Below are 115343 nucleotides of genomic sequence, written 5' to 3'. Positions count from 1 at the left end.
CCACTGCCGATGCGGCGGCCAACATCCCTATGATGCCAGAAATATATGAACGCTACATGCGGGAATGTCGCAAGGCAGGGGCAATGGATTTCGATGATCTGCTACTAAATACCAACATTCTTTTTCGTGACCACCCCGAAGTTTTGGCCAATTACCAGGATCGATTTCAATATATATTGGTAGATGAATATCAGGATACCAATTTTTCACAATATCTCATCATCCGTAAACTGGCTCAGAAACACCAAAATATATGTGTGGTGGGCGATGATGCTCAAAGTATCTACAGTTTCAGAGGCGCCAGAATCGAAAACATCCTGAATTTCAGAAATGATTACCCCAAATACAAACTCTTCAAGCTGGAACAAAATTTCCGGTCCACCCAAATCATCGTCAATGCGGCCAACAGCGTTATTGAAAAAAATACCGGACAAATACGGAAGAAAGTTTTTTCCCAAAACGATGAAGGAACAAAAATCAACATCATTCAGGCACACTCCGATGTGGATGAAGGATTCATTGTGATCAACGACATTCATGAAATGCGGCTTCGGCATCAGAATCAGTTTAAAGATTTTGCAATTCTTTACCGCACCAATGCCCAATCCAGAATTTTTGAAGAAGCCCTAAGGAAAAAAAACATACCCTACAAAATTTACGGAGGTCTTTCCTTCTACCAACGAAAAGAAATCAAAGATCTTCTGGCCTATCTCAGAGTAACGATAAACCCACACGATAATGAAGCCATAAAAAGAATCATCAACTACCCGGCACGAGGGATTGGAAAAACCACTCTCGATAAGCTGGAAGCCCTGGCCAATCAGCACAATGTCAGTTTATGGGCCGTGCTGACCAACCCTGCTCTACCCAATACCGGATTTCATTCCGGCACCTTAAGAAAACTCAGCAGCTTCACCCACCTCGTTGCGGAATTCATCAGTCAGGTGCCCAACATGTCGGCCTTCGAAATTACAACCGAAATAACCACCCAAAGTGGCATCCTGAAAGAACTGCACCAGGACAAGTCGCACGAAAATCAAACGCGGCTTGAAAACCTGGAAGAGCTCTTTAATGCCATACGCGAATTCTCGGATAACCGTCAGGAAAGTGGTGAAAACAATGGGCTTGTTGACTTCCTGCAGGAGGTATCTCTGCTCACCGATCAGGATACGGAAAAACCCGATGACATAGATAAAGTCACGCTAATGACCATTCATTCGGCGAAAGGACTGGAATTTAAAAATGTTTATATCGTCGGTATTGAAGAAGGATTGTTCCCCTCGTCCATGGCCTCCAACAGTGAAGCCGGACTGGAAGAAGAGAGACGGCTTTTTTATGTGGCGCTCACCAGAGCACAGGAACGGGCAACCCTCACCTTTGCCCGAAGCAGATACAAATTTGGTGAACTCACCTTCGCGCGTCCCAGTCGTTTTCTGGGAGAAATTGACCAATCTTGTCTCAACATAACTGCCGAGAGTAACAGCTTTGCGCCGCCAAAAGAAAAACTATCGAAATTTGGAAAACAATCGGAGAGTCAACCCTTCCATTTCAAACAAAGCTCAACGTCAAGGAGTAATAAAATCCGGTTCTCAGGAAAAACACTAAACAATCAGACCTCCCCAAAACCATTCAATTTAAATGAATCCGATAATACGACACCAATACGTCCCGGCACGATTGTCGAACATCAGCGATTTGGAAGAGGCAAAGTGCTTCAGCTCGAAGGCGAATATCCAAATATTAAAGCCACGGTTGTTTTTAATAATGCCGGGAAGAAACAATTATTATTAAAATTTGCCAAACTGAAAATAATCTCTTAGATTTGCAATATAATTTTAGTCTACAAAGTTTTACAACCACAAGATTTGTTTTTACTTACCGGAAAAACCTTGTGTTTAGTTAAATTTTTCCCTGCAAGCACAATAATTTTAATGTAAAAGCCGATATTTGCAGTCCTGTTTATGTCATTGTAAGCTATTTATAAACTGACCACGCTTTAATTATACTTGTTTTGCGATCAATTTATACCCTCAGAAATAGGTTTCCCTGAAACACCTTCAATCAATAGAAGGGAGACCGGTAAATTATTTCTTTAATAAACATGCTGTTGTATAGTAGGATTCTTCATATATAAGAACCTGGCCGTCGAACAGCCAAGTCAAACATTTCATAAACTATATGGATTATAATTCAAACCGAAAAAAGTTGGTTTTGCCTGAATATGGTCGTCATATTCAAAAAATGGTAGATTACGCCTGCACCATTGAAGACAGGGAAGAAAGGACGAAATGTGCTAAAGCGATCATCGCCGTAATGGGAAACCTTTTCCCGCACTTAAGAGATATCAGTGATTTCAAACACAAACTCTGGGATCATTTGGCCATTATGGCCGACTTCAAACTCGACATTGATTACCCTTACGATCTTCCGCAAAGAGAAAATTTCCAGGAGAATCCCGAACAGATTCCTTACAAACAAGGAAACATAACTTACAAGCACTACGGCAGATTGGTGGAACAGATGATACACGAAGCCGCAAAAATGGAAGATGGCCCACTCAAGCGACATCTCATAATGCTACTGGGAAACCACATGAAAAAATCCCTGTCCAACTGGAACAAGGATAATGCATCGGATGAAAGAATCCTGAGTGACATCAAGAGACTCTCCAAGGGAAAACTGCAAATCGACGAACAGGCACGCATCGCGGATTTCCGGGAACATCAGGCCAGCAACAATAACAATCATGGCCGCAACAGAAAAAAACATCTTCGTAAAAGCAATTAATTTCCAAAACTGTTTTCACATCTCATTTTATGAGCAGCTTTGAAGTTATAGGCGGTCGACATCTGCAAGGAGAAATAACACCTCAGGGAGCGAAAAATGAAGCCCTCCAGGTTGTTTGTGCGACCCTACTCACCAACGAGACCGTTCTTATCGATAATCTTCCGGATATTTTGGATGTCAACAATTTGATGAACCTCCTTCGGGAACTGGGCGTCGAGATTCAGAAACTTTCTGATCGAAAATTCAGTTTCACGGCCCAAAACATCAATCTCGACTATCTCAAAACCAAAGAATTCAAGAAAAAAGCGGCCTCCCTCAGAGGCTCCATTATGATCATGGGCCCCCTGTTGGCCAGATTCAAAAAAGCATTTTTCCCGAAACCGGGAGGTGACAAAATTGGTAGAAGAAGAATGGATACCCACTTTTACGGATTTGAAAAATTGGGAGCCTCCTTCGACTTCGATTCGGAAGAAATTTTTTACACCGTTCATGCCGATCACCTGAAAGGTTCTTATATGCTTCTGGATGAAGCATCCGTCACCGGAACTGCCAATATTGTCATGGCTGCAGTGCTAACTCCGGGAACCACCACCATCTACAATGCCGCCTGCGAGCCTTATGTCCAACAATTATGCAAAATGCTGGTAAACATGGGGGCGAAAATTCATGGCATTGGCTCCAACCTTCTGACAATAGAAGGAGTTTCACAGCTCAAGGGATGCAAACACAGAGTCTTGTCGGACATGATCGAAATTGGCAGTTTTATCGGCCTGGCAGCTATGACAGGGGGCGAAATCACCATTAAGGAAGCCGATGCCAATCAGCTGGGAATCATTCCGCTGGCCTTTCGAAGAATGGGCATTGAAATGCAAATTAAGGACAATGAAATTTACATTCCCCCAAAGCAAAATTATCATATCGAAACCTTTATTGACGGTTCGATCATGACCATCGCCGACGCTCCCTGGCCTGGTCTCACCCCCGATCTGTTGAGTGTCTTTCTGGTTGTCGCAACACAGGCTAACGGAAGCGTCCTGATCCACCAAAAAATGTTTGAAAGTCGGCTCTTTTTTGTGGATAAACTAATAGATATGGGAGCCCGCATCATTTTGTGCGACCCACACCGCGCCACCGTCATCGGACTCAACCACGAAACCCCTCTTAGAGCAAGTGTTATGACCTCTCCCGACATCCGTGCCGGCGTAGCCTTACTTATTGCAGCCCTTTCTGCCAAAGGGAAGAGCATCATTCACAATATTGAGCAAATTGATCGCGGATATGAAAGAATTGATGAACGATTGCGATTGCTGGGAGCCGAGATTAACCGGATATAGAGATTTATTTCTTTATTCATCTACGCATATTTTGCTTTTTTACGGCTTTTTAACCACCCCGTAAATAACTAGATAACAATCAATTACCTCGCAGAACCATAAAGATAACAACATCTTTCACTTTTCCAAATATTTAAACCTTTATTTTTCCTGTTATATAGCATAGTTTTGTCCTTTCAAACAGTTACCCCGTCACATTAATTGGGTCGTTCATCTAAAAACTGTAACCAGTTCAAATTAATAGTTGAACCTTTGCTGTGTAATCAACAAGGAAAAAATATATGAGAAACCACTTGTTACTAATCATCATTTTGGCCGGGATTCTATTTCTCTCGTTTGTCAATGGTGCTCCCGAGCCCCGTATTGGCACTGAAATAGGCAACAGAATACCGGCCATCAACCAGCCGTTGGTTAACGGAGCGCCTTTTCACTCCGACAGCCTGCGTGGTAAAATGGTGCTTTACGATTTTTGGGCCTCTTATGATGCCCCTTCGAGAATTGAAAGCGCAAAAAAAAGAAAGTTATATCAAAAGTATCACAACCAGACATTTATCAACGGCAACGAATTCATTGTTGTCAGCATCTCGCTCGACCGCTTTAAAACGCCGTTAATGCAAGTAATTGAAAGCGACAGTTTATTTGACATGTATCACATCTGTACCTTCGAAGGTAGAGATTCTGAAATTGCCAAAAGCTTTAACGCCACCCGTCAGATGAAAGATTATTTGGTGGATGGCGATGGCCGGGTCGTTGCCGTGGCAACCGACATCGACGACATTGAAAAAAGACTGGAAAAACTTCTGCGTTAAGCCCAAGCAGTTTTCCGGTTCCAACGAAAATAAGAAAGACAGTAAAAAGAAAATATTCGCTTTTACTGTCTTTCTCTTTTTTTGCCCCAATGTTTTTGTGTCAAAATGTCCCTCTTTTCAATATGGCAAAGAAATTGTGTAATTTTGTCCGCCAAATTTAAATGTACCAGGATATGAGCAAGAAAAAAGTCACAGAAGAGACCAAAAAGCAGGACGAAAAAACAAATACAAAAACACACAAAGAGCATCCTAATCCTGAAAAGGAAAAGAAAGAGGCCCAAACCGCCCAAAACGATGATCTGAATAAAGACATCCAGGCGAAAGACCAACCGGAAGAAGAGAAGCAGGAAAAGTGCGAAGAAGCCATTCAGGACGCCATTGACGAAAAAGTACTGTTGCAAAAACAACTGGAAGAACTGAACGACAAACACCTGCGGCTCATTGCCGAATACGATAATTTCCGTAAGCGTACCTTAAAAGAAAAAATGGAGCTGTCTAAAACGGCCGGCGAAAGTATTCTTTTAGGTCTTCTTCCCGTCATTGACGACTTTGACAGAGCATTGGCACATTTGGATTCTGCAAGTGACTTAAAAGCAGTAAAAGAAGGCATCGATCTTATTTACAATAAATTCAAAAACTTCCTGAAGCAACAGGGCGTAACGGAAATTGAAACCAAAGAGCAGGAATTTGACAGTGAAACGCATGAAGCCATCACCAAAATACCGGCCCCGTCAGAAGAGTTGAAAGGCAAGATCGTTGACTGCATTCAAAAAGGATACAAGCTGAACGACAAAGTGATACGCTATCCCAAAGTTGTCGTAGGCGAATAAAACCAAACCATTATCATGTCAAAAAGAGATTATTACGAAGTACTGGAGGTTCCAAAAAATGCAAGTGCCGAGGAGATAAAAAAGGCCTATCGTAAAAAGGCCCTGAAATATCATCCCGACAGGAATCCGGGTGACAAAGAGGCAGAAGACAAATTCAAAGAGGCTGCCGAAGCCTATGAAATTCTCAGCAACCCGGAAAAAAGACAACGATATGATCAGTTTGGTCATGCCGGCGTGGGAGGCGCCGCCGGAAACGGATTCGGTGGTGGCGGAATGACCATGGAAGATATTTTCTCCCACTTTGGCGATATCTTTGGCGGCGGTTTTGGCAGCTTTGGCGGCTTTGGTGGTTTTGGCGGATCCTCCAGAGGAGGTCAAAGAGTTGCCAAAGGCTCCAATTTAAGAGTCAAAGTAAAATTAACCCTTCAGGAAGTTGCTAAAGGGGTTGAAAAGAAAATCAAAGTAAAGAAATACGGTGCTTGCGATCACTGTAACGGCACCGGTGCTGCCAATGGCACAGCCTTCTCCACCTGTTCCACCTGCGGAGGCAATGGCAGAGTCACAAGAATTTCTAACACCATTCTTGGGCAGATGCAAACCACCACCGCCTGCCCTTCATGCAATGGAGAAGGTAAAACCATCACGCAAAAATGTCCGCACTGTAACGGGGAAGGCGTGATCAGAAAAGAAGAAATCATCAGCATCAATATTCCTGCCGGCGTCGAAGAGGGTATGCAACTGTCGGTTTCCGGTAAAGGCAATGCAGCCCGACGCGGTGGCATAAACGGTGATTTACTGGTACTCATTGAAGAGGAAAAACATCCTGAGCTCAAAAGAGAAGGAAGCAATCTGATATACAACCTGTTGCTCAGCATCCCGGAAGCCATCTTAGGCACCGCGGCAGAAATCCCTACTGTCGATGGAAAAGTGAAAGTCAAAATTGAACCGGGCACACAACCCGGTAAGATTCTCAGATTACGAGGAAAAGGGCTTCCCGAAGTCAACAGCTATCATCAAGGTGATTTGTTAGTGAAAATTAACGTTTGGATACCTTCTGCTGTGTCGAAGGATGAAAAGAAAACGCTTGAAAAAATGAAAGAGTCGTCCTCCTTCTCGCCTCGAAAGGAGCAAAATGGATTCTTTAATAAGATGAAAGACATTTTCTGATTCGAGATCTCTGTAAATGAAAACGGGGCCGTCGGGTTCCCGTTTTTTTTATATCTTTTGCGGAAAATTTTCAAAACACCATGAACATTCAGCAACTGGAATATATCGTGGCACTGGACAACCACCGACATTTTGTGGGAGCAGCAGAAAGTTGCCACATCACACAGCCAACCCTCACCATGCAAATCAAAAAGCTGGAAGATGAAATTGGCGTACAAATATTCAACCGCGCAAAAAAACCGATCGAACCAACTCCCGCCGGAGAAGAAATCATTATCCGGGCACGACAAATACTCAGAGAAATAGGAGAACTTCGCAACTTCGTTTCCAACGAGCAAAACAGTATTGAAGGCGAATTCAGGATCGGCATTATTCCGACTCTGGCCCCTTACCTCATTCCACGGTTCCTTCCCCAATTCATTAAGGACAATCCCAATACCCATCTCCGTATCGAAGAACTCGAATCGGAGCACTTGCTTAAAGCGTTGCACAACGATCGCATCGACATTGGTCTCATGGTAACGCCGGCGGAGGAACGACAAATCAGAGAAATACCTCTCTTTTACGAACCTTTCCTGTTCTATGCCCCTTACGATCATCCCTATATGCATAACGAGCTGATTGATGACAAAAAACTCGATCCCGCAAAAGTACTGGTCCTTACCGAAGGGCATTGTTTTAGAAACCAGACCCTCGACATTTGTGGCAAAAACAACCAAAACAACAATGCGTTCGGTTTCTTTTATGAAAGCGGAAGTATCGAAGCCCTTAAATCGATGGTAAAAAAAGGTATCGGATACACGCTGGTCCCCGAACTGTCGGTCGACCCATTAACCGACAAACCCTTTGTGCGCCGATTCGCTCAGCCGGAGCCGGTTCGTGAAGTCAGTATTGTGGTCCATCAGAACTTCCCGCGAGAGTTGCTGATCGAAAGAATCAAAGAAGCCATCCTGGATAATCTACCTGACAACTTCAACAAGACCAAATGTATCAAAAAGATAAAGTGGCGGTAAAAATTCCGGAATCGGTATTTCAAAAATACTTTGGCCAACCTCGATAAGGGCTTTGCGGTATTCATTTTACCTATTGCGAAGTCCGAAAATCCATTGTGGACGTTCAAAAAACCGCTCTAAACTGCCACCCTGTCAGTCGTCGAGTTCAAAAGAGGACTGCAGTCGGAAACCTTGTCATGCGCGGAGTTCATCCAACGCTTTCAAACTGAAATCTTGTCAGCCGGGAAGTTCATCCAACGCTTTCAAACCGAAATCCTGTCAGTTTCGGAGTAAGATTATCAATCTCAAACTGAAATCCTGTCAATCGCCAAGTTAAAAAACACATTCCCCGAGTAAAAAAAGCGACTGCATTTCCCGCCCCATTGACCGGAATCGGATCTTCGCCCTTTTCCCAAGTGCCATAATGCAACCACGCCTTTGCCCTGTCCCTTGTTTTTTTTGCAAAATTCAAAGGTGCTGAACATCCGGAAAAGTTATAAATACGGCCATTGACGGCCTCATCCCAACCCATCTGCCATGATCTCTATGCTATGAAAAAAAACATAAACCTTGCATATTAAAAAATCATTCCCTATAATTGCAATGTCAAACCATAACAAAAATCATATTTCAAAACTGAAATTTGTTACTAAAAAAAGACAATTAGATATTAATTGAACTAATATGAACAATACAATTTATAATATTTGGTGGTGGCGTCATTTCTTGCATCCTGTTTCGGGGTGAAGGTGATGCCCTCATACCATTATTATAAAGATGAGATAAAAGGCTTGCCGAACTCCGGCAAGCCTTTTTTTTATGACTTAAACCGAAAAATAAAACACACCATAACGATGAAGAAACAACAACTAAAACTTTTGTGCAGTCGCATTCCCGCCCATGTTGGCGACATCGTAACCCCTGTCAGTGTCTATCTAAAATTGCGGGATCTCTTTCCCAACACCATTTTGCTGGAAAGTTCGGATTATCATAGCAGCAACAACTCGCTCTCCTTTGTTTGCTTTAAACCCATTGCCGACTTCATCGTCAGCAACGAAGTGGTAAAATACCGTTTCCCTGATGGTTCGGTCTCACAAACCAGCCTTCCGGATCATCAGTCAGTACCGGAACTAATCCAGGACTTCATCAACAGTTTCGATATCAGCAAAGAAGATCAAAGACAATGTCCGGTTCCTGCATCCGGCCTTTATGGATACACTGCTTACGATGCGGTACGATACTTTGAAGATCTCCAGATTGACATAACGCCCGATGCACCACACGCAATTCCCGACATACGATATCATCTCTATCGGTCGGTCATTGCATTCAACCATTTTACCAATCAGCTATACTTTGTGGAACATTTGCTTCCGGGCGAAGAATCACAACTCAATGCGATTCTGGAAATACTAAAAAACCGCGCAGTGCCGGCATTTAAGTTTCAGCCGGTCAACGATGAATATTCGCCCATCACAGGTAATGAATACAAAAAGATGGTCACGCACGGCAAGAATCATTGCTATCGGGGCGATGTCTTTCAGATTGTTCTGTCCAGACAATTTCAACAATCCTTCAAAGGCGATGAGTTTAATGTTTATCGCGCACTGAGACACATCAATCCTTCGCCCTATCTTTTTTATTTCGATTACGGCAACTACAGGTTGATGGGTTCATCTCCGGAAACTCAGCTCATCATTGAAAAGGGTGTGGCATCCATCAACCCCATTGCCGGAACATTCCGACGCACCGGCGATGATCTGAAAGACATGCAGCTGGCTGAAGAGCTGAGCAAAGACCCGAAAGAAAATGCCGAACACGTCATGTTGGTAGATCTGGCACGCAACGATCTGGGGCGAAACTGCCATCAAGTGGAAGTCAAAACCTACAAGGAAGTACAATACTACAGTCATGTGCTGCACATGGTCTCTGAGGTGCATGGTAAGCTTCGCAATCCTAACGACATAGCCAAGGTGATGGCCGACACATTCCCTGCCGGAACACTTTCGGGAGCCCCCAAATACAGAGCCATGGAACTGATCAACAAGTACGAACCCCACAACAGGGGTTTCTATGGCGGATGCATCGGAAAACTAGGTCTGGATGGATCTTTCAACCAAGCAATTATGATCCGATCCTTCCTAAGCAAAGACAATACACTCATCTATCAGGCGGGCGCGGGTATCGTCTCTGAATCCGACGAAGAAAAAGAACTTCAGGAAACCAACAATAAACTGCGAGCTCTAAAAACAGCCATCGAAATGGCCGCCGAGTTTTAACAACACATCACAAACCTTAGCATAGATCTTTCATCATGAAAATACTTGTATTAGACAATTACGACTCATTCACTTATAATCTGGTGCACTATCTGGAAGAAATAGCCGACCAGGAAGTAGATGTTTTCCGAAACGATAAAATCACCGTTGATCAGGCAGCGGCCTACGACAAAATAGTCCTGTCGCCCGGACCGGGCATCCCCTGCGAAGCGGGCATTCTAAAGCCGCTCATCAAGGCCTTATCACCCACCCATTCCATATTAGGCGTTTGTTTGGGATGCCAGGCCATTGCCGAAGTGTTTGGCGGCACCATCACCAACCTTTCTAAAGTATATCACGGCATCGCCACCCCCATATCGGTGTGCGACAGAGATGAATTGCTGTTCAACACCCTCCCCGACACCTTCATGGGGGGACGCTACCACTCATGGGTGGTGAATGACAAAGATCTACCATCCGACCTGCATGTCACAGCCCGCGATATGCAAGGACAAATCATGGGTATCACCCATAAAAAATATGACGTTAGGGGGGTTCAGTTTCATCCGGAATCCATCCTCACCGAACACGGCAAACAAATGATCAAAAACTGGCTCGAAGGATAATCACAAGAAACAAATTCCAGACGTTAAACACATTAATTATTCAATGCCATGTTACAACACACATTAACCAGATTATTCAATTACAACACATTAACCAGAGAGGAAGCCAGAAACATCCTCATCAATATCACAAGCGAAAATTACAGTCAGTCGGAAGTAGTGGCCTTTCTTTCGGTTTTTATGATGCGGCCGGTGACCGTAGAAGAACTCTCAGGCTTCCGCGACGGTCTTATGGAGCAATGCAAAACCATTGATCTGTCTGAGTTTGAGACCATCGACATGTGTGGCACCGGAGGAGACGGGAAAAACACTTTCAATATATCCACCTTGGCATCACTGGTGGTGGCAGGCGCCGGCTACAAAGTGGCCAAGCATGGCAACGCAGGCGTCAGCTCGGCCTGCGGCTCTTCCAACGTCATGGAATATCTGGGGTATAAATTCACCAATGACAATGACCGGTTAAAAAAACAAATCGACAAAGCCGGCATTTGTTTCCTCCACGCCCCCCTTTTCCATCCGGCCATGAAAGCCGTAGGGCCGATCCGCCGGGAGCTGGGCATCAAAACTTTCTTCAACATGCTTGGCCCAATGGTTAACCCTTCGGATCCAAAAAACCAGCTGGTGGGCGTCTTTAGCCTGGAATTAAGCCGCATCTATCAGTACATTTACCAGGAAACCGACAAAAACTTCAGCATCGTACACAGCATCGACGGCTATGACGAAGTTTCGTTGACCGATGCTTTTAAGGTGATCTCTCACAAAGGCGAAAAAATTCTCACCCCAAGGGAAATCAACATGCCAAAGAATAACCCTGAGGAGATATTTGGCGGAAACTCGGTTGAAGAATCAGCTGCAGTATTTAAAAAAGTATTGGCCGGCGATGGATCTCCCGCACAGAACAATACCGTTATTGTGAATGCTGCTCTGGCCATCCAAACCATGGATCATGTCCTTTCATTGGATCAATGTTTGGAAAAAGCGAAAAATTCACTCTTCCGGGGAGATGCAAAAAAAGCGTTGGAATACTTATTGGATATTCAATAAATGCATCCTCAAAAAAAATTTACTAAACGCAATTAGTATTACAATAACAGATATGCATTCAATCACGGTTATGAAGTATTCCCAACTTTCATCCAAATGACAATGACCAGAAACATGAATATACTTGACAAAATTGTAGCCAACAAAAGGAAAGAGCTGCAAACCGCAAAACAACAAGTGACAATTAAAGAGCTTGAATATTATCGCCATTTTTCGTCAGAGGTCCCTTCCCTTAAAAACAGCCTAAAAGAACATGCTGATTTTCCCGTCATTGCAGAATTCAAGCGCAAATCCCCTTCCAAAGGAGATATCAACCTCGAAGCAGACCTCAAAGAAGTGATAACGACTTACCATAAGGCAGCAGTTGCAGGCATCTCTGTTCTTACCGACCAGACCTTCTTTGGGGGAAACAACGACGACCTAAGCACTGCCCGAGATTTGACCAACCGCCCCATCCTACGTAAGGAGTTCATTATTGACCCCTATCAGGTTTATGAAGCCAAAGCCATTGGAGCCAGCGCCATCTTGCTCATTGCTGCCATCCTGAACAAAAAACAGGCTCGCGACCTGGCAGCTTTGGCAAACTATCTGGGCATGGAAGTACTAATGGAAATTCACGACAAAGAAGAAATGGATTTACTAAACATCTATGTAGATCTGGTGGGAATCAACAACCGCAATTTAAAAACGTTTAATGTCAATCTGGAACATGCCGCCAACCTGGCATCAATCTTACCCAAAGAGTTTCTTCCCATAGCCGAGAGTGGCATCCATTCGGCCGCAGATGTTCTCTTTCTGAAAGAAGCAGGTTTCAAAGGCTTCCTCATGGGAGAGTTTTTTATGAAACACCAAAATCCCGGCAAAGCCTGTATAGATTTAAAAGAGGAAATATCCAAGATACGAATCTGAGATACAATGAACAGAAACATAAAAATAAAAGTTTGCGGAATGCGTGATCAACGAAACATTGAAGCATTGATCGCATTAAAGCCCGACTATATCGGTTTCATTTTCTACCCTCAAAGTCCAAGGTATGCAGGAAATATTCTGAATTCCTCAACAGTTAAGGGCATCCCTTCCACCATTAAAAAGACCGGCGTTTTTGTTAATGCCGACACCCACTCCATTGTTTCAACTTGTCAAAAATATCATCTAAACAGCGTTCAGCTACATGGAAAAGAAACACCTCTTCAATGCCGCGAATTGCAAAAAGAAGGCCTTGAGATTATAAAAGCATTCAGCCTAAAGCAAACATCTGATTTGAAAATCACAGATGACTATCACGACTCGTGCCATTATTTTCTATTTGACACACCCTCTGCAAAGCACGGCGGCAGCGGACAAAAATTCGACTGGTCGGTTTTATCACAATTCAACGCCGACAAGCCGTTTTTCCTAAGTGGGGGTATCGGAGAATCGGATGCTAAAGCCATCATTCAACACTGTCCCGTTCAGCCCTATGCGGTGGATATTAACAGCCGATTTGAAACCGCCCCGGGAATGAAAAACATCGAAGCCATCGCTCGGTTCCTTTCAGCAATTAAACAATTGTAAAAATGAGACAGCAAAAGAAAGAGATCAATAATTTGCAGAGATGATACGGTCCTCATCTACCATACCGCGTTAAAGCAGTTTAGGCAAACAGTTCATCGGTCAACAGATATGATAAATCCAACGAACACAATTAATTCCTCCGGCATTTAACCGGTAAGAAACAACAAAAAAACAGATCAAATCATGATAAAAGAAGAACAATCCAAATCGTTTCATCCCGACAATCATGGATTTTATGGCCCTTTTGGCGGGGCCTATATTCCCGAAATGCTCATACCCAACATTGAAAACCTAAGAAACAACTACCTAAAAATCATCAACTCAGAAAGCTTCAAAAAAGAGTTCAAAGCTCTGCTCGAAGATTATGCTGGGCGACCAACCCCACTATACTATGCATCCAAGCTTTCGGAACAATACGATTGTAACTTATGGCTCAAACGGGAAGATCTGACACATACCGGTAGCCATAAAATCAACAACACCATAGGACAAATACTTCTGGCCCGTGAAATGGGAAAGAAACGCATTATTGCAGAGACAGGGGCCGGGCAGCACGGTGTGGCCACCGCTACGGTATGTGCCCTTGCGGGCCTTAAATGCATCGTTTATATGGGCGAAACCGACATTGAGCGGCAGGCACCCAATGTGGCCCGTATGAAAATGTTAGGAGCAGAAGTAAGAACGGCCATGTCGGGAAGCCGTACATTAAAAGATGCCACCAATGAAGCCATCCGCGACTGGATCGCCAACCCCCTCGACACCTATTATCTTATTGGCTCGGTAGTAGGACCTCATCCCTATCCAGATCTGGTCGCTCGACTTCAATCCATCATCAGCGAGGAAACAAAACAGCAATTCCGCGACAAAACCGACAAAGAATTTCCCGATTATGTGGTTGCCTGTGTGGGGGGAGGATCCAATGCAGCCGGCTCGTTTTACCACTTTCTCGACCATCCACAAGTCAAACTCATTGGCGCCGAAGCGGCAGGATTGGGATTATCGTCCGGACAGACGGCAGCCACCATCGCCCTGGGCGAAACAGGCGTAATCCACGGCAGCATGACCTATCTGATGCAAACCGACGACGGTCAGATAACCGAACCATACAGTATCTCTGCCGGTCTCGACTATCCCGGCATCGGACCACTGCACGCATGGCTCAGCAAATCGGGGAGAGCCCGTTACCTCTCGGTAACCGATCAAGAAGCTCTCGATGCTGCATTGCTTCTTACCAGGCAAGAAGGCATCATCCCGGCTCTGGAATCGGCTCATGCCGTAGCAGCCATCAACCAACTGGATCTGAATCCGCAGGACAACTTAGTGGTTACCATTTCGGGCAGAGGAGACAAAGATATGAACACCTATATGAACAGGCTCAATCTTTTATAAACGCTTCTCTTCATTTTAAATGTCAATGTCATCTTAAAAAAGAGACCCCGAAACCATCATCTTTAATGCAAAAAACAATCGTAACATGGAAAAACTCATCACTCGGTTTAATCAAAATAGAAATCTGTTATCCATTTATTTCACCGCAGGCTTTCCGTTCCTCCGAAGCACAGTACCCATATTAAAAGCACTGGAAAAAGGAGGTGTCGATTTTGTGGAAATCGGAATGCCGTATTCCGATCCTCTGGCCGATGGTCCCGTAATTCAAAATAGCAGCACCAAAGCCCTCAGCAATGGCATGTCGCTTAAAGTTCTCTTTGATCAACTCAGCGGTATCTCTCAAACAGTCAAAATCCCCATAATCCTTATGGGTTATCTGAACCCAATTCTGAAGTATGGATTCGAGCCATTCATTCGGAAATGCCGGGAAACGGGTGTCAGTGGCCTCATCATCCCGGATCTTCCCTACGAAACCTATCTCGACAAATATGAAACACTTTTCTCTGACAATAACATCAGTAACATTTTTCTGATAACCCCTCAAACCACTGAGGAAAGAATCAGGAAACTGGATCGGGCATCGACCTCTTTTCTCTATATGGTTTCTTCTGCAGCCGTTACAGGCATTCGAAAAGGCCTGTCAGATACCCAGATTCAATACTTCGAAAGAATCCGGGCCATGAAACTGAACACGCCGGCGATGGTGGGCTTCGGTATCAGCAATCATGAAACCTTCAGCCGGGTTTGCCGTTATGCTCAAGGCGCTATCGTTGGGAGTGCTTTCATCAAACATCTGGAACATCATGGGGACAACCCGGAGGAAATAATTAAATTCGTGAAAAACCTCAAAAACAACTAACAAATAAACATTTTTCACGAACCACCGGTTTTAAATTATTACTTTTGTATCCTATTTAGTACCAAAATTTGATATGAAAAACAGAGAAACAGCTATATTAAGAATTCATTGCCCCGATCAAAAAGGCATTGTAGCGCGGGTGACCGATTTCATCCATCAAAACAATGGAAATATTGTTGCTCTCGACCAATATACCAACCCGACGGAGAAACACTTTTTCATGCGGGTAGAGTGGGAACTGGAAGAATTCCTCTTGGAGCGAGATGACATTGCCGCTGTTTTTGGTCCGCTGTTGGGCAAACCCCTCGAAATGGTTTGGGATCTCAAATTTTCGGACAAAGTGCCCAGAATGGGAATTTTTGTTTCCAAGAGCTCTCATTGTCTCTATGATTTGCTGGCGCACTATCAGGCCGGTGAGTGGAAGGTGGAAATACCGGTTATTATCAGCAACCACAACAACCTTGAGGAAGTAGCAGCCCAGTTCAACATTCCGTTTTTTCACATTCCGGTGAATAAAGACAACAAGATAGAACAAGAGAAAAAAGAACTGGAAATTCTTCGCGAACATCAGGTAGATTTTATTGTTCTGGCCAGATATATGCAAATTCTTTCTTCCGATTTTGTCGCCAATTATCCCAACAGAGTTATTAACATACACCACTCTTTCCTTCCTGCCTTCGCGGGTGCCAAGCCTTATCATGCCGCCTATTCCAGAGGAGTGAAAATAATCGGCGCAACCAGCCATTATGTTACTTCAGATCTGGATGCCGGCCCCATCATTGATCAGGATGTGATTCGCATTTCGCACCACGACACAGTGGAAAGTCTTATTCAAAAAGGTAAGGACATAGAAAAAATTGTACTTTCACGGGCTGTTAAGGCCCACCTGGAAAGAAAAACACTGGTATACAAAAACAAAACAATCGTATTCGTCTAATTAACCTATTTGTTCATGAAAAAATCCGGTCTTATATTATTATTGCTTATGACCTTTCACCTAAGCGCCCAGGAACATAAAGACAATCGTGGCTATATCGTTAAAACAGGCGACGAAGCCCCTCTTTTCGAAGCCACCCTCGCCAATGGTGAAACATTTCGGCTCAAGGATTACAGAGGCAAGGTCGTAATGCTGCAATTCACCGCCAGCTGGTGCGGAGTCTGTCGAAAAGAGATGCCACATATAGAAAAAGAGATCTGGCAAAAACACAAAGACAATGGATTAGTGGTGATAGGTATCGATCGGGATGAGCCTTTGGAAACCGTTAAGAAATTTGCCAAAGAAACAGGCATCTCCTACCCGCTTGCATTGGATCCCGGGGCCAAAATCTTCAGTCTCTATGCCGAAAAAAAAGCAGGAATCACCCGAAATGTCCTAATCGACCCACAGGGAAAGATTGTTTTTCTGACCCGGCTTTTCAACCCCGAAGAGTTTCAGGCACTGGTTCAGAAAATTGACCAATTAATGCAACAACAATAATGAAGATCGCCATCATAAAATATAATGCCGGAAATATCCGATCGGTAAGCTTTGCCCTTGAACGACTGGGCCATAAGCCAATCATCACCGACGACCACAACATCATCCGAAAAGCTGACAAAGTGATTTTTCCCGGCGTGGGAGAAGCCAGCACCACCATGGCCTATCTCCAACAAGAAGGTCTGGATGAACTAATCCCCTCACTCACTCAACCCGTATTGGGAATCTGCCTGGGACTGCAGTTAATGTGCCGCTATTCGGAGGAAGGCGACACGGAATGTCTGGGCATCTTTAATGCACCCGTAAAAAAATTCATCCCTCAAAAAGAGGCTGAGCAAAAACAAAAAATCCCACATATGGGATGGAACGATCTCACGCACGTAAAAGCTCCCCTTTTTAACCAAGAGCTAGAAGGTGAATATGTCTATTTTGTGCACAGCTACTATGTTCCCACGGGGCCCGAAACCATTGCCCAGGCCAATTACATTCACCCATTTAGTGCTGCGCTGCAAAAAGATAATTTTTTTGCAACCCAGTTTCACCCCGAAAAAAGCGGATCGGTGGGTGAACAGATTTTAAAAAATTTCCTGACCATTGAATAATCCGGCGAGGCCGGAACCGAAACATACGTTATAAATGAAGGCCATAGAACTTATTCCTGCCATAGATATTATCGGCGGCAAATGTGTCCGCCTCAGCAAGGGCGATTACCAAACCAAAAAGATATACAATGAGAATCCTTTGGAAGTAGCCCTTCAGTTTCAGGATGCCGGCATCCAACGTCTTCATCTGGTGGATCTGGATGGTGCCAAAGAAGGACGAATCATCAATTATAAAATTCTGGAAAGAATTGCATCTCGTACCAATCTGGTGATCGACTTTGGCGGTGGTCTAAAGACCTCCGATGACCTGAGAATTGCCTTCGAATGTGGTGCACAAATGGTCACGGGCGGAAGCATCGCCGTAAAAAACCCGGATGAGTTTACCGCCTGGATCACCCAATACTCATCCGACAGAATCATCCTTGGATCCGACACCAAAAAGGGCAAAATAGCAGTTTCAGGATGGACGGAGACATCCGAAACGGATCTTTTTGATTTTCTGGAACATTATATCAACAAAGGAATTACAAAAACCATCTGCACCGACATCAACAAAGACGGAATGCTGGAAGGGCCTGCCATCGAACTGTACCAAAAAATTCGGCAACGTTTCCCCGAGCTCTACCTCATCGCCAGCGGAGGCGTCAGCAGCATGAAAGACATCGACGCTCTGGAAGCTGCAGGCATCCCGGCTGTCATCTTTGGCAAAGCCATTTATGAAGGAAGGATTGGAGTGGAAGAGTTGGGAAGAAGAGGTTAGAAAATAGTCATTCGCCATTAGGCATTAATAAAAAGAGACAGGGTTATTGACTTAGACAAGGTTCGATAATGGATCTTTATTCGAATTGCAGGCCCAAAAGAAAATTCGTTACCGACGATCATCTATAAAAAAAGGATTTTGAAGCGTTTCACCCCAAAGCACAGAAGTTGCAAAAATGCTCACAGGTTTAAAAAACAAACTAAAGCGATCCATTAAATCTTAAACATATTACCTAGAAAACATGCTCTAGAACTCAAAACATTAAAGACAATCTTTTATAAAAGAACAACAATCCATTGCAAAATTTAAACTAAAAAATGCTCTCAAAACGTATCATACCATGCCTCGACATCCGAAACGGGAAAACCGTTAAAGGGGTGAAATTTCTCGACATTAAGGAAGTAGGCGACCCCGTGGAGTTGGGTGCCCTTTATGCCCGGCAAGGCGCTGACGAGTTGGTATTCCTAGATATTACCGCCAGTCACGAAAAGCGCAAGACTTTTGCCGATCTGGTTCGTCGTATTGCCCAGCATATCAACATTCCTTTCACCGTAGGAGGAGGTATTAGTGAGCTAAAAGATGCTGAAACCTTGCTGAATGCAGGAGCCGATAAAATATCCATCAACTCTTCAGCAGTAAAGAATCCACAACTGATTAGTGATTTGGCCAAACATTTCGGAAGTCAGTTTGTCGTGGTGGCCATCGATGCCAAACAACTGGACGCTGACGAATGGGTGGTAACGGTCAACGGAGGCCGTATTCCGACCGAAAAGCGATTGTATTCATGGGCCGAAGAAGCCGAAGATCGCGGGGCCGGAGAAATCCTCTTTACCAGTATGGACCACGACGGCGTTAAAAAGGGATTTGCCAACGAAGCGTTGGCACGACTGTCTGATGAACTGTCCATCCCCATCATTGCATCGGGAGGAGCCGGCGCCAAAGAACATTTCAAAGATGTCTTTACCACCGGGAAAGCAGATGCCGGCCTGGCAGCCAGCATTTTCCATTTTAATGAGATTCCCATACCTGAGTTAAAAGATTACCTGAGAAGTCATCGCATACCGATAAGGTAAAACTTTGACTACAATCACACCTCATTATTATTATCTTTGCAATCTTTAAATAGCATATGTCTTCCAATCGATTAAAGCATTAGAACTTCTTTTTTTCTTATCAATAAGAAGACACTCACGTTTTTTTATACAGATTTATATGTCAAAAAAAAATATCATGCAATTAGACTTTTCGAAATTAGGGAACGGACTTCTTCCTGCCATCATTCAGGATGCCGATACAAATGTTGTCCTTATGCTGGGGTTTATGAATGAAGAAGCCTTTGAAAAAACCCAACAAGAAAAAAGAGTCACATTTTACAGTCGCACCAAACAAAGACTATGGACCAAGGGGGAAGAGTCAGGAAACTTTCTGGAGGTAGAAACCATTATCCCTGACTGCGACAACGACACCATCCTGATCAAAGCCCATCCGGTCGGTCCCGTTTGCCATACCGGCAACGACACCTGTTTTGCCGAGACCAATAAAGGCAATATAGACTTTCTGGTTTCTCTACAGGACTTGATTGACCACAGGCTTCAAACCATGCCCGAAGGGTCGTATACCACCTCTCTGTTCAAAAAAGGAATCAATAAAATAGCCCAAAAAGTGGGAGAAGAAGCTGTCGAAACGGTCATTGAAGCCAAAGATCAAAACGACGACTTGTTCCTCAACGAGTCGGCAGACCTTATCTATCACCTATTGGTACTGTTGACAGCCAAAGGCTTTCGCATTGAAGATGTGGTTAAAGTGCTGCAGGGACGACACAAATAAAATCTTTCCCATTTTTTGAGTCATGGTTTGTAACCCAAATATCGGACCATCCGATCCGACAGTTCTTTTATGGTGTAAACCGAAAACAGAACAATGAATTCTAAAATCTTTGAGAGAACAACTGATCGAGCACAAGCAATACTTGATAAATATTACCCAGACCATCATCCGGCCAGAAATATTCTCTTAATACACAGCACGCTGGTACAAAAAAAAGCACTGGAAATAGCCGACAATCATCCGGAGCTTGACGCTGACCATCAGTTTCTGGCCGAGGCTGCCTTGCTTCACGATATCGGGATTTTTCAAACTTATGCACCGAAAATAGGATGTCACGGAACTCATCCTTACATTTGCCATGGCTATCTGGGACGCGAAATTCTGGAAAAAGAAGGATTACCTCGGCATGCCTTGGTCTGTGAAAGACATACCGGAACAGGATTGACTGCCAATGAAATTCAATACCAGAACCTCCCCCTTCCAATCCGAGATATGATACCCGTATCCATTGAAGAACAGATCATCTGTTTTGCGGACCTCTTCTTCAGTAAAGGACGCGAACCGGAAAGAGAAAAAAACATCGATGAGATAACCCGATCCCTGGAAAAATACGGTAACGAAAAAGTTGAGATTTTTTTAAAATGGAAAAAAATATTTCTGTAGATCAAGAAAAACACGATGCAGCCTGGTATTTTAATCATCCCGATTATGGTGATAATTGTGCACAGGCCATTCTTCGTCATTACGGTAAATCAAAAGAAGAAATAGAATACATGAAGACCATGGGTGTCGGACACGCCCCTGATGGTTATTGCGGAGCTCTGTACGGTGCCATGTATATTCTAAAAGATAATCCTGAAGCCCAGCAAAAAGTTATTGATGCTTTTGTTCAGGAGACTGGTTCTCCGCGTTGCAGAGAAATTAAGAAACATCATAAAGTTCCATGTCGCAAATGCGTACAGATTGCTGACAACGCCGTAAAAAACCTAATTGAACCCTCCAATAATAATGAACACTGACATCTGGGAAGAACCGGTAACCATCTCATCTTTTGACGTGGGGGCCTCGGGTCGTCTGGAGCCCTCGGCCCTAATGAAACACCTTCAGGAAGCGGCCGCAAAGCATGCCATTGGTCTGGGCGTTGGTTTTGACGATCTAAGAAAAGACAATATTTTTTGGGCATTAACCCATCTTCAAGTTGAGATTCTGAATTGGCCCTCGATGATGGAAAAGGTAACCATCGAAACCTGGCCACGCAATATCCAGAAATTATATTCTACCCGTGACTTTCTTATCAAAGACCACCAAAACCGTACTCTGGTAAAAGCGTCTTCGGCATGGATCATGGTGGATATATTGCGGAAAAGACCCATACGTCCCTACGAAAGGCTGCACAACAAACCTTTTGTCACCCACCGTATGGCTTTAGGGGAATTCCCTAAAACGCTGTCTCACCTACCTGACAGTATTAACATGCAAGAACATCGCAGGCAGGTGGTTTATTCCGACCTCGACTTTAACCATCATGTCAACAACACCCGATATATGGAATGGCTGATGGATGCCATAGCCCCTGAAGGGTCTGAAATAGCTTCGTTCAACATCCATTTCACCAACGAATTTAAAAAGGGAGAATCGGTCATCATTAAAACAGGATACCCCGAAAACGATTCTAACAACCTGGTATTTGTCATTGATCACGAATCTACCGGAAAGACAGGATGTTCAGGAGAAATATGTTTTAGGCAGATATCGCTCAGTACTGATTCAATAAAACCATGATCATCAATTAAGGTTGTCTCAACAAGAAATGTATCACATGCCACATCAAAAATTTACTCTCGGATATCTTTTAATCTCCTTGGTGTAATCATCATGGAGTAGAGATGCTCCCTATTTGCGTCAGCCTTTTTTTGAATAGAAATGTTCAGATCTTTTTCTACAGCATTGATTATCCTATTTATAGTAATGTTACGTAACTTTTCGTAATCCAATGACATTTTCAGTGCCCTAAACGGTGCTGCCAGTTTCTTCTCATGAGTCTTTGTGTTTGGCCATAGTTTTAAACCATTCTTGAATCTTACGGCCGGGGATTTGATCGACCCTATCTAAAAATCCAAAGAATCTAGTAAGCCATGCCTTTAAATACCGGGTCTTTCCATATTATCCCTCCCGTTCCAATTGGCGGTTAAATCTTCGAAGCGTAACACAGCTTCCAGTTCGAACCAACAGTAATAAACTTTACTCTTCATGGCCTATTATATCATTTACTTTTTCTGAAAATCGTTTCAAGGATCAGTCATTCCTTTTGTCTATTTAAAATCAATCTTGTTACAAATTGCGAATTACACATATCTGGACTTTTATATATCTACATCATTATTTATTTTTATTGCCGTTAAAACTTTTATCAATTGCATTTATCACAACCAAATAAATGAACACATGAAACTCACAGGATCAATTGAGATTATCACAAAGGTTGATGTATACCTCATGATCATGCGAGTTCCATCCAACCAATAACTTAACTATAATTTATACGGATGAAAAAGGTCGTTTTCTCGGTCATCATTTTCACCATCGCCTTATTGGCGCTATTACGGATTCTGTACACCCCGCCGTTGCCCAATCTAAAAGAGATGAAGCTCAGGCAGGAATATGCCATCAAGCCCACACCAGTGGTCGACCATTCCTCGTTCCCCGAACTGCAAAAGGACTTTAAGACCCCGCAAGAAGTCACGGAAGCTTGTATTGGCTGTCACAACCAACGCCACAAGGAAATCATTGCCTCAAGTCATTGGAACTGGGAACGCATTTCATATATTGAAGGACGCGGTATTGCCTCCATCGGGAAAAGCAATGTGATCAACAATTTTTGCATCGGCGCCACCTCCAATGAGCAGGCTTGTGCCAAATGTCATATCGGTTTTGGCATGGGAAGCGACCAGTTTAGCTTTGAGATGGCCCGCAATGTGGATTGCATGGTTTGTCACGACAACAGCGAAGAGTATATCAAAGGAGCTTCCATGGCCGGCTATCCCGATCGGTCGGTCAACCTGACCAAAGTGGCACAAAATGTGGGACGCCCCCAAAGCATGAATTGCGGATCCTGCCATTTCTATAGCGGTGGGGGAAATAATGTGAAACATGGCGACCTGGAAGATGCACTCCTGTCTGCCACCAGAGAGGTAGATGTACATATGGCCGTCAACGGAATTAATATGACCTGTGTGGATTGTCACTCAGCCGAAAATCATCAGATTAAAGGAAAACTCTATTCGGTATCCTCCGGCAATGAAAACCGACTCACCTGCGACCACTGTCACACCAACACGCCCCACATGGACCGGATGTTAAATCTTCACACCGCCCGTGTGGCTTGTCAAACCTGTCATATTCCTACTTATGCCAAAGTTAATCCCACAAAAATGGAATGGCGATGGTCGGAAGCCGGAAAACTAAAGGACGGACATCCTTACCACATCGTAGACACTCTCTCCGGCGCCGAAACGTACATGTCCATAAAAGGATCATTTGTTTGGAAAACCAATGTGGAACCCGAATATTACTGGTTCAACGGCCAGGCTTCCCATTACATTTTGGGGGATAAGGTAGACTCCATCCCGGTTCAGGTCAACCGCTTAATGGGTTCGGCCCATGACGGACAATCCCAAATATTCCCGGTTAAGGTACATCGCGGGGATCAGATTTACGACCCCCAAACCAATATGCTGATACAACCCAAGCTTTGGGCATCCCAAAAGGGCGACAGTGCCTACTGGCAGGATTTCGACTGGAACCTGGCAGCCGAAGCAGGCATGAAACGCGTTGGTCTTCCCTACAGCGGAAAGTATGAATTTGTTAAAACCGAAATGTACTGGCCCGTCAACCACATGGTTGCCCCCAAAGAGATGGCCCTGTCGTGTGAAGAGTGTCATAGCCGCAACAACAGTAGACTGGCCTCATTAACCGACTTTTACATGCCGGGACGCGACACCAATGCCGCCATCGACCTGTTTGGCAGGTTATTTATTATGGCTGCCCTTGTTGGCGTAATACTACATGGTCTGGGCCGCATTACGGCATCGATAAAAAACAATGAGATAGAGTCGGAAGAAATCAACACCCAACGATAAAAATAACGGCAATGGCAAGAGTTTACATCTATAAAAAATTTGAACGCTTCTGGCACTGGACCCAGGCTCTCCTTATATTCTTTCTGGCCCTTACCGGTTTCGAAATTCATGGAAGTTATTCTTTTCTGGGCTATGAGCAGGCGGTCGAATCGCACCGGGTGGCAGCATGGATGCTGCTCATACTGATTGCCTTCTCCATCTTTTGGCATTTCACCACGGGTGAATGGCGGCAGTATATTCCCACCTTTTCCAAGCTTAAGGCACAAATTCACTATTATACTGTAGGTATATTCAAAGGGGAACCTCATCCCACCCGCAAATCACCAAGAAACAAACTCAATCCCCTGCAGGCACTGACCTATTTGGGATTTAAACTGGTCATGGCGCCAATGCTTATTGTTACAGGACTGATATACATGTTCTACCGAACCATTGATGCCAATAATATGATTATCATTAGCGAACTACCTTTGGCCACAGTGGCATCCATACATACCCTTGGCGCCTATCTGATCATCATGTTTGCCATCGTTCATGTTTACATGACCACAACGGGTGAAACCCCCACATCCAATATCCGCGCAATGCTTACCGGATATGAAGATCTCGAGACCGAAGACAATGAAACCAACATAAAGGAACCCAAAGAACAACTAACAGCGACTACTGATGAACGGAAAAAATAAATACATGAACCCCTATCTTGCCGGAGTACTTCTGGGGTTTGTTCTCTTAACCACCATTTACATCACCGGCCGTGGTTTGGGCGCCAGTGGCGCCATGAAAAGTGTGGCTGTCAGTGCCGTTAAAGCAGCCGCCCCCGAACACTATAACACGACCACCTATTACCGGGACTATGCTTCCGACCATCCTCAAGGTCCAATGAAGTCATGGCTTGTATTTGAAATGCTGGGCGTTTTGGTTGGTGCCTTCTTTTCGGGTGTCCTATCGGGACGTATAGGACTGAAACTGGAAAAAGGCCCCGGCGTAACCAACACCGCACGTCTGCTGGGCGCCATAGTCGGCGGTTTTCTCTTTGGGTTTGGTAGTCAGTTGGGACGCGGATGCACCAGCGGATCAGCCCTCAGTGGAATGGCCGTGATGTCTTATGGCGGTATCATTACCATGCTCGCCATCTTTGGCAGTGCTTATGCTTTTGCATGGTTCTTCAGAAAAATGTGGATTTCACGATAACCTTATTATAACCATAAACTATGGCACCATTAATTCCGGATATTATTGCTCCCCAATACAATTTTCTCATTGCCTTCATTGTCGGTATAGGCTTTGGTTTTGCTCTCGAACAGGCAGGTTTTTCATCCACTCGAAAGCTGGTTGGTCTCTTCTACGGTTACGACTTCACCGTCTTAAAAGTGTTCTTTACCGCCGGCATAACGGCCATGATTGGCGTTCTTCTTCTGAACCACCTGGAACTCCTCAATACCGGCATTATCTTTGTCAACCCCACTTTTTTACCCTCAGCTATTACCGGAGGTATAATCATGGGCCTGGGTTTTGTAGTTGGCGGATTTTGTCCGGGGACAAGTGCCTGTGCCGCCGCCATAGGAAAAATAGACGGATGGGCTTTCATTCTGGGCGCTACATTAGGAATATTCACTTTCGGAGAGGTCTTTCCGCTTATTGAAGGGCTATACATGGCTAATCCTCAAGGACCCGTACTCATATACAATGTACTTGGAATAAGTCCTGCCACCTTCGCGTTGCTGATGACATTTATTGCAATCGTAGCGTTCCTCGTTACCGGCATCATTGAAGACAAAGTAAACCGCAAACCCGTAAAAATATTCAACGGACAATGGAAAAATAAAACAATCGCGGCTGCTATTCCTGTGATATTAGTTATTCTCATCCTTATCACCCCTTCACGCAAGGAGTATGTCATGCAGAAACTTGAGGCGCGAGCTGCTGCAGGTGAATGCAAACCCGACCTCATCGACCCGGACCAACTGGCTTTTGAATTGGTTAACAACTACTATCACTATAATGTAATCGATGTTCGAAGCCCGGAAGAATACCAACAATTTCACATCGCCACAGCCATCAATATTCCTCTGGACGAATTGCATAACCCCGCTTATCGGGAATTGCTGAATCAACGTATTCAGACCAATGTGTTCTACGGTGCTTCTCCCTTACAGGCTAAGAAGGCATGTCTCATAGCTCGCTATCACGGCAACACAACCAGCCGGGCACTAAACGTTACGGCTGATGAATTCAAAGAGATTTTTTACGGACAGCTGGTCATGCCTGACAATCCCACCAAAGAAGAACAGACTGTGATACTATTCAGACAGCAGGCCGCTCTTAAAATGAATGAGATTGAAAACAATCTGGCCTCCAAACAAAAACCGGTGAAGAAAAAAATCACCCGAGTTCAGGGAGGGTGTAGTTAAGATCTGTTATCTAGAAACAAATAATTATCTTACTGCCTCCCCTTCGGCAAACCTCTTATTTTACCAGCAAAGCGACAAGCCAGAACCCTTATTGCATTCAAACCTATCGCATCCATCTTTTGGTTAGAGATTGTATTTTCTAGGGGATACAAATAAAACAAACCTACAAACAGTCACTAATAAAAACCCCGATCCTATTGCTTTTTATTCAAAAAACCATGCTCAAGTGAATAAACTCAATGCAATCCCTCCTTTAAATAACAATTAGCATCATCCCCATTCATACGCCTCCCCCACATCAGCTATGAGGACAAATAGAGAAAATAAGTGTAATATTCACTTTTAATTATTACTCCTATTGTCCACAAAACCATTTTTCTCTATTTTGCCGTCCGATAAACACCAACAACAATAAAATTCATTAATCCATCATAATAATCAAACTTTAGCATTATGAAAAAGATTCTATTTTACTTGATCTTTTCATTAACATTGACCGGCAATGTTGTTTTTGGGCAGGATCGGTTAAGGTTGGATGTTGATCATACTGTAGCAGAAGTAACACCTTATATGTGGGGCATATTTTTCGAAGACATTAACTTTGGCGCTGACGGTGGATTTTATGCCGAACTGGTAAAAAACCGTTCCTTCGAATTTTACGAACCCATGATGGGATGGAAAGAGGCAAAAAAAAGAGAAGGAGAGGGAAAAATTTTCATTCTAAAGAGAGAACAACAAAAACCGGCGAATCCCACCTATCTGCGCATCGACAGCCGGAGTGACAAAGGCCTCTTTGGCGTGGTTAATGAAGGATTTCGCGGCATGGGGATCAGAGCAGACGAACCCTACTACTTTTCAGTCCTTGGCCGTCAAGTAGGCGAGTTGAGGCCTGAGGTTTTGGTAGAACTGGTCAGCTCCAAAGGAGAGGTTCTCGGGAGCACCACAATCAGCGGGTTTTCTCGTGAATGGGGAAAAGTGGAAGGATCCTTCACCTCATCCCAAACCGATGCCAAAGCCACCCTTCGTGTTTTGGTCAATGGAAAAGGCATTGTGGATATGGACATGATCTCCCTTTTCCCCGAAAACACGTGGAAGAATCGTAAAAATGGTCTGCGTGCCGATCTTGTACAAATGTTGTATGATCTCCATCCCGGCTTTTTGCGCTTCCCCGGTGGATGCATTGTGGAAGGGCATGACCTTAGCCTGCGCTATCAATGGAAAAAAACCGTAGGTCCGGTAGAAGAACGGGAAATGATCGTCAACCGGTGGAATACGGAATTTATGCATCGACATACACCCGACTATTATCAATCTTTTGGACTAGGATTTTTTGAATATTTTCTTCTGGCAGAAGATATTGGTGCCGAACCCCTGCCTATCCTCAATTGTGGGATGGCCTGTCAGTATAACACCGGTGAGCTGGTTCCTCTGGATGAACTGGATCCCTACATCCAGGACGCTTTAGATTTAATCGAATTTGCCAATGGCGATATAACGACTAAATGGGGAAAATTAAGAGCCGAAATGGGACATCCAAAACCTTTCAACCTCAAATTTCTTGGAATAGGTAACGAACAATGGGGCGAGCAATATGTGGAACGATATAAAATATTCGCCGAGGTGATTCGACAAAAACATCCGGAAATTGTATTGGTAGGCGGCTCCGGCCCAAAACCGGAAGATGAACGCTTTCATTATTTGTGGAAAGAAATGAAAGATGAAGAAGTTGATCTGATGGACGAACACTATTATATGAGTCCGGAATGGTTTCTCAGCAATGCCGATCGTTACGATGATTATGATCGTAACGGACCAAAAGTATTTGCCGGCGAGTACGCTGCTCACGGACCTGACAACGACCATCCTATGTCAAAAAACACCTGGCTGAGTGCATTAAGTGAAGCAGCCTTCATGACCGGTCTGGAACGTAATGCCGATGTGGTAAACATGGCTTCTTATGCCCCTTTGATGGCCCACATCGAAGCCTGGCAGTGGCGCCCCGACCTCATCTGGTTCGACAACCTCAATGTGGTTGGAACCCCCAATTACTATGTACAAAAGCTTTACTCAACCCTCACAGGCAGTGAAGTATTAAACATTACTCTGGACGGGCAGCCCCTCACCGGACAAAATAAACTGTATGCCAGTGCTTCAAAAGATATCAAAGAAGGAAAGATTTACATCAAATTGGTGAATGCGTCCGACAATCCCAAAGAAGTAAACGTCAGCATTAACGGCGGGGCCAAAGTCAGCAGAAACGCAACCGCCTACCTGATGACAGCCGACGATCCACTGGCTTTCAACACCTTTGAAAATCCCCAAAAGGTTGCTCCGGTTCAATCGGAAATCAAACTCAAGGGAAAGGCAATTAAAGAAACGCTGCAACCTATGTCTTTTTATGTCATTGAAATAGATGCGAAATTTTAATTGGAGCGGGGTCCGTTAAGATTGCATCCTTGTTTGAACACACGATATATTTCAAGAATTGGATATTTACATCCAAATTTTATTAAACACCGGTCAATCAGATAGCCGGATGAATGATCAAAACCCCGCAATACGATAAAATCATCTCTAAACAGCCCGGCAACATTCGCTCGTTCCCTATGGAATCAACGGTTGCCGGGCTTTATGCTTCCAGTCCAAACCGGTGTAATACTTTTACCTTGTCTTTTCTTTGGTACCAGTCGTTATGCACAAACGCCAAAGTCCTGACTGAAAACCTACCAAAGAAACGATTTCTGTTTCTCTCTATTAGATCAAGAAAGGCTGCTTTGTTTTGAAGTTTATCTCTCACTCTCAGGATGGTTGCATGGGCAGTTTGCAGGACATACCGCTTATCAAGCGATTGTTCCAACGCTAAAGGCCTGAAATGTTTCCGCAGGTTGTTACGCATTTGTTCAAGCGTGTCATCCAAAGGGAATCCCTGCACCATCAGGCAGGACGGGGAAGCGGTAAGCCCTCTGAATTCAAGGTCAAAAGCCGAAATTCCCTCCAAACTCTTTTGGATAACACCCACATAATCTTTTACGGCAATCTTCGTTATATCAAACCCCTCATAGCACGAGATGATCGACATCACCGTTACATGAAGATCGGTTTCGGGATAAAAATACTGATTGGGCTCAATGGCTTTCAACTCTTCCAGAAATGCGATCATTTCCTTTCGCACATGACCATCCGGCCGAAGCAGCAAGGTCACTCCGTATCTGGAGTCGGAAGGTGCATCGATTAAAGGATCCGGCTCATACTGATCGGTCTTAATTTTTTGCACTGATTCCTGAAATAAACGATTATAATGTTGTGCTAAATCCATTTAATAAGTATTATTTCTCAGTCCATTCATTCACGATACCCCATCTCCTGCACAATTATTATTTAACACTGCTGAAAATCAACTTCATTGAAGTTAGGATTCGGGCAGACCATAAAGATAACCATTGTTCAAAAACAGCTAAAAAAAACGCGGGCAGAGTGGCAAAAACCTCTCTGCCCGTGTTTCCTCTTCCATTTCAAATCAAAAAGTAAGTATTAACGATCAATGATCTCTCTGGCTCCAAGATATTGATTATACAATTCGGGATGATCATTGGAGGCCAGTTCCAGGATGATATCGATCTTATCTTTCAATAAGTCGTCTGCTTCCTCCATGAGCGCTTCCACCTGCTCGGAGATATTTTTCCGCACAACAATAGCTTTACGAATGGTAGATTGCCGCTCATCGAACTCCTTGAAAGCGGCGGTCAGTTCATCCATTTTTTCGGTGGTCAAGCCATAGGGTTCAGCCTCTGTAAGGCATGCTTCAGCCTCCTGAATAACCTTTTGCGCTCTGGCAAGTAGTTTTTGCTCTGAAATTCTGGAAAGACTGGACAATGTAAAATCAATGTTTTCCAATAACGATTCATTGTCTGAAAAAGTAGCATAAGCCTTCAAGATGCGCACCACCAGCATGGTGGCTTTTATCAGCCGCTCTCTGGCAGCGGCTTTTTCCTGTGTAAGCCCTGAAGTTTTGGTGACAGCATGACTGTCAAGCTCTCCAATAGAGGATAGTAAAGACGAAAATTTCTCAAGCATTTCGCTAAAGTGCAGGTATTGTCCCAGAGTAGCAGAATGATCTGAAAGGAAGTCCCGCACTACTTTAAACATATTGAATTTGTTTGCTTGTCTCTTGTCCATACGGCTAAAGTTTTAAGGTTTAACATTATGGAAGAGTACATTTTTATCTCGAGCATACAATATCGGAAGCTCTATATGTTCAAAACCGAACCGAATCCCGTTGGATTCTTAAATAACGACGAATGCCTTTCGCGTGCTAAAATTTCGCCTCTTTGAGGTTTCATCCGGTCACGCTTAAAAAATAGCCTAAATTAAATCCTTAACACAATTCATCACATTTATTAAACTAAGAATCTAACACATTAATTCACTACTCTTTAATCAACCGAACGCTGTTACAAAATTGCTCAATTAATCAAAAAAATGCAATATCTAAATGCATTTTTTGCAATTATCAATATCCTTTTTTTATAGCATTCGCCTTCAAAAAAATGAATAAACACCTGTGCTTAATCGTTAATTTTCTCAAGGATGTTACTGTAAATTGTGGAAATCAGCGGGTCTAGGACAAAATAGGGCAATTTGTTCAGGTGTGTTTTTAAATAAAAGAAAAAACTAATAATGGGCCCCCGATTGATGAATACACCCCCAAAAAAACGCCTCACTGGTTGAAATTTTTTGTCCAATTACGGTATTCGTATTTACAACCAATGTTGGTACCTTATCAGAGGATGCGGAAAGGATTCCGGCGCATGCAGATATTTATCCGGCCATTGCAGACCACTTTCCGGCCATTACGGTTGCCTTTGCAATGCCTGCGACTCCCTCTGCAACTATTGTCCATGGCCTTTCAACTGTTGCAGATGTCTTTGCAACCACTGCAGATGTCTTTGCAACCATTGCAGATCTCTTTGCAACCACTGCAGATGCTGTTGCAACCATTGCAGATGGTTTTACAGCCACTGCAGATCCATTTGCAACGATTGTAGATCTCTTTGCAGCCATTGCGGATGGTCTTGCAATCCCTGCGGACAGGGTTTCAACCTTTGCGGATGGCTTTGCAAAAAGTAACGGCGGGAAGTAAATGGATGGGATATGGATAATCCAGATGATCAAATCCTTAATTTAGCCAGGACGATTACCCCAAATAATGATTAAAACATATATATCAAAAAGAGGCCCTAGAAAAAAGGACCTCTTTGGGGAATTCAAGAGACTCACAAAACGACAAGAAACTTAATTATGGTTGGTCATATCAAATTTTAATTTCATCAGCTCTTCCAGATCATGTTCCGGACGCTCCAACTCATAGGGAATTGGCATTTTTGAGAAGGTTTGAAAATAGAGCAGACAAGCATCCCGCCACCAACGGGCTTCGCGTGCCTGTATTTTCAGTTTGCGCTGCACATGCTCGAACCGCTCTTGATCAATCATTCCCCTGAGACGATCCCACATTGCTTGCATCAACTTCACCTCGTCCACGCCTTTATAATAATGGTAACACAGATCATCCCACAGGGTGGTTCCTGAACTCATACGGTAATCCCATGGCAGATGATGAAACCAAAGCAAAAGGTTTTCCGGACATGTTTGAGGATTGTTAAACATCGAACGTAGAGGCTCGGCATACTGTTCCACGGCATTACTTCCCGATTGGCTTCGATCGAAACCGATGCCCGTCTCCGAAGCTTTGTGATAGTATCGAGGCAACCAATCGGGACGAGCGCCTTCAATCTCAGTCCAGGGCTCCGGACCATAATGATGATTCCACCCCATAAGATGGTGCAGTCCCAAAGGCGTCATATAATTCACCACCGCTTCTCTCGAACGCATCATGATATTCAGTACTGGATCGACAAATTGGGGATTATTCGTAAAGGTCATCTCGATCCATTCCCGTGCAATATCTTCGGCCTTAAGGGCATGGTTCCATGCCAGTCGTCCAAAAGCATACCAGTTGGCTTGTGCAAAATGATGCCCTGTCCAGTTGGTATCGCGTCCAATGTTGGCGACACCGGCAATGGCCGAATGTTCCTGTTGAAAGAGAGAACCATCCGTCACGCGGGCTACGGTAGAGCCACCACCATCGACAAAGGTATCGCTATCCAAACACTCTTTTTGCAGTGGTGCCAAAAACGCCAAATGATCAGAAAAGCCAAGGTATTCCTGAGTGATCTGAAATTCAACCATCAGGGATGTATTTTTCAACGCACCAAACAGTGGGCTAAAAGGTTCTCTGGGTTGAAAATCTACCGGTCCGTTTTTCACCTGAACGATAACATTTTTATGGAAGCGTCCGTCGAGCGGAACAAATTCCTTGTAGGCCTGTTTGGCGCGATCGTCTCCGGAGGGGGAATAGACAAAGGCCCGCCACATAACGATTCCGCCATAAGGTTCGAGAGCCCGCGCCAGCATGTTGGCCCCATCGGCATGGGAACGACCGAAATCCTGAGGTCCCGGCTGACCTTCAGAATTAGCCTTTACCAGAAAACCACCAAAATCGGGGATGGCATCATAAATCTCCTTCACCTTATTGTTCCACCATTGTTGCACCTCTTCCTTTAAGGGATCCGAGTCAGGCAGTCTGCCCAGGATGGCAGGCGATGAGAAATTAACAGACATATAGACTTTAATATGATAGGGCCTCAACACATCCGCAATACGGGCAAATTGTCGGATATAATCGCCGGAGAGCACCTTTGGGTCGGCATTCACATTGTTTAATACAGCACCATTAATACCGATGGAAGCATTAGCCCTTGCATAGGTAAGATATTGTTGTTTCAGCGCCTCAAACGATGCTTCACGATTCCACCAAATGGAACGTCCGGCATAACCTCGTTCCACCGTACCATCCAGATTATCCCAATGATTTAACAACCTAAACTCATATTTAGGTTGTTCAACGATGTTTACTGAATCCAGGGTCTGCCCGGTCTGCATCAGCCGAATGAGAGCAAAAGTGCCATATAGGATACCGGCATCGGTATTGGCCGATACGACAATTTTTTTTGTCCCTTTAAAGTCAACGGATTGTATTGCAAAGCCATCATCTCCACATTTTCTTAAAGCTTCCTCTAACCCCGGAATGTTCACTATCTGATGAAGTTTCTTTCCCATCAAAAGCTTACTCTTGGCAGGTTTGTTCTGAAGCCGAACATCCACCCCGATCAATCCTTTAAATGCCAGAGATAATTCCTCCAGGGCAACTTTTTCAGTATCTCCATCATCTAAGAAATAAACCTTCGAAAATGAAACATATTCAGACTGAATATCCTGCGGCAATGTTGCATACCTCAACCACAAATGTTCTCCGGTTTCGGGCATTGCTTTGAGAGATAACATCAACAGCCATGAAAGAAGAAAGACAAACTTATTTAATTGCATATCAATAAAATTGAACACTAAGTAACGATGTATAATCCCGTTTCAGAAACGGTAAAAAAAACCCCACACTCATCAGATTCAACACCACCAATGAGGCCTGTTATAGAAGAAAAATAATAATTGAAGACTAAACTCAAAATTTAGCCTCCGGCGACGTTGGAAAAATCACCGGAGGCCATTTTCAATAATCATTCGGCAACAATAGAATACTATTGAACCTTATAATTCCCCTTAATGTCGATCAGGGTTTCCAAAGCACTGTCTTTATCACCATCTTGGGCATTGGGTTGGGTTCCACCAACACTAAACATCACCTTACCTTCCGGAACATACAAACCATTTTCGGGGTGATAGACTGCAAGTTGTTCCGGTTTAAGTGTAAATGAAACGGTTTTTGTTTCACCGGCTTTCAGCGAAATTCTTTCAAATCCCTGCAGGCTTCTGAGTGCAGTATTTTCTACTCCGGGGTGAGAAACATAAAGTTGTACCACCTCGTCGCCGTCCCGTTTTCCGGCATTGGTAACCTCCACACTAATCGTCATCTCTTTCCCTGCTTCAACAACATCGGGTACCACCAGATTGGAATAGTTAAAGGTGGTATAACTTAGCCCAAATCCAAAGGGATAGAGAGGTTCTCCTTTAAAATATTGATAAGTACGTCCATTCATGCTATAATCATCGAAGGGGGGCAGCTGCTCAACCGATTTATAGAAGGTCACCGGCAAACGACCTGCAGGATTATAGTCTCCAAACAGCACATCGGCAATGGCAGTTCCGCCAGCCTGTCCGGGATACCAAGCTTCGAGAATGGCCGGCACATGTTCAGCTTCCCAGTTTATGGCCAGTGCACTTCCATTGAGCAACACCAGGACCACCGGTTTTCCTAAAGCCATAACAGATTTCACCAGTTCGGTCTGAACCTTTGGCAGCTTAATATCTACTCTGTCACCACCGGCAAATCCGGGAACTTTAACCGGCATTTCTTCACCCTCCAGGTTAGGACTCAGCCCCATGAACATCAGAACCACGTCCGAAGCCTTAGCCAGTTGAAGCGCTTCTTGTTTCAGATTTTGACCGGGTCTATCCCACAAAAGCTTCATAACAGGATACTCAGAATTGTCCTGTTTATATTCTATGAGCACTTTGTATTTTTTTCCTTTTTCAAGATTAATGGTTTCATAGAGCGCCCTTGGATGGTGAATATCATTCCATGTGGCCATCACTTCATCGTCGAGCATTACTTTATAAGAAGAAAACCCTTCGCCACCAATGGCATATTGACCGGACACGGGAGGCACCAACCAACCGGACCATCGAACCGAAAACTTATCGTATTGCATTCCATCGAAAGGCGGTGTTGTCCACCAGGTGAAATTCACACTTTCATCGACACGAACATGCGACGGATCACCTTGCATCTGGGTGTTATCAAAGTATTCGCCTTTCAAACCATTTTGGGAAAGAGCTTCGTCCACAAAAAGATATTCGGATGGGATGGGCGTTAAATAAGGAAATCCTTCGGCATGACTGCAACCCAAGGCATATTGAACATTTGCCTCCGGAAGTTTTTGACGAATTCCCTTTAATGGGGTAACCGGATTGGAAGGATAACCATTATAATTGGCCAGCAAGACATCTAAGTTATCTGCATTGGGACCAATTACTGCCACATTTTTAATATTCTTATCCAGCGGAAGGATATTATTATCATTTTTAAGCAACACCATTGATTTTCGGGCTGCCTCCAAAGCCAGTTCCTGATGTTCTTTACTGTCGACAACAGAATAAGGGATATTGGTAAAAGGCACCATTTCGGGGGGATCGAACATCCCGAGCCTCATTCGGGCTTCCATGAGTCGTTTTACCAACACATCGATCTCTTCTTCACTAACCAGTCCTTGCTTAACGGCATCCACCAGAGCGGGATAGGAATCTCCGCAATTCAGATCGGTACCGGCTTTTACGGCCATGGCAGCAGCTTCTTCGACGGTGGGCACCACTTCATGATGTCCTTCTTTATAGAAGTCGGCTACGGCCCAACAATCGGAGACAATATATCCTTTGAATCCCCACTCATTTCTTAATAGGTTTTCAACAGGTTTACTACCACAGCATGGCAATCCGTTGTAGCGATTATAGGCACACATAACGGAATAGACGCCTGCTTCCTGAATGGTTTTTTTGAAGTGGGGGGTATAGGTCAAGAGGGAGTCTCGCTCAGATGTTTTAGCATCGAAATGATGCCGATCCGGTTCGGGTCCACTGTGAACTAAAAAGTGCTTGGAAGTGGCAACCAGTTTAAGGTATTTGTCATCATCGCCCTGCAATCCGCGAATATAATTCACGGCGAGTTCACCGGTCAGATAGGGGTCTTCGCCATAAGTTTCCATTCCCCGTCCCCATCTGGGATCACGAAAGATGTTAATGTTGGGGGTCCAGAAAGTGAGCCCCTGATAAATCCCACGTTTTCCCCGATTGGCAAAATCGTGATGTTTGGCTCTGGCTTCATCCGACACGGCATTGGCGATTCGTAACATCTCATCGTCGTCCCACATGGCAGCCATTCCAATTGCCTGGGGGAAAACGGTTGCCAAGCCGGCACGACCAACACCGTGCAGACATTCATTCCACCAGTTGTATTCGGGAATTCCCAGTCGATCGATGGCCGCAGCAGAATGCTGCATTTGCGACACTTTTTCTTCCAGGGTCATTCGACTTACCAGGTCTTCCGCCCTCTCTTCGAAGGACAAATCGGTATCCAGATATTTTTCTTTCTTTTGTTCACAGCCCGCAAACATGACAAGGGCCATCCACAAAGAAACGAGCAGCGTGAACCGACGCCTCAAGTTCGACTGTTTTGTTTGGTTTTTTTGATGCATGGTAATGAATTATATTAGTTATTGTTTAAAAATTGCCATCCTTAAATCGCCATTAAAGAATCTCTAACAATTTATAGTATGCAGGTTTAGGCTCTAATGAAGGATCAAAGATCAGCGGTGCCACTCTTTTTCCTTCAGAGAATCCGGGGATCCAAGAAAGTCCATCGTGTAACCCCCAGATGATAAAAGCAGTGGAATTGGTTTTATCCAAAATCAACTGAAGCAATTGGCCATAAGATTTTGCTTGTTCTTCCAGTGCCTGATCGGAAAAACTATCGGCAGGGATTCCGATATCCAGCTCGGTAATATTAGCCAGCAGTCCTAACTCCCCAATTCTGTTGAGGTTCTGTTCGATAGCATCCAGATCGATTTGATTAATGGTAAAATGCGATTGAAGTCCGATGGCATGGATGGGAATATTCCTCTTTAATAAGTTTTGTGCCATTTCGTAAACAGCGTTCGACTTTTCACCCATTCCTTCGGCATCATAGTCGTTATAATAGAGGATGGCCTCCGGATCGGCCCGATGCGCATAAACAAAAGCAGAGTCGATGAATTCGGGTCCGATAACCTTATACCACACCGATCGGCGAAAATTGTCCGGTTCATTAATGTCAATGGCTTCATTCACCACATCCCATTCCTTAACTTTCCCTTTATACCTAGAAACCACGGTAGTGATATGCTTCTCCATAATTTTCAACAATTCCTCTCTGGTAAATGTCGTATCATTCATCCAGTAAGGTATTTGCTGATGCCAGACCAGGCAATGCCCGCGAACTTTCATATTATTGGCCTGTGCAAAATCGACCAACTGATCGGCCATTTCAAAATGAAAAACCCCTTGTTCCGGCTGAATATAAACCGGTTTCATTATATTTTCGGCCACCAAAGTATTGGCATTCTTTTTTAATAATTCGATATAGGGATCATCGGCCGACATATTGAAGAAGCTGGTATGTACGGCAAATCCCAGATCAAGATCATTTCTGTCGGCGGCTTTTCTTAAATTTTGTGGGGGGGTATTACAAGCCGCAAAATAAAAACTAATTAAAGCGAATAAGCCAATTTTTACTTTCATATGTTTATCGTTTTAAAATAATTTCTCACTATTGATTTATCTTTCTGGTCAACTATTAGGTTTTTTACTAATTTTCCTTTCAATAATAATTGCTTCGACCAAAAGCATTAAACCGTTCATCACGAATATACACTTTTTCGAATACAACAATCTAAATTTTAACTTATTGCTCAACCATCAAATTAAACAATTATCTTCACCCTATTATCCTACGCCCCATTCAACATCTACTGTTCACCAGTATATAATTAAGATAGTTCATTGGTCTGATGCAACTTGCCTGACCATCCGTTTATACCTGTTCTTGTTGTGACAACTCTACGTTGCCATACTCATTTTCATTGGGTTTTAATAATAATATCTCCACCTTTTAGTTCGGGCGATTTTGCAGAAACATTAATCACTCCGGATGTTCCGTTCTTCGACTGAATAATTGCCAGAGCCAATCCATTAAAAGCATTCCGGTTGGTGGCAGAAAATAGGTTCATGTCAGTCGGATTTCCATTATCCGTAGCGACAATGCTTCCCGGTCCATCGATGCTAAAATGAATCAAATGATTACTCCCAGGAACCACTAGTCCATTTTCATCAACAATTTCTGCAGTGATAAAAGAGAGATCATATCCATCAGCTTTAATCAATGATCGATCGGCCGACAATTTAATTTTGTAAGCCTTCCCTGTTGTTTTGATCCCTTTTTGCGCCCATATTTTTCCATTTTTATAGGCTACCGCTTTCAATTCTCCATGCTGATAAACCACATTATCCCAACGCAAACGGTATTCAAACTCTTTCTTTTTTTTGCGTCCCAGCGACTTTCCATTGAGAAAGAGTTCCACCTCATCGCCGGAAGTAAAAACATGTATCGGCGTTATTTTTCCTATCCGTTCCGGCCAATTCCAATGGGGCAGGATATGTACCATCGGGAAGTCCGGTCTCCAATGTGCTTGATATAGAAAGAATCGGTCTTTTTTAAAGCCTGCCAAATCGACGATACCGGTATATGAGCTGCGAGACAAATAGTAAGGTGTAGGTTCGCCCAGATAGTCGAATCCGTTCCATACAAACTCACCGGCCACAAAGGGATGTTTTTCAATGGTTCTGAAAACCTTATCGGCAGAGGATCCGAAGTCGACGGCATACAGTTCATAGGAACTGACCTGCCGTATATTTGGATCTCCCCCCATTCCATCTCTGACCGGCGAGCTCAATTTGTCGGCAACGGGGAAGAGGTAAACACCCCTGCTACTCATGGCAGAAGCCGTTTCGCTGCCAAGGATCAGTTTGTCGGGAAATTGGTCATGAAAAATCTGATAGGACGGCGGAGTCTGGATACGGTCAGTACCTTTAAACATGGGATCCTGTCTGATTCCTTCTCCCTGATAGTTCAGTGAGATAACATCCAAAACGGCCGGGAAAGGCATATTGGGTCGGGCATAATTCATGGAAGCGGTTGTCAGTCGAGTGGGATCTTCATCCTTTACAATAGCAGCCAGCTTTTTTGCCAGAGTAGCCCCGGCATCACCGGTATATTGTTCTCCCACTTCATTGCCAAAACTCCACAGAAAAACAGAAGGACAGTTTTTATCTCTGCGCACCATGGCCCTGAGATCCTGTTCGTGCCATTCCGGGAAAATAAGATGAAAATCGTGAGGCGTTTTCTTTCTCTCCCAACAATCGAACACCTCATCTACCACGAGAAATCCCATTCTATCAGTAAGTTCTAACAACTCGGGAGCAGGTGGGTTATGGGCCATCCGGATGGCATTACACCCCATTTCCCGAAGGATCTCCAGCTGACGTTCGGCAGCCCGCTTATTAAAGGCAGCTCCCAGAGCTCCAAGGTCGTGATGTTGATTCACCCCTTTGATGGGAATATGCTCCCCATTAACAATCAGTCCCCGATTAGGGTCAACCTCAACACGTCGAATCCCAAAACGGGTTTCATAACAGTCGATTTTCCGGTTATTATGGAAAATCTCCGTCACCGCCAAGTATAAATTGGGCTCTTGCGAAGGCGGTGGTCCCCAAAGCGCGGGGTTGGGAATGTCAATAACATCTTCTACCCTAACGATTGAATTGGATAATACTGACGCTTTTAAAGGCCCGGAAACGGCTATCTGTTTATTGGCCTCATGACCCCCTTCCTCAAACGGAAATATTTTGGTAATCACTTCAATGTTGGCCTTTTTGGTTCCTTTATTTTCAACATCAATTCTAGCCTTTACGCGAGCAGATGCGTCATTCACATTTTGGGTGGATATAAAAGTTCCCCAATGTGCCACATGAACAGGATTCACCACTGAGAGCCAAACATTTCGATAAATCCCTGCCCCCGGATACCATCTCGCGGAGTGATTGGGATTATCTATTCGAATGGCCAGTTGATTGACTTCTCCAATAAGAAGGTAGGGGGTAAGATCCAATCTCCAGGAATTGTATCCGTAGGGCCAGCCCCCCACCAGATTTCCGTTAAGCCAAACCATGGCATAGGCCATCGCCCCATCCACATCCAAATAAACCGTTTTCCCGTCCCAATTGGAAGGAACAAATAATTTTTTCCGATACCAGGCGACTCCGTTCACCGGCAATCGCCCCATGCCGCCCCCAACTTCAGATTCCCATCCCTCCTGAAAAGGACCAGCAATGGCCCAGTCGTGAGGCAAATGAACCTGTTTCCAGGAAGTGTCATCAAAATCAGTTTGAACAAAGGGAAAATCACCGCCCGGGTTGCCTTCGGGACGAACAAAGTGTTTTGAAGAGTCTTTAATAAAAGCATTTCCGGAAGGAAGGATCCATGGTTTCAGGATCTCCTTCCGGGCTTCTACAGCATCAGCGACTGTAGGTTTGGCATCAGCGACACGAAGTTCTTCAACCTTGTCTAATTCAGGTAGAACATCATAAATTAAATCGTCAGGTATTTCCCCCTTGCCATATTTGTAAAACCGCCAATCCTTATTGATGGAAATTCTTTCCCTGACCGTCTCTTCGTTCTCATTAAATGAGCACCCCATAAAAACAACTAATCCGGATAGCATGATAAAGCATCCGGTAACTTTTATGGCATATTTAAAAAACGATGATAAACCCATAAATATTAAAACATTAAAAAGCATATTGGCTGTTCCATTCCGAACAGCCAGTATGCTTCCATTATCAGAGATTAATTATAGCCAGGATTTTGGTAAGCATCTTTTTCCTCTTCTGACATCTCTAAGCCATCAATTTGACTTTGAGGAATAGGACGCAGGTAATGATGGTCCTGAATATTTCTGGTAACCATCTGAGGATCTTCTCCTTGTTTTTCCAATTCAGAGGGACCAATCTCATAAGTAGCCGCAATTTGATCCCATGTTTGGGTTCTAACCAAGTCATACCACCTGTACCCTTCTCCATAGTATTCTCTGGATCTTTCCTCCAGAATGTATTCAATAGTAATATCATTAGGGGTAGCCGCCACCATTTGAGCGCTATTATCTACTTCTTTAAGAACATTACCATTGTTATTCCAACGCCATTTACCGGCTCTTCCACGAATCACATTGATCAACTCTCTGGCATTTTTACCGGCTTGTGTGGTAGCCCCTTTAACCGCAGCTTCTGCAGCAATAAAATAGAACTCTGAAAACTTGGCAATATTGAATGGACGAGTACTTCCGGCATTGGGTTGTCCCAGACCGCCATTGTTATCGGTTCTGTAAACGCCCAGTTTCCATAATCCGGGATATCTCAACCGACTAATTCCTCGTGGCGAGATGACAAAATCAGCTCTTCCAGGCAAAACACCGGCTCCAATATTACTTTTGTATACAACATTAGAATAGTCAATAGAGGTTGCGGGTTCTTCATCCAGAAAAGTTAAAATGGGTTCACCGGGATAAACCATCATATTATTTGCATTATAAACAAATTCGGCATCACTGCCCCCTTTGGGCCAATTTCCGCGATAAACAGTGGTAAAGGTACCATCATACCGGGAGTCGTTTGTCTTGTCGGCAAAAGTATTTTCTATCACACCAATGGTAGGACACATCCGCGTCCAGGGTCGACCTAATGCCTGAGAAGCCTCTCGTTGAACAGAACTGATCTGATCATTCCAACCCGGATCTTGCCCACTTCTAATATTGGTATAATTCCAAGTCATCATCCAAACGGCAAAATTATCGGGTGCACTTCCGGTACCGTAGGTCAAACTACCCCCATTATAGTATTCACTTTCTTCTGTATGGTCGGCATACAAAAGGATTTCATTATTACGATCGTTTTGAGCCAGATTGACATCATAAAAGGTTTCCTGAAGACCGTAGGGTCCCGGATTTCCGATCCCCTCAACGGCAATATCGTACGCCTTTTGGAAATACCATTGTGCATCATGACCATCAGGATCAACCCTATCGGCTACCGGATAAGTAGGAATGTTATTTGGATTTTCGAGCCACCAACCATAGGTAAGATAAGCCTTGGAAAGGAATAGCCGAGCCACGGTTTTGGTCACGCCACCTGTAACTCTTGGTTCTTCTGGCAAGTCGGTAATGGCATCGAGCAGATCTGGGAAAATGGCTCTGGTATAGACTTCAGGAACCGTATTTCGCACGGAGCTACGCGAAGGAGAAGTATTAAACGCCAGTTCACCGGCGCCCAAATCCAGGGGAACACCGCCAAAAGTCTGAACCAACAAAAAATAATCGAAAGCTCTAAAAAATTTTGCCTCGGCAATAAGTGAAGGCGGAATAGATTCAACTTCCTCTGCGTTTTCGATGATACCATTGGCCGTATTGATATTAGGGAATGCAGCGGACCATAAGACATCAGCCCGGCTACTGCTGGGGGTTAAAGATCCGGCCCCCGAAAGGTCCATATCTTTAAAATTGGCATCAGCACTTTGGGCATAAGTTACCTCGTCGGTTCCGGTCAAGCAAGCATTGTAATAATAGGCCTGGCCATAGATATAGCGGAGATGAGCATAAAGGGAAGTGATTCCGCCCTCAACACCTTTTTCAGTTTTAAAATAGCCAGGTTCATAGATGCTTCGGGGTTGTTCATCTAAAACATCCGAACATCCAACGAGCAACAACATCATTGAGATGATTCCGAGAATACTTTTAATATATCTGTTTTTCATTGTTCTTTACTTTTAAAAGGTCAAGTTAACACCAAACAAGAAATTCCGTGTAGAAGGAGTATTGGTCCCAATCGTCAGCAAGCGTCTTTGATAAGTATCAGAAACTGCAATATTTTCATCCCCATAAGAGTTTGTTTCCGGATCCATTCCTGACTCATCATGATAAGGAGAAAACAGTACGAAAGGATTTTGAACAGAGAAATAAACCCTACATCTTTGAATCCCCACATTATTCAACCAATCATTTCCATCGAAATTATACCCCAAAGTAAGGGTTCTAATTTTCAGGTAAGAGGCATCAAAATACCCTAGGGTACTTCCATATTTGGGGTTATCGCTACTGGTAATTCCGCCGGGTTTGGGATATCTGGCATTGGTATTCTCAGGGGTCCAGTAATCCACATCCACATTTCCTCTTCTTCCACTCAGCATATTGAGGTATCCTGACGCGGAGTAAAGAGTACTAATCAGGATTCCACCATGTTGGAAAGCCCCTACAGCCGTAAAATCAAAATTTTTATAGGCTACTCTGGTATTAAATCCACCTTGGAAATCGGGATCAACCTCCAATATTTGCCGGTCGTCCGGTCCTATTTGCCGAACAGGAGTTCCGTCTTCATTGTATTCACCGGTATACTTCACTTTAATCATTCCCACGTTTCCGCCGGGTTCCAGAATATCGAGATAGGGATCCTCTTCCTGCCAAAGGCCTACTCTCTCATAATCATAAATTACATTAATAGGATGTCCCTCAAACCACCAGTTACTTTCATCTCTTTTCTGTCCTGAAGCCAGAGCCACCAATTCATTTTTGTTGGAATATAAATTGATCCCGGCCTCCCAAGTCCAACCATTCAGGTCATCAATAATGACTCCATTGAGAGAAAGCTCAAAGCCTTTATTTTGTGTTTCACCAATATTGGCAATATAGCTTGAAACACCAGAAGTATTCGGCAAATTGACTTCCAGCAAAATATCCTTGGTGTTCTGAATATAATATTCAAAGCTACCCGAAAGTCGACGGTCCAGCAATGAAAAATCCAATCCATAGTTCCATGTTTCGGAATATTCCCATCCCAGTTCGTCATTTGGTAATTCAGAAACATAAAAACCGGTTGCAAAGTCGCTGCCAAAGTTATAAGGTCTGGTATTTAATAATCCCAAAGTTTTATAGGGAGCAACCGCCTGATTGGAAGTTTGCCCATATCCGACTCTGAGTTTCAAATTATTAATAATGTCAACATCCTGCATAAACGCCTCTTCTGAGATATTCCATCCGGCAGAGACAGCGGGGTAGGTATGCCATTTATGGCCTTCCGCCAATCTGGAAGAACCATCGGACCGTACCGTAGCCATCAACATATAACGATCATCAAAAGAATACATTACTCTCCCCATCCATGACATAAGACCACTCACCTCATAATCCTGCTCTTCCGGATCGATGGTAATTTCTCCATCTGCCCTTCCCAAATTGTAGTACTGAAAATGATCGGCCGGAATATCTTTTGCGGAAACGTAAGATTTGTTATACCTGGTTTCTTCGGCCGAATAAAGTGCCACAACATTGAGTCGGTGTTTGTCGGCAAAGGTTCGGTCGTAAGTCACTAAGTTTTCAATTGCCCAGTTAGTCGTCAGCGAATTGGCAATAGTTGCAGTAGAAGGGGTTGTTGCATTGGAAGAAAATACGCCTTCGCCAGTATAGCTACCCTCATTTTTTGTACGGAAGTTCAAACCAATATTGGCCCTATACTTTAGCCCTTCCACTCCGGGAATTTTCACCTCCCCAAATAAGGTATTGTAAGAACCAAAGACTTTATCCCTATCAATCCAACTGTCGCCCAAACGATTGACGGTTTCTTCGGTATAAACCCATTGTTCATCCAAAGGCATCTGAATAGTTCTTTTCAAGGAGCCATCCTCATTATAGGGGTCTGCCAGCGGTGAAGCACTTAAAACACCATACAGTCCTAAATTATTACCATTAGAAATAGAATAATTATTATTAGAAGTAAACCCAAAACGAAGATATTCGCCAATTTCCTGGTCTAATGTTCCTCTAAAAGAAAAGCGTTCGTAGTCTTGTCCAGGAATTACGGCTTCATCTTTGTAATAAGCCACCCCAAAATTATAACTACTCTTTTCTCCCCCCCCGGCAATGCTCAAATCATGACTGGTTACAACCGCTGAAGAATAAAATAAATCCTGCCAGTTGGTATTGACATCATTGGATTCATCCAGAGTATTTGTAAACTGTCCGGCAGCTTCGCGAAGTTTCACAAAGTCGGGTCCATCCATCATTGGATATTCTGCAAACAGACTTTTCACACCATAATATCCATTGTAGGAAACTTTTGCGGTCTGTCCTTTATTTCCTTTTTTGGAAGTGATCAGAATGACGCCGTTTGCGCCACGTGACCCATAAATTGCGGTAGATGAAGCGTCCTTCAAAATATCGATACTCTGAATAGAGTTGGGGTTAATATCACTAATGGAACCTGCGAAAGGAATACCATCCAGAACAATCAAAGGATCATTACTGGCATTTAAAGAACGCGTACCGCGAATTCGAATCTGCATTTCAGAACCGGGCTTGGTAGAAGTCCTACTCATTTGGACACCGGGCAACCGACCTTGTAACGCTTCTGTAACATTGGAAGAAGCCACCTCATTGAGCGTCTCACCCTTAATGGATGCCACCGACCCGGTAACCGCTTCTTTTCTTTGCGTACCATAACCAACTACGACGACCTCTTCAAGAGACAGAAGGTCTTCCTGCATTACCACATCGATGGAAGTTCTATTGTCCACCGCCACAACGACTGGTTCAAAACCAATAAAGTTAAAAACCAAAGTCGCATCTGACGCAACTTCAATAGAATATTGACCTTCTACATTGGTAATGGTTCCGGTTGTGGTGCCTTGAACCACAATGTTGACACCCGGCAAAGGACCACCGTTGGTGTCAGTAACTGTTCCTGTGACCCTTATCTCCTGAGACATGGCCACAAAAGATACCGATAAGAAAAAGGTCAATGCAAAGCAAAAACCTTTTTTCAAAACATCATGAATTTTTCTCATCTGAATTAATTTTGTTGATAAACAAATAGACCTGTTATTAATAAAATGTATTGTGCTTTATAGAAAAAGGGTCTCGAACGAAACCACTATTGAATACAATTTTTATCCATTAAAATTTTATTCATATCATGTATTGAATGGGACTCGCATGACTCTGTTTTAATCATCCAGATTAGTTACCATCTAGCCCCGCCGCACCTCATGTCATTCTGTGCTGTCATGCATAAAAAATTAAGATTTAATAATAAAAGAATTTCCTTTTCACCATGTTTTAACAATTAATAAGTTTAAAGTGGAATTGACATACCACGAAATTAAAAACAATCGCCACTGCAGGAGGTGGAAATATTTTGCTAAAAGGTTTACTCTTCTGGTGAAAGGTGGAAATTCCTAGCAGAATGGTAGAAATATTTTAAAAGCACTAAAAAAAGCACTTTTTTTCTAAAAAAATCAAAAAAAGGAAATAGCCGTACGCAGCCTTTCACTGTGATAAGAAGCGGCAAAAAATCCTGATCTGACCGTTTATAAAAAAAGAGGAGAGGTTTCCCTATAACTAACAAAGTGTGTTTTGATTTCAGCCATGTATATCCTTAATATACTGAGAAGGTTTTTTCCCGATTTGTTTAGAGAAACATTTACTGAAATATTTAGGATCCGAAAATCCCACCATAAAACTCACCTCGGAAACAGAAAGCTTATCCTGTCTGAATATTTGAGCAGCTTTTTTTATCCGCATTGACCGGATAAATTCCACCAATGAGAGTCCTGTCAGTGTTTTGACCTTCTTTAGAATGATAGAATGACTCATATTCATCTCGTCCACCAAAACAGACACATCAAAGTCGGGATCAGCCATTTTTTCTTCGGTTACCTCCATCAACCGGTTCAGAAACTTTTCGTCGAGCGGGGTAATAACCTCATCGGAAGGTTCGAGGAGCAACTTTCCGGAAAATTTATTTTTGAAAGCATTTCGGGAGGCGAGCAAAGCGTCAATCTGAGCATTAAGGATATCGATATTAAAAGGTTTGGTCAGATAGCTATCGGCCCCGGTTTTTAATCCCTTGATCATATCATCTTCTTTCGACTTAGCCGTAAGCATAATAACCGGAATATGACTTGTTTCAATATTCGACTTAAAATTATGGACCAGTTCGATCCCTGAAATACCGGGGAGCATAATATCACAAATGATCATATCGGGCATTACCGCCGGAATTTTTTGAAGGGCCTCATCTCCATTATGAAAAACGTTTACTTTAAACTTTTCTCCCAGTGTAGCGGACAGCCATGATGCCAACTCCACATCATCTTCCACCAGGCAGATGTTGGTCTTTCCATTCTGACTTTCCATTTTCAATGCCCCCACCTTTTCATCAGAAAGATTATCCTGTTTTCTCAAAGGCAACATCTCCGAGTCAACCATTTTGGGGCCAGAAGGATTTAACGCAACACTTGTGTCATCGTTATATTCAGATTCTATATGAATGGGCAAAAATATTTCGAAACAACATCCTCTCTCCTCGCAATTAAAAACATGCACCTGTCCATTATGCAATTCCACAAATTCTTTAACAATGGAGAGTCCGATTCCCGACCCACCATGATGCCCATGACCTTTCTGCCCTACCTGCCTAAACCGATCAAAAACATGCGGCAACCACTCTTTGGGAATGCCAGGACCTGTATCACAAACTCTGATAACGACATTGCGATCATTTTTAATTTTCTCAGCGGAGACATTTTCAAATTGGAGCACGACCTTTCCTCCTTGCGGAGTAAATTTCAGGGCATTTGATAATAAATTGTAGATAGATGTAGAAATCATTTTTTCATCTGCCACCATATAGATATCTTCCTTTGCTTCCAAAGTCATTTTAATACCTTTTTGGGTCGCCAAAGTCTTAAAAGCTTCCAGTATTTCTTTTCCCAGTTCGTTTAAGTTAAATTTCACCGGTATAAGTTTGGCATGTCCGGCATCCAACTTTCTGAATTCCAACAACTGATCTACCATTTTCAACAACCGTTTCACATTGCGAAACATGATCATTAATGAGTCATAAAGATCGGACGATACATCTTTTCGCTTAATGGCTTCCTGCAAAGGGCCATAGATCAGCGTCAGAGGGGTTCGGATTTCATGAGAGATATTAGTAAAAAATTTCATTTTGGCTTCGCTTATCTCTCTATCCTTTTTGTTTTCGATGCTCTCAATAATCAGGTTATTTTTTTCCTTAACTCCAATCAATGAGTACTTACGAAAAGCCACCAGGAGGACAACCAATAAGAGGAAATAGAAAAAATATGCCATCGAAGTGCGCCACACGGGAGGATTGACGGTCAGAGGAATGGATGCGACCGTCTCGGCCCAGTCACCAACAAAATTGGTGGCTTTCACTTCAAAAACATAATCTCCTTCATGCAAATTAGTGTATGTAGCCCTCCTGTTTGCACTGGATGTCTCCTGCCAGGAGTCATTGAAGCCCTTTAAGCGATAAGCATAATGGTGCTTCTCAGGATTCGAAAAATGAAGCGCTGAAAATTCGAATGTAACCTCGTTATTTTTATGGGCTAAAACCAGGTGATCGGAGTAGCTAATAAACTTATCCAGGATAACCTTTCCATTAACCGTATCGCCGGGAAAAACGGGTTGATTCTTCACTCTGATTCCGGTGATTTGCACTTTAGGAGAAATGGGATTAAACCGAAGACTATCGGGATGAAAGTAGGCAATCCCGTTTACTCCGCCAAAATACATCACTCCCGTAGATTGATCCTTAAAAGAAGCATTAATATGAAATTCCCCGGACGGCAGGCCATCATTAACCCCATAATTAATAAAGCTCTTTTTCCCGGGAATAAACTTGGAAATACCTTTATTGGTTCCAAGCCAGAGGTTGCCATGGTCGTCTTCTTCAATAAAAAGAACCAATCCACCAGCCAAGCCATCTCTTTCCGAATAAGATTCAAATAAAAGTGTTCCCTGAAGGGCTGCCTGGTCAAGAGAAGTGTTCTCCTTGTGAATAACCTTATTCAATCCGCTACCGGTAGCCACCCAAATATTTCCCGCACTGTCTTCGTAAATGTCATAAATGTCATTATAGCTCAAGCTATTCAAATCACTCGGATCATTTTTGTAGCAAACAAATTCACCATTCCTTTTCACCACATTTTCGCGACGACAAACATTTATGCCACCCCCTTTGGTTCCAATCCACAACAAGTTATTGGAATCTTCCATAATGGAGAGTACTTTATCGCTACTCAGCCCGAGCGACTCTGTTGCCGAACCGTAGTATCTTTCGACACCGCCGTCTCTCAAATCCACATATCCCAAACCGTGTTCCCAAGTGCCATACCAAATTCGTCCTTCCTGATCCTCAAAAAGGGAAAAGACAAATCCAAAAACCTCAAAACTTTGCATAAAACCTTTATCATTAAAGACAGAAAGGCTGTTGGTCGCAGAACCAATCCAAAGATTATTATGACGATCCACCAAAAGAGACATCACTTCATGCGAACTCTCCCATTTGTTAATTTTAACACGTGGAATATTTTTTTTTCGGATTAAATTACCCTGCTGATGCGCAAAAATGTCGATGCCTTGCCCGGCAGTTCCCACCCAAAGATGACTATCATTCCCGTCCATCGCAGTCACCAAATTATCACTCAAAGCATTGATAAGCTCTTTCCCGGGATAAATGATTTTGAAACTGTTTAAAAACAAATCGGCATAGGCCAAACCTTTGCTTTCAGTTCCAACCCACAACACACCAGTTCGATCAATCATTAGAGAATTAATCAGGTTATCCGGAATAAAAAATGAGACATTCTGTTGATCACTATAGTGAGCCACAACTTTATCGTTGGAAATACAAACCAAACCAGCACCTCGTGTTCCTGCCCAAACATTATTTTCGTGATCGATAACAATATCTTCGACCCAATCAACAGGAATCCTCTTATTGGCTGATGCAGTTGTATTAAACGGAACGACCTGAATATATCCATGGGTATGATCCCAATTCAAAATTTTTAACAATCCGTCATAAGACCCAGCCCAAATATTACCATCAGCATCTTGTTTCAATGATGTAATCACAGAAACATCTTTAGTTTCTTCAGAGAGAGAAAAAAAGCTCCCCTTCCGAATATCATAAAAAAACAGTCCTTCCTTACACCCAACCAATAGAAGTCCCTTTTTCAGTTCAAGCACTGTATTAATGGGGATATTGTTTCTGTCGGGATCCATCACATTTCCCCGACTATCGTAGTACAAAGCCTTTTTGGAAACATTAATCACCTTATCGCGAGTGCCTTTTGCTCCGGCCGTAAAAAGCAGAAGCCCTTCAGAAGTTCCGGCCCATAAATGATTCAGGCTATCCAACACCACACACTGTACCAGATCATCATAAGTAAGATTATTAAACCTCGTGATATGTCCGGTAGCCAATTCCAATCGATTCACGCCTCCACTGCGGGTTCCAATCCATAAGAACTTTTCCCTTTCACTTTCCAAACAAGTAATTTCATTATTGGAAAGACTATTGGTATCATTCTGATTATATTTATAGGTGATAAATTCATATCCATCAAAGCGGTTCAAACCATCTTTGGTTCCGATCCAAACGAACCCCAGATGATCTTGCAGCATGCAATATACTGAAGCCTGCGATAGTCCTTCATTCCCCGGAACACTACGAAAGGAATTTCCCAAATAAGAAGATGCATTCAGGCCGTTTGGGGTAAAAATTAAGAAAACCGGCAAGACCAATCGAAGAAAAGATTTCCACACTCCCATATTTCTAATTATTCGGATTAACAACAAATCACCGGATTATGAATAGGAACCTATTCTGTTTTGGCGCAAGGATTGTTTAAAGAGACAATTCCCGCTTCATTTTCAATGAATAAAGCTCCCTCTCGGCAGCAGAATTATCCAAAAGTCCTATGTGAAGAACGATATTTACAAAGATAGTAATCAAATTTAAAAAAATATTTAATCCATGCAATCGATTGCATAATTCTAAAAAAAAGATCTAACTTAGCCCGCCAAAACATGGGAAAATGTCGAAAAAAGGAGTCACCATATATGATATCGCCCAGTCATTAAATGTATCCCCACCAACGGTTAGCCGTGCATTGAAAGATCACCCGTCGATCAGCCAACAAACGCGACAGATGATAAAAGAGAAAGCCATGGAGCTGGGCTATCAAACCAATGCATTGGCCAGCAGCTTGAGGACCCAAAAGAGTTACACGCTAGGTGTAATTGTCCCCAGATTAAACAGTAAATTTATGTCATCGGTCCTGGCCGGGATGGAGAAATCTGCAGTAGACGCCGGTTACCATCTCATTATTATGCAATCATTCGAGACAGAAGAAAAAGAAAAAGAAAATGTCAGGCTGTTGTTTAATCATCGTGTTGACGGCCTAATGGTATCGACCACTTCATCGTCTGACGCCCCCGAATACTTTGCTCCTTTTTTCGAAAAAAACATTCCGGTTGTATTTTTTGACAGAGCACCAAAAAAACAGAAGACATACCATTGTGTCACCATCGATAACCAAGAAGCAGGATATTTAATCACCAAACATCTATTGGAGAATAATAGCAGAAGGATCTTGCATATTACTGGAAATAAAAACCTACAAGTTTACCAACACCGTCTGGAAGGATATAAAAAAGCCCTGAAAGAAAAAAATATAACCTACGACCGTTCATTGATATGGGAAACATCTCTGGACATCCCTGACGGACAACGAGCAGCACAAAAGATCCTAAAAATGAAACCTCTTCCGGATGCGGTATTTGTAGCCAACGACAGTTGTGCTATAACAATTATGCACTATTTACAAAAGAATGGCATTCGCATACCAGAAATGATACAAATTACAGGCTTTAACAATGACCCTTTCTCAGCGTTTTTCAAACCCTCCCTGACAACCATTGATTACCCGGGAGAAAAAATGGGCGAGGCCACAGTAAACTTCATGCTTCAATTAATCAATTCCAAACCAATTATATCTGTTCCCCGACATCTTTCACTGGATTTTAAATTTCTTATCAGGGGATCCACACATAATTCACATGACTGAATAAAATGGCTTCTTCCATTCCGATACTGTCTAAAAGAATAACGATTAATAAATCAATCATTTAACTAAAAATCAAAACAAATGATAACCCCCAGCAAAACAGCCATTGTAACCGGCGGCGCTTCCGGCTTAGGGAAAGCCATTACCAGAGCTTTTACCGAAGCAGGCATTTTTACCATTATCATTGGTCGCGACCGTGAAAAACTTGACGCTGCCCGAGAAGAATTTGGTGATAAATGTAGTTATGAAGCATTTGATCTCACCGATACACAACAAATTCCGGCACTGGTCGATTCTTTGGAGGAAAAATACGGAACCCTTAACATCCTTGTCAATAACGCCGGGATTCATCTGAAAAAGTTGGCACTTGAAACCACAGACGAAGAATTTCAAACAATCATCCACACCAATCAAAACGTGGTTTTTGCACTATCTCGTGAAGTCGCAAAAAAAATGGTCAAGCATGGTGGAGGCACCATACTAAACATCAGTTCCATGGCAGCCCATTACGGTATTCCCCAAGTGATTGGGTATACTGCCGCCAAAAGTGCGGTAGAGGGAATGACTCGTGCGCTAACCGTAGAATGGGCTCCCAAAGCGATCCGTGTCAACGCTATTGCGCCGGGATTCATCTACTCACAAATGTCGGCCAAAGCCTTGGACAATGACCCGGAACGCAAACAAAAAGTCTTTTCGCGGACCCCCATGGGGCGCATGGGACAACCGGAAGAGGTGGCATCCGCCGCACTATTTCTGGTTTCTGATGCTGCCAGTTATATTACCGGGGTAGTTCTACCGGTAGATGGAGGTAACTCAATAGGATTTTAAATAACCACATTTTTGAACCCATTCAACATCTATTTTGGACAACACATAAAAACAATAAACCATGAAAATAACGGATGCCAAAATAATTGTTTGCTCTCCCGGGCGCAACTTTGTTACACTTAAAATATATACTGACGAGGGGATCTATGGATTGGGGGATGCCACCCTGAATGGCCGTGAACTGGCTGTAGCCAAATATCTGGAAGAATATTGTATTCCATCTCTTATTGGTCGTAATCCCCTCAACATAGAAGACATCTGGCACTATTTCTATCGTGGCGTTTACTGGAAACGCGGCGCAGTAACCATGACAGCCATCGCTGCCATAGATATGGCACTTTGGGACATTAAAGGAAAAATGTTGAACACTCCCCTATACAATCTCTTGGGGGGGAAGAGTCGTAGCAAAGTTATGGTTTATGCCCATGCCAATGGGACGGATCTCAACCATACGCTGGAGAGCGTAGCAGAAGAACTGGACAAAGGCTTCAAAGCGATTAGAGTACAATCAGGCATTCCGGGTCTGGCTCATACCTATGGGGTAGCAGAGAAAGGAGCCAAATACGAACCCGCAGAGAAAGGACTTCCAAGGGAAGATTTATGGGATACCCATAAGTATCTTAATTGGGCTCCTAAACTGTTTAGTAAGGTCAGAGAACATTTTGGGGAGGATCTTCTTTTACTGCATGATGTACATCACCGGCTTACGCCCATCGAAGCGGCAAGACTGGGTAAAGAGCTGGAGCCCTTTCATCTTTTCTGGATGGAAGATGCAGTGACCGGAGAGCTTCAGGAGGGTCTTGAAATCGTTCGACAACATACCACCACCCCCCTTGCAATAGGAGAAGTCTTTAATTCAGTATTTGACTATACTACGCTCATAACAAAACAACTAATAGACTTTGTGCGCATGCCCATTGTTCATGGCGGAGGGATTACCCATCTTCAAAAGGTTGCTGCGTTTGCTTCCATATACCATGTTCAAACCGGCTTTCATGGTGCCACCGATCTTTCGCCAATAAATATGGCTGCCGCCCTGCATTTCGATTTTGCCATCAACAATTTTGGAATTCAGGAGTACATGCCTCATGAAAAAATCGTCAACGAGGTATTTAAAACCAATTACCACTTTGAAGATGGCTATATGTATATTGACGACACACCGGGTATCGGTGTTGATATTGATGAGGAGGCGGCAAAAAAATTCCCTTACTCTTCGGCAAGCCTTCCGGTCAACAGAAAAACAGATGGCACATTGTTTTACTGGTAGTCATCCCCATATTCCCCTTTTTTTCACAGGATGATTGTTCCTATATTTACCGGGAACAATCATTTTTTTGTATGAGTTGGACATCAAAACAATTTTCGATCCTCTCCCTGGTGGCGATCACCTCGTTTATGGGGACCTTTCTAATATCTTCCATCAACATAGCGCTTCCTTCCATCGAAAAAAGTTTTGAGTTGGATGCCGTCACTCTCAGCTGGGTGGTTACCGCCTTTCTTCTGTCGATGGCCCTCCTCTTGCTACCTGCCGGACGATGGGGTGATTTAACGGGCATACGCCGACTCTTTAAAACAGGGGTTATCCTCTTTACCCTATCCTCGGTGCTTTGCGCTTTGTCTCCCTCCGGGCTATGGTTAATAGGGTTTCGCTTTGTGCAAGGGGCAGGGGCAGCGTTTACCAGCACAACGGGTCCGGCCATACTGGTTTCGGCCTTTCCGCCCCGACAAAGAGGCAGTGTATTGGGGATGTCGGTATCGGCGGTGTATTTGGGTCTGGCCTTTGGGCCGTTTGTGGGAGGTATCCTCACTCAATCCTTGGGGTGGCGTTCCATTTTTTATGTTTCCGCGCTATTGGGAATTGGGCTTACCATCATCACCCACCTTTTTCTGGGAAAAGATATGGGCCTTCCTGATACAACCCCCAAAAAGGTAAATCTAAAAGGCCTGTTTTATTATACAATAGGTCTCACCACGCTACTATATGGCTCATCCACAATTCCCAGGCTTTCAGGATGGTTGCTGATAACAGCAGGTTTTTTGGCTCTCCTTGTTTTTTGGAAGACAGAGGCGAAAAATCCCAACCCGGTCATCCCCACCACCCTTTTCACAAAAAATCGATTGTTTGCCTTTTCCAATCTGGCAGCGCTCATCAATTACAGCGCCACTTTTGCCATCGTATTTCTACTCAGCCTCTATTTGCAGAAAATACAGAATATGAGTCCGCGACAGGCCGGCATGATTTTGGTTGCTCAACCGTTGATGATGGCTTTTTTTTCACCTGTCGCCGGTCATTTATCAGATAAAATACAGCCGCGACTATTGGCAACGCTGGGGATGACCATGTGCACCCTGGGTCTGGCAGCTTTAAGTTTTTTAGGGCCGGTCACTTCTATTGCTTTTTTAGTCTTTTTATTGGTATGGATGGGGTTGGGCTTTGCATTTTTCTCATCTCCCAACATGAATACCATAATGAGTTCTGTAGACAAAACAAAATATGGACTGGCCTCAGGAACCGCCGCCACCATGAGAGTCGTTGGACAAATAGCAAGCATGACCATTGTTACCTCTCTTTTCGCACTTCTCTTTAACGGTAAAAGCGTGGAAACCATTGGTTCTTCCACATTCCTTACCGCCATGAGGTATGGATTTTTGACTTTCTCGATAATCTCGATGGCAGGCATCTATTTTTCATATAACCGGGGGACCATGAAAAGAGAATAAATGCAAATTCAAGAGCATACCTCCACCGCCAATAAGAAAGTCACAAAAGATGTGAACGCAGCCTGCGATGAATTCAGGATTAATCCTCGTAATCATCCTTACTTTCTCCAAATTGCACGGACCCGATATTTGTCAGTTCATATTCTCCCAACTCAAACCTGACATTCGCATTTTCTTCCAGTTCGGTAACCAACATCTTACTAACTGTCCCTTTTTCTTTATCATGGCTCTCGCTTTCCATCAACGTACCTTCAAATATACCTTCCGAGTATAATTTGGCCTTAAAAATGGAAAAGTAGGTATCCTCCGATATCCACTTCACCGACTTGGCAATCCAGAAAGCACCTTTCTGCTTTTCTGTTTCATAAGTATACTCTTCACATTTATGGCCAAGGATATTCTTGGTACGTCCCGTTTTTTTCGGTCGAAGATCCATATTCTCGCCATCATTATTTTCATCCATCTCATCAGCAACCCCCTTAAAAACGTTCTCAATGCTTCGAATACCGTAAATCACCCCGGTTTTTCTACCGTCCTCTTCCATGAGGACAATCGTTGCATTGTTGGTGAAGTCCATAATGAACATACCTTTTGTATTGCCCTTGTCCTGATCGGGCTCATCGGAAATAAACTCATAGGCAAAGTTTTTCTCACCGGGCGAAATATAGGTTACCACATCCCCTTCGTCTTTCACTTTACCTTGTTTATTTAACGATGAATAATGAATCTTCATCTTTGATGAAAAACCGTAACTATCGGCAACGGAGACAGGCTCTGATGAAACGCCCATGCTCTTCATCATTGAGCTAATTCTGTTTAGCTCTTTATTTTCTTCCGATTGACTATCTTCCGTATTGACATCATTTCCTTCCAGGGCTTCTTCCGCTTTGTCGAGTCCCTTGTCGATTTGTTCATCCAGTTTTTCCTCCGCCCGATCCTCTGCTTTCTGTTCCGCCTTTTCCTTTGCTTTTTTGGTTATCCTGTCTAAAAGCCCCTGCGAATATCCGGGCATTGCAAATGAACCAATTAACAACACGATCAGTATTTTCTTCATAAATTTCATCACACAACAAATTTAAGTTGTTAAACCTTGATTAATTATTCCTCACATTTCGGTATCAAAAAAATTGATGACCCTATTTTCTGACACTCCATTGTTGGAAGTTATTGCCTCTACAGGTATTTGTCAACAATATTATCATCAATTCCATTTTTCCTAACCAGGAAAACCTCAAAAACAAAAGCCACCAAGAAGATTGTTGATTAAATGAAGACACCAAACAGCTTCCAGACCTAAGCAAACAACCTCTGCAACAAGCAATTTTTTTTCAAGACAAAGCTTCCCCAGGATAACTGTTAAAGGAAAAGTGATCCCCGAGCTAAAAGCACATTCTTTGAAAAAAAATATTTATTAATTTTATCCATTATTAATGTGGCAAGCCCATAACAATAGTACAATTAACCCTAAATTAAATCTGTCATGTTAAAAATGATTGTATCCGGAACCCTCGGTCAGGATGCCGAAATCCGGGAAATAGGAAAAAGAAAAGCTATTAATTTTGTGGTTGCTGTATCCATGGATTACAAAGATCAACAGGGCAACAAAATTGAACGAACGGAATGGGTCAAAGCCGTCATTTGGAAAAATGAGGGTCAAAGCACCAAGGTCGCCGACTTTTTGAAGAAAGGTCGCAAGGTCCTACTTGAAGGGGTTCCTTCCAGTGAAGGTTTTAAAAGCAAGGATGGGGACATAAAATCTTCGTTGAACATCAATGTTAAGGAACTCGAATTTTTAAACTGATCCCTACTTGCAAAATAAGCAACGAAAAATGCAACAAAAGCTGCCGAGATGCCCCGGCAGCTTTTGACTTATTTTGTGGCAAACAGTAATTTTCCCACTGAAAAAAGGACATACAACAATACTGTAACTGCAATGCCGCCCACACCTAAAAAGAGGAGAGCCGCCAGACCTACTAACAGCAACAGATAACGCAACTCATTCCCCTTGATGCCAAAAGACTTAAACTTTAATGAGAACATTGGTATTTCACTCACCAGCAATCCACAAAAGACAATAATTAAAGGAAGGACAATGTAAATAGAAGAAAGGGTGTTCCACCCTTCTCCTCTTGTGTATATTAAATGCACCAATGAAACGGAAAACATTCCGGTGGCAGTGGTGGTCAGCCCCAAAAAGGATTCAGTCTGTCGTGTATCAATATTGAATTTGGCCAGACGCAATGCAGAAAAAACCGTCAAAATCAGTGGCAATAAGATCAACCCCTGTCCCACACTATTCATCTGCCAGAAATCGATATTCCAATCCTTGGTCATTCCAAAATGGATAAGCGACATATATGCCGCAGCGGGCGCCAAACCAAAGCTGATCAAGTCGGCCAGAGAATCCAGTTCTTTGCCTATATCACTATAGGCTTTTAAAAGTCGGGCGGCAAAACCGTCAGAAAAATCGAAGACCGCAGCTGCCAACACGCACCAGGCCGTCAAATCGGGGCGTCCCTGCAAGGCCAGAAACACGCCTATTGTACCTAAAAGCAAATTCAGACATGTAAGCGTATTGGGTAGATGTTTAAAAAGGTTCATATCAGACAAAATATTTTTTAATTTTTACAACCGACAAATGTAACCTTTTTATGCAGATGATCGATTTTGAGGGCCTCGATCGGGCAATATTTTCGACCTTTGTCATTTCTTCATTCACAGGCTAAAAATTTACGTCGGCTCATTGATCCCAATGGCAGAAAAAAGTTTTTAACAATTATGTCCAGTCATTGACCATTTGTTTTCAATCCACAAAAAACATAAAAAAGACACATTTTCTGATTCCTAAACAATCTTTTATTGTCAAACCTATTATATTTGCAGTCAACATAATTGGACCTTTCTTTAACTAATTTGCTTCCTGATAACAGGGCACTAATCGAAACTCTCAGCGACCCGAGTTGACCAAATCTTGTCCCAACAACATTGATAGGAAAGAGGACCGCATCATACAACGGCTTTCTTTTATCATCACAACATTCATCTAAAATATTGGGAAAATAAAACATCCACAACCCTGCCCAACACATGGTCCTTTGAGGTCAAACCTTTTGCCATGGATGTTTCATTAAGCCCATTCCAAATATAACTTAATCACGAAGTGACACATTAACAATATGACATTCATCACATTTTATAGAACGAAAACATTTCTACTATCTTTTTTTTAAACCTAAAATTTACATCACTATGCTAATACAATGGACAGAAGACCTCTCGGTAGGGAATGGAACCTTAGACCAGGAGCATCAGAAATGGATTTCTCTCCTCAATGATTTTTATGAAGGATTGAAAGCAGGAAAATCAAAAGAAAAACTCACCGAACTGGTTGTGGGAATGCTCGAATATACCAAGTATCATTTCGCCGACGAGGAACGATACATGAAATCGATCCACTTCCCCGAATTTGAAAATCATAAAGCAAAACATGATTTTTATATTGATAAGATCACCCAATTCTATGAAAAAATCCAAAACAACCAGCTAATCCTATCGCTGGAAGTCACAAATTTTTTAAAAAACTGGCTTATTAATCACATCAAAGGTACCGACAAGAAGTACGCAGAATTTGCCAAAAACATTTAATTAACAATTCAAACCCCTTGTAACACCATGACAATGATTAAATGGAAATCTGACTATTCTGTAAACCAACCCAACATCGACCAAGAACACCAAAGCCTGTTCAGGATGTTAAATCAGTTCTATCAGGGAATTAAAGATGGGTCGTCTAAAGAGAGACTGGCTCAACTGATCAAAGGATTATTGGAGTATGCCCAAAATCATTTTTCTCATGAAGAAAGATTCATGCAGTCTATTGGTTACCCAAGGCTTCAGACCCACCGTAAAGAACATCATGCATTCATTCAAAAAGTCAATGAATTTTATGACAAGTACTCATCGGGTCGGTTAATCCTTTCACTGGAGGTCACCGGATTTATCAAGGACTGGATTACCAACCACATATTGAATGAAGATAAAAAATATGCTGACTTTGTTCTATCACAGAAAAAGGAGTAAAAATTTGATATTGTAAAAAAAGAACCTATTTTTGCATTGAATTGTCATCATAAAACAGGAAATTAGTTATGAATTTTTCAGTACATCATCGCCATACTCATCATCATTTTCATCTCTTGTGAAGAGGGTGGGCTGTTGTACTATTATTAAAAAGATAAAAGGCTTACCTCGTTGGTAAGCTTTTTTTTTGCCACAGCCCATGAATAAACAATAAATTTGAAACCACGGGAAAAATACCCCAATAAAACGAGCATGGCAGAATTTATCTCAAATTATCACAACTCAAAGGGAAGCAGAAATTGTCTCCAAACAGCCATGCCAAACCACCCCGACCGTTCCGACACATTGGAACGCATGGGATATCAAACAACTAGAAAAATTAAAAAGCAATGAAAACAAAATTACGTGTTGCACTACAAAAGAAAGGAAGATTGTTCGAAGACAGTCATAACCTGTTGCGTGAGGCAGGAATTAAGTTCAATCTGGGCAATGGCCGGCTGGTGGCTTCCGCCACCAAATTTCCACTGGAAGTATTATTTCTGCGAGATGATGATATTCCGCAGACCGTATTCGACGGAGTTGCGGATATTGGCATTGTCGGCCAAAACGAACTTCTGGAAAAAGGCTTTAAACTCAAAACCGTAAAAAAGCTTGGATTCAGCAAATGCCGCCTTTCATTGGCCATCCCAAAAGAAATAGAATACACCGGTCTCTCCTGGTTTAATGGCAAAAAAGTAGCCACCTCCTATCCCAAAATATTACAGCACTTTTTTTCAGAAAAGGGAATCAATGCCCAGATCCACGAGATTGCCGGATCGGTTGAAATTGCTCCGGGCATTGAACTGGCCGATGCCATCTTCGACATTGTCAGTTCGGGCAGCACATTGGTTGCCAATCACCTTAAAGAAGTGGAAAAAGTAATGGATTCGGAAGCCGTATTGGTCTCTGCCGATGGTTTATCCGCTGAGAAAGAGGCCATCCTCGACCAGCTGATTTTTCGCATCAATGCTGTGATGGCATCCAACTCCAACAAATACATTCTATTGAATGCTCCCAACGACAAGGTAAATCAAATCGTAGATATATTGCCGGGCATGAAAAGTCCTACCGTACTCCCGCTAGCGCAAGAAGGATGGTCAAGCATCCATTCGGTAATAAAAGAAGACCGCTTTTGGGAAGTAATCGGGCAATTGAAAGAAAATGGTGCTGAAGGGATCCTCATCATACCGATTGAAAAAATGATTTTGTAGATGAGAAATGAATCTTTCCACACCCTGCTTTTCTCCAACGATCATTTGGTGTAATATTGAACGCCAAAGATGGGAAGGAAAGAACATTAACATCATAAACCACAAGGTTCCATTCGTATAAAACAAATAGACAAAGTCGATACGACACAACGTTCGGAATACCAACCATCTCTCATTGAGATCAAACTTCCCAGATTTGTTTCGCACGACTCATAAAACAGAAATTCCATGAAGACATTCAGATATCCGGATCCTGCCGAATGGCCTCAACTCATAAAACGGGCCATCGGCAACCAACAGGAGGTAATGGAGAGAGTAAAACCCATCCTCGATGCTATAAAAAGAGATAAAGACAAAGCCGTTGGTGAGTTCACAGCCAAATTCGACGGGATAGCTCTAAACACTTTTGAAGTTCCCGAAGAAGAGGTCAAAAAAGGATGTCTGGAAGTGGACAGCAAGTTAAAAAGTGCCATCAACGCGGCCATCCTCAACATCCGTCAATTCCATGAAAGTCAAAAACTACCGATAAAGAAGGTAGAAACCACACCGGGTGTGGTATGTTGGCAGCGCAGCACCCCCATCGAAAGGGTAGGTCTTTACATTCCGGGAGGGTCAGCCCCATTGTTTTCAACGGTTTTGATGCTGGCCATTCCTGCCGCCATAGCCGGATGCAAAGACATTGTACTATGTTCGCCACCAGACAAAGAGGGGAAGATCCATCCGGCCATTCTCTTTGCGGCCCACCTGACGGGTGTTACAAAAATCTTCAAAGTGGGCGGGGCTCAAGCCATTGCAGCCATGGCCTACGGCACGGAAACCATCCCCAAAGTGGACAAAATATTTGGCCCGGGAAACAGCTATGTGACGGCAGCCAAACAGCTGGTAACGCTCGATGGCGTGGCCATTGATCTGCCGGCAGGGCCTTCCGAGGTGATGGTGATGGCCGATGAAAGTGCCGATCCCGACTTTGTTGCCTCAGACCTTTTATCGCAGGCAGAACACGGACCCGATAGCCAATCCATATTGGTCACCAACAGCGAATCATTGGCGGAAGCAGTAACCGAAAAGATCGACGAGCAGCTCCAACATCTCCCCCGGGCCCAAACCACCCGGAAAGCCTTACAAAACAGCCGCATTATCCTGCTGAAAACGATGGACCAAATGGTGGCTTTTTCGAACTCGTATGCCCCGGAACACTTAATTCTTGCCGTTCGAAATCCCGAATATGTTTCAGAAAATATCATCAATGCCGGATCGGTCTTCCTAGGACATTTCACCCCTGAGAGTGCCGGCGATTATGCCTCCGGCACCAACCACACCCTTCCCACCTATGGATATGCCAGAGCATACAGCGGTGTCAACCTGGATAGTTTTTGTAAAAAAATCACATTCCAGAAGATCTCCGAAAAAGGACTCCAAAAACTGGGCCCCATTATTGAAACCATGGCGGCCGCCGAACAACTGGACGCCCATAAAATGGCCGTTTCATTACGCCTAAAAAAAACATGACCCAATGCACAACCAAATAGTAAAAACCAGTAGTCCCCCAAAAAACACCCATTAAAATCGGATACTCGAATGTCAAAAAAACTTAAACGATTCAAAAACTTAACGGATTTTGACTCATAACAACAACCAAAAACTATTAACCTTGCTTATATTTACTCCCCCCAAAGAATTAAAGGCAGGAAAGAGCATAACAACGGTTATTTCGTTCTGCTACCATGGTTGGGAATACTTCCTGAACCAATAAACTGATGAAACGAGCATGACAATGTGAGGTTGTCAAAACAAGCACATGGATCAACTAATGGTCATGCGAGTTCCATCCAACCAATAACTTAACTATAATTTATACGGATGAAAGCAACACTTCTGATTATCCTGCTACTGATGGCCGGGCTATCTTTAGACGCACAGGATTCAAATTACAAAACGGTATCCAATGTCCACTACTATTCCGATGAGATCAATCGGTCGGATAACTATATCAATGAGCGATGTGTTTTGGACATCTATTACCCTACCAACAAAAAGGGTTTCAGCACTGTCGTATGGTTTCACGGAGGGGGTTTATCACAGGGTCATAAAGAAATACCACAAGCATTGAAAAACAAGGGGATCTGCGTAATTGGAGTCAACTATCGGCTTCACCCCAAGGTTAAATCCCCCAAATATGTTGAAGATGCCGCCGCGGCAGTAGCCTGGACCATCAAAAACATCCACCGGTATGGCGGGGATTCCACTCTGGTTTTTGTGTCGGGACACTCTGCCGGCGGTTACCTCACCAGCATGGTTGGTCTGGACAAACATTGGCTTGCAAAATTTCATGTCGATGCCAATCAAATTGCCGGGTTAATTCCTTTTAGCGGACATACCATTACCCACTTCACCATTCGGGATGAGCGAGGAATTCCCGGCACACAACCGATAGTAGACGAGATGGCACCACTCTACCATGTTCGTCCGGATGCCCCACCCTTGTTACTGATAACCGGCGACCGTGAATTGGAGATGCTGGGACGTTATGAAGAAAACGCCTATTTAATGCGTATGATGAAAGTGGTAGGACACACTCAAACCCGATTATATGAACTCGACGGATATGGACACGGCATGACTGAACCGGCCTTTCCTCTTCTTCTAAAAGAAGTAGCACGCATCACGCAGGAAAAGCATGTTAATGCCCCAGCTCAAAACTAAAATCGACGATACAATCACCACCCGAATAGTCAAGAACATCTTAACTAAAGTTGTTTAGCAATGAAGCCTCTCGAGCAGTTATTACGCCCCAACATAAGGCATCTCAAACCCTATTCTTCGGCACGCGACGAATACAGTGGCGAGGCGGCGGTATTCTTGGATGCCAACGAAAATCCCTTTAATGCCCCTTACAACCGTTATCCCGACCCCTATCAGCGGGAGCTCAAAAAGCACATTGCCCGGATCAAGGGCGTATCGTCGAAAAAAATCTTTTTGGGCAACGGCAGCGATGAAGCCATAGATATTGTGTTGCGTGCCTTTTGCGAACCGGGGATTGACAATATCGTTTCCATCGTCCCCACTTACGGCATGTATCAGGTAGCCGCCGACATCAACAACATAGAAGTCAGGAAGGCTTTGCTCACACCGGATTTTCAGCTCGACCCCAAAGCCATTTTGAACCAGGTGGATGAACACACCAAAGTCATCTTTCTTTGTTCGCCCAACAATCCTACCGGTAATTGCTTTAGAGAAGCACACATCCTTGAAGTGCTCGAAAGCTTTGACGGGATGGTGGTACTGGATGAAGCCTATATTGATTTTGCTGCTGAGAAAAGCTGGCTTCCCCGTCTCAATGTCTGGCCAAACCTGGTGATTTTACAAACGTTTTCCAAAGCATGGGGGATGGCCGGTATCAGACTGGGAATGGCTTTTGCCGACGAAGCTATAATAAACACGTTTAGTAAAATTAAATATCCATACAACATCAATCTTTTGACTCAGAAAAAAGCATTGGAATTTTTGGAAAAAAATCAAGATACAATGCAGACGTGGGTAAATGAGCTGCTGGAAGAAAAAAAGAAACTGATTGAAGCGCTGAAGGCCATCCCTTTTGTTCAGAAAATCTTTCCTTCTGATGCCAATTTTCTTTTAATAAAGACCGAAAACCCCCAAAAAATCTATAATTTTCTAGTGGATAAAAAGATTATTATTCGTGACCGATCTTCCGTAGCCTTATGCGAAGGCTGTTTGCGCGTTACGGTTGGCGCACCGGAAGAGAATCAATTATTGATTGAAGCCCTGAAAATGCTTTAATCCCTAAAAAGATTCATCCATACCACTTTTTAAAACCAAAAAGAGATGAAACAACGACTACTTTGGATTGCAATGACCACCTTAGCTTTCAATACCGTGGCACAGGATGCTGTTTTTCCGCTTTACGAAGGGAGCATTCCCGGCAACAAAGCAACGGATGTAGAAGAAATCCGGAAGTCCTCCGGCAGCGGGTCTCCGGTACTCACCAATGTCACCAAGCCTGAATTATGGTGGTATTCGGCCGGAACAGAAACGGCCAAACCGGCCGTCATCATTTGCCCGGGTGGAGGCTACCATTACGAGGCCTACGAACATGAAGGAAAACAGGTTGCCCAATGGCTGGCCGGACTGGGGTATCAAGCCTTTGTGCTAAAATATCGGTTGCCCGACGAAAAGCTCTTTGACAAGGCCACCTTTATTCCGATGGCCGACACCCGGCAAGCCATCCTCACGGTTCGTAAAATGGCCCAATCGGTCGGTGTCCATCCGAACAAAGTGGGCATCATGGGATTTTCGGCCGGCGGACACCTGGCTGCATCGGCCTCTACTCTTTTCAACAAAAAAATCCCTTTCGCCAAAAGAGGAAAAGCGGTGCGTCCCGATTTTTCTGTACTGATCTATCCGGTCATCTCCATGACCGACGAGCTAACTCATAAAGGGTCAAAAAGAGCGTTGATAGGCGAAAATCCATCCTCCGAAATGGTTGAACTCTTCTCCCTCGAGAAACAAGTCACCAAAAAGACGCCACCGACCTTTATCCTTCATGCCTCTGACGATAAATCGGTTCCTGTAGGCAACACCACCTCCTACGCAAAAGCACTGGAAGACAATAACGTTCCGGTCAAGGAGATCCTCCTTCCCCGTGGAGGACATGGATTTGGATTCAAAAAGGATAGTCCCGCCTTTCAATGGACCGATCATTTGGCAGAATGGATGGCCAACAACATTCGTTAATGGATAATCATCTACATGCCACAAGAAATAAATTCAATTAATTCAGGTGGAATGAAACCCGCATGGCGTCGTTTTTCAAACAATTCATTTTGTAACTAAACCTTGCCATAGTGGTTGCATCTCAACCGGCAATTTGAGAATCCTTATGGAAACACCAAAACGTATTCTTTTTATCGACCGTGACGGCACCATAATCAAAGAACCACCCGTCGACTACCAGGTGGACAGTCTGGAAAAGCTGGAATTTTATCCGGGCGCCATTGTCAATCTGGCTCGTATTGTCAAGCATCTGGACTTCCAGTTGGTGATGGTAACCAATCAGGATGGACTGGGAACGGAATCTTTTCCTGAGGAAACCTTCTGGCCCGCTCATAACAAAATGCTGAAAACTCTGGAAGGCGAAGGAATAGAGTTTGCGGACATTCACATCGACCGTTCGTTTCCGGAAGATAATGCCCCTACCAGAAAGCCACGAACCGGAATGTTAGAAAAATACTTGTCGGGTCATTACGACCTGGAAAACTCTTTTGTCATCGGGGATCGCCTCACCGACGTGGAGCTGGCAAAAAACATGGGATGTAAAGCCATTCTTCTAAAAGAGCCGGAAGATGTTCTTCCGCTGTTGGAAAAACAAAACCTAAAAGAGCACTGTGTGCTTTGCACCCATCGTTGGGATAAAGTCACCAACTTTCTTTTCACCAAAGACCGTAAGGTTACCGTAGAGCGCAACACCTCCGAAACCCAAATTAAAGTTGATTTAAATCTCGACGGCACAGGTAAATGCCACATCAACACCGGTCTTGGCTTTTTTGATCATATGCTGGAGCAAATAGGCCGCCATTCGGGATGTGACCTTGACATCAATGTTAATGGCGACCTTCATGTAGATGAACACCACACCATCGAAGACACGGCGCTGGCGTTGGGTGAAGCCATAAAAAAAGCTTTGGGCGACAAACGAGGGATTGATCGGTATGGCTTCTCATTGCCCATGGATGACTGCATGGCTCATGTAGCCATCGATTTTGGCGGTCGTCCCTGGCTGGTTTGGAAAGCCAAATTTAAACGTGAAAAAGTTGGCGATCTGCCCACCGAAATGTTTTATCATTTCTTTAAAAGTTTTGCGGATGCCTCGGCGGCCAACATCTACATTAAAGCCAAAGGTAAAAATGAGCATCATAAAATAGAGGCTATTTTTAAAGCTCTGGCACGAGCCATAAAAGCGGCCATCCGAAAAGATCCGTTGAACCAACAGCTCCCTTCAACAAAAAATTTTCTTTAATCAGAACTACTCGTTACTGGTAGAAAAAGAGAAGACGGGACTTAAGCAACATTTCGACTTATAGCGGAAGTCATTACATCGCTGCAGCAAGGTTTCAAATCACTCTGGAAGCCGTTACATCGCTGCAGCAAGGGTTCAAATCACCCTGGAAGCCGTTACATCCCTGCAGGAAGGGTTCAAATCACTCTGGAACCCATTACATCGCTGCAGCAAGGGTTCAAATCACTCTGGAAGCCGTTACATCGCTGCAGCAAGGTTTCAAATCACTCTGGAACCCATTACATCGCTGCAGCAAGGTTTCAAATCACTCTGGAACCCATTACATCACTGCAGCAAGGTTTCAAATCACCCTGGAAGCCGTTACATCGCTGCAGGAAGGTTTCAAATTACTCTGGAAGCCGTTACATCGCTGCAGGAAGGTTTCAAATCACTCTGAAACCCATTACATCACTGCAGCAAGGGTTCAAATCACTCTGGAAGCCGTTACATCGCTGCAGCAAGGTTTCAAACAAAACCCATCAACAATTGGCATATCAATTGCATGAAATTGAACCCGAAAAATGCATTAAAAAATCTATTCATGACATATATTTGATTAATTTATAACCAATATGAAGAGGGTCGGAGGGCAATGTACATCAATTGACTTTACTTGGTTTAATCCTTAATTTAAGGACAATCTGATTTTAGAACAGCAACGTATAACCAGGACATAAATAAATTTTCAACTGATGAACTCAACCATGAAACAGAATACCAAACATTGGTGGAAGTTGGCTTTCATACCGGTCATGCTTTCGGGCATTATTTTTTTCTCATGTTCATCCACAAAAAAATTAGAAGGCCCTCTGCCAAAGGTAAAATTTGAAAAGAACAACATCACTCAGAGTGAAGACTCGGTAGAATATGAACTGATTGTTCTGGATCCCGGATTTGAATCATGGCTGATCTCTCAGCCCCCGGCCAATTATTATTCGCAGCAATATTACGAAAACTGGAACCAGCGCTACGTTACCGAGTGGAACCACCGTCACAGCAGTCCACTGCGTTACGGCAGCTTCTATGAAACCGCCATCGACTACGACCCTTCTGTGGATTACGGTCTGGAACTCAACTACAGGCTCTATTCCTACTTTCGTTTTATAGAACATGAATACGGGATAGTGCTCATTCCTCGTGGAAGGTGAAAATTATTGTTAGAGATATGAAATTTAGAGATATAAGATTTAAGATATGAGATTTAAGATTTAGAGATATAAGATATAAGTTAAGGGGATAAAAGAAATTTTCAATTTTCCCGATCAATAGATGCAATTTTGGAAGATGGCTTGACACGGGGATCCTTTCAATCATTCAACTTATCATAAACCAACCACAAACAGACTTCTTTGGTCTTCATTTATTATCTTCCTGCACCGAGAAAAATTTTTATAATCACAATCCTTGGAGCAGGAATATATTTAGCTATTTTTACGAGTTCAAAGGTTTAATCGTAAAACTTTAATAGCATGGCATTTCTTGAAGCCAGAGGAATAGTAAAACGATATGTCAATCACCTGGCCCTGGACAAAGTAGAAATTGATGTCCCCCAAAACAGCATTTATGGATTATTGGGGCCCAATGGTGCCGGGAAAACCACTCTGATCCGCATCATCAATCGCATCACCGGCCCCGACGAGGGGACTCTGATGATCGACGGACGTCCCCTAAAAAATTCGGACATTCGTGATTTTGGCTATCTGCCCGAAGAACGAGGTCTCTACAAAAAGATGAAAGTGGGCGAGCAAGCGCTCTATCTGGCGCGCCTAAAAGGTCTTTCGCGCAGGGACGCTCTGAAACGGCTTAAATATTGGTTTGAAAAGTTTGAAATTCAATCCTGGTGGGACAAAAAAGTGGAAGAACTCTCCAAAGGAATGGCGCAGAAAGTGCAGTTCATTGTTACCGTTCTTCATGAGCCGGCTCTTCTGATTTTCGATGAGCCATTCAGCGGTTTTGATCCTGTTAATGCCGCCCTCTTGAAAAAAGAGATTTTAAAACTCAAAGAGAAAGGTGCCACCATCATTTTTTCTACCCACAACATGGCATCGGTAGAGGAGTTGTGCGATCACATCAGCCTGATCAACAATGGTAAAGCGATGATCGAAGGCCCCACCGAATCGGTACGCCGGCAGTTCAGGCAAAATCTGGTAAGCATTGATTTTTCGGGCAACCCCGAAACGATCGAAAAAATCTTAAGCAACCATTTTGTCCTTCACCGTTTTGAGGCGATCAACGATCATTTCAATGCCCAAGTGAAGATCAGAGACGACCAATCCATCAATCAGGTGCTGGAAACCATTTTGTCGCAATGTCATATTCACCAGTGTCAGGAATTGCTTCCCAGCATGAATGATGTCTTTATTCAGGTCGTGAATCAAAAAACAACCCCGAGCCAAAAACAGGAATCATGAGTAAAATATCACTAATCATAGAACGAGAATATCTTTCGCGAGTCAAAAAGAAAAGCTTTATCATCATGTCGATTCTGGGGCCGCTTCTATTTGCAGCCCTGATGATTGTTCCGGTTTGGCTGGCTTCGATGGAAGACGATGAGAGCAAAGTGATTGCCGTAATAGACGAGACAGGGCTTTACACCGGACAAATCAACAACACCGAGTTGTTAAAGTTTGAATTTCTCAACGACCAAAACGAAGATGAAGTTCGTCAGAACTTTTCAGAGTCGGGCTATTATGCGTTTCTGGTTATCTCAGATAATCTGCTGGAGAAGCCGGATGCAATCCGTCTTTACAGCGACTCGCAAATCACCATGGACGTGAAAGACCATGTCAAAAGGAGCCTACGGCAATATCTCAAAGAATCCAAATTACTCTCATACAATGTATCCGGGCTGGAAGATATAATGTCAGATCTGGAGGGTATAAATGTGGAAATATCCACGGTAAAGATCGGAGATGACGGAAGCGAAAAACAAAGCTCTGCAGAGCTGACCATGATCATCAGCATGGCCTTTGCCTTTATCTCATATATGTTCATTTTCATATACGGAGGTCAGGTAATGCGAGGGGTAATGGAAGAGAAAACTTCCCGCATAGTGGAAGTGATTGTATCGTCGGTAAAACCCTTTCAGCTGATGATGGGCAAAATCATTGGGTTGGCCATGGTAGCACTGACTCAAATCTTGCTTTGGGTGGTGCTCACCCTCTTAATCGTAACGGGTGTCAAGTCAGTTTTTTTCAACGACACGCCTCTTCCTTCGGCGACCAGCCCACAAACAGAGTTATTGCAAAACCTGGATAACGGCCAACAGGCGGTTCCCACGAGTGATGGGCTTGAGTTTGATAAGATCATGGAAATGGTTAAAAGCCTTGAACCGGCCAAGACCCTTCTTTTGTTTTTGTTTTATTTCTTTGGGGGCTATCTCCTTTACAGTGCACTCTTTGCGGCGGTGGGTGCGGCCATAGACCACGAAAGTGATCAGCAACAATTTATGCTACCCATCACCATTCCGATTATCATCGCGCTTTATGTGGCCATGATGACCTTCCGAAATCCTGGAAGCGATATCGTGTTTTGGTTTAGCATAATTCCGTTCACCTCCCCGGTGGTGATGATGGCCAGGATTCCCTTCGAGGTGCCCTTGTGGGAATTGCTGCTTTCGATGGCCTTACTCGTTGGGGGATTTATTTTCACCACCTGGCTAGCCGGTAAAATTTACCGAACGGGCATATTGATGTATGGAAAAAAAGTGGACTATAAAGAAATATGGAAGTGGATAAAATATTCGGATTAACCAAACATACCAACTAATTTTCTGAATAACCGCATCAGATAACGGGGGACGGAGCCACATTCCGATCTCCCGTTTCTGGTATGGTATTCTTCCACCGAACAACGATTATAGATAGAGATGTGGGGTCAAAAAATCCCGATCCCACAGACAAAATAATCCGGGTCCGACCCAATCACATAAAATGTTTATTTGTACCTTTGAAATGGATCTCAAAATTAATTATGGAGCATAACAGAATAGCCATCATTGACCTGGGAACGAATACGTTTAATTTACTTGTTACCGAAATTAATTCCGACAGGAGCTACAGTATTCTTTTAGAGTCGAAGTATCCGGCCAAGCTGGGACAAGGGGGGATACACAAATCGACCATTACGCCAGAAGCGATGGAGCGGGGCATAGATGCTCTCAAGATGCATTTGATAACCATCTCCGAATATCAGGTTGAAAGCATCTTTTGTTTTGCCACCTCAGCCATTCGCAGTGCCGACAACGGCCATATTTTTGTCAAGAGAGTTAAGGATGAGCTGGGTTTAACCATCCGCATCATACAGGGCGACGAGGAGGCCCAAACCATTTTTGACGGGGTGAGACAGGTCTTCCCTTTGGATGAAGATTATGTGTTGATCATGGACATAGGAGGCGGAAGCATCGAATTCATTATTGCCAACCGTTTTGGTGTGGCGTGGAAAAAGAGTTTTGAATTGGGTGTTGCTCGTCTGCTGGAACAATTTACACCGTCAGATCCTATTGCCGACAGTGAAATCAAAGCCATTCAAAAACACCTGAAAAAAGAGCTGGCGCCGCTTTACCAAGCGGTCAAACAATTCCCCATCAAAAGATTGGTGGGATCGTCCGGATCATTTGACACCCTGGCCGCGCTTTTGGCCAAGAAATACTATCCTCTTCTGGATGTTGCAAAGCTTACCTCTATGTTGTTGGACAATGGACGCTTAATGGGGCTACATAAGGAGCTTCTTCAATCAACCTCGGATCAGCGGAGGGTGATGCCGGGGATGGAGCCCCATCGGGTTGAAAGCATCGTTCCGGCCTGCATCATCGTTCAATTCATCGTTGAAGAACTAAAGATAAAGGAAGTCTGGCAATGTGCCTTTTCGCTGAAGGAAGGAGCTGTATTGCAAATCATTTCCAGCCAGTTATAGCAACCGGTTACGCACCCCGTCATGCACCCCGCAAGGAGGAGGAATGTCAGGAATCGGTTGAAGTAGAATCCAAATAAAAGAATGAGATATGTCCAAGATATTAGTTATTGATGACCAAAAAAGCATACGTAATACCCTCAAGGATATTCTGGAATACGAGAAGCATGAAGTCGTTCTGGCCGCAGATGGTCCGGAAGGACTGGAACAATTTACTTCACACAAGTTTGATGCTGTTTTGCTGGACATAAAGATGCCTGAAATGGATGGCATGGAAGTATTGGAGAAGATGATGCAGACCTCTCCTGACGTTCCGGTAATTATGATCTCGGGGCATGGCAACATTGACACGGCTGTTGAGGCCATCAAAAAAGGGGCCTACGATTTTATTGAGAAACCGCTTGACCTGAACCGCCTGTTGGTAACCATCCGCAACGGGCTGGACAAGAAAGAGCTGGTGACGGAGACCAAGATTTTACGACGTAAGGTGAGTAAAACTTACGAAATGATTGGCGAGTCGGAGCCCATGAAAAAGATAAAAGCCATGATCGACAAGGTGGCACCCACCGATGCCCGAGTACTGATCACCGGACAAAACGGGACGGGAAAAGAGCTGGTGGCTCGCTGGCTGCATGAAAAGAGCAACCGTGCGGGACAGCCTTTTGTGGAAGTCAACTGTGCAGCCATTCCTTCGGAGCTCATAGAGAGTGAACTTTTTGGACATGAAAAAGGGGCATTTACGTCGGCGCACAAACAACGCAAAGGAAAATTTGAACAAGCCAATGGCGGCACCATATTTCTGGATGAGATCGGCGATATGAGTCTGGCAGCCCAGGCAAAGGTACTCAGGGCGCTTCAGGAAAACATCATCTCGAGGGTAGGCAGCGACAAGGATATCAAGGTGGATGTTCGCATTCTGGCAGCGACCAATAAAAATCTGCAGGATGAAATCAAAGAAGGGCGCTTTCGGGAAGACTTATATCACCGGCTTAGCGTAATCATCATTCGCGTACCCTCTCTTAATGAACGAAAAGATGATATCCCGTTACTGACCGATTATTTCAACCAGCTAATCTGTCAAGAGCTGGGCATACAGCCCAAGACCTTTGACCCCTCGGCAGTCAAGGCCTTACAAGCCATCAACTGGACCGGCAACATACGCGAACTCCGCAATGTCATAGAAAGGCTTCTCATTCTTTGTAGCGACACCATCACTGAAAAGGATGTCAAGGCCTACTCCATGCCCTTGGAATAAAACCTCTTAAACCGATGCGCACCGAAGAAGACCTGATAGGAAAAAAAGAGATTGCCGACCATCATCTTTACGGCATTCATTCTTTGCGAGCCAAAGAAAATTTTGACAATACCAGCCCCTTTCCCATAGAATGGTATAAGGCCATAGGTCAGGTCAAGCTGGCCTATTATAACACCTATCAAAAGTTTCGCGCAACAGCCCAAGAGAAAGGTCTTGCCCCGCCCAAAGGGCATCACTGGATGTCGCAAACCGTGTTGGATGCTTTGGCAGCATCGGCTGAGGAAGTATCTCAAGGCCAACATTTCGATCATTTTATTGTTCCGGCCATTCAGGGCGGTGCGGGCACCAGCATCAACATGAATGTCAATGAAATAATTGCCAACCGGTCTTTGCTCCGGATAGGACACCAAACAGGCGAATATCATCATATTGACCCACTGGATCATGCCAACATTTACCAATCGACCAATGATGTGATCCCCACGGCACTGCATATTGCTTTAATCCGGCAGGCAGAGGTCTTAAGCGAAGCCATTAATACCGCCAGAGGGTTTATGGAGACTCTGGAAAAGAGATACGGTACTGAGATGCGCCAGGCCTATACGCAAATGCAGCAGGCGGTCCCCTCCACCTACGGTCACCTTTTCGGCAGTTACAACAACGCATTATCGCGCGACTGGTGGCGCATTACCCGCATCAGGGAGCGTCTCAAAGAGATCAACATCGGTGGTGGAGCGGCAGGAACAGGCATGGGTATTCCCCGTTTCTTTATTCATCAGGTTCCCGTAGCGCTGCGTGAAATCACAGGTTTGCCATTATCGGTTGCAGAAAACAGGTCCGATGCCACCATGAACAACGACGATTTGGTGGAAGCTCATGCCATTTTAAAAGCTCTGGCCGTCAACCTGGAAAAAATTGCCGGGGATCTCAGACTATTGGGCTCCGATCTATACATTCATCAGTCGGTTAATCTCCCCCAAAGACAGATGGGTAGTTCAATAATGCCGGGCAAAGTCAACCCTGTCATCCCGGAATTTATCATCTCAATCAGCCACAAGGTTTACGCCAACGATCAACTGATCGCATCCTTATCGGCACAGGGATGCCTGGACCTCAATGCTTACTTGCCGGCCATAGGTGCTGCCTTTATGGAAAGCTTTCAGTTGTTACATTCAGGATGTATTCGTTTGGGAGATAAAATGCTACAAGGACTAACAGTAGATTCCGGGCCAGAAAAAGAGGAGATCTTCAAAAATCCTTCCATCACCACAGTTCTGGTTCCTTATATAGGGCATCAAAAAGCAGCATTGCTGGCACAACACATGAAAGAATCCAACGGTTCTGTTTTTGAAAGCAATAACAAACTGAAAATCATATTGCCCGAAGATCTTCGACAAATATTGAGCCCCTCCTCATTGACAACGTTGGGATTCAGCCTGAAAAATATTGATTGAGAGGAATAAGCAGTTAATCCAACGACACATTATAATTTACCTGAAGTGGAATTGCAGATGCCTTAACATAATAGATATCAAAAGAACCGTTTCCTTCTCCCAATAACCACTTTTTCAATGAAGAATAATCTCTTACGGCCGGCATCTCTCGCTTCAAATTGGAAACGAAAAACAGCCATTGTCCATTTCCCGAAAAGGCAGGACACCATTCGTAGGCACTGGAATTAATTTGTTCACTCAATTTTTGGGCGGGTCTCCACTCCCCATTTTGAAGTAATGAGACATACAGGTCTGCCGAGCTGTTTTCCTCTTCTCTTGAGGAGCTAAAGACCAATGTTTTTCCATCCGGAGAAATGGCCGGAGTTCGCTCAATAGCGTCGGTATTAACCGAAGGTCCTAATTTTCTGATCTCGCTCCAGGATCCATCGGTCTCCTTTTCCACCCAATAAATATCAAGGGCGGAAGGATCAAACGTAAGACTTTGCTTCTCATAATCGGCGCTAAAAAAAATATTACCTGCCATGTCTACCGACACAGACACCTCGTTGCCGGTATTTGAGCTAAACGCTATTAGTTCAGGGTTACCCCATCTTCCATCTGGATTCCGGGGGCACCTCCAGATGTTAAAGTCCGGCAACTCATCCGAATCATTTACCGGCCGGTCCGACACAAAATACAAATACCGGTTGTCGGGTGATACAAAAGGGCTCAAATCGGTATATTTTCCCGAAAATGGAGCCACTTCGGGGAAAGTCCAAAAACCATCCTCAAAGCGAATCCCCACAATCACCGATTGGCGTGGTCCACTCTTAATACAATAATAGAATTCATCCCCGGAAGGGCTCAGGGTTGCATAAACCTCATCCATGCCTGTGGAGATCAGGGAAGGCGCCATCATAAAAGCACGATCCTCTGCGGATGTGGAAAAGAAAAAATCGGAAGGAGATGCTTCGTAGGTCTGCCCCTTAACTGACAACCAGCAACATACCCACAACAAAATTAAACCTATCTTGATATTCATAAATAAAAATTCACCATGCCGTCGTTTACCCGACGATATTCTGAGTAAAAGAAAAAATCAGTTAGGGCGACCTCGGGTACTGCGAATGTTACGATTAAAGCGATGGCAGGTTACACCACTTCTTATCTTTCGTGGGAATCATTATCGCAGGGGCTCTCGCTGCCGGAACCTTAATGCAAGATTCTCAACTCAAAAGACACCCACGTAAGCAATGCAAAAAAATGCCAAGCACACGAATTTGCCATCCTGTGGTATTTTTAATTATTTTACCGAAAAAAATGAGCAGAGACAGGCAACCGTATATAGGGATTTACGGGCGACGCAACAACGGGAAAAGCACCATCATCAATCGGCTTTCGGGTCAGGACATTGCCATCGTCTCGGACACGGCCGGGACCACCACCGATCCGGTAAAAAAATCTTTTGAGATCACGGGGTTCGGCCCGGTAGTTCTGGTTGACACGGCCGGTGTGGATGACATAGGCTCGCTGGGATCGAAGCGCGTATCCAAAACGCTTCAATCCATTGCCCTTATCGATTTGGGCATCCTGGTGATAACCGACAACCAATACGGCCTGCCTGAGGAGTCTCTGCTCCGTGAATTCAAAGAAAAAGAAATTCCATTCCTCGTTATACACAACAAAGAAGACCTCCACAAAGCAAAAACAAACACAGAGAGACAATACAAGGAAGGAGGCGCCAAATACTTTTTACGGCTGTCACCCGATCAGTCTATGGAACCTGTCGTAGAAGCCATCCGTCAGTCAATTCCAGAGTCGGCATATAGATCGCCCACGATAGTTGGCGACCTGATACATCACGGAGACATTGTTTTGCTCATCACCCCCATCGATTTGGAAGCACCTGCCGGACGCCTGATATTGCCTCAGGTGCAAACCATCCGGGACATTCTGGACAATGATGCTGTATGTATCGTACTAAAAGAAAGGGAAGTGGATGCGTTTCTGTTGCGGACGGGGCTAAAGCCGGCACTGGCCATAACCGATTCACAGGTATTCCCAAAGGCGGATGCATCGATTCCGGCAGAAATTCCTCTGACAAGTTTCAGTATTCTTCTGGCCCGGTTAAAAGGAGATTTTGAGTATTATTTACAAGGGACCCCTGCCATATCGGCGCTCAGAGACGGAGACCGGGTTCTGATGCTGGAAACCTGCTCCCATCATGTTTCCTGCGATGATATCGGCCGGGTAAAAATCCCCAGATGGATCAGAAACCATACGGGAAAGGATCTCACTTTTGATGTAGTGGCAGGTTTAGACAATATACAGAGAGATGTTACCGATTATGCTTTGGCCATCCAGTGCGGCGGATGTATGGTCACCCGACGACAACTACACAATCGACTTCAGCCGTTCATCAAAGCCGGCATTCCTGTCACCAACTACGGGATGGCCATTGCCTGGGTGCATGGGATATATAAAAGGGCCGTAGCCCCCTTCACTCTCATGCACCAAGCACCGGACAATGAAATAATATGATATGGTAGAAGGATGTTTTAAGATTCAACAGAAGCTGTTTGACCAATGGAACTTTTCACAATTCCTCTCTTAGATTGCTTAATAAAAGAGATGATCTGTCCCATTTCGGGTGTGGGATCCAGGTAAGACTGAATATATTCCACCGCTTGTGAGATGTTACGTCCCTGCTGATAGATAGCTCTGTAAATTTCATGGATATTGTCGATTTGTTGACGAGAAAAGCCACGACGCTTCAGTCCGACAATGTTGATTCCCATATATGCAACAGGCAATCCAAAAACTTTAGTAAACGGAGCCACATCGGAGAGCACACCGCTCATTCCCGACACCATGGCATGGGCTCCGATCCGGCAAAACTGGTGGACGGCACTCATTCCGCCAATGACCACCCAATCTTCCAGCACCACTTCTCCTGCCAGCTGCACACTATTGGATACCACGCAATGATTACCAACGCTCACGTCATGGCCCAAATGGGAATAAGCCATCAACAAGGTGTCATTGCCAACACTGGTCACGCCTCTGGCGGCAGTTCCCCTGTTTATGGTAACATATTCGCGAACCGTTGTACGATCTCCTATTTCTACAGTAGAATATTCACCATTAAATTTAAGATCCTGAGGTTGAGCAGAAATAACAGCACCCGGAAAAATCTTGCAATCCTTACCAATACGCGCCCCGGGGAAAATCACTGCATTGGCCCCGATCCAGGTTCCATCCTCAATGACTACATCTTTATCAATCTTGGCAAAAGCCTCAACAGTAACATTATTCCCAATTTTTGCATCAGGATGAATTTCTGCTTTGGTCGAAATGAGTTGTTTCATTTTCACTGGTCTATCAGTTAAAAAATCAGAAAGTGTTTTTCAACAAACAGCTTTCTGTTATCAAACGATTAACAATTTTTCAAATTTACCTTAAGACTAAGACAAACCAACAAACCAATACACGTACAAAAAATTTAAAAAAAACATTGATTGACATTCTCAAGAACTCACTATCCCCTGATATTCTATCCTATAAGCCATCTTTCGGGACCATTTTTTTGGGCAAAAAAAAGCCGGTTTATCAACAAACCGGCCATATCTAGTTAACCTTAAATATAAATTCCTAACATATTATTTTGTGGAGAGATATTCATGTACATGAAGTGCCGCATCTCTTCCTTTACTGATTGCCGTGACAACAAGGCTTGCACCATTTGCGGCATCACCGGTGGCGAAGACACCATCCTGAGTAGTGGCAAAGTTATCAAGAATTTTAACATTCCCACGTTGATCGAGCCCTAATTGCAGTTCCTCGACCAATCCTTTATGTATGGGATGCACAAATCCCATGGAAAGAAAAGCCAAATCGACCTCGATGGTTCGCAACGTCTCTTCCCTTTCATGCATCACCCATCGTCCGTCATCTCTGGTCCATTCCACCTCAACTACTTCAATGGCTTTAAGATGTCCTTTTTCACCGATGAATCGGCGGGTGGATAGGCTCCACATCCGTTCACACCCTTCTTGATGTGAGGTGGATACTTTAAGGACATTGGGCCAGTATGGCCATGGATTATCAGCGGTTCGTGATTCGGGAGGCTTGGGGAGGATCTCAATCTGCGTGACCTTGGCCGCTTTTTGCCGGTTGGCCGTCCCCACACAATCACTACCAGTATCACCGCCACCGATCACAATAACTTTCTTCCCCTTGGCATTGATTCGCTCTTCGGGAGAGAAAGTTACGCCTCGATTAACTTTATTTTGCTGTTTGAGATACTCCATGGCAAAATAAACCCCTTTAAGATCTCGTCCTTCCACATTCAGATCACGCGGTTGCATAGCACCGATGGCCAGAACTACGGCATCAAATTCCTTCAAAAGCTCTGTTCCCTTAATATCCTCACCGACGCAGGTGTTGGTTCTAAATTCGATGCCTTCGGCTTTAAAAATCCGAATTCGTCGGTCGATAACCTTTTTGTTGAGTTTAAAATCGGGTATTCCGTATCGTAACAGGCCTCCTACGGCATCATCTCTTTCAAAGACGGTAACATTATGTCCTCTTTGATTTAATTGGTCGGCGACAGACAAGCCCGAAGGTCCTGAGCCGATGACAGCCACTCTTTTACCGGTTCTTTTCTTTGGGGGTCGTGGCTGAATCAACCCAAGTTTAAATGCTTTTTCGACAGTAGAAGCTTCATTTTCCCGGATGGTTACCGACTCATCATGGATGGCCAACACACAGGATTTTTCGCAGGGAGCGGGACAAACCCGTCCGGTGAATTCCGGAAAGCTGTTAGTAGAGTGTAATATTTCACTGGCCAGTTTGTAGTCGCCCCGATAAAGCGCATCCTGCCATTCGGGAATTTTGCTTCCCACCGGACATGCCCAATGGCAAAAGGGGATTCCGCAATCCATACATCGAGAAGCTTGTAAACGGCGATCTTCATCATTTAACGTCTGTTCCACTTCTCCAAAATCATCCACTCGCTCCTCCACCGGACGATGTCCGCTCACTTTTCGTTGAACTTCTATAAAACCTCTTGGATTTCCCATAGCTAATATATCTTTATCATATCTTTCTACTGACGGTGTTGCCGATCAAAGAAAGATTAAAATTCATAATTCGGTTATTCTCTCAGATGGGGTGCATCTTCGGTCTCCCTCAATTTTTTCTCAAGTTCTTCCAATTTCTTTTGTTCCATAACTTTTTTGTACTCAAAAGGAATCACTTTCACAAAGCGAGGGAGGTATTTCTCCCAGTTGACCAGAACTTTTCTGGCTTTGGAACTATTGGTATGCAGCAAATGTTTGTGGAGCAGGAATTGCAGTTCCTGCACATCATCAAAGTCTTGCACAGGCATCAAATCGACCAGTCCTTTGTTACAGTAAAAGTCGAAATCTCCCTTCTCATCCAGCACATAAGCGATGCCGCCACTCATCCCTGCGGCAAAATTACGTCCGGTGGGGCCAATCACCACGACACGCCCTCCGGTCATATATTCGCAACAGTGGTCACCGGTTCCCTCAACAACGGCATTGGCCCCGGAATTACGCACGGCAAAACGTTCGCCGGCCATTCCTCGCACATATAGATGACCACTGGTAGCCCCATAGAGCACCGTATTTCCGATAATAATATTCTCTTCCGGCTTAAATTTATGTCCGGTAGGTGGCACTACCACAATTTTACCCCCTGAAAGACCTTTTCCCAGATAATCGTTAGCATCGCCCTCCAGTCGGAGGCTGACCCCATTGACCAGAAATGCCCCAAAGCTCTGTCCTGCAGACCCCGTAAAAGAACAATTAATGGTATTTTTGGGCAAACCTTCTTCTCCATAGCTTTTGGATACTTCTCCGGACAGCATGGCGCCCACGGCCCTGTCCACATTGTTGATGGGATAAGCCATCCATACTCTGGAACCATTTTGCAAAGCCGGTCGCGCCTCCTGGATCAATTTTCGATCAAGCACATCATCAATCTTGTGGTCTTGTTCCATGGTTTGATGCAACGGATATTTATGTCCTTCTTCCGGAAAATGTAACAAAGAAGACAAATCTACGCCGGCGGTTTTCCAGCTATTCACTTCCGGATCTTGCTCAAGGAGATCACTACGACCAATGATTTCATCGAGTGATTGATACCCCATTTCGGCCAATATCTCTCTTACCTCAGAGGCAATGAAAGTAAAGAAATTGATAAGGTTTTTGTACTTTCCAATAAACCGTTTCCTCAGACCTTCATCCTGTGTAGCGATCCCTGCGGGACAAGTGTTTAGATGACATTTACGCATCATCACGCATCCAAGCACGATAAGGCTTGAAGTGGCGAATCCAAATTCTTCGGCACCCAACAGTGCCATTTTTACGACATCATAACCGGTTTTTAATTGTCCGTCGGTTTGCAGTTTTACCCTCCCCCTCAAATTGTTAAGGACGAGTGTTTGCTGCGTTTCGGCCAACCCCAGTTCGACGGGCAGTCCGGCATATTTAATGGAACTGGTAGGACTGGCACCTGTTCCGCCTTCGGTACCACTGATAACAATCAGATCGGCATGCGCCTTTGCCACCCCTGCGGCGACTGTACCCACTCCGGTTTCAGACACCAGCTTGACGCTGACTTTAGCTTTTGGATTGGCATTTTTCAAATCGAAAATCAACTGGGCCAGATCTTCGATGGAATAAATATCATGGTGGGGCGGTGGAGAAATCAGCGTAATCCCCGGCGTGGAATGCCTCAGCTTGGCAATAACCTTGTCCACTTTATAACCGGGCAACTGTCCTCCCTCACCGGGTTTAGCGCCCTGAGCAATTTTTATCTGCAGCTCATCGGCATTCACCAAATAATTATTGGTAACCCCAAAACGACCACTCGCCACCTGTTTGATGGCGCTTCTGGCAGACGATTTAAATCGAGTGGCATCTTCCCCTCCTTCACCGGTATTGCTGCGCCCACCTATTTGATTCATGGCCATAGCCAGTGCTTCATGGGCTTCTTTGGAAATAGAGCCGTAACTCATGGCCCCGGTCACGAATCTTTTCATGATCGATTCTACCGGTTCGACCTCATCAATACTAATAGGGTTGGCGGCGGTTTTAAATTTCAAAAACCCCCTTAAAAACAGAGGTTTCTTATTATCCTTTTCAACCTGTCTGGAATATTGTTTATATTTCTCGTAATCGTTTTGTGCGGTAGCCCATTGAAGAAGACCAATGGTTTCCGGATTCCAGGCATGCTTTTCACCATTTTTTCGGTAAGCATAAACACCGGCTGTATCATAAGGTCCTTTTGGCAACAATTCATCAAACGCTTTTTGATGGAAAGCCAGCGCCTCTTTTGCGATCTCATCAAACCCGATTCCTCCAATTTTGGAAGCTGTTCCTGTAAAACATTTATCAATCACCTCTTGAGAGATCCCGATCGCTTCAAAAATTTGAGCTCCGTGATAGCTTCGAAGGGTTGAAATCCCCATCTTAGACAACACTTTCAAGAGTCCTTTGTTAACCGCCTTGATATATTTTTCTCTTGCTTCGCCATAGGTCTCCTTAATTTTTCCCTGCTCTACCAAATCGTTAATCGTTGCAAAACATACATATGGATTGATCACACTAGCTCCGTAACCCAGCAACAGGGCAAAATGCATCACCTCTCGTGCCTCCCCGGTCTCGAGGATCAGCCCCACCTGCATTCTTTTTTTGGCTTTAATAAGGTGATGGTGTACTGCAGCGGTTGCCAACAAAGAGGGGATCGCCGCATTTTCAATACTCACCTCTCTGTCACTCAAAATAATATAGTTATTACCTTCATCCACGGCTTTTTCGGCCTGAGCACAAATTTGATCCAAAGCTTTTTCCAGTCCTTTACCGCCTTCCGATGCCCTAAAAACCATAGGAATGGTAACATGGGTAAATTCTTCTCGGCGATAGTCTTTAATTTTCCCCAGGTCGGTATTGGTGATAATAGGACTTGCAAATTTGATAGACCTGCAATGTCCCGGATTTTCAATCAATAAATTTTTAGAGACAGACCCAATATAGTTGGTCAATGCCATGACCAATCCCTCCCGAATAGGGTCGATGGGAGGATTTGTGACCTGGGCAAAATGCTGCCTGAAGTAGTTGAACAGACGCTGTGGCTTATCAGAAAAGATGGCCATAGGCGCATCATTTCCCATCGATCCCAGAGGCTCAACGCCATTTTGCGCCATAGGTGTAATAATCTTCTCAATATCCTCCTTATTATAGCCAAAAGCTTTCAGGTAGAGATCATATTTTTCACCTAAATGCGAGGGAACACGCTGTCGAACCTCAATATCTTTAAGGCTGATACGATTCTCTTTTAACCAATTCTCATAGGGATGACGATGAGACAATTGTGCTTTAATCTCTTCGTCAGGAATAATAATTCCCAGCCTTGTATCCACCAGCAGCAATTTTCCGGGTCTGAGGCGTCCTTTAGCCACAATTTTCTCGGCCGGAAAAGTTTGGACCCCCACTTCCGACCCCATCACAATAAGGTCATCATCGGTAATCACATAGCGTGATGGTCTCAAGCCATTTCGGTCGAGAGTTCCACCAATATACCGTCCATCTGAAAAGACGATGGATGCCGGGCCATCCCAGGGTTCCATAATGGTACTGTGGTATTCATAATAAGCTTTTAGGCTTGGCGGAATAGGGTTTTTATCGTTCCAAGATTCAGGGATTAACATCGTAAGTGCATGCGGCAGAGAACGTCCGGCCAGGAACAAAAATTCAAGCACATTATCGAGCGAGGCAGAATCGCTTTTACCCTTTTCTATAATGGGAAACAATTTTTTCAGATCGTCACCAAACATATCTGATTCAAGCAGTCCTTCTCTGGCCTGCATCCATAATCTGTTTCCTTTAATCGTATTTATTTCGCCATTATGGGCTAAAATCCGGAAAGGTTGAGCCAGATCCCAGGTCGGGAATGTGTTGGTACTGAAACGGGAATGCACCAATGCAATGGCACTGGCCATCCGTGGATCTTGCAGGTCAAGGAAATATTCACCCAACTGGGCAGGCGTAAGCATTCCTTTATAGATAAAGACCTTGGAAGAAAGACTTACAATATAAAAACAATCCTTGTCTTTAATATTTGAATTTCGAACCGCATTCTCAGTTACTTTTCTAAGCAAAAACAATTTTCTTTCCAGGGCATCCTGTTCTCCGAAGTTCCCGGTAACAAATACTTGTCGTATTAAAGGTTCGCTGGCTTTGGCAATTTCACCAATGGCTCCGGCGTCAACCGGCACATCACGATAACCAATGAGGGTAAGGCCTTCATCAATGATATTTTGATTCATCACATCCAGACAAGCCTTAGCACTTTCCGGATCTGAAGGCAGAAAAATTAAACCGGTACCGTAGCTTCCCTGAGCAGGCAGATCAAAATCTAATGTTTTAAAAAATTCATGGGGCACCTGCATGAGTATTCCGGCTCCGTCACCCGATTTATTATCGGCACTTTCGGCACCGCGGTGCGTCATATTCACCAAGACTTCCAACCCCTTATGGACGATCTCATTGGATGGTTTTCCTTTAATGTGCGCCACGAATCCAATTCCACAATTGTCATGTTCATTGGCCGGATCATACAAGCCTTGAACCTTCGGAAAACGTTGTTGCATAACAAAATACTTTTATATGGAGAAAACACTTTTATTGGCCACATCAAACCGGCCAACAACTTTTACACTATCACAAATTCGGCAGAAAAACTTATTATTTGAAGCAAAAGTAATATTTTAAATTACATTTATCAAATTCAGCATGACTTTATCTTATAATTTACTACTTCAGAAACTGTTTTTTTATTCCGAAAACATTTTTAAACTTCCAATGCGATCATTGCTCCAAATCGCATTTTATCATGGAAATTCTACTGCTTGTCGATAAATCCATTTTTAAAAGACTAAAACATGCTACATTTGTTAATGATTAAAGAGCTTAAACGGGGCATTACCCATACTTATCCTTACACCCAAAGGAGTCGGCCGGATCAAGATTATCAATTTAGTGAAAAACAAACGAATAACCATATATCGACGGTCACAATTCCAATTTTAAAAGGTTTACTTTTATTTCAAAAAACAGAAACAACATTAAAAACATCCAAGCTATGGAACCACATACCAACCCCAGCTATCCCAAAAATAATCACTCGTCGATTGGCATAGTATTGATCTTTATAGGAGCGGTCATTTTAGCCGGAAATTTAGGATGGATCCCTGCATCGCTGTGGAACATACTCTATTCGTGGCCATCCATATTTCTCATTGCAGCTGCTGTTAACCTAGGAAAACAAAAATTATTTCCCGCTATCATATTTTTTCTTATTTGGCTCGTAATAGTTTTGCCAGGTCTTTTCCCTGACATTGACATAGCTCAATACAAGATGTATTGGCCGCTTTTATTAATTCTTGCAGGCCTTTTATTTCTCAATATAGGGAAAAAACGGATGCAACTCTTTAAAAATAAGAAACGTCATCCCCAAACTACTGAGTTTCTGGAAGAGGTGGCGGTTTTTAGCGGCACGGTGCGAAGAATAGACTCTAAAAATTTTCGGGGAGGTGAAATAATTTCGATTTTCGGGGGAAATGAAATATACTTTAACCAATCGACGCTTTCACCCGAAGGCGCAGTCATACAAATGGTGAGTATTTTTGGCGGAACCAAACTGATCGTTCCTCGTGACTGGCGTGTGCACATTGAAGTCACCAGCGTTTTAGGGGGGTTTGCGGACAAAAGAGTGTTTGAGCCCAACGAAACTGAATCGCAATCCATGCCCATATTAACCATTAAAGGAGTGATCGTTTTTGGCGGTGGAGAACTAAGCAATTATTGATCGTCAGGTTTTACTTGTTAATTGTATTAATTCGAATGCCCTTCTTATTAGATCAATAAAACGATTGTATCAAGCTGACAACAGGCTGTTTAATATAAATTCAGGCGGCTTATTCATTCATCATATACCGGATCGAACAGAGCAATAAACCTTAATTAAAAACGCTATATTAAAGCAACATTTTGCGTTAAGTTGATCAAAAAAAATAACAACAAGCAATGTTACACCCGATACTGGCTCAGAAAAGAACCTTTATAGCCTACCTGCTAGGATGGTTCATTTTATTCATCATCCATGCCGGTTTTTTATTCAAGTACACAAACTTGACATCGGGCGTAGCCATTGCAGACTCTGCCATATACAACACGGTATTAATGATCCTGTCATTATCCCTATACTTTCCCTTCACCTATTCACCAAACAGTCCTTCTCAAATAAAATTAAAAAACCCCAATCTATTTCATTTCCTGCATCATGGGTTGATTGGTCTAATTACCTTGGTTCTCTGGTTGGGCTGTTCCTATTTTTTATCACGGCTCTTTCTAGGTAACACCCCCGATTATCTGTCATTTACCAACGCCAGCCTCCCATTGCGAGGAGCCATCGGCGCACTTTTATTGTCACTCCAGCTGTCGCTATACCACATCATCGGTTTCTTTAAACACATGGAAGAAAAAAACATCCGGGAAGAACAGTTAAAAAAAATGGTAAAAGAAGCCGAACTCAAGGCCTTAAAAGCACAGCTAAACCCCCATTTTCTTTTCAACAGTCTCAATTCCATCAGCTCACTCACCCTCACCGATCCTGCCGGCGCCAGACAGATGATAACGCAGTTATCCGATTTTTTGCGATACACCCTTCGCAATAACAATGAAGCGATGCTTCCCCTACGAGATGAAATAAAAAACATGCGTCGATATCTTGATATCGAAAAAGTAAGATTTGGGGACAGACTGAACTGTCACTTTGATATCTCAAAAGCATCTCTTGACATACATGTTCCGGCAATGCTGCTACAACCTGTGTTTGAAAATGCCATAAAACACGGTCTTCATGAAAGCATTGAACCGGTACTGATCAGCACCACATGCCATTTACAAAACAACCACCTGGAAATAACCGTCACCAATAACTTTGATCCGGATGGCACCCCTATAAAAGGAGAAGGAGTAGGACTTGACAACATTCGCAACAAACTATTTCTTTTCTACAACCGCAAAGATCTTCTATCGATAAAGAAAGAGAGCGATTGCTTTGAAGTCAAATTCCAATTACCCCAAAAAACAAATCATGTCTAAATCTAACTTTACCGCTCTTATTATAGATGATGAGCAACCTGCCCGAGCAGTCGTACGATCTTTTCTGTCCAAGCATCCTCATATATTGATAGCAGGGGAATGCAGCAATGGATTTGAAGCCCTTAAGTCGATTCAGGATCTAAAACCCGACCTTATATTTCTGGACATTCAAATGCCGAAAGTTTCAGGCCTGGAGTTACTTGAAGTACTGGATGATGTTCCAGTAGTCGTTTTCTCCACTGCTTTCGATCAATACGCGCTAAAAGCTTTCGAAATGAGCGCAGTAGACTATCTTCTGAAGCCTTATTCTCAAACTCGCTTCGACCAGGCCATGGAAAAAGCAATGGATAAGCTCAAAAAAGGAGAAAAAACCAATGCCGCCGAATTAATAAAAAAACATTCCTCCCAGTCCAACACGCCTCTACAACGGGTGGTTGTTAAAACAGGCAATAAGATGCACGTAATTCCCGTCCATAAAATCAGATATATTGAAGCCAGCGAAGATTATGTCATGATTTATGCCGAAAACTCAAGACATCTCAAGGCGCAAACAATGCGTTATTATGAGGAGCATCTCGATCCAATGCAATTTGTACGCATTCATCGATCCTATATTGTCAATATCAATTTCGTTGAACGACTGGAACCCTACGACAAGGACACTTATGTCGCTATAATGACTCAGGGACAACGCTTAAAAATCAGCCGTAACGGCTACAAAAAACTCAAAGAAACCCTCAACTTTTAATCTATTAGCACGGCTCCAATAACGCCATATTGGTTTATATTCTCAACCACACCATCTTCTTTCAACGCCAAATATCATAACTCACTATCCGTCACAAGCATTCCTTCTGTTTTCGATCAAAAAGATCGATTATTCTTCTATTTAGGTATTGCAGTTCCTATTTATTTTTTATTTTAGCGTCTTAAACAAAGACCTAATGTACCATTGGTTTTGAGATAAGCCCCCTCTACTAGGGATTGCCAGAACCCAACAAGCATATAAATAGTTTTTCAATTATTTAAATAAAATTACCAATATTTTTATATCTTGAACATCCAATTGAACAGACCAAAATCTTCGGTTTATCTAATCCTTATAAGGGTTAATGTACCCGGATAAACCTCTGCCATCTAATTTTAAAAAATGGATATGGTGAAAAAAATTGTTGACTTTTATGTCGCCGGATTTAAAACACTTCCGGCATGGGGGAGAGCACTTTGGGCGATCATATTGATCAAACTATTCATCATGTTTGTGGTACTCCGTCTATTCTTTTTCCCCAACCAGTTGCAGACCAATTTTCAAACGGACACCGAAAGAGCCGAACATGTAATTGAACATATAACCAATCCCACCTTAAACCGATGAAATACGAATGTCAATTCAGCAAACAATAGGAAGATCACAATAACAACATACCAATTCTAACGAGTCAAGGAGGCTCATAAATAAAAGAAACAATAACCATTAAACGCCTGAAACAATGCTGGAAAACATTGACTTTACACTGGTCAACTGGTCGCGCGGGCAGTTTGCACTCACGGCCATGTTCCACTGGATTTTTGTTCCGTTAACCTTGGGTATTTCGTACATCATGGCCTACATGGAAACCATGTATGTCAAAACAGGGGATCCTGAATGGAAAAGAATCACCAAATTCTGGATGAAACTGTTTGGAATTAACTTCGCCATTGGTGTTGCCACGGGTATTATCCTTGAATTTGAATTTGGCACCAACTGGAGTAACTATTCATGGTTTGTTGGTGATATTTTCGGTGCCCCTCTGGCCATAGAAGGGATCATGGCTTTTTTCCTGGAAAGCACTTTTATTGCGGTAATGTTTTTTGGATGGGACAAGGTGAGCAAACGCTTCCATCTTCTCTCCACTTGGTTGACTGCTTTGGGTGCTAGTCTGAGCGCCGTATGGATATTGGTTGCCAATGCCTGGATGCAAAATCCTGTTGGCACCTTTTTCAATCCGGAGACAGCGCGCAATGAAATGACCAATTTCTGGGATGTTTTTTTATCCGAAACAGCTGTTAATAAGTTTGTCCATACCATCACTTCCGGCTTTGTCTTGGCCGCCATATTTGTCATTGGGGTAAGCAGTTGGTTCCTTATTAAACATCGGGAGCAGCTGTTAGCGAAACGAAGCATTGTTATTTCATCGGTATTTGGTGTCATCAGTTCATTGGTGTTAATATGGTCGGGAGACAGCTCGGCCAAGGAGATTGTAAAGACTCAGCCCATGAAGCTGGCCGCCATGGAAGCACTGTATGAAGGACGCACCAATGCCCCTTTAGTTGCCTTCGGTATATTGAGTGGAAAAGAGACCCACAAAAACATCAATCCGGATAGTCAGGCTGATTTTTTATTTAAAATAGAAATTCCCTCCATGCTTTCCTGGCTGGCATATGGCAACAGTGAAAGTTATGTGGCAGGCATAAAAGATCTGATATTAGGGAATGAAGAACACGGTATTCTTTCATACAAGGAAAAGATTCAAAGAGGTTATGAAGCACAACAGGCGCTAATAGCATTGAAGGAGGCTCAGAAGAAAGCTCCCAATAGTCCTGAAGCGGAAGCCCTTAAAGCGAAATTCCGGGATCCTTCCTTTATCGAAAATAATGTCAGGTATTTTGGATACGGAAATTTCTATGATCCCGATCCGGAGATTTTGAAAAAAAATGCGTTTAAGATGGTCCCCCCCATCTCCATGACCTTTTATTCCTTTCATATCATGGTAATCTTGGGAGGATATTTTCTTCTTCTATTCATCGTATTCCTATATCTGGTCATGAAAGATCAATTGCATAACAAGAAATGGTTGTTATGGGCAGGAGTATGGACCATCCCATTGGCTTATATCGCCTCTCAGGCAGGATGGATTGTTGCCGAAGTGGGCCGTCAGCCGTGGGTAATACAGGATTTGATGCCTACGATGAAAGCCGTAACTCAAATAGATGTTGGCTCAGTAATGACCACATTCATTTTGTTTGCCATCACCTTTGTAGGCCTTTTTATCGCAGAAATCAGAATCATGATTAAACAAATTAAAGTTGGACCACAAAAGAAGGAGGAACTTAACAATGTTTGAATCACTATCACATCTGGCACTTCAACAATATTGGTGGGTAATCATATCGGTACTGGGCGGTGCACTGGTATTTCTGATGTTTGTTCAGGGCGGACAAACACTGATATATCAGATAGGCAAGACCCATGAAGAACGCACCATTCTCATCAATGCTTTAGGGCGAAAATGGGAATTTACCTTCACCACGCTGGTGACCTTTGGGGGAGCGTTTTTTGCCTCATTTCCGCTGTTTTACAGCACCAGCTTTGGCGGCGCCTACTGGGCCTGGATGATCCTCCTGTTTGCCTTTATTCTTCAAGCGGTATCCTATGAATTTAGATCCCGCAAGGGGAATGTTTTTGGCGCCCGGACCTATGAAACCTTTCTTTTCATCAACGGGTTGCTTGGCACCTTTCTTTTAGGGGTGGTAGTAGCGACCTTCTTCACAGGTTCACCTTTTTCTTTAACCCCCATGAATGTCACGCATTGGCATTCCCCGCTACGAGGTCTTGAACTATTATTCAACCTACACAATCTATCACTTGGAGTAGCCCTCTTTTTTCTTGCCCGAACGCTGGGGCTTCTCTATTTCCGGAATACGATAGACGATGCAAACATTGAAATCAGAATTCAAAAACAACTATGGTACAATGCCATACCTTTTTTGATTCTATTCCTGACTTTTGTTATAGGGCTCATGTTTCGCGATGGCTATGCAGTTAATCCGGAAAATGGAGAAATCTTTATGCAACCTCATAAATACTTTTTAAATCTGGTAGAAATGCCGGTCGTTCTCATTCTGTTTCTGGTAGCAGTAGGACTCGTTTTAACAGGGATTGGATTAACTATATTTAGAAATTCTTCCGGAGGAATTTGGTATACCGGACCGGGAACCTTCCTTGCCGTTGTATCCCTTTTCCTCATTGCCGGGTTCAACAACACAGCCTTTTATCCATCGAGTGTTGACCTGCAGAGTTCGCTTACCATTATGAAAGCATCCTCCAGCCATTTCACCCTGACAGTTATGAGTTATGTTTCCCTCATGGTTCCTTTTGTTGCTGCCTACATCTGGTTTACCTGGCGGGCTATCAACAAAAAGAAAATCAGCAAAGAAGAGTTATCATCAGGGGAAGCTCACTTTTATTAGAAGATTCATGCTTGTCACAGTTCGGATCAAGGCCAATAAGCCTTGATCCGAACGGGGCAAGCAATCAGCACCTTATGAATGATCATTGGAAAATAATTGCTACGCAAAATCAACCGATCACCAATTCAATTGTTTATAATCTACAAAACCAATATTGATATGAGTTATTTTGGATCCATCCTCATGTATATGACCTGGCTGGCAACCATAGCAGTTGGCTATTTTGCATCGGAATTTGCCATCAAACAATTTGATAAGAGATGGAAAGAAAAGACCGAAGCAGAAGAAAGATCTTCCGGGCAATAAATCGTTGCCATAACCAAAAAAGGGGTCGATATTTCTTCGGCCCCTTTTTTTATTCTATTAAGAAAACCTCACTCCCCAAGAGGCTATTTTTCTCCTTTAGATTGTTTTATCAATTCAATAAATTCGTCGAAAAGGAATTCGGTGTCGGTAGGCCCGCTAGAGGCTTCGGGATGGAACTGAGTAGAAAAGAAGGGTTTGGTTTTATGACGGATGCCTTCGTTCGTATTATCATTAATATTAATAAACAGGGGCTCCCATTCATCGCTTAAAGAATCGGTATCGAGCACAAACCCGTGATTCTGACTGGTAATATAACAGGTTCCAGTACCGGCTTTAATCACGGGATGATTGTGTGCCCTGTGACCATATTTCAACTTATATGTAGTCCCCCCGGCAGCGGTTCCAAGCAACTGATTTCCCAAACATATTCCAAAAATAGGCTTATCCCCTTTCAACGCTTTGCGAATGTTACTGATGGTCACTTCACACATTTGAGGATCTCCAGGACCATTGGCCAACATGATACCATCAAAATCATCATTATTGAAGTCATAGTCCCAAGGCACTAAAGTAACTGTAGTATCTCTCTTCAGAAGGCAACGAATAATATTATATTTCCCGCCTGTATCAACCAGAACAATTTTATATTTTCCATTGCCATAAGTTACTTTTTCCCGGGTGCTCACCCTAGCCACCAAATTATCTTTATTAGGGTCATAAAAATCAATCTTCTCATCGTCTGTTTCAATCTTCCCCAGCATGGTTCCCTTTTCCCTCAAAATTTTAGTCAAAGCCCTGGTATCAATGCCAAAGATGCCAGGCACCTTATGAGCTTTCAACCAGTCGCCAAGGCTTTCCTGGGCATTCCAGTGGCTGTATTCAACGGAATAATCTGAAATCACGAAGCCTGACACATGAATTTTATCCGACTCATAGAATTTCAGGATATCATTTTCCATTTCATTTCCGGGGACTCCATAATTTCCAACCAAAGGATAAGTTGAAACCAGAATTTGACCTTCGTAGGAAGGATCTGTCAAACTCTCAGGATAACCGGTCATGGCTGTATTAAAGACCACCTCTCCGGCCACAGACTTATGATATCCAAAAGATTTCCCTTTGAAAACCGTCCCATCCTCTAACACCAGCTTAATAGATTTAAAATCAGGCATACTAAAGAAATTAAAATAACTATGCTCATTTTTCGTAAAAAATGCATTTACCGAGAATGGTAAATGCATTTTTTATCCTGGAGCCACTATCGATAGGCAAAAGTATGAAAATTTTTGCACGAACGATACAACAACGACAATATTTTTGAATATTTATAATAAAAACAGTGTTTTTGGAATAAATATTCACTATTCTTCTCTACTTTTAAGCGGGACATATTCCAATCTTGAAGAAACGGATTTATAGGCCGGACGAATGATTCGTCTGGAGGAGCAGGTCACCTCTTCAATGCGATGAGCACACCATCCGGCGATTCGGGCTACCGCAAAAATAGGGGTATAAATTTCTTCGGGTATTTGCAGGCTCTGGTATACAAAACCGGAATAAAAATCGACATTGGCACAAACCACTTTGGCATTAGACCCCTTAAATTTATAAAAGACTTCAGGCGCCAACCTCTCAATAAGTGCATACAGGTTGAATTCTGCCAATTTTCCTTTTTCTTTAGCCAGTTCTTCCGCTTTTTCTTTCAACAGCACGGCGCGAGGATCGGAAAGGGTATAGATGGCATGTCCGATGCCATATATTTTTCCGGTACCGTCATTGGCTTGTTTCTTTAGGATTTTTTCCAGATATGCAGCGACTTCCTTTTCATCTTCCCAGTTTTTAACATTCGCCTTAATATTATTCATCATGTCAATCACCTTCAGATTAGCTCCCCCGTGCAAGCCTCCTTTTAAAGATCCCAATGCTGCAGCGATTGCCGAATATGTATCGGTTTGTGCAGAGCTCACCACTCGAGTGGTAAAGGAAGAATTATTTCCACCCCCATGCTCAGCATGCAACACCAATGAAAGATCCAGAAGATCGGCTTCAAGTTTTGTATATTTTTTCCCTTTCAACATGTAAAGGAAATTTTCGGCAGCACTCAACTCTGGCTGGGGGTGACGAATAATCAACGATTTTCGCTGATAGGAGTGCCGCATTCCGTAATAGGCATAAGCTACAATCACCGGAAATTTAGCGATCAAACTGATGGCTTGCTTAAGAAGGTTTTCGGGCTCATAATTTTCGGCCTCATCATCGGCGGTATACAATCCCAGCACGGAACGGGCCAACATATTCATAACACATCGACCACGCAATGACAAGATCATATTTTTTGAAAAAAACTCAGGAAGTTCTCTTTCCTTGGCAAGCATCTCTGAGAAATCTTTCAACTGAGAAGGATTGGGTAATTTACCCGAAAGCAACAAATAAGCGGCCTCTTCAAATCCATGCCTTTCGTCCTTCTGAAATCCACGACATAGGTCTTTCAACTCAATACCCCTGTAATAAAGTTCCCCATGGGCTGGAATAATTTTTCCGTTTTCATCCTTATTGTAACCTACCACATCTCCAATATTGGTCAATCCGACCAATACACCGGAAAAATCTGCATTTCGCAGCCCCCTTTTGACATTGTACTTCACATATAACTCCTTATCAATCTCACACGACTGAACGGCAGATTTTGCTAACTCTTTCAAAAAGGCCATACTCTATATTTTTTGGTTATTAAGTAATTAGTTTTTTAATCGCTGAGTCTATCCGGTCAAATGAAAAACCATTCAATACCGCATCCATTTTAGCTTTAATTCTGTCATTACAGAGATTACCGATACTTCCTTCGTGGGTGTGCTCCACTCGGGTCGTATCCGGATTAAAGTGTCCGGCCTCAATTTCCAGCCCCACCTGTTTATAAGCTTCTCTAAAAGGGAGCCCCTGCAAAACACGCCGGTTCACCTCTTCCACACTAAAGGCATATTTATACATCTCATGATTCATGATATTGCGGTTGACCTCCATTTTTTCCACCGCCAGAATTGTTAAGTCCAAACAATTAATTAATTCATCAAACGAAGGAATAAAAGCTTCCTTTAATAATTGAAAATCTCTAAAATAGCCGGATGGAAGATTGGTTGTTATCCCTGCCATTTCCTGAGGCAGATTAGTGAGCTTGTTACATCTGGCTCTTAACAACTCAAAAACATCCGGATTCTTCTTGTGCGGCATAATACTGGATCCGGTTGTAAATTCAACCGGCAGCTTAATAAAACCGAAATTCTGGCTCATATACAAACATGCATCCATCGCGAGCCGCGACAAGGTAGCTGCAATTGAGGATAAGGCCATAGCGACTGACCGTTCCATTTTTCCGCGCCCCATTTGAGCATATACCACATTATAATTTAGGTCATCAAAACCCAGCAAATGAGTTGTCAGAGAACGATCAAGCGGGAACGAATTTCCATACCCTGCTGCAGACCCCAGCGGATTCTGATTAACAATCTTCCATGCCGCCTGCAACATCCACAAATCATCGGACAGGCTTTCGGCATAAGCCCCAAACCACAATCCAAAGGACGAAGGCATAGCAACCTGCAGATGTGTATACCCTGGCAAAAGATCATCTTTATGTTGTTCACTTCTCTGTTGAAGCGATTCAAACAAAACCTCCACCTTCCGTACAATCTCCATTATTTTGTGTCGGGCAAAAAGCTTCAGGTCAAGTAAAACCTGATCATTGCGAGACCGTCCGCTATGAACCTTTTTACCAATATCTCCAAGCTTATTGGTAAGTTCAAACTCTACCTGAGAATGAATATCTTCAACGCCTTCATCAATTTTAAACTGCCCCACAGCAGCCTTACGATACATTTCTTTAAGTGCCGGCAACAAAGCATTTAAGTCTTCCACCGAAAGCAACCCCACTTTTTCGAGCATGGTAGCATGTGCGATGGTACCAATAATGTCAAATGGGGCAAGATAAATATCAAGTTCCCGGTCTTTACCAATGGTAAAGGTTTCAATTTTTTTATCTGTTGTCACGCCTTTATCCCAAAGCTTCATAAAAAACGATTTATAATTTCCTTAAAGGACTGTCAAGTTAACACAAAAAACAATGAACCATTCCTCCGGAATGATCGCAAAAAACAACTATGCCATTCTCAGAAAGAGAAGCAATAGTAAAAATACCCTCCGTACTTTGTCTGGACTTTGGATTAAAACCGGGAAGGTTAAAATTCCCTCCACCAGTTTATGAAAAAAAAAGGATTTCGTCAGGAGTTTCATCCTATCAAAGATGAAACGAGTGTTTAGCTAAAATTCCTATATTAAGCTCAAAAATTCAACATACCTCCCCAAAGGTGGGAGAAAACGACTGTCTCGCAGACAAGTGAATAATATTCACAAAAAATTCAAAATACTTATTTACAATTTCTAATTAATATTGACTTTTTTCGCCCAATTCATCACAAAAATACATCAATAATTTTAAATTTCCATTTCTCAGCATCATTTTCCGCGACCAATGCGACCTATTTAAAATCAATTCAAACAGGATAAATATTCAAACCATTCAATAGTTTAAAATAAATCTCAACCCCCTCAATGATTTCTGAAATATGGACATATTCATTGGGGGTATGGGATCGAGCCGAATCTCCGGGTCCAATTTTAACGGTAGTAAAGGGCATCCGGGCCTGATCCGACGTTGTCGGTGACCCAAACTTATGGAGTCCCAATTCCTCACCCTTTCTGACAAACGGATGATCATTAGGGATGGAAGAGCTGTTCAGCCTAAAAGAACGGGCTTTTAATTCGCAATCCACATTTTTGCAAATCAAATCAAACAATTCCCTGTTTTTGTAATGCTCATTCACCCTCACATCAACCATAAAGCGACAAACATCCGGCACCACATTGTGCTGAGTGCCGGCTTCAAGCCCCGTCACCGTCATTTTAACCGGCCCCAGAAAATCCGACACCTTAGGAAATTGGTAGTTTCTGAACCATTGAATCACAGGAAGCGCTTCATAAATAGCATTGATCCCCTCATTGCGAGCAGCATGCCCACTTTTACCCCGCACTAAACCGTCAATCACCATCAATCCTTTTTCAGCCACAGCCATCTGCATTTGAGTAGGTTCACCTACAATTCCCAAATCAATGGGCCCCAACTCTCCCAACACAGATGCTACACCGCCATCACCCGATATTTCCTCCTCTGCCGTAGCGGAAAATATAAAATTACAGCGTTGTTCTGTTTCTTCCAGCATGCGAAAAACTGCCAGCATAGCAACAACCGACGCTCCTGCATCATTACTGCCCAGACCAATGATCTTTCCTTCCGTTTCGCAAGGTGTAAAAGGATCGGTATCCCATCCGGAAGAGGGGCGAACGGTATCCAAATGGGAGTTGAGCAAAACAACGGGCAATTGATCCGAAAAATTCTTCGACCGAATCCAAATATTATTTCCTTTACGCTGATAATACTTTAAACCGGATTCCTTCAAAAAATCTTCCACCATCGAGGCCACCTCACCCTCTTCCCGACTAAAAGAGGGGACTGAAATCATTTTCTCCAAAAGACTTATTGACTCGGCAATATATGGATGAACGGACATAGGTATGTTTTCACTTGATTAAAATTGACTTACAATAATGAAGATAGGACGGATCTCAAACACCTTCATCAGATTGAAATTCCAGGAAACCAAAGACAGCACTAATAGAATTAGAAAAAAAAGATAACAAACCATTTTATGGCACTCGTTCTATTTCATCATACCCAGAATTCGCCAGCACCGGATTATTACCAACTACAAACCGGCTAATCTCCCAAAGTTGTTCCTCTTCCCGGAATGGTTAGCCCTTCAATGTTGGTAATAACCACTTCTTGCACCCCGTTTTTCATAGAATCAAAGCCATTTTCCAATTTAGGAATCATCCCATCGGCTATAATTCCTTCATCCCGATACATTTGAAACAATGGTCGATTTAGAAATGGAATAACAGAACCATCATCATCAGGATCAATCAGGACTCCCGGTTTCTCAAAACAGTATATCAGTTTGATATTAAAGACATCAGACAGCCCCACAGCCAGAGCAGAAGCGATGGTATCAGCATTAGTATTAAGCATTTGCCCCTCACCGTCATGCGTCAATGGTGCCACCACAGGAACGATTCCCTGACGAATCAAAGCGGCCAAGGTGCCGACATTAACCTCATCCACATCACCCACAAAGCCGTAGTCAACATCCTTCACTTCCCGTTTGTGGGCCTTCACCAGATTCATGTCAGCCCCGGTAAGTCCCAATGCGTTAATTTTTCTAGCCTGAAGTGCCGACACAACCTTTTTATTGATTAAGCCACCATACACCATGGTAACCACTTCCAACATCTCAGCCCCAGTTATACGGCGCCCATCCACCATTTGTGTTTCAATGCCTAATCGTTCTGACATATTGGTCGCCGACCGGCCGCCCCCATGAACGAGAAGCTTCGCACCAGAAAGCATACTGAAATCATCCAAAAAAGTCGCCAGGGTATTATCTTCTTCCAGAATCTTACCCCCTACTTTTACAATCGTTAATTGTTGATCCATAATCAAAAAAAGAGTGTCTTAAAATCAGAGAGTCTCCAGAATTCGTTTTATCACTGTTTGTGCCGACACCACCCTGTTGGCGGCTTCCTGAACAACGATAGAATCGGGACCATCCAACACCCCGTCGCTTACGATCATATTTCGGCGTACGGGCAGACAATGCATAAATTTGGCATTATTGGTAAGTGCCATTTTTCGTTCATCAACGGTCCAGTTGCGGTCAGTAGACAACACTTTCCCATAATCGGAAAAACTTGCCCAGCTTTTGGCATATATAAAATCAGCACCTTCAAAAGCCTTGTCCTGATCGTATTCAATCTGCACTCCCTCCATAAATTCGGGCGCCAGCTCATACCCTTTGGGATGGGTTACGGTAAGATCCACATCGGCCATTTTCATCCATTCCACGAAAGAATTTGGCACCGCCTGAGGGAGTGCTCTGGGGTGTGGCGCCCAGGTTAACACCACCTTAGGCCGCTTTACTTTTTTATGCTCTTCTATTGTTATTAAATCGGCAAATGCCTGCAACGGGTGGCGTGTTGCCGACTCCATACTAATAACCGGACGTCCCGAGTATTCGATAAATTGATTCAACAATCTCTCGCTATAATCTTCTTCCTTGTTTTCGAACTTAGCAAAAGAACGAACCCCTATAATATCGCAATATTGTCCAATCACAGGGACCGCTTCACGTATGTGCTCCGGCTTATCACCATCCATCACCACACCATATTCGGTTTCCAGCTTCCAACTCTCTTTATTAATGTCTAAAACAATTACATTCATGCCCAAATTTAAAGCCGCTTTCTGAGTGCTCAACCGGGTACGAAGGCTGGAATTAAAAAATATCAAAGCAGCAGTCCTGTTTTTTCCCAAATGTTGAAATGACAATGGATTCTTTTTCACCTCTGCTGCTTCCTGCAACGCTTTTGAAATATCTCCCAGATCCCCGGGGGTTAAAAATCTTCTCATATTAGAATCGTTTCTTAATACCTTAATTAAAATCTACAATACATTTTTCATGGTCTGACCACCCCATCACTTTCGACAATCCACTTGTAACTTGTAAGTTCCTTCAGTCCCATTGGGCCTCTTGCATGCAACTTCTGAGTGCTGATCCCTATTTCTGCACCCATCCCAAATTGTGCACCGTCGGTAAAGGCAGTAGAAGTATTGCAATAAACAGCTGCGGCATCCACCTCGGTAAAAAATCTTTCCACAACTTTTTGATCCTCTGCAATAATTGCCTCACTATGTTTAGAGCTGTACCTTCCCACATGAGCCACTGCTTCATCAAAATCTTTTACCGTCTTTATTGCCATTCGCAACGACAAAAATTCTGTCCCAAACGAATCCTGATTTGCTTTTTGAAGAAGCTCCGATGGATAATGTCCTTCCAAATGAATTAGCGCTTCTTCATCGGCCTCTATCACAACTTTTTTCATGGCTAAGGCAGCCACCAATTCCGGCAAATCTTTTAATCTAGACCGATGGAGCAATAGGCAGTCGAGGGCATTACAAACGGAAGGTCTACGGGTTTTTGCATTAAAAACGATACGTTTTCCCTTTTGTAAATCCCCGGAAGCATCGAAATAGGTATGAACAATACCTGCCCCTGTTTCAATGACCGGGATCTTTGCCCCTTCACGAACGGAAGCAATCAATCCTTGCGATCCTCTTGGAATAAGCATATCCACATACCCGACGGCATTCATCAGTTCTCGCGCTGCCTCCCTATCCGGGGGCAATAGTTGAACCACATCATATGATATTGCATGAGCCGCCAGACATTCTCGAATGATTCTTACCGCCGCCATATTGGAATGCCAAGCATCCTGTCCCCCTTTTAATACCGACACATTGCCTGATTTAAAACAAAGCGAAAACACATCAAATGTAACATTGGGCCGAGCCTCATAGATAACCCCCACCACTCCAATAGGAACACTCACCTTTCGTATTCGAAGACCGGAAGGGACGGAACGTTGTTCCAACAATTCACCAATCGGAGAATCCATTTTAGCTACAGAGCGCATATCCTCAGCGATGGCCTCAATTCGTTGCGGGGTCAACATTAACCGATCATATCTGGGATCGGACTCGTCCATCCTCTCCAGATCTTTATTGTTAGCGCTCAATATCAACGCACTTCGGGCAACCATATCATCGGCCAAATCAAGCAATACGCTCTTAATAAGAGCATCACTTAAACGCACCATTGTTTTGGTCGCCTCTGCCGCCTTTTTAAATTGTTCCAGATTGGTCATTTCAAAGCTTTTAAGAACTAGTTACACAACTCATAAACAATACTTTCTTTGCTCAAGTCACATTGGGGTAGATAAATAAATAATCGTAATGTACCAAAGGTTTATATTTTTGATCTTTCATATGTCTAATCGCGACGAAACGATCGTATTGCGCCCTTCCAATTCCAATTAGCAGCCCCTCTTCATCCTTGATTCGCAAAAGATCTCCTTTTTTAAACTCATCTTTCAAAGAGACCACGCCAGCCAATAAAAGACTTGTGGCTTTTGGTCCGATAAGCGCATCTCTTGCACCCCGATTTATGACAACCTCTGCTTTGGCAAACCCATCGGCATAAGCCATCCACTTTTTGATGGCCGGTCGTCTACCGTTTGGCACAAACCAGGTATGAGGAACTTTTTCTGCATCATTGACCAGATCCACAATAATATTATCTCGTGTTCCATTGGCGATATGAACCGCAATGCCGGATGCCGCTGTTTTTTGGGCAATTCTGCATTTTGTCAACATCCCTCCACGACCAAAGTCACTCTTCGTGTGCAAAATATAGTCTTCCGGACTATCTCTTCCCTCCCTGATTTCGCGCACAAGTTGGGAACCTGCTTCACCAGGAACCCCCGAATAGATTCCATCGACATTACTCAGAATAAACAAAGCATCGGTATCCATCATGGATGAGACCAATCCAGCCAGTTCATCATTATCGGTAAACATCAGTGCTGTAACCGAAACGGCATCATTCTCATTGACAATAGGAACAATATCATTTTCCCTCAACACGGAAAAACAATTCTTCATATTCAAATAATGTTCCCGAGTACTGAAGTCCTGCTTAGTAACCAACACTTGTGCACTGGTAATCCCCTGTTTTTCGAATAAATTCGAATAAATATTAACCAGTTTCACCTGACCGATTGAGGACAACAATTGTCTTTGCGAGACCGGATCTTTAAAAAACCCATTTTTGATGGCATCTCTTCCGGCAGCAACGGCCCCTGAAGAAACCAATATAACACTAATGCCCTGTTTATGCAACCATCCTATCTGCTTGGAAAGATGATCTATTCTTTGAACATCCAATGACCCATCCTCCCGGGCCAGAACATTAGAACCAACTTTTATTGTGATGGATTTATAATTCAAATTATTCTTTTTCACTTCTTTTTTGTAGCATTTTCAATTTTCTCAAAGGAGGCAATCACCCCTTTTATCAATGCAGAACTAAACCCCTGATGTTCCATTTCATTCAAGCCGGAGATGGTAATTCCTCTGGGGGTTGTTACTTTATCAATTTCAGCCTCAGGATGCGTCTGTCCCCTAATAATTAGCTCAGAAGCTCCCTTAACCGTCTGAGAGGCAATTTTAAGTGCAAGCTCGGAACCAAATCCTATTTCCACTCCCCCCTGGGTAGCAGCACGAATAAATCTTAATGCATAGGCAATACCACATGCTGCCAGCACCGTCGCGGATGACATCAACTCTTCCGGAATAAACTGAACTTCTCCGACGGTTTCAAACAACTCCTGAACCACCTTATTCTCCGCTTCCGTCGAATGAAAAGAAGAAATACAGGTCATTGACTGACCTATTGATATGGCTGTATTTGGCATTACCCTAAATATGCTTTTGCGTCCCTGACACATGTCAGATATCTGTTGGGAATCCACTCCTGCTGCTAATGAAACCAATAAAGCCGAATCATCCATGTAGGGTAACACTTCGCTGATCACCTCTTGTAGCTGAAACGGTTTCACAGCCAGGATGACCATCTCGGCATTTTTCACAGCGTCCACATTATCTGACTGAATTTTAATGCCATCTGATTCAAGATTCTTAATGAGATGTATTCTTCGCCGGGTCACGACCAGTTCTCCCCTAAAAGGTGTTTCAGCCTTCACCAGCCCTTTAGCTATCGCAGCGCCCAGGTTGCCACCTCCAATAATTGCAATTTTTTTAATCATCAACTTGCGGGTTTTTGTCTTTCGTAAATTGGGATTCATCAATTTTGATATGTCCCCAGTTTTCTCCACGTTTTATGCGGTGCAACTGAATCTCACTGATGCCAAACTGCCTGGCAATAATTTTCAATTTTGTCTTTCGGTTGGGATCAGTAATTTTCTTTTTCAGCAACATAACCTGGGTATCGGTAAGCTTTCCCCCTTCACATCGTCGGGATGCTTTAAGTTTTTTCCGTCCGTCGACCACGCTAGGGTTTTTTTGTTGGTGCTTGAACATTTCCTTTTTATCGGCCCAGGCTAAATTTTCCACATAATTATTGCATTTATTAAAATCGAGATGAATGACATATTTCTGCATCTCCGATTTCTTTTTAAGAAACAGCTCCGCCACCAGTTTGTGAATGTACAAAGTCCGTGATCGCCCAAAAGGTCTCAGGGGCAATGTCTTGTAACCTTTAATAACACCTCCCTTCACCAGCTGTGCATCACTTCTATCATCGGCACTAAAACTAACTACACGTCCATAATTCGAAATCGCATAACGTTTTCGTAATGCTCCTTTTTGAAAAGGAATCTCTTTCCATTCTTCATTCCAGTACGAATTAATCATAACGAAAGGGTTTACGGTGCCAAAAGCCGCCTAAGAGCCGTCAGGAAAACCGTAGCCTGACGAATGGTCAGGGGTAAGGGCGGCAGAAGTCGGATGATGTTGGTGGACGATACTCCGGTAAAAATATGCGCTTCTTTCAGTAGCCTTTGACGAAGCTCTTTGACGGGTGTGTCGAATTCCAGACCAATCATCAGGCCCCTTCCTCTTACATCTTTTATACCGTCGATTTTCCGAAGCTCTGACAACAAAAAGTTTCCGGTTTCGGCAGCATTATCAATCAGGTTTTCTGACTCTATCACCTCCAGGACTGCCAGTCCGGCGGCACAGGCCAGGTAATTGCCACCAAAGGTAGATCCCAACATACCATGCTTGGCTTCAATATCGGACTTAATTAATACGCCTCCCATTGGAAAACCATTGGCCATTCCTTTGGCGGTTGTTACTATATCTGGTTCGATGTTAGCTTCTTGAAACGCAAAAAAATGTCCACTTCGCCCATATCCCGACTGAATCTCATCCAGAATTAGTTTGCATCCTGATCTATTGCACAACTTTTGAAGATCTTCCAGGAACGAAATTTCCGGCACATTTATACCCCCAATCCCCTGGATTCCTTCAATAATCACCGCACACACATCCCCTTTATTCAATTCTTTACTGACTGCATCAAGATCATTTAACGGTAAAAAAACAACATCCATTCCCTGATTCAATGGTGAACGGATGGCATCATTATCGGTCACCCCCACCGCTGCTGAAGTCCGTCCGTGAAATGCCTTAGAGAATGCAATGACGCGACTCCTCCCGGTTACGAAAGAGGCTAACTTCAACGCATTTTCGTTGGCCTCTGCCCCGCTGTTGCAAAGGAAAAGCCGGTATTGGTCCAATCCGGATATTTTCCCCAACTTTTCAGCAAGTTCTTTTTGCAACGGATTAATCACAGAATTGGAATAAAAACCAATACGGCTCAGTTGTTGCCCTATCCGCCGGATATAATGAGGATGAGAATGACCTATTGAAATCACAGCATGGCCACCATATAAATCGAGATACTCGGTCTCGTCCTCGCCGGTAATATAACAACCGTTACCAGAAACGGGATTTACATCCATTAGCGGATAAACGTCAAACAACTCCATGAAACTTAGTTTTAATAACCGTTATAAAAAAGCCATTGCTCAAATCCAAAGATCTGACAAACAGCTCACAATCACTATTTAAAATTGGCTTGGGATTGTCGCTGCAGTTCACTGAATGCAGCGACAACAGGCCGGAAGAAACGTGGGATTAAAAAAAAAAAAAATGAACACCTAAATTTAAACCGTAAAAACAACCCTCTATCTATCTCAAAAAGCCACTGGCTTCAATTGTAATCCTTCCGACTCATCCAAACCAAACATTAAATTCATATTTTGAACAGCCTGACCGGATGCCCCTTTGGTAAGATTATCGATAACACTTACCATATGAAGCTTGCTGCCATGTTTTTTAATATGTAACAAACATTTATTTGTATTCACCACCTGTTTCACATCAACAGGCTTTTTGGAAATGGTAACAAATGGATGCGTACTGTAAAACCTCTGATAAAGATCCATGGCCTCAGCTTCCTCCAATTTACAATCGAGATAAACCGACGCCAGTATTCCCCGTGTAAAATTCCCGCGCAGCGGAACAAAGTTAAAGGCTTTATCAAAGCCCGGCATTAGTTCCCTCATGGTTTCATTCATTTCACTCAGGTGCTGATGCCCAAATGCCTTATAAACCGACACATTCCCATTTCTCCAACTAAAATGGGTTGTTGCCGACGGCGCCTGCCCGGCACCCGTTGATCCGGTGATGGCATGAACATGAATTTCATCAAGCAAATGACTGGCAGCCAAGGGGAGAAGTGCCAACTGAATAGAAGTGGCAAAACAGCCCGGATTGGCAAGATATCGACATCCACGTATTTTCGGTCGGTTTACCTCTGGCAACCCATAAATAAATTCATTATTGTCACGGTTGAGTCTGAAATCGTTACTGAGATCTATCACTTTCAGATGATTCGGCAACCGATGTTCTTCCATAAATAAGGCCGATTTTCCATGCCCCATACAGAGAAATATAACATCCACCGTTTCAAAATTCATTTGATCAGTAAACGTCAGTTCACATTCACCAACCAAATCGGCATGTACGTCCGACACATCATTCCCGGCATTACTGCTACTGTGAATCCATACTATATCTGCCGACGGATGCCTCAATAATATTCTTATGAGCTCGCCGGCAGTGTAACCGGCACCACCTACAATACCTGCCTTTATCATTCTTTAAAAAATTTGGATCGTTAATTTTCAGATTAAATTACTTTCCGGTCTGTCTGTTTCCGAAACCACTTCATTCATCAATCGGGGGTACCGGTTTCCACATCAAAACCATTGACCTTATTGAATATTTTCAGATAATTACTCATTAGCTTTGTGAACCCTTTCACATCGTTTCCATCCCACTCTTTGTTCACCTCGCCGTAATCTCCAAAACCACTAACCATCAAATCATGAGGCGACCGAATGCCGACGGTTTCAAAGCGATAGGGATACAGTTTTAGGATAACTTCCCCGGTCACATTTTTTTGTGAATGTTCCAGAAATACTTCGATATCTCTCATCACGGGTTCCAGATATTGCGCCTCATGCAACAACATGCCGTACCAGTTTCCCAATTGCTCTTTCCAATACAACTGCCATTTGGTCAAAGTATGTTTCTCCAGCAAATGATGCGCTTTTATGATCATCAGGGGAGCTGCCGCCTCAAATCCCACACGTCCCTTAATTCCGATAATGGTATCCCCGACATGGATATCCCTGCCAATGGCATAATCAGAGCCAATGGCTTCCACTTTTCTAATGGCATCTACCGGATTGGCAAAGGTCTCTCCATTCACAGCTTTCAACTCACCTTTTTCAAACTTAAGAACCAGTTCTTCGCTTTCCTGCTTTTTCAGAGGCTTGGGATAAGCTTCTTCGGGTAAACCCTGATCGGTTGTGAGGGTTTCTTTTCCGCCAATACTGGTTCCCCACAAGCCTTGATTGATTGAATAAGCCAACTTAGCCCAGTCTTTTTTGATACCCCGTTTGCTAAGATATTCGATCTCCTCATCACGAGAAAGGGTAAGATCCCGGATGGGGGTTAATATTTCTACTTCCGGTGCAAGAATTTGAAAGGTAAGATCGAAACGAATCTGATCATTTCCGGCCCCGGTGCTTCCATGAGCAATATATTTTGCTCCGATTTTTCGGGCATAGTTAACAATGGCCATTGCCTGGAAAATACGCTCCGAAGAGACCGATAACGGATAAGTATTATTTTTAAGTACATTCCCGTAAACCATGTAACGAATACAATTCCTGTAATAGAGATCAGTTACATCCAATGTTACGTGATCGGCCACCCCCAGTTGTCGGGCGCCCGCTTCAATGGCGCTAAGTTCCTCTTCCCGAAAACCACCGGTATTAGCGATAGCCGAATATACATCCAACCCTTTTTCCTCTTTCAGGTATTTAACGCAAAACGATGTATCCAGGCCACCGCTAAAAGCCAACACTACTTTTTCATTCATCAGTATAAAATTAATTTAAGTTATTAGTCTGATGGAACTCGCTTGACCTAGTTTATTCACAGTCTTGTGGTGACAAACTTAAGTTGATCATGCTCGTTTCATTTGTATACATTTCAGTTAGGTCATCGGCCGAATGAAGCAGGCATGCAACAATTTAACATATTCATCACAATTCTTGCCAAGCTCGCATCATTGGTCTAAAGTTTATTTCAAATATTAATTTAAAGCAACCCAATTCCGGGGAAATGGGTAGAAATTATTTTTCTACCGATAAATTTCCGCCATTAGTTGTTCCAATCCTGCACCTGCATTCCAATTTCTGCCCACGCAGATCCATCAGGCAAACAATGCAGCAAACAGACTCTTCAACAAATTTCGCTTACCCTTTTTCTTATTGATATGGTTCGATTTCAAGAAAACAAACTGTTTAAATCTGAGCCATCGGCCATAAACACTCAGGCGCTTGGGTGCTAAAGGTTCGGGCTTGGCATCTTTGGCCGGATCGAAAAGCATTCCCGTACAAAGGCAATGTTTTCGGTTTGTCCGCATCAGAATATCGTAATTAACACAACTTTGACACCCTTTCCAGAACTCCTCATCATCCGTTAATTCAGAAAAGGTCACCGGCTTATATCCCAACTCAGAATTAATCTTCATAACCGCCAACCCGGTTGTCAGTCCAAAGATTTTAGCGTTGGGATATCTTTTTCTAGAAAGCTCAAAGGCCTTTCTTTTAATTCTTTTGGCCAGCCCCTGTCCTCGGTATTTCTCTTCCACGATCAATCCCGAGTTGGCAACAAACTTCTCATGGCCCCACGACTCAATGTAGCAAAACCCTGCAAATTCACTTCCATCCAATGCAATAATGGCTTTTCCTTCAACCATTTTTTTTTGGATATAGTCCGGATTTCTACGGGCAATTCCGGTTCCCCTGATTTTGGCCGCTTTTTCTATTGTAGCCAAAATGGTATCAACATATGACAAATGCTTCTCCGAAGCAATATGTATTTCTATTTTATTATTCTTTTTTATTATCTGTGACATCAATTGACAATTAGTTTTTAAACGCTCGAAGGGACAAAAATCCCCAACACAATAACTCTCAGCTCCCTCCCCAACAAAATATCACTAATTCACAACAGGGGCATCTGAGAGTTCCCTCCAGAATAACTTACAGCTGATTTTCTACAACAACTTTCGCTTTATGCCTGGCATAAAGGCCGACAAAGCATTTAATACGTCGGGCCGTGACACACTTTCTTTACAAATCAGCAAAATAGTATCATCTCCGGCAATGGTCCCAATAATTTCGAAAGGGTCCTGACTATCGATAACCGAGGCAATACTATTGGCAAAACCGGGCCGGGTTTTCAAAATGGCCATATTCCCTGAAAACTCAATGGATTCCAACCCACTAACGGGAAAAACATCGCTATTACCATCCTCTCCTTTTTGGTCATCCTCTTCCGGCAGCACGTAAACGTACCCACCCTCAACATCCGGCTTCTTAGCCACTTTAAGAGCCTTTAAATCACGCGAAAGAGTAGCTTGCGTTGTGGTAAAACCTTTTGCTTCCAACAGGTTCAACAACTCTTCCTGACTTCCTACTTTATGTTCTAAGATCAATTGTTTGATCAGATTTAATCGTTGCGTTTTTATTTTCATATCATAAAATGAACCTTCTGTAATCTTAATATGAAGAACCCCAGAATAAATATTCAATACAAATGCAAAATTATTCATTTTATATAAATATCCAAAATTCATTCATCTTTTTGTATTTTTATTTTACCCCTCCAAATCGACTGCCACCAAGAATTACTCGAAACTCCAACAACATCTCCCCTTTCAAGATTTTTAATAAATATTCAAAATATATGCAAAAAACAATCGCCCGCTATGGTGATTATTAAAGAATAATGTACCTTTGTATCCCGAAGAACAGGTAAACCATATCTTTCCTGAACAAGAAATTATCAACCAACAAAGCAAACGAGGCGAATTTTGCCGCAACAGCAACACCAACAAAGGAAGGCGATGTGAATTCTCCCGACTTGTACCAATTACAGAGGAAAGATCAGTGAACCAACAAATTAAACAGCACTTACTCGAATGGAAAGAGCATTCCTATAGCAATTGTTTCTATTGATCCCAATTCCACGGGAAAAAGAGAACAGATAAATGTTCGTCATACGAGTTGCATTAGACCAATAAATTAGGCAAATCTTATACTAATGAAAAAGGACATAAAAAAAGCGGTTATCCTGGGTTCGGGAGCCTTAAAAATTGGCGAAGCAGGTGAATTTGACTATTCCGGATCACAAGCACTAAAAGCACTAAAAGAAGAAGGAATAGAAACCATTCTTATCAATCCCAATATTGCTACCGTTCAAACTTCGGAAAAGATTGCCAACAAAATATATTTTCTTCCTGTCACACCGTATTTCGTGGAGCAGGTAATAAAGAAAGAAAAACCGGACGGTATATTATTGGCTTTTGGCGGCCAAACAGCCCTCAACTGCGGCATTCAACTATACGAACAAGGGATTCTCAAAAAGTACGATGTCGAGGTATTGGGAACCCCCATTCAAGCCATCATCGATACGGAAGATCGAGAGATCTTCGCCGGCAAGCTGGCTGAGATTAACGTCAAAACACCCAAAAGCGTTGCGGTGAATTCGGTTCAGGATGCGGTAAAAGCCGCCAACAAGATGGGATACCCCATCATCATACGAGCTGCATATACGCTCGGGGGAATGGGAAGCGGCTTTTGTTCGAATGAGGAAGAGCTCATTAAACGGGCCGACAATGCACTCTCCTATTCCAACCAAATTTTGGTGGAAGAATCTCTGAAAGGATGGAAAGAGGTGGAATACGAAGTCGTACGTGACAGCTACAACAACTGCATCACGGTATGTAACATGGAAAACTTCGACCCTCTTGGCATTCATACCGGCGAAAGCATTGTAGTAGCCCCCTCGCAAACGCTAAGCAATGCGGAATACCACAAACTGCGAGAACTGGCCATCAAAATTATTCGACACATCGGCGTTGTAGGAGAATGTAACGTTCAATATGCCTTGGATCCCAATTCTGAAGATTACAGGGTCATTGAAGTAAATGCCCGCCTTTCGCGTTCCAGCGCGCTGGCCTCCAAAGCCACCGGCTACCCGTTGGCCTTTGTTGCGGCCAAACTGGGACTGGGATACGGACTTTTTGAGTTGAAGAACTCCGTCACCAAAACAACACCGGCATTTTTTGAACCGGCATTGGACTATATTGTCTGCAAAATCCCCAGATGGGATTTGAATAAATTCACCGGAGTTTCCAAACAGATCGGATCCAGCATGAAAAGTGTGGGCGAAATCATGGCCATCGGCCGCACCTTTGAGGAGGCCATCCAAAAGGGCCTTCGAATGGTGGGGCAAGGCATGCATGGTTTTGTGGCCAACCATCCGCTGAAAGACATAGATCTGGAAACCGAACTGGCAGCCCCCACTGATCAGCGCATCTTTGCCATCTCTGAAGTGCTCCAAAAAGGAACTACCGTCGAAGAGATTCATCATCTCACCAAAATTGACAAATGGTTTCTGGATAAGCTCAAAAACATCACCGATTTAAAGAAAGAACTATCGGCCTGTAAATCCATCGAATCAATCCCGGATGAGCTTCTAATCAAAGCCAAACAATTGGGGTATTCCGACTTCCAAATTGCACGGGTGGTGCTGAACCCCGAAGATGATAAGATGGAAGAACATCTGCTCAAAGTTAGGAAACACAGAAAACAGAGAAACATTCTCCCGGTGGTGAAACAAATAGACACCATGGCCGGAGAATTCCCCGCACAGATCAATTACCTCTATTTAACCTATAACGGGGAGTATCATGACATCTCTTTCGAGCAGGATGAAAAATCGGTCATCGTGCTGGGGTCGGGGGCCTACCGGATTGGGTCCAGTGTAGAATTTGACTGGTGCAGTGTTAATGCCATCGACACCATCAACCAGCAAAAGTACCGTTCGATCATGATCAACTACAATCCGGAAACGGTAAGTACCGACTACGATGTTTGCGACCGTCTCTTTTTCGATGAATTAACACTGGAACGCATACTCGACGTTTGTGATCTGGAAAAGCCTAAAGGTGTTATTGTATCGGTGGGAGGACAAATTCCCAACAACTTGGCCATGCGGCTGCACAAGAACGATGTCCCCATATTAGGGACCGCCCCGGAAGACATCGACCGCGCCGAAAACCGCAAAAAATTCTCGTCTCTTCTCGACAGCTTAAAAATAGATCAACCTCGCTGGAGTGAACTCACCACCATCGAAGATATATACAAATTCATCGAAGAGGTGGGGTATCCGGTACTGGTTCGTCCTTCTTATGTATTGTCCGGTGCCGCCATGAATGTGGTTTCAAACGAAGAAGAGCTCGGCCATTTCCTCCAACTGGCGGCAAATGTTTCCAAACAATATCCCGTGGTGGTATCGGAATTCATAGAACAAGCCAAAGAAATTGAAATCGATGCAGTGGCCAAAAATGGGGAAATGATTGCTTATGCTATTTCTGAGCACATCGAGTTTGCCGGAGTCCATTCGGGCGATGCAACCATCGTTTTTCCCCCACAAAAACTCTATATCGAAACCATCCGACGGGTCAAACGCATTGCCCGCCAAATAGCCGCAGCTCTGAACATCTCCGGTCCTTTCAACATGCAGCTGCTGGCCAAGGACAATGACATTAAAGTCATTGAGTGTAACCTGAGAGCATCACGCAGTTTCCCCTTTGTCTCAAAAGTCTTGAAAATAAACTTAATTGACATTGCCACCAGAGTGATGCTGGGCCTTCCGGTGGATCGCCCGGCCAGAAACATCTTTGAACTCGATTACGTGGGCATAAAAGCACCGCAATTTTCGTTTGCCCGCCTGCTCAATGCCGACCCTGTTCTTGGCGTGGATATGGCATCTACCGGCGAAGTGGGATGCATCGGCGACAATTACTATGATGCCGTTCTACAAGCCATGCTGGCCGTGGGCTACCAAATTCCTAAAAAGAACATTCTTATTTCCTCCGGGCCGGTAAGAAGCAAAGTAGAGTTATTGCAAAGCGCCAGACTTCTGGTCGAAAAAGGTTTTAATATCTTTGCCACCACGGGGACCCATAAATTTTTCAAAGAAAATGGGGTTGCATCCACCCTGCTTCACTGGCCCGACCAACCGGATATGAAGCCCAACACCCTGGACTACATCCGTGAAAAGAAAATCGATCTGGTCGTTAACATTCCTAAAAACCTGACTAAAGGGGAACTTAAAAACGGTTATCGGATTCGTCGCGGAGCGGTGGATTTCAACATTCCTTTGATTACAAATGCCAGACTTGCCAGCGCATTTATTTATGCTTTCTGCAAGAAGGACATCAGCGATATTCCGATTAAAAGCTGGGATGAGTACCGTTAACATTAAAGGGGGGCTTGTAAATCGTTGTAAGCTCGGATTCAGGGCTTCAACAACAGGCCTCTGGTTCTGCCCATCAGACCTTTTCAGGAATAGGTTCAATTGTGAATAAATTTCAGAAGTCGGGATTAAAATTCCGACTTTTTTGCTTCATTGATCCCCAATGGCCATAAACGTTGCTTTTTCCCAAATCTTCAACGACCAAGAATAGTGACCCTTAGAAACCTAAAAGAAATTCTATTACGACGTTCTAATGAAATAATGGGGACAAAAGTACTACACCGGCAGAAGGGGATTTTAGGTCAAGAGGCCATTGGGTGGTTAATCCGACAGGCTGTTAGGCCATGAGATTGAGGGGATTGAAGGGATTGGGGAGCTAAATAGACGAATGACTAACCCCTAACTTTAAATTCCATTGCAACAACGATTTAACCCAAAAAATGCATTAGAAAATCTATTACGAATAAAATGGGAAGAGACACAACTCAATGAACACCCCCGACCAAACAAACACTGTAGATTGCATGCGCCTTGCTTCATTGATTTTTATTGATGTTTCAAATCCCCAAGGGATTGAGAACTGCCCTTTTTGAAACCCTTTTCGGTTACCTCAAGATGTTTAAATTTTTTTAAGTTGTGCTGCTCCAACATTCGTTTTCCACAAGCATTTGGGCAACCATCAATCACCAAAATATCTTTGGCTCTTAAATCTTTCAATGGACTTTTGAAATGTGGCTTTGCTGACCCCGGATTTCCTTAACAGCTCATCCACAGGGCTTCCTTCTTCATCCGCTTTTAATAGCCAAGAAATCTGTGGTGTGAATCTTTTTCCTTTTATAAATACAGCTTAATAGTATAACCTATTCTTCTTTTTTAAATTGTCCTGTTTTGGGGAAAGCTTACAGGCACGCTTCTCCTTTTATGCCACACAACGGTTTGTGTATGTGTAGTGCGGGATTAAAAGTGATGAACTCTCAAATACGCACGTAGCCAATTCGTTTATTCAATATTTCAAATTTTCCTTCAATCGTCAAAGACGAATTGGCGGTGTTGCAACAACGAGCCGCAGCTACTAAAACCGCTAAAACCCGCATTACATATGACACTTTGTTATAGCCCGTTATTCATTATATTTGTCAATCAATCTCTGAGTTATTCGAAATAAATTATTTTTCCCAAACTCTTCAATTCTTAAATACAAATTACCAGAATCTTTATTCTTGGATATAGTTTGTATCTGGTAAATTTCAATCGAAGGTACATCTTTAAAATATCTGTCAAGACTTATTAATTCTTTAAAATGTGGTAAAACATATCTAAGTAAATTGTCTAAATCATGGGTGACTTTACTTGGCTTTTCGTAGAAAAATTTCAAAGCAATAGAAGAATTTTTAGGTAAAAGCCTTCCATTTTTACTTTTCCATTCCTTAATGGCTGTTTTTATTTCCTCTTTAAACGATTTACTTTCGCCCTCAGAGACTGGCACACTACCTAAATCCATATTGTACCAACCTTCCAATGCAGATACGCGTCCAATCTTATTAGGAGAAAATCTAAGCTTTGAAAATTCTATCTTATTATCTTCTGGTTCTGTGATTAGATATAAAACACTATTAGCAAATAAATCTGAATTTGACTTTAAAAATATTTGATTGTTTTGTTCGATATAAATTTGTCGATTGAACTCATTATAATCTATTTTTTCTCCGTCAACTTCAATATTAACTCCTCTCAAATGTTCTACTTCTTTATATTCCGAAAAATTTGAATTCTCGTTGTTATAACCATTTCTATCAAAATCTGATTTATTTTTAAGTTCTTTAAATCTACCAAACTGCAAGTCACTAGCAAGCTGTAAATTAAAGACAAAGTCTCTAAATGGTATTATGATAATTGTTATTTCTTGTTTCTCATTATTATTAACCTTCCAATAATGCGATGATAACGCCTTAATTTGTGAATCATCTTTTAATAATAAAAAATCTCTTTTCGTTTTTACATCATTCAATGGTTTTTGAATTAAGTCAATATAATGTTTAAGAAGTGACTGAACTGCTGGCGCATTTCTCTGATTCACCTTAAAAATAAACTCAGCGGCTACATTACCTCTAAAACATCTTTTTTTATCATGTATTATTTTTTCAAGAATATAATTCTGGAATCGCAGATTTTCAATTTTACTTTTACTTCTTTTTGTTTGAAATTGTTCAACTTGATAAGTAATAAATATGGAATTTCTGGAAAACCTTTTCCAGTACTCGTACTTTTGACCTTCGAATGTTTCTAAAAACTCTTTTCTGCTACTCACTCTCTTAGTTCTTTAATGGGCTATAACGGTTTAGCTATGCGTAGTGCGGGATTAAAAAGCACTTCACTGTCCGCCTACCGATATATTTGTTAATATTCATTCACTTCCAATTTAGCACCAAAACCCGCATTATGTATAGGTTTTGTTGAACTAAATCCCTATGGGATAGCCCATATCAAAAATAGCATAAATCCTTTTAGTCACAAATCGTAATAGCTGTATTATTCACTTTAAAACAATACAGTTATGAGAAAAAAATCAGTCTTAACGATTGTTGGGCAGGCAATGGTACGAATCCCGGAATTTAAAGATGGCTATCCCTCTTCCTAATGCCCCACCGCTTTCGTCGAACTTGTGCCGGAATATCCAACTGGTGAAGGAACAGTTGCCGACGAATACTCGTCCGACTGAGCAACTCCTCGAATCAACATGAACGCTCATTCTTCAAAAAAATATTTATAAACCGGAATAACCCTTTTTTGTACAATTCGCCCGGACCGGCACAATTAGACCGTAACAGCCAATTACCCATACAGATTTTATGCATAACCTTATACCAAAGGTTGGGATAACCTTATACCGGAGGTTGGGATAACCTTATACCAAAGGTTGGGATAACCTTATACCAGAGGTTGGGATAACCTTATACCAGGGGTTGGGATAACCTTATACCAAAGGTTGGGA

At 43.2% G+C, this 115343-nt stretch carries 90 protein-coding genes (1 of these 90 running past the window's edge); 56 read left to right on the top strand and 34 right to left on the bottom strand.

Annotated elements, in window-relative coordinates:
* The 7 genes from ACT29H_RS10100 to ACT29H_RS10070 form a co-directional block, all read left to right on the top strand.
* On the top strand, nucleotides 1–1820 hold the 3' portion of the coding sequence (locus ACT29H_RS10100; protein ID WP_444821506.1) for an ATP-dependent helicase. It extends 493 nt beyond the left edge of the window; 1820 of the gene's 2313 nt are visible here — the last part of the coding sequence; its start codon lies beyond the left edge, outside the window; it ends in the stop codon at nucleotides 1818–1820.
* Between the two features lie 358 nt (nucleotides 1821–2178).
* Complete coding sequence (locus ACT29H_RS10095; protein WP_444821505.1) at nucleotides 2179–2787, top strand: DUF4290 domain-containing protein; 609 nt, start codon at nucleotides 2179–2181, stop codon at nucleotides 2785–2787.
* Nucleotides 2788–2816: 29 nt separating this feature from the next.
* Nucleotides 2817–4121 carry a UDP-N-acetylglucosamine 1-carboxyvinyltransferase gene (gene murA, locus ACT29H_RS10090; protein WP_444821504.1) on the top strand — a complete coding sequence of 435 codons (1305 nt, stop codon included), beginning with the start codon at nucleotides 2817–2819 and terminating at the stop codon, nucleotides 4119–4121.
* A gap of 281 nt (nucleotides 4122–4402) precedes the next feature.
* A complete protein-coding gene (locus ACT29H_RS10085) occupies nucleotides 4403–4930 on the top strand; it encodes a TlpA family protein disulfide reductase (RefSeq protein ID WP_444821503.1) in 528 nt (175 codons plus the stop codon).
* Between the two features lie 173 nt (nucleotides 4931–5103).
* Complete coding sequence (locus ACT29H_RS10080) at nucleotides 5104–5760, top strand: nucleotide exchange factor GrpE (protein ID WP_444821502.1); 657 nt, start codon at nucleotides 5104–5106, stop codon at nucleotides 5758–5760.
* Nucleotides 5761–5775: 15 nt separating this feature from the next.
* Nucleotides 5776–6927: a molecular chaperone DnaJ gene (dnaJ, locus tag ACT29H_RS10075; RefSeq protein ID WP_444821501.1), complete on the top strand. Its 1152-nt coding sequence runs from the start codon at nucleotides 5776–5778 to the stop codon at nucleotides 6925–6927.
* Between the two features lie 80 nt (nucleotides 6928–7007).
* Nucleotides 7008–7940, top strand: coding sequence for a LysR substrate-binding domain-containing protein (locus ACT29H_RS10070; RefSeq protein WP_444821500.1), 933 nt, complete (start codon nucleotides 7008–7010; stop codon nucleotides 7938–7940).
* Between the two features lie 229 nt (nucleotides 7941–8169).
* On the opposite strand, the gene ACT29H_RS10065 is transcribed toward ACT29H_RS10070, so the two are convergent.
* On the bottom strand, nucleotides 8170–8451 hold the full coding sequence (locus ACT29H_RS10065) for a hypothetical protein (protein ID WP_444821499.1): 282 nt from the start codon (nucleotides 8449–8451) through the stop codon (nucleotides 8170–8172).
* A 322-nt stretch (nucleotides 8452–8773) separates the two neighbouring features.
* Between ACT29H_RS10065 and ACT29H_RS10060 the strand changes: the two genes are divergently transcribed.
* From ACT29H_RS10060 to ACT29H_RS09960, 21 genes are all read left to right on the top strand, one after another.
* Nucleotides 8774–10198, top strand: coding sequence for an anthranilate synthase component I family protein (locus ACT29H_RS10060; protein WP_444821498.1), 1425 nt, complete (start codon nucleotides 8774–8776; stop codon nucleotides 10196–10198).
* Nucleotides 10199–10233: 35 nt separating this feature from the next.
* Nucleotides 10234–10803, top strand: coding sequence for an anthranilate synthase component II (locus ACT29H_RS10055; protein ID WP_444821497.1), 570 nt, complete (start codon nucleotides 10234–10236; stop codon nucleotides 10801–10803).
* A 48-nt stretch (nucleotides 10804–10851) separates the two neighbouring features.
* Nucleotides 10852–11847, top strand: coding sequence for an anthranilate phosphoribosyltransferase (trpD, locus tag ACT29H_RS10050; protein WP_444821496.1), 996 nt, complete (start codon nucleotides 10852–10854; stop codon nucleotides 11845–11847).
* Between the two features lie 114 nt (nucleotides 11848–11961).
* Complete coding sequence (gene trpC, locus ACT29H_RS10045; protein WP_444821495.1) at nucleotides 11962–12756, top strand: indole-3-glycerol phosphate synthase TrpC; 795 nt, start codon at nucleotides 11962–11964, stop codon at nucleotides 12754–12756.
* Between the two features lie 39 nt (nucleotides 12757–12795).
* Nucleotides 12796–13401 carry a phosphoribosylanthranilate isomerase gene (locus ACT29H_RS10040; protein ID WP_444821494.1) on the top strand — a complete coding sequence of 202 codons (606 nt, stop codon included), beginning with the start codon at nucleotides 12796–12798 and terminating at the stop codon, nucleotides 13399–13401.
* Nucleotides 13402–13584: 183 nt separating this feature from the next.
* Nucleotides 13585–14790, top strand: coding sequence for a tryptophan synthase subunit beta (gene trpB / locus ACT29H_RS10035; protein WP_444821493.1), 1206 nt, complete (start codon nucleotides 13585–13587; stop codon nucleotides 14788–14790).
* An 85-nt stretch (nucleotides 14791–14875) separates the two neighbouring features.
* Nucleotides 14876–15649 (top strand): tryptophan synthase subunit alpha, encoded by a 774-nt coding sequence (trpA, locus tag ACT29H_RS10030; RefSeq protein ID WP_444821492.1) that lies wholly within the window; start codon nucleotides 14876–14878, stop codon nucleotides 15647–15649.
* A gap of 73 nt (nucleotides 15650–15722) precedes the next feature.
* The gene (purU, locus tag ACT29H_RS10025) at nucleotides 15723–16586 is read left to right on the top strand and encodes a formyltetrahydrofolate deformylase (RefSeq protein WP_444821491.1); all 864 of its coding nucleotides are present in this window, start codon (nucleotides 15723–15725) and stop codon (nucleotides 16584–16586) included.
* A 15-nt stretch (nucleotides 16587–16601) separates the two neighbouring features.
* Nucleotides 16602–17126, top strand: coding sequence for a peroxiredoxin family protein (locus tag ACT29H_RS10020; protein ID WP_444821490.1), 525 nt, complete (start codon nucleotides 16602–16604; stop codon nucleotides 17124–17126).
* Nucleotides 17126–17728 carry an imidazole glycerol phosphate synthase subunit HisH gene (gene hisH / locus ACT29H_RS10015; RefSeq protein ID WP_444821489.1) on the top strand — a complete coding sequence of 201 codons (603 nt, stop codon included), beginning with the start codon at nucleotides 17126–17128 and terminating at the stop codon, nucleotides 17726–17728. Before ACT29H_RS10020 ends, hisH begins: the two co-directional genes overlap by 1 nt.
* 34 nt (nucleotides 17729–17762) lie before the next feature.
* Nucleotides 17763–18488, top strand: coding sequence for a 1-(5-phosphoribosyl)-5-[(5-phosphoribosylamino)methylideneamino]imidazole-4-carboxamide isomerase (gene hisA / locus ACT29H_RS10010; RefSeq protein ID WP_444821488.1), 726 nt, complete (start codon nucleotides 17763–17765; stop codon nucleotides 18486–18488).
* 317 nt (nucleotides 18489–18805) lie between these two features.
* Nucleotides 18806–19561 carry an imidazole glycerol phosphate synthase subunit HisF gene (gene hisF, locus ACT29H_RS10005; RefSeq protein ID WP_444821487.1) on the top strand — a complete coding sequence of 252 codons (756 nt, stop codon included), beginning with the start codon at nucleotides 18806–18808 and terminating at the stop codon, nucleotides 19559–19561.
* A 139-nt stretch (nucleotides 19562–19700) separates the two neighbouring features.
* Entirely contained in the window at nucleotides 19701–20315 is a 615-nt protein-coding gene (gene hisIE, locus ACT29H_RS10000; RefSeq protein ID WP_444821486.1) for a bifunctional phosphoribosyl-AMP cyclohydrolase/phosphoribosyl-ATP diphosphatase HisIE, read from the top strand.
* A 93-nt stretch (nucleotides 20316–20408) separates the two neighbouring features.
* Nucleotides 20409–20978, top strand: coding sequence for an HD domain-containing protein (locus ACT29H_RS09995; protein WP_444821485.1), 570 nt, complete (start codon nucleotides 20409–20411; stop codon nucleotides 20976–20978).
* A complete protein-coding gene (locus ACT29H_RS09990; protein ID WP_444821484.1) occupies nucleotides 20957–21334 on the top strand; it encodes a C-GCAxxG-C-C family (seleno)protein in 378 nt (125 codons plus the stop codon). Before ACT29H_RS09995 ends, ACT29H_RS09990 begins: the two co-directional genes overlap by 22 nt.
* Complete coding sequence (locus tag ACT29H_RS09985) at nucleotides 21324–22097, top strand: acyl-[acyl-carrier-protein] thioesterase (protein ID WP_444821483.1); 774 nt, start codon at nucleotides 21324–21326, stop codon at nucleotides 22095–22097. Before ACT29H_RS09990 ends, ACT29H_RS09985 begins: the two co-directional genes overlap by 11 nt.
* Nucleotides 22098–22861: 764 nt before the next feature.
* Nucleotides 22862–24454: a tetrathionate reductase family octaheme c-type cytochrome gene (locus ACT29H_RS09980; protein WP_444821482.1), complete on the top strand. Its 1593-nt coding sequence runs from the start codon at nucleotides 22862–22864 to the stop codon at nucleotides 24452–24454.
* Nucleotides 24455–24465: 11 nt separating this feature from the next.
* On the top strand, nucleotides 24466–25140 hold the full coding sequence (locus tag ACT29H_RS09975; RefSeq protein ID WP_444821481.1) for a cytochrome b/b6 domain-containing protein: 675 nt from the start codon (nucleotides 24466–24468) through the stop codon (nucleotides 25138–25140).
* A complete protein-coding gene (locus ACT29H_RS09970) occupies nucleotides 25124–25648 on the top strand; it encodes a YeeE/YedE thiosulfate transporter family protein (protein WP_444821480.1) in 525 nt (174 codons plus the stop codon). Before ACT29H_RS09975 ends, ACT29H_RS09970 begins: the two co-directional genes overlap by 17 nt.
* 20 nt (nucleotides 25649–25668) lie before the next feature.
* A complete protein-coding gene (locus ACT29H_RS09965) occupies nucleotides 25669–26868 on the top strand; it encodes a YeeE/YedE thiosulfate transporter family protein (protein ID WP_444821479.1) in 1200 nt (399 codons plus the stop codon).
* Between the two features lie 453 nt (nucleotides 26869–27321).
* Nucleotides 27322–29295: an alpha-L-arabinofuranosidase C-terminal domain-containing protein gene (locus ACT29H_RS09960; protein ID WP_444821478.1), complete on the top strand. Its 1974-nt coding sequence runs from the start codon at nucleotides 27322–27324 to the stop codon at nucleotides 29293–29295.
* A 202-nt stretch (nucleotides 29296–29497) separates the two neighbouring features.
* Here the strand turns inward: ACT29H_RS09960 and ACT29H_RS09955 are convergent, their stop codons facing one another.
* The 10 genes from ACT29H_RS09955 to ACT29H_RS09910 form a co-directional block, all read right to left on the bottom strand.
* A complete protein-coding gene (locus tag ACT29H_RS09955; protein ID WP_444821477.1) occupies nucleotides 29498–30184 on the bottom strand; it encodes a 2'-5' RNA ligase family protein in 687 nt (228 codons plus the stop codon).
* Nucleotides 30185–30399: 215 nt separating this feature from the next.
* Nucleotides 30400–31044, bottom strand: coding sequence for a hypothetical protein (locus ACT29H_RS09950; protein WP_444821476.1), 645 nt, complete (start codon nucleotides 31042–31044; stop codon nucleotides 30400–30402).
* Nucleotides 31045–31686: 642 nt separating this feature from the next.
* Nucleotides 31687–32040: a hypothetical protein gene (locus ACT29H_RS09945; protein ID WP_444821475.1), complete on the bottom strand. Its 354-nt coding sequence runs from the start codon at nucleotides 32038–32040 to the stop codon at nucleotides 31687–31689.
* A 120-nt stretch (nucleotides 32041–32160) separates the two neighbouring features.
* Nucleotides 32161–34311, bottom strand: a complete 2151-nt coding sequence (locus ACT29H_RS09940; RefSeq protein WP_444821474.1) for an alpha-glucuronidase family glycosyl hydrolase — start codon at nucleotides 34309–34311, stop codon at nucleotides 32161–32163.
* A 209-nt stretch (nucleotides 34312–34520) separates the two neighbouring features.
* Entirely contained in the window at nucleotides 34521–37190 is a 2670-nt protein-coding gene (locus ACT29H_RS09935; RefSeq protein WP_444821473.1) for a glycoside hydrolase family 3 C-terminal domain-containing protein, read from the bottom strand.
* A 52-nt stretch (nucleotides 37191–37242) separates the two neighbouring features.
* Entirely contained in the window at nucleotides 37243–38271 is a 1029-nt protein-coding gene (locus ACT29H_RS09930; protein ID WP_444821472.1) for an endo-1,4-beta-xylanase, read from the bottom strand.
* A 338-nt stretch (nucleotides 38272–38609) separates the two neighbouring features.
* Nucleotides 38610–41363, bottom strand: a complete 2754-nt coding sequence (gene galB, locus ACT29H_RS09925) for a beta-galactosidase GalB (protein ID WP_444821471.1) — start codon at nucleotides 41361–41363, stop codon at nucleotides 38610–38612.
* A gap of 71 nt (nucleotides 41364–41434) precedes the next feature.
* Nucleotides 41435–43393 (bottom strand): RagB/SusD family nutrient uptake outer membrane protein, encoded by a 1959-nt coding sequence (locus tag ACT29H_RS09920; RefSeq protein WP_444821470.1) that lies wholly within the window; start codon nucleotides 43391–43393, stop codon nucleotides 41435–41437.
* A gap of 12 nt (nucleotides 43394–43405) precedes the next feature.
* Complete coding sequence (locus ACT29H_RS09915) at nucleotides 43406–46474, bottom strand: SusC/RagA family TonB-linked outer membrane protein (RefSeq protein ID WP_444821469.1); 3069 nt, start codon at nucleotides 46472–46474, stop codon at nucleotides 43406–43408.
* 574 nt (nucleotides 46475–47048) lie between these two features.
* Entirely contained in the window at nucleotides 47049–51272 is a 4224-nt protein-coding gene (locus ACT29H_RS09910; RefSeq protein ID WP_444821468.1) for a hybrid sensor histidine kinase/response regulator transcription factor, read from the bottom strand.
* 266 nt (nucleotides 51273–51538) lie between these two features.
* Between ACT29H_RS09910 and ACT29H_RS09905 the strand changes: the two genes are divergently transcribed.
* The 4 genes from ACT29H_RS09905 to ACT29H_RS09890 all read left to right on the top strand — a co-directional run bounded on the left by ACT29H_RS09905 (nucleotide 51539) and on the right by ACT29H_RS09890 (nucleotide 56122).
* On the top strand, nucleotides 51539–52570 hold the full coding sequence (locus ACT29H_RS09905; RefSeq protein ID WP_444821467.1) for a LacI family DNA-binding transcriptional regulator: 1032 nt from the start codon (nucleotides 51539–51541) through the stop codon (nucleotides 52568–52570).
* A gap of 81 nt (nucleotides 52571–52651) precedes the next feature.
* A complete protein-coding gene (locus ACT29H_RS09900) occupies nucleotides 52652–53398 on the top strand; it encodes an SDR family NAD(P)-dependent oxidoreductase (RefSeq protein WP_444821466.1) in 747 nt (248 codons plus the stop codon).
* A 61-nt stretch (nucleotides 53399–53459) separates the two neighbouring features.
* Complete coding sequence (manD, locus tag ACT29H_RS09895) at nucleotides 53460–54668, top strand: D-mannonate dehydratase ManD (RefSeq protein ID WP_444821465.1); 1209 nt, start codon at nucleotides 53460–53462, stop codon at nucleotides 54666–54668.
* Nucleotides 54669–54739: 71 nt separating this feature from the next.
* On the top strand, nucleotides 54740–56122 hold the full coding sequence (locus ACT29H_RS09890; RefSeq protein WP_444821464.1) for an MFS transporter: 1383 nt from the start codon (nucleotides 54740–54742) through the stop codon (nucleotides 56120–56122).
* Between the two features lie 79 nt (nucleotides 56123–56201).
* On the opposite strand, the gene ACT29H_RS09885 is transcribed toward ACT29H_RS09890, so the two are convergent.
* Nucleotides 56202–57176: a hypothetical protein gene (locus ACT29H_RS09885; protein ID WP_444821463.1), complete on the bottom strand. Its 975-nt coding sequence runs from the start codon at nucleotides 57174–57176 to the stop codon at nucleotides 56202–56204.
* A 426-nt stretch (nucleotides 57177–57602) separates the two neighbouring features.
* Between ACT29H_RS09885 and ACT29H_RS09880 the strand changes: the two genes are divergently transcribed.
* A complete protein-coding gene (locus ACT29H_RS09880) occupies nucleotides 57603–57923 on the top strand; it encodes a single-stranded DNA-binding protein (protein WP_444821462.1) in 321 nt (106 codons plus the stop codon).
* A gap of 68 nt (nucleotides 57924–57991) precedes the next feature.
* Here the strand turns inward: ACT29H_RS09880 and ACT29H_RS09875 are convergent, their stop codons facing one another.
* The gene (locus tag ACT29H_RS09875; protein WP_444821461.1) at nucleotides 57992–58723 is read right to left on the bottom strand and encodes a CDP-alcohol phosphatidyltransferase family protein; all 732 of its coding nucleotides are present in this window, start codon (nucleotides 58721–58723) and stop codon (nucleotides 57992–57994) included.
* Between the two features lie 648 nt (nucleotides 58724–59371).
* Here ACT29H_RS09875 and ACT29H_RS09870 point away from each other — a divergent pair.
* From ACT29H_RS09870 to ACT29H_RS09805, 14 genes are all read left to right on the top strand, one after another.
* Entirely contained in the window at nucleotides 59372–59767 is a 396-nt protein-coding gene (locus ACT29H_RS09870; RefSeq protein WP_444821460.1) for a bacteriohemerythrin, read from the top strand.
* A 33-nt stretch (nucleotides 59768–59800) separates the two neighbouring features.
* Nucleotides 59801–60202: a bacteriohemerythrin gene (locus ACT29H_RS09865; protein ID WP_444821459.1), complete on the top strand. Its 402-nt coding sequence runs from the start codon at nucleotides 59801–59803 to the stop codon at nucleotides 60200–60202.
* A 389-nt stretch (nucleotides 60203–60591) separates the two neighbouring features.
* Nucleotides 60592–61452 carry an ATP phosphoribosyltransferase gene (gene hisG, locus ACT29H_RS09860; RefSeq protein ID WP_444821458.1) on the top strand — a complete coding sequence of 287 codons (861 nt, stop codon included), beginning with the start codon at nucleotides 60592–60594 and terminating at the stop codon, nucleotides 61450–61452.
* 228 nt (nucleotides 61453–61680) lie between these two features.
* A complete protein-coding gene (gene hisD / locus ACT29H_RS09855; RefSeq protein ID WP_444821457.1) occupies nucleotides 61681–62961 on the top strand; it encodes a histidinol dehydrogenase in 1281 nt (426 codons plus the stop codon).
* Between the two features lie 351 nt (nucleotides 62962–63312).
* Nucleotides 63313–64155, top strand: coding sequence for an alpha/beta hydrolase (locus tag ACT29H_RS09850; protein ID WP_444821456.1), 843 nt, complete (start codon nucleotides 63313–63315; stop codon nucleotides 64153–64155).
* Nucleotides 64156–64215: 60 nt separating this feature from the next.
* Nucleotides 64216–65250 carry a histidinol-phosphate transaminase gene (gene hisC, locus ACT29H_RS09845; protein WP_444821455.1) on the top strand — a complete coding sequence of 345 codons (1035 nt, stop codon included), beginning with the start codon at nucleotides 64216–64218 and terminating at the stop codon, nucleotides 65248–65250.
* Between the two features lie 45 nt (nucleotides 65251–65295).
* Nucleotides 65296–66204 carry an alpha/beta hydrolase gene (locus ACT29H_RS09840; RefSeq protein WP_444821454.1) on the top strand — a complete coding sequence of 303 codons (909 nt, stop codon included), beginning with the start codon at nucleotides 65296–65298 and terminating at the stop codon, nucleotides 66202–66204.
* A gap of 145 nt (nucleotides 66205–66349) precedes the next feature.
* The gene (gene hisB / locus ACT29H_RS09835) at nucleotides 66350–67486 is read left to right on the top strand and encodes a bifunctional histidinol-phosphatase/imidazoleglycerol-phosphate dehydratase HisB (RefSeq protein ID WP_444821453.1); all 1137 of its coding nucleotides are present in this window, start codon (nucleotides 66350–66352) and stop codon (nucleotides 67484–67486) included.
* 731 nt (nucleotides 67487–68217) lie between these two features.
* Nucleotides 68218–68673, top strand: coding sequence for a DUF6146 family protein (locus ACT29H_RS09830; protein ID WP_444821452.1), 456 nt, complete (start codon nucleotides 68218–68220; stop codon nucleotides 68671–68673).
* 321 nt (nucleotides 68674–68994) lie between these two features.
* Nucleotides 68995–69936, top strand: a complete 942-nt coding sequence (locus ACT29H_RS09825; protein WP_444821451.1) for an ABC transporter ATP-binding protein — start codon at nucleotides 68995–68997, stop codon at nucleotides 69934–69936.
* Entirely contained in the window at nucleotides 69933–71276 is a 1344-nt protein-coding gene (locus ACT29H_RS09820; RefSeq protein WP_444821450.1) for an ABC transporter permease, read from the top strand. The genes ACT29H_RS09825 and ACT29H_RS09820 overlap by 4 nt, the downstream gene beginning before the upstream one ends.
* Before the next feature lie 221 nt (nucleotides 71277–71497).
* The gene (locus tag ACT29H_RS09815; protein WP_444821449.1) at nucleotides 71498–72439 is read left to right on the top strand and encodes a Ppx/GppA phosphatase family protein; all 942 of its coding nucleotides are present in this window, start codon (nucleotides 71498–71500) and stop codon (nucleotides 72437–72439) included.
* 88 nt (nucleotides 72440–72527) lie between these two features.
* Nucleotides 72528–73691 (top strand): sigma-54-dependent transcriptional regulator, encoded by a 1164-nt coding sequence (locus tag ACT29H_RS09810; protein WP_444821448.1) that lies wholly within the window; start codon nucleotides 72528–72530, stop codon nucleotides 73689–73691.
* Nucleotides 73692–73705: 14 nt separating this feature from the next.
* Entirely contained in the window at nucleotides 73706–75145 is a 1440-nt protein-coding gene (locus ACT29H_RS09805; protein ID WP_444821447.1) for a lyase family protein, read from the top strand.
* A gap of 13 nt (nucleotides 75146–75158) precedes the next feature.
* On the opposite strand, the gene ACT29H_RS09800 is transcribed toward ACT29H_RS09805, so the two are convergent.
* Nucleotides 75159–76166, bottom strand: coding sequence for a TolB family protein (locus ACT29H_RS09800; protein ID WP_444821446.1), 1008 nt, complete (start codon nucleotides 76164–76166; stop codon nucleotides 75159–75161).
* Between the two features lie 278 nt (nucleotides 76167–76444).
* Between ACT29H_RS09800 and hydF the strand changes: the two genes are divergently transcribed.
* Nucleotides 76445–77665: a [FeFe] hydrogenase H-cluster maturation GTPase HydF gene (gene hydF, locus ACT29H_RS09795; protein WP_444821445.1), complete on the top strand. Its 1221-nt coding sequence runs from the start codon at nucleotides 76445–76447 to the stop codon at nucleotides 77663–77665.
* A gap of 17 nt (nucleotides 77666–77682) precedes the next feature.
* Here the strand turns inward: hydF and lpxA are convergent, their stop codons facing one another.
* From lpxA to gltB, 3 genes are all read right to left on the bottom strand, one after another.
* Nucleotides 77683–78492 (bottom strand): acyl-ACP--UDP-N-acetylglucosamine O-acyltransferase, encoded by an 810-nt coding sequence (lpxA, locus tag ACT29H_RS09790; protein ID WP_444821444.1) that lies wholly within the window; start codon nucleotides 78490–78492, stop codon nucleotides 77683–77685.
* Between the two features lie 291 nt (nucleotides 78493–78783).
* Nucleotides 78784–80205, bottom strand: a complete 1422-nt coding sequence (locus ACT29H_RS09785) for a glutamate synthase subunit beta (RefSeq protein WP_444821443.1) — start codon at nucleotides 80203–80205, stop codon at nucleotides 78784–78786.
* A 74-nt stretch (nucleotides 80206–80279) separates the two neighbouring features.
* Nucleotides 80280–84803 carry a glutamate synthase large subunit gene (gene gltB, locus ACT29H_RS09780; protein WP_444821442.1) on the bottom strand — a complete coding sequence of 1508 codons (4524 nt, stop codon included), beginning with the start codon at nucleotides 84801–84803 and terminating at the stop codon, nucleotides 80280–80282.
* Between the two features lie 491 nt (nucleotides 84804–85294).
* Between gltB and ACT29H_RS09775 the strand changes: the two genes are divergently transcribed.
* The 7 genes from ACT29H_RS09775 (at nucleotide 85295) to ACT29H_RS09745 (ending at nucleotide 91854) form a co-directional block, all read left to right on the top strand.
* Complete coding sequence (locus ACT29H_RS09775) at nucleotides 85295–86020, top strand: LiaF transmembrane domain-containing protein (RefSeq protein WP_444821441.1); 726 nt, start codon at nucleotides 85295–85297, stop codon at nucleotides 86018–86020.
* Between the two features lie 218 nt (nucleotides 86021–86238).
* Nucleotides 86239–87318, top strand: coding sequence for a sensor histidine kinase (locus ACT29H_RS09770; protein ID WP_444821440.1), 1080 nt, complete (start codon nucleotides 86239–86241; stop codon nucleotides 87316–87318).
* Complete coding sequence (locus tag ACT29H_RS09765; RefSeq protein WP_444821439.1) at nucleotides 87311–88066, top strand: LytR/AlgR family response regulator transcription factor; 756 nt, start codon at nucleotides 87311–87313, stop codon at nucleotides 88064–88066. Before ACT29H_RS09770 ends, ACT29H_RS09765 begins: the two co-directional genes overlap by 8 nt.
* Nucleotides 88067–88474: 408 nt before the next feature.
* Complete coding sequence (locus ACT29H_RS09760; protein WP_444821438.1) at nucleotides 88475–88693, top strand: DUF4492 domain-containing protein; 219 nt, start codon at nucleotides 88475–88477, stop codon at nucleotides 88691–88693.
* Between the two features lie 115 nt (nucleotides 88694–88808).
* Nucleotides 88809–90422, top strand: coding sequence for a cytochrome ubiquinol oxidase subunit I (locus ACT29H_RS09755; protein WP_444821437.1), 1614 nt, complete (start codon nucleotides 88809–88811; stop codon nucleotides 90420–90422).
* Entirely contained in the window at nucleotides 90415–91548 is a 1134-nt protein-coding gene (cydB, locus tag ACT29H_RS09750) for a cytochrome d ubiquinol oxidase subunit II (protein ID WP_444821436.1), read from the top strand. Before ACT29H_RS09755 ends, cydB begins: the two co-directional genes overlap by 8 nt.
* A 159-nt stretch (nucleotides 91549–91707) precedes the next feature.
* Nucleotides 91708–91854: a hypothetical protein gene (locus ACT29H_RS09745; RefSeq protein WP_444821435.1), complete on the top strand. Its 147-nt coding sequence runs from the start codon at nucleotides 91708–91710 to the stop codon at nucleotides 91852–91854.
* Nucleotides 91855–91937: 83 nt separating this feature from the next.
* On the opposite strand, the gene carA is transcribed toward ACT29H_RS09745, so the two are convergent.
* The 15 genes from carA to argR all read right to left on the bottom strand — a co-directional run bounded on the left by carA (nucleotide 91938) and on the right by argR (nucleotide 108638).
* The gene (gene carA / locus ACT29H_RS09740) at nucleotides 91938–93026 is read right to left on the bottom strand and encodes a glutamine-hydrolyzing carbamoyl-phosphate synthase small subunit (protein ID WP_444821434.1); all 1089 of its coding nucleotides are present in this window, start codon (nucleotides 93024–93026) and stop codon (nucleotides 91938–91940) included.
* Nucleotides 93027–93215: 189 nt separating this feature from the next.
* Complete coding sequence (locus tag ACT29H_RS09735; protein ID WP_444821433.1) at nucleotides 93216–94565, bottom strand: citrate/2-methylcitrate synthase; 1350 nt, start codon at nucleotides 94563–94565, stop codon at nucleotides 93216–93218.
* Between the two features lie 19 nt (nucleotides 94566–94584).
* Nucleotides 94585–95919, bottom strand: a complete 1335-nt coding sequence (gene argH, locus ACT29H_RS09730; protein WP_444821432.1) for an argininosuccinate lyase — start codon at nucleotides 95917–95919, stop codon at nucleotides 94585–94587.
* A 482-nt stretch (nucleotides 95920–96401) separates the two neighbouring features.
* Nucleotides 96402–97427, bottom strand: a complete 1026-nt coding sequence (locus ACT29H_RS09725) for a M20 family metallo-hydrolase (protein WP_444821431.1) — start codon at nucleotides 97425–97427, stop codon at nucleotides 96402–96404.
* A 254-nt stretch (nucleotides 97428–97681) separates the two neighbouring features.
* Nucleotides 97682–98458, bottom strand: coding sequence for an acetylglutamate kinase (gene argB, locus ACT29H_RS09720; protein ID WP_444821430.1), 777 nt, complete (start codon nucleotides 98456–98458; stop codon nucleotides 97682–97684).
* 24 nt (nucleotides 98459–98482) lie between these two features.
* Complete coding sequence (locus ACT29H_RS09715; protein WP_444821429.1) at nucleotides 98483–99430, bottom strand: N-acetylornithine carbamoyltransferase; 948 nt, start codon at nucleotides 99428–99430, stop codon at nucleotides 98483–98485.
* A 47-nt stretch (nucleotides 99431–99477) separates the two neighbouring features.
* Nucleotides 99478–100725, bottom strand: coding sequence for a glutamate-5-semialdehyde dehydrogenase (locus ACT29H_RS09710; RefSeq protein WP_444821428.1), 1248 nt, complete (start codon nucleotides 100723–100725; stop codon nucleotides 99478–99480).
* Between the two features lie 52 nt (nucleotides 100726–100777).
* Nucleotides 100778–101881 carry a glutamate 5-kinase gene (proB, locus tag ACT29H_RS09705; RefSeq protein WP_444821427.1) on the bottom strand — a complete coding sequence of 368 codons (1104 nt, stop codon included), beginning with the start codon at nucleotides 101879–101881 and terminating at the stop codon, nucleotides 100778–100780.
* A complete protein-coding gene (gene proC, locus ACT29H_RS09700; RefSeq protein ID WP_444821426.1) occupies nucleotides 101878–102684 on the bottom strand; it encodes a pyrroline-5-carboxylate reductase in 807 nt (268 codons plus the stop codon). Before proC ends, proB begins: the two co-directional genes overlap by 4 nt.
* On the bottom strand, nucleotides 102677–103291 hold the full coding sequence (locus tag ACT29H_RS09695) for an NUMOD4 domain-containing protein (protein WP_444821425.1): 615 nt from the start codon (nucleotides 103289–103291) through the stop codon (nucleotides 102677–102679). Before ACT29H_RS09695 ends, proC begins: the two co-directional genes overlap by 8 nt.
* Nucleotides 103292–103302: 11 nt before the next feature.
* Nucleotides 103303–104430 (bottom strand): aspartate aminotransferase family protein, encoded by a 1128-nt coding sequence (locus ACT29H_RS09690; RefSeq protein WP_444821424.1) that lies wholly within the window; start codon nucleotides 104428–104430, stop codon nucleotides 103303–103305.
* A gap of 207 nt (nucleotides 104431–104637) precedes the next feature.
* Entirely contained in the window at nucleotides 104638–105603 is a 966-nt protein-coding gene (gene argC, locus ACT29H_RS09685; protein WP_444821423.1) for an N-acetyl-gamma-glutamyl-phosphate reductase, read from the bottom strand.
* Between the two features lie 77 nt (nucleotides 105604–105680).
* On the bottom strand, nucleotides 105681–106895 hold the full coding sequence (locus tag ACT29H_RS09680) for an argininosuccinate synthase (protein ID WP_444821422.1): 1215 nt from the start codon (nucleotides 106893–106895) through the stop codon (nucleotides 105681–105683).
* A 336-nt stretch (nucleotides 106896–107231) separates the two neighbouring features.
* Nucleotides 107232–107939 carry a GNAT family N-acetyltransferase gene (locus tag ACT29H_RS09675; protein ID WP_444821421.1) on the bottom strand — a complete coding sequence of 236 codons (708 nt, stop codon included), beginning with the start codon at nucleotides 107937–107939 and terminating at the stop codon, nucleotides 107232–107234.
* 141 nt (nucleotides 107940–108080) lie between these two features.
* Nucleotides 108081–108638 (bottom strand): arginine repressor, encoded by a 558-nt coding sequence (gene argR / locus ACT29H_RS09670; RefSeq protein ID WP_444821420.1) that lies wholly within the window; start codon nucleotides 108636–108638, stop codon nucleotides 108081–108083.
* 491 nt (nucleotides 108639–109129) lie between these two features.
* Here argR and carB point away from each other — a divergent pair, with 491 nt between their 5' ends.
* On the top strand, nucleotides 109130–112354 hold the full coding sequence (gene carB / locus ACT29H_RS09665; protein ID WP_444821419.1) for a carbamoyl-phosphate synthase (glutamine-hydrolyzing) large subunit: 3225 nt from the start codon (nucleotides 109130–109132) through the stop codon (nucleotides 112352–112354).
* Between the two features lie 543 nt (nucleotides 112355–112897).
* Here the strand turns inward: carB and ACT29H_RS09660 are convergent.
* Together ACT29H_RS09660 and ACT29H_RS09655 are read right to left on the bottom strand one after the other, a co-directional pair.
* Entirely contained in the window at nucleotides 112898–113068 is a 171-nt protein-coding gene (locus ACT29H_RS09660) for a putative zinc-binding protein (protein WP_444821418.1), read from the bottom strand.
* Nucleotides 113069–113471: 403 nt separating this feature from the next.
* Nucleotides 113472–114659 (bottom strand): hypothetical protein, encoded by a 1188-nt coding sequence (locus ACT29H_RS09655; protein ID WP_444821417.1) that lies wholly within the window; start codon nucleotides 114657–114659, stop codon nucleotides 113472–113474.
* Nucleotides 114660–115343 lie beyond the last annotated feature (684 nt).

It is taken from the genome of Thermophagus sp. OGC60D27 (genome assembly GCF_052400625.1).
Lineage (GTDB): Bacteria > Bacteroidota > Bacteroidia > Bacteroidales > Marinilabiliaceae > Thermophagus.
This window is presented reverse-complemented; position numbering and strand designations above follow the sequence as displayed.

Coding starts and splice junctions, on each gene's coding strand:
- ACT29H_RS09770 (WP_444821440.1), top strand. CDS start 86,239: ATGTTACACCCGATACTGGCTCAGAAAAGAACCTTTATAGCCTACCTG.
- ACT29H_RS09800 (WP_444821446.1), bottom strand. CDS start 76,166: ATGAATATCAAGATAGGTTTAATTTTGTTGTGGGTATGTTGCTGGTTG.
- ACT29H_RS09775 (WP_444821441.1), top strand. CDS start 85,295: ATGGAACCACATACCAACCCCAGCTATCCCAAAAATAATCACTCGTCG.
- purU (WP_444821491.1), top strand. CDS start 15,723: ATGAAAAACAGAGAAACAGCTATATTAAGAATTCATTGCCCCGATCAA.
- ACT29H_RS09680 (WP_444821422.1), bottom strand. CDS start 106,895: ATGAATGAAAAAGTAGTGTTGGCTTTTAGCGGTGGCCTGGATACATCG.
- gltB (WP_444821442.1), bottom strand. CDS start 84,803: ATGCAACAACGTTTTCCGAAGGTTCAAGGCTTGTATGATCCGGCCAAT.
- ACT29H_RS09820 (WP_444821450.1), top strand. CDS start 69,933: ATGAGTAAAATATCACTAATCATAGAACGAGAATATCTTTCGCGAGTC.
- carA (WP_444821434.1), bottom strand. CDS start 93,026: ATGCCTGATTTTAAATCTATTAAGCTGGTGTTAGAGGATGGGACGGTT.
- ACT29H_RS10080 (WP_444821502.1), top strand. CDS start 5,104: ATGAGCAAGAAAAAAGTCACAGAAGAGACCAAAAAGCAGGACGAAAAA.
- argH (WP_444821432.1), bottom strand. CDS start 95,919: ATGAAGCTTTGGGATAAAGGCGTGACAACAGATAAAAAAATTGAAACC.
- ACT29H_RS09695 (WP_444821425.1), bottom strand. CDS start 103,291: ATGATTAATTCGTACTGGAATGAAGAATGGAAAGAGATTCCTTTTCAA.
- ACT29H_RS09675 (WP_444821421.1), bottom strand. CDS start 107,939: ATGTCACAGATAATAAAAAAGAATAATAAAATAGAAATACATATTGCT.
- ACT29H_RS09990 (WP_444821484.1), top strand. CDS start 20,957: ATGGAAAAAAATATTTCTGTAGATCAAGAAAAACACGATGCAGCCTGG.
- ACT29H_RS09960 (WP_444821478.1), top strand. CDS start 27,322: ATGAAAAAGATTCTATTTTACTTGATCTTTTCATTAACATTGACCGGC.
- ACT29H_RS09715 (WP_444821429.1), bottom strand. CDS start 99,430: ATGAGAAGATTTTTAACCCCCGGGGATCTGGGAGATATTTCAAAAGCG.
- trpD (WP_444821496.1), top strand. CDS start 10,852: ATGTTACAACACACATTAACCAGATTATTCAATTACAACACATTAACC.
- ACT29H_RS09785 (WP_444821443.1), bottom strand. CDS start 80,205: ATGGGAAATCCAAGAGGTTTTATAGAAGTTCAACGAAAAGTGAGCGGA.
- trpA (WP_444821492.1), top strand. CDS start 14,876: ATGGAAAAACTCATCACTCGGTTTAATCAAAATAGAAATCTGTTATCC.
- ACT29H_RS09805 (WP_444821447.1), top strand. CDS start 73,706: ATGCGCACCGAAGAAGACCTGATAGGAAAAAAAGAGATTGCCGACCAT.
- ACT29H_RS09875 (WP_444821461.1), bottom strand. CDS start 58,723: ATGAACCTTTTTAAACATCTACCCAATACGCTTACATGTCTGAATTTG.
- hydF (WP_444821445.1), top strand. CDS start 76,445: ATGAGCAGAGACAGGCAACCGTATATAGGGATTTACGGGCGACGCAAC.
- ACT29H_RS09725 (WP_444821431.1), bottom strand. CDS start 97,427: ATGATTTCAGTCCCCTCTTTTAGTCGGGAAGAGGGTGAGGTGGCCTCG.
- ACT29H_RS09735 (WP_444821433.1), bottom strand. CDS start 94,565: ATGGCCTTTTTGAAAGAGTTAGCAAAATCTGCCGTTCAGTCGTGTGAG.
- argC (WP_444821423.1), bottom strand. CDS start 105,603: ATGATAAAGGCAGGTATTGTAGGTGGTGCCGGTTACACTGCCGGCGAG.
- hisF (WP_444821487.1), top strand. CDS start 18,806: ATGCTCTCAAAACGTATCATACCATGCCTCGACATCCGAAACGGGAAA.
- ACT29H_RS09920 (WP_444821470.1), bottom strand. CDS start 43,393: ATGAAAAACAGATATATTAAAAGTATTCTCGGAATCATCTCAATGATG.
- ACT29H_RS09880 (WP_444821462.1), top strand. CDS start 57,603: ATGTTAAAAATGATTGTATCCGGAACCCTCGGTCAGGATGCCGAAATC.
- ACT29H_RS09745 (WP_444821435.1), top strand. CDS start 91,708: ATGAGTTATTTTGGATCCATCCTCATGTATATGACCTGGCTGGCAACC.
- ACT29H_RS09980 (WP_444821482.1), top strand. CDS start 22,862: ATGAAAAAGGTCGTTTTCTCGGTCATCATTTTCACCATCGCCTTATTG.
- ACT29H_RS10070 (WP_444821500.1), top strand. CDS start 7,008: ATGAACATTCAGCAACTGGAATATATCGTGGCACTGGACAACCACCGA.
- ACT29H_RS09995 (WP_444821485.1), top strand. CDS start 20,409: ATGAATTCTAAAATCTTTGAGAGAACAACTGATCGAGCACAAGCAATA.
- ACT29H_RS09825 (WP_444821451.1), top strand. CDS start 68,995: ATGGCATTTCTTGAAGCCAGAGGAATAGTAAAACGATATGTCAATCAC.
- hisA (WP_444821488.1), top strand. CDS start 17,763: ATGAAGGCCATAGAACTTATTCCTGCCATAGATATTATCGGCGGCAAA.
- ACT29H_RS09955 (WP_444821477.1), bottom strand. CDS start 30,184: ATGGATTTAGCACAACATTATAATCGTTTATTTCAGGAATCAGTGCAA.
- hisIE (WP_444821486.1), top strand. CDS start 19,701: ATGTCAAAAAAAAATATCATGCAATTAGACTTTTCGAAATTAGGGAAC.
- ACT29H_RS09910 (WP_444821468.1), bottom strand. CDS start 51,272: ATGGGAGTGTGGAAATCTTTTCTTCGATTGGTCTTGCCGGTTTTCTTA.
- cydB (WP_444821436.1), top strand. CDS start 90,415: ATGTTTGAATCACTATCACATCTGGCACTTCAACAATATTGGTGGGTA.
- argR (WP_444821420.1), bottom strand. CDS start 108,638: ATGAATAATTTTGCATTTGTATTGAATATTTATTCTGGGGTTCTTCAT.
- ACT29H_RS09755 (WP_444821437.1), top strand. CDS start 88,809: ATGCTGGAAAACATTGACTTTACACTGGTCAACTGGTCGCGCGGGCAG.
- ACT29H_RS10060 (WP_444821498.1), top strand. CDS start 8,774: ATGAAGAAACAACAACTAAAACTTTTGTGCAGTCGCATTCCCGCCCAT.
- ACT29H_RS09885 (WP_444821463.1), bottom strand. CDS start 57,176: ATGAAGAAAATACTGATCGTGTTGTTAATTGGTTCATTTGCAATGCCC.
- ACT29H_RS09870 (WP_444821460.1), top strand. CDS start 59,372: ATGCTAATACAATGGACAGAAGACCTCTCGGTAGGGAATGGAACCTTA.
- ACT29H_RS09850 (WP_444821456.1), top strand. CDS start 63,313: ATGAAAGCAACACTTCTGATTATCCTGCTACTGATGGCCGGGCTATCT.
- ACT29H_RS09765 (WP_444821439.1), top strand. CDS start 87,311: ATGTCTAAATCTAACTTTACCGCTCTTATTATAGATGATGAGCAACCT.
- ACT29H_RS09905 (WP_444821467.1), top strand. CDS start 51,539: ATGTCGAAAAAAGGAGTCACCATATATGATATCGCCCAGTCATTAAAT.
- lpxA (WP_444821444.1), bottom strand. CDS start 78,492: ATGAAACAACTCATTTCGACCAAAGCAGAAATTCATCCTGATGCAAAA.
- ACT29H_RS09915 (WP_444821469.1), bottom strand. CDS start 46,474: ATGAGAAAAATTCATGATGTTTTGAAAAAAGGTTTTTGCTTTGCATTG.
- ACT29H_RS09965 (WP_444821479.1), top strand. CDS start 25,669: ATGGCACCATTAATTCCGGATATTATTGCTCCCCAATACAATTTTCTC.
- murA (WP_444821504.1), top strand. CDS start 2,817: ATGAGCAGCTTTGAAGTTATAGGCGGTCGACATCTGCAAGGAGAAATA.
- ACT29H_RS09830 (WP_444821452.1), top strand. CDS start 68,218: ATGAACTCAACCATGAAACAGAATACCAAACATTGGTGGAAGTTGGCT.
- galB (WP_444821471.1), bottom strand. CDS start 41,363: ATGGGTTTATCATCGTTTTTTAAATATGCCATAAAAGTTACCGGATGC.
- ACT29H_RS10085 (WP_444821503.1), top strand. CDS start 4,403: ATGAGAAACCACTTGTTACTAATCATCATTTTGGCCGGGATTCTATTT.
- ACT29H_RS09935 (WP_444821473.1), bottom strand. CDS start 37,190: ATGCATCAAAAAAACCAAACAAAACAGTCGAACTTGAGGCGTCGGTTC.
- ACT29H_RS09760 (WP_444821438.1), top strand. CDS start 88,475: ATGGTGAAAAAAATTGTTGACTTTTATGTCGCCGGATTTAAAACACTT.
- ACT29H_RS09900 (WP_444821466.1), top strand. CDS start 52,652: ATGATAACCCCCAGCAAAACAGCCATTGTAACCGGCGGCGCTTCCGGC.
- ACT29H_RS09970 (WP_444821480.1), top strand. CDS start 25,124: ATGAACGGAAAAAATAAATACATGAACCCCTATCTTGCCGGAGTACTT.
- ACT29H_RS09940 (WP_444821474.1), bottom strand. CDS start 34,311: ATGCAATTAAATAAGTTTGTCTTTCTTCTTTCATGGCTGTTGATGTTA.
- hisH (WP_444821489.1), top strand. CDS start 17,126: ATGAAGATCGCCATCATAAAATATAATGCCGGAAATATCCGATCGGTA.
- ACT29H_RS10020 (WP_444821490.1), top strand. CDS start 16,602: ATGAAAAAATCCGGTCTTATATTATTATTGCTTATGACCTTTCACCTA.
- hisC (WP_444821455.1), top strand. CDS start 64,216: ATGAAGCCTCTCGAGCAGTTATTACGCCCCAACATAAGGCATCTCAAA.
- trpB (WP_444821493.1), top strand. CDS start 13,585: ATGATAAAAGAAGAACAATCCAAATCGTTTCATCCCGACAATCATGGA.
- hisD (WP_444821457.1), top strand. CDS start 61,681: ATGAAGACATTCAGATATCCGGATCCTGCCGAATGGCCTCAACTCATA.
- ACT29H_RS09985 (WP_444821483.1), top strand. CDS start 21,324: ATGAACACTGACATCTGGGAAGAACCGGTAACCATCTCATCTTTTGAC.
- ACT29H_RS09690 (WP_444821424.1), bottom strand. CDS start 104,430: ATGGAGTTGTTTGACGTTTATCCGCTAATGGATGTAAATCCCGTTTCT.
- trpC (WP_444821495.1), top strand. CDS start 11,962: ATGAATATACTTGACAAAATTGTAGCCAACAAAAGGAAAGAGCTGCAA.
- ACT29H_RS09930 (WP_444821472.1), bottom strand. CDS start 38,271: ATGAAAGTAAAAATTGGCTTATTCGCTTTAATTAGTTTTTATTTTGCG.
- ACT29H_RS09890 (WP_444821464.1), top strand. CDS start 54,740: ATGAGTTGGACATCAAAACAATTTTCGATCCTCTCCCTGGTGGCGATC.
- proC (WP_444821426.1), bottom strand. CDS start 102,684: ATGATTAAAAAAATTGCAATTATTGGAGGTGGCAACCTGGGCGCTGCG.
- ACT29H_RS09975 (WP_444821481.1), top strand. CDS start 24,466: ATGGCAAGAGTTTACATCTATAAAAAATTTGAACGCTTCTGGCACTGG.
- ACT29H_RS09865 (WP_444821459.1), top strand. CDS start 59,801: ATGATTAAATGGAAATCTGACTATTCTGTAAACCAACCCAACATCGAC.
- hisB (WP_444821453.1), top strand. CDS start 66,350: ATGGAAACACCAAAACGTATTCTTTTTATCGACCGTGACGGCACCATA.
- ACT29H_RS10065 (WP_444821499.1), bottom strand. CDS start 8,451: ATGGGTTGGGATGAGGCCGTCAATGGCCGTATTTATAACTTTTCCGGA.
- dnaJ (WP_444821501.1), top strand. CDS start 5,776: ATGTCAAAAAGAGATTATTACGAAGTACTGGAGGTTCCAAAAAATGCA.
- ACT29H_RS09950 (WP_444821476.1), bottom strand. CDS start 31,044: ATGGACAAGAGACAAGCAAACAAATTCAATATGTTTAAAGTAGTGCGG.
- carB (WP_444821419.1), top strand. CDS start 109,130: ATGAAAAAGGACATAAAAAAAGCGGTTATCCTGGGTTCGGGAGCCTTA.
- ACT29H_RS10055 (WP_444821497.1), top strand. CDS start 10,234: ATGAAAATACTTGTATTAGACAATTACGACTCATTCACTTATAATCTG.
- ACT29H_RS10040 (WP_444821494.1), top strand. CDS start 12,796: ATGCGTGATCAACGAAACATTGAAGCATTGATCGCATTAAAGCCCGAC.
- argB (WP_444821430.1), bottom strand. CDS start 98,458: ATGGATCAACAATTAACGATTGTAAAAGTAGGGGGTAAGATTCTGGAA.
- ACT29H_RS10095 (WP_444821505.1), top strand. CDS start 2,179: ATGGATTATAATTCAAACCGAAAAAAGTTGGTTTTGCCTGAATATGGT.
- ACT29H_RS09810 (WP_444821448.1), top strand. CDS start 72,528: ATGTCCAAGATATTAGTTATTGATGACCAAAAAAGCATACGTAATACC.
- ACT29H_RS09815 (WP_444821449.1), top strand. CDS start 71,498: ATGGAGCATAACAGAATAGCCATCATTGACCTGGGAACGAATACGTTT.
- ACT29H_RS09840 (WP_444821454.1), top strand. CDS start 65,296: ATGAAACAACGACTACTTTGGATTGCAATGACCACCTTAGCTTTCAAT.
- hisG (WP_444821458.1), top strand. CDS start 60,592: ATGAAAACAAAATTACGTGTTGCACTACAAAAGAAAGGAAGATTGTTC.
- manD (WP_444821465.1), top strand. CDS start 53,460: ATGAAAATAACGGATGCCAAAATAATTGTTTGCTCTCCCGGGCGCAAC.
- ACT29H_RS09710 (WP_444821428.1), bottom strand. CDS start 100,725: ATGACCAATCTGGAACAATTTAAAAAGGCGGCAGAGGCGACCAAAACA.